Below are 113,356 nucleotides of genomic sequence, written 5' to 3' on the forward strand. Positions count from 1 at the left end.
CCGTCGGGCGCGGGGTCCGGTGAAGCGCGTCAAGAAGGCGCCGGCGAAGGCGGCAAAGAAGGCTCCCGCCAAGAAGGCCCCGGCGAAGAAGGCCGCCAAGAAGGCGACCTAGATGCGGCGCGGGCGTGCCACCTGAGTGGACACATTGCGGCCGCGCAGTTCGACGGTTTCACCGACGTCCCAGCGCAGAGCCTCTTGGTCGCGTGCCTCCATGACCGCGGAGGCGGACGCCAGCACGTTCCCGGGTTCGTTCTTGGCCAGCTCGGTCAACCGGGCAGCCTCGTTCACGGGATCGCCGATGACGGTGTACTCGAAACGCGCCTGTGCCCCGATGTGGCCGGCGATGGCTCGCCCCGCCGAGACCCCGATTCCAAAGTCGTTGGAGCCCAGCACGCTGGTGAGTTCATGGGCCAGCTCGCGCGCGGCTGCGAGCGCCGCTGCGGCGCCATCGGGGTGGTCGATGGGCGCGCCGAAGATGGCCAGCGCCGCGTCACCCTGGAATTTGTTGACGAAGCCGCCGTGCTTGTTGACGGTATCGACGATGACCCGGAAGAACTCGTTGAGAACCCTGACGACCACCGCCGGCCCGCGTGTAGACGCCAACTGGGTAGATCCCACCAGGTCGACGAAAAGCACAGCGACACTGCGCTCTTGACCGCCGAGTTCGGTGCCGTACTCGAGTGCCCGGCGTGCGACATCCTCACCGACGTAGCGGCCGAAGAGGTCGCGTAGGCGCTGCCGTTCACCGAGATCGCGCACCATGTCGTTGAACCCGGCCTGCAGCAGTCCGAGCTCGCTCGCGTCATAGATGGGCACGTGGGCGTTGTAGTTGCCGCGCTGCACTTCGCTGAGCGCCCAACGTAATTGGCGCAGCGGGTCGGCGATCGAGGTGGCCACCAGCAGCGTGCCCATCAAACCGATCGCCAGCGCGATGATCGCCAGGATCAGGATGGACCCGGTGAGGTTGTCGGCATTGGACTTCAGATATCCGGCGCGTTGGCCCACGACGGTGAGCACGATCGCCAGGATCGGCACGCCGGTGCTCAATGCCCAGGTGAGTATCTGGCGGACGATGACCCCTGGGGCGGTGACATTTTCCGGCACGCCACGGCGCAATGCCTGAATGGCTACCGGGCGCAGGACGCGCTCGGACTGCAGGTAGCCGATGATGCTGGTGGTGGTGGCGCCCAGCACGGTCGCGAATGCCGCGACCAGTACCGAGCTATGGGTGGATGACCAGGTGACGGCGACGAAGATCGCACCACCCACGAGCCAGGTCGCGACGCTGATGACGGTGCGGTAGAAGGGCATCTGCAGGGCACGGACGCGCACAGACTCCGATCCTTCGGATTCGAAGTCCGGGGAGCTGTACTGCCAGCGCAGAACCGGTAACAGCAGGTAGGTGCTGACGATGGCGCCGGCAATGAACAGGATGAACAGCGAGACGCCGAGGATGATGAGCCGTGCGGTGCCAAGCTCTGACAGTTCCACCCTGTCGCTCGGCGGCAGGCCGAAGCGCAGGAAGCCCAAGACGAACAAGGCCCCGACCAGGTTCGACTGTGCGATACCCATGATGAAAAGAGGCCATGGGGTGCGCATGACCCATCGTGAATACCGGGCTGCGCGTGCGAGTGGGCGCTGGTCTGCCCTTCCTTCCGCGCCAGTCACTCGTTAACCGTAGCTGTCGGCGGTGACGGCAGCGTTTCACACGCCTATGCGGCCTGTTCGGGGAGTCGGATCCGGCAGCTAGGGTTGGTGACGATGAGCGGGGTTTTCGGTCGCCTGGTGGATCAGGGAGCGGTGGTTTCGACGCTCTCATCTGCGGCATTGGCTGCACGTGGGGATGACGTGGGCCGGATGACCCATGCATGGTTGTTCACCGGGCCGCCGGGGTCGGGCCGATCGGTGGCCGCGTTGTGTTTTGCCGCCGCCCTTCAGTGTGAATCGGAGGGGGCCGCGGGCTGTGGGGAGTGCCGTGCCTGTACCACCACGATGGCCGGGACCCATGCTGACGTGCGCAGAGTCGTTCCCGAGGGATTGTCGATCGGCGTGGACGAGATGCGCGCGATCGTGCAGGCGGCCTGGCGCCGGCCGAGTACCGGGCGCTGGCTGGTGGTGCTGATCGAGGACGCCGACCGGTTGACCGAGGGCGCCGGCAACGTGCTGTTGAAGGTTGTGGAGGAGCCGCCGCCGCGAACGGTGTTCTTGCTGTGCGCCCCCTCGGTGGACCCGGAGGACATCTCGATCACCTTGCGATCACGCTGCCGTCATGTGGCGCTTGTCACCCCCTCGGTGACTGCTATCGCACAGGTGTTGACGGACCGCGACGGGATCGACCCCGAGCAGGCGCAGTGGGCCGCATCGGTGAGCGGTGGCCATGTCGGCCGCGCGCGCAGGCTCGCCACTGATGAGCAGGCCCGTGCCCGGCGGCTCCGAGCATTGGGGCTGGCCCGGGAGGCTGCAACCCCGACGCGGGCGTATGCGGCGGCCGAGGAGTTGGTGACCAGCGCCGACATCGAGGCGAAGGAACAGACGGCCGCCCGCAATGAGGCCGAAGAGGAAGAGCTGAGGACGGCGCTGGGGGCCGGGGGCACCGGCAAGGGTGCGGCGACAGCGCTGCGCGGAGCAGCGGGTGTCTTGAAGGACTTGGAGCGCAAACAAAAATCGCGTCAGACCAGGGCATCGCGTGACGCGCTGGACCGCACGCTCATCGATTTGGCCACCTACTTCCGAGACGCCCTGGTGCTGTCGGTGGGCGCTGCCGAGGAGGGCCGGGTGGCGCTGCATCACCCCGATATGGCCGACCGGCTCGGGCCGATGGTGGACCGGGTGCCCCCCGAACAGCTTCTGCGATGCATCGAGGCCGTTCTAGCGTGCCGAGAGGCGCTGGCGGTCAATGTGAAACCCAAGTTCGCGATCGATGCCCTGGTCGCGACGGCGGGGCAGGCTCTTCGTCCCTCGGAATGAGATTGGGCGTCGTGGCAGGGGTGCCGTAGACTCTCGGTCGCTGGGTTCGCCTGGCGTGCTGCCCTAGCTCAGTCGGTAGAGCAATTCACTCGTAATGAATAGGTCGGGGGTTCGATTCCCCCGGGCAGCTCCATGCGGAGTACGTGGTTCGGGCCCATATGGAATTAGACGGAAGTCTTCGTCGCGATGGTTGTGTGCTCAGATACTCCGATACTGCTGGTTCGGGGATTCCGGTCGTGTTCATCCATGGGGCGGGCGCAGACCATGCCATGTTCGAATCCCAGCGCGATGTCCTCCGGGCCGCCGGATTTCGCGTTGTGCTCTTCGACTTGCGCGGACACGGAGCCTCGAGACCTAATACCGCCGCCATCACAGCGGACGTGCTGGTATCAGACGTGGAAGCGTTGATCGCTCACCTGGGCCTGAGCTGGCCGGTGCTCATCGGACTTTCTTTGGGCGGCAACATCGCGCAGCGTCTTGTCAGGCAGGCGCCGAATGGCTATCGAGCGCTGGGTGTCCTCGACTCGACCTGGAACACCGGCCCATTGTCCTGGATCGAAAGGTCATCTTTGCGGCTCGCTGCTCCGCTGCTGCGGCTCATACCGGCACGATCCTTGCCGGGTGTCATGGCGGATGCCTCGGCGGTTACCGAGCCCGCGCGTGCCTACCTGCGCCGGGCGTTTGCGGCGATATCGAAGGCCGAGTTTCTCAGGATATGGCGCGCGACCACCGAGTTCGTTGAGCCCGATAGCGATTACCGCACACAGTTGCCACTGCTGCTGATGCGTGGCGAAATGGACCGCACCGGAAACATCGCGACATCAATGCCGCAGTGGGCAATCGCAGAAGGCGTCGCCGGGGTGGTCATTCCCGATGCCGGTCACGTAGTTACGTTGGATGCCCCTGAATCTGTGAATGCTGCGCTCCTCGCCTTTCTCCGGTACTTGACGTAGATCACTTCGCTGCCGGGTACTTCTGCTGTGGGCGCAACGCAAGGCCGCTAGCATCATTGCTCATGTGGTTCGCGGGACGCGGTGCAGGCCGTCACGGCTTGGTCGTTGCTGCGGTGGACCAGGTGCTGGCCACGGCCGCCGGGCGGCAAGGCTCGGTAGTTGACGTCACACATAGCTGGGCGCACGCGAACGGCAGAGTGGTGGATATCGAGGATGCACCACTCGCGGCGGGCGTTTTTGGCCAGTGGATCTCGTTCCCCGACCGGGACCTGGTGCAGGTGGGGCAAGGAGTCGTGGGCCGCGACCGTACGATCGCCCATGAATTGGGCCACATGGTGTTGGGTCATCGCGGGCTTCCGGTTGCCGAGTTCGCCGCTGAGCACGTCCGTGCGGTGCCGCCTGAGCTGGTTGCCCGCATGCTGCAACGCAGTTGTGGCGCCGATGAATTGACCCATAGTGACGACCGTTGGCCGCAGGATGAGCTAGCTGCTGAGCGGTTTGCGGCATTGTTGGTGCGCCGCTTGCGGGCCGGCCGACGAGACCGCCCGAGCTGGAGCCCATACGTCGACGACGCGCTGGGGTAATGACTCGCTCGGTATGGGACTCCCTGCAGGCTGTGCGCGTCGCGGTACTGATCGTGTTTCTGCCGGTAGTGCTGTATCGGATCTGGCGATTGGTCCGGTACCCCACGTCGATTCCCGCCATCGCTGCCACAGTCTTCGGGGTATGCGTGTGGTTCTGGATGTTGATATTCACCGAGCCGGTGTGGACGGCGATGCCTCCCTACGTGCACGCGGTGAGCATGGGCGGTTGGGCGCCGGTCTGGATGGCCGGCTGTCTGCAGATCTTCGTGATTGGGATCAACGGTGACGTTTCGCAAGTCTGGATTCGTCGTGGGCTGCGCGCCACCTTTGCCGTCACCGGTTTGGTCCTCATCGTGGTTGCGGTGGCGGTGAGTCAGAGCCGTGTGCTGGTTTCTTCTGCCGACATGCTTGCGCTTACCAATGCTCTCCTCGACGGGGGAGATCGTGGTGCTGCCATTGCCCAAGTAGTGAGTAGTGGGTTCCTGGCAGTGGTGCTTCTTCAGCTCGCGTGGGTCGGATTCCGCCACGCCGACCGCACCCCAGTTGGAGTGGGATTGGGACTACTGGCGATGGCAGCGGTATTACAGCTGACCGCAATCGCACTCACCGGAGTCTGGCGGCCCCTGGTTGGGGGAGGTATGGGAATCGGTGGTCGATATGTTCCCGCGCTTCAGATTCTGCCCGGATGCGCGGGTGCGGTGCTTATGGTCGTGGGATTCGCCTGGCCGCCCGTGATGCTGCGTGTTCAGGCACGGCGAGAACTGCGGCGGCTACGTCCGCTCCATGATGCTCTCGTCGGTATGTTTCCAGGGTTGTCCCCGCCAGCAGAATCTCAAATAAGGTTGTCGGACTTAGTATTTGAATGGGTAGCGCACGTACAGGACGGTCTCACCATCTTGTCTCAGCGCCGTGAGGTACCTGTAGAAACCGGTTTGGCGCCTCCCGCAGATCAGATAGGTCGTGTTCTGGGGGTGGCGAATTGGGTTTCTGGCCAATCAGTTTCGGGATTCAGCTGCCAATGGCTGCGTCCACCCATGGGTATGAGCGACCAGGCTTGGGTGCTCGCGATCGCCGACGCTTACCGCAACTGTATGGAGACCTCCGGGGTTCAGCAAGTCGGACGTGAGCGTCTACCGGTGAAGACATGAGTACCGATTCGACTGCCTGGGAAAGCCTATCGGATATCAGGCTCGTGGTTTTGGCTTGCTTCCTGCCAATCCTGCTGTACCGAATCTGGAGAGTTGCGCGGTACCCCACATCACTCCCGGCTTATGCAGCACTGGCTTTCGGTGTGTGGGCGTGGATATGGCTCCTCATGTTCGACAACTCGGTGTGGTCACTACTGCCACCGAGTGTGCGCGTTATCAGCATGACTGGGTGGCCAGCCATTACGATCGCTGCTTGTATGCAAGTCTTCGTCGTGGGTGTTGCACGCGATGCTTCTTCGGCACGGATCCGCCGCGGGTTGCAAAACACCTCGGTGGTGGCGGTCCTTGCATTGATCGTGGTCACGGTGTTGGCGAGCCACAGCCGAGTGGTCGGTAGCACGGACGATGTATACGCAGCAGCCAAAATCGTCTTGACTGAGGGCGATTCTGCGGCAATCGCGGCAACGGTGATAAGCAATGTGTATGTGATCTTCGTGGTTGTGCAGCTGGCATGGGTCGGGTTTCGGCACACCGATCGCACGCCGGTCGGCGTGGGTCTTGGATTGATGGCGACCGCCTCCGTAGTCCAGGTTGTTGCAAGTACTTGTGGAGGGATCTGGCTTCCCCTGGTGCGGGGCGGTGGGTTTATGGGGAGTGCGTATGGGTTGTGGCTTCAGACCTGGCCCGGCTGCATTTCTGCGATCCTGATGGTCGCTGGTTTTGTCTGGCCTCCGGTGGTTTTACGCATTCAAGCACGAAGAGATGAGCGGAGACTAACGCCGCTCCACGATGCATTCGTCGGTATGTTTCCGGGACTGTTTCCGCCGACAGAGTCTCAAATACGTTTGTCAGACTTAATATTCGAGTGGATGGCGCATGTACAAGACGGCCTGACTCTGCTGTCTCAGAGGCGCGGGATACCTGTTCGAACTGGTGTGCCGATCCCTGCGGATCATATAGATCGTGCTTCGGGAGTAGCGAATTGGGTTTCTGGTCAATCAGTTTCGGGACTTAGTCAAGAATGGCTGCTTGCGCCAACGGGCATGAGCGATCAGGCTTGGGTGCTCTCCATCGCCGACGCTTATCAGGCGAGGCAGATGCTATCGGTAACCGCGCGACGTGAGCGTCTGCGGGTGAGAGGATGATCACCCAGTCCACGTGGGACCTGATGCAGATTGTGCGCGTCGCCATGCTCGTCTGCTTTCTGCCGGGGCTGCTGTACCGAATATGGCGGGTTGTGCGCTACCCGACATCAGTCCCGGCTGTCGCGGTAACTGTCTTTGGGGTGTCGGTGTGGATCTGGTTCGTGGTGTATACCGACTGGGTCTGGGCCGCATTGCCAGAGGCCGCACGTGCTGTCAGCGTGGCGGGTTGGCCAGCCATCACGATCGCGGCGTGTTTGCAAATTTTCGTCGTTGGTATCAGCGGTGATGCGTCGCCCGAGCGCATTCGCCGTGGGCTATGGATCACTATGGCAGGCGCGGCGATTGCACTTACCGTCGTCTTCATCGCTATGAGTTACAGCGAGGTGGTCCCGAGGGCTGATGATGTGCTGGCGACCGCAAATGCCATGTACGCCGGGACTGATCGCGGTGCGCTCGTCGCAATTGTGGTGAGCAGTGGGTACATGGTGTTAGTGGCTCTTCAGCTCGCATGGGTGGGCTCTCGCAACGCCGATAGAACTCCCGTCGGCGTAGGTCTGGGCTTGCTAGCGGCTGCATCGGCGTTCCAGGTAGTCGCGAGCATCTGTGGCGGGATGTGGAGCCCGCTGAGCCGGGGCGAGGGCTTCATCGGCGGCGCGGTCGGACGGTGGCTGCAGACCTGGCCGGGGTGTATCGCAGCGGGTTTGATCGTCGCGGGGTTTCTGTGGCCTCCCATCATGCTGCGTGTTCAGGCACGGCGAGAATTGAGGCGGCTAGGCCCGCTCCGTGACGCACTCGCCGGTATGTTTCCGGGGCTGTTCCCGCCCGTGGAATCGCGAATTCGATCGTCGGACTTGGTGTTCGAATGGACGACGCATGTCCAGGATGGACTCACGCTATTGGCGCAGAGTCGACGGGTGCCGCTAGTAGCCGACTCGCCCCTGCCAAAGAGTGGCTCAGAGCGGAGTCGGGATGTTGTGAATTGGCTTGTAGGTGAAGCAGTTCCAGGATTCAGTTACGAATGGCTGCGTCCGCCCGAAGGAGTGAGTGAAGGGCCTTGGGTGCTCGAGATCGCGGACGCTTACCGGGAACGTCAGGAAGACTTGGAGGCGCCGGCTTCCTTGTCGGGTATGCCCTCGACCTTGCGTAAGTGATCGACCATGTCGGCGATCGCCTGCCGACTGTTCTCGGAGAGCGCATAGCTGCGCTGCGCGATCTCACGAACCTTCGAGTCACGCAGCTGTACAAGCCAATCCAAATCGCGATTCACCGACGCGGCGTAGTCGGCGTCATAGAAGTAGGCGGGGCTCACCTGGAAGAACTCGGCTAGTGCCGCGACGATCTCCGGCGCCGGGTTCGATCGTTCGCCCTTGCGCAGGAGCGACAGATAGGGCGAGGAGACCTCGACGCCGCGCTCGCCCAGCGCGGTGACCACCTCGTTGAGGGAATAAGGTCCGCGCCCGGCCGGATGCACAGTGGCAAACAAATGGCTCAAGCGCTGCGAAAAGTCTGGCACAGCACCCCCTCACATACTTTCACTTCGCAGCCCAACGATACACGCACACACTGTGCTGCTCATCGTAGGTCTACGGGTGTCTGAGCGGTATGAAACTTATCGGAAGGGTAAGTCATTGACAAGGGCTATTTACTGACAGTAATGTCCGGGGTGTTCGTTCGGCTAATCAAGGTCGATCGTGCTCGGCTGGTCAATCGCTGTGCTCATCGTGGGGTTGAGCACAGCGAATGGTCAGCCGATTTACGTATGAGTCCTGCCGCTGCTCAGCGGAGCCCCAGAGCACTGTGATGCAGCAGCGCGCCGACAATCAGAACGCCCCCGAGTCCCAGGAATATGACCCGAATCGCGGTGGGGCCGTATCGCGTCACCGTTCGCACCAGACCTCGCTGCACCCGCCGCGCGCGAGGGGACCGTCGCGTCGACAGTACGAGAATCAGCAGACTGGGAAGAATCGCGACCAAGCCATAGCCGACCAACAGCAGCGGCCACATCGACGGCAGCGGGTGACGTGAGGCGAGCATCGCCAGCGCGCTCAGATACGGAACAGAGGTGGGTGCCTCCGCGTAGCCCAATGCGAGACCCACAAGCGCGAGAAGCCATGGATGGCGTCGCGCAACAGTACGAATCCATGGTGGCGTCACCGGTTCGGTGAACCAGGTCAGCGCCGCAACGGCGATCAACAGAATGCCGATGATCAGTTGCGCCCAGTATCGGGTAGACGGGGTGATGTCCGAGCCGCCGGCGACATCGGTCAACGAGCGCACGCCGAGCACGGTCGCCAGTCCAAAGGTGAACAGCGCTACGAATAGGCCGGTGACAAAGCTGAGGCCGCCGGGAAATGCTGATCGGCGTTCCAGCCGGGTCACATAGACGATGGTGGTGGCGACACCGATGTTGAGCACGTTGAGGGCGTCCAGGCAGGCGAATCCTGCGAACGCCAGCAACAGGGTGAGCACGATTCCAGAACTTACGTGAGCCGGATCGTGTTCCGGCCATGGCCGGGTTGTGGGGACTGCCACAGTCGCTCGTGTGCTGACCCCCGGACGGTAGTCACGACTGGATCACACTCTGAACTGGGCCAACGTCACCGCCGGTACTCTGAACCGGATGCCTACTCAGACCTCGGCCGCTGTTGCGCCCCTGCACGGATTGCGGGACGTGCGCACGTATATCGATATCGCCGTCGTGGTCGCCGTTCTCGTGGCCACGAATCTGATCGCGCACTTCACCACACCATGGGCCAATTTCGTGGTGGTGCCGGTCGCCGCGATCGGGCTGCTGGCACTGATCCGCTACCGCGGCCATTCGTGGGCTGAGCTGGGGTTGGGCCGGGACCACTGGCGTTCGGGCGCCAAATACGCAGCCGTCGCGGTTGTCATCGTCGGCGCGGTGATCGGCATCGGTCTCTTGCTGCCGGTCACCCGGCCGATGTTCCTCAACAGCAGTTACGCCACGACCGTCTCGGGTGCGTTGCTCGCCTCCTTCGTCCTGATCCCGCTGCAGACCGTGATTCCCGAGGAGCTCGCTTTCCGGGGGGTTCTGCACGGCACGATGGCTCGAGCCTGGGGCTTTCGCGGAGTCGCGGCCGTCGGGTCGCTGTTGTTCGGCTTCTGGCACATCGCCACGTCCTTGGGATTGACCACCGGCAATGTCGGCCTGACCAAGTTGCTCGGGGTGGGCCTTTGGGCACAGATCGCTGGCGTGGCCGGCGCGGTGGTGGCCACCGCCCTTGCCGGATTTGTCTTCACCTGGCTGCGGCGTCGTAGTGGCAGCCTATTGGCGCCGATCGCGTTGCATTGGTCGCTCAATGGGATGGGAGTGCTGGCCGCAGTCTTGGTCTGGCACCTCGTCTAGCCCCATACGACGAGCGCGGTCGCCGCGAGAAACAACAGCTGTTCGGCGGTGCGCCAACCAAGGGGAGTGGACAGCGGATTTGACCGCTGACTGGCGGCATACACATTGGCCGGAAACATCACCACCAGCAGCACTCCCAAGCACCCGGCTGCCACCGCCCTCGTCGAGGGAATCAGGACACCGATCGCGCCGAGTAACTCGAGGACTCCGGTGAGCGCCACCAGGAACCCGGGTGCCGGAATCCGTGGCGGAACTATCGCGATCATCGCGGCACGCATTTTCGGGACGAAATGCGCGATCCCGGTCAGCGTGAACATCGCGGCGAGGCCGACCGCCACGGCGGCCGGCCACGAACTGACGGGTGCCAACCCCTGCGTACCGACTAAACGAGCCAGGAGCGTCCCGGCGAGGAGGGCAATGAGCGGTGCCATGACAGATCTCCAATCTTGACATTGACTAGATAGACGATACCCCCAAACTTGTCACTGTCAAGATTCGCGCTATGCTGAGGCGATGTCGTATCACCATGGCGGTCTGCGGGCGGCGATCCTGGCCAGCGCGGCCGGCATGGTGGCCCGACGCGGCGCCACCGAGCTGTCACTACGGGAACTAGCTCGCGAGGCGGGTGTCTCCCACGCCGCACCCGCCCATCATTTCGGCGATCGTCGCGGACTGTTCACCGCGTTGGCCGCCGACGGATTCACCAAACTGGCCGAGGCGCTAGACGGCGCGCACCCGGACTTCCATGCCGCGGCGCTGGCCTACGTGGACTTCGCCCTGAGTCATCCGGGCCACTACTCGGTGATGTTCGAACCCGCGCTCCTGGATGCCACCGACGCGCAATTGACGGCGGCGCGTGAGCGTGCCGGGGCGGCACTGAATGCAGGAATCGAGACGTTGACGCCACAGCAGACCTCGGCCGACAAGGTCACCGCGGCTCGCGCCGCGTGGTCCTTGGTGCACGGGTTTGTCTCACTGTGGTCCACTGGGGCACTGGCTGATTCGCATGATGCCGATCCGAAGACGATCGCCTCACAGCTCGCCTACACGCTGTTCCCGCCCACCGGTTAGCCCAGCAGAACTTTGGCGCCCTTGGATCGGTAGTCGGTGTGCAGGTCGATCTCCTTGGGTACCGTGCCAGCCGGTACGTCGTAGACGAGCACTGACCGCTTCTGCGCGCCGGGTCCCAGTTCTGCGCCGGGCTCCAGCTGTTCGGCGTTGCGCGCCAAGATGTTTGCCATGCTATCCGGCGTGTACTCCTTGCCCGTGGCGTCCTTGAGCTTTTGTTCATCGCCGAGGAACGAGTGCGTGGTCTGTCCGAGGTTCAGGACTTCGACGTGGACCACGACAAAGGTGCCGACGGCGGTCGCCTGCAGGGCAGGATTCGCCACATCGCCAACGGTCCCGGCATCACCCACCCGGGTGACCACAAACGCGAGGTCGCCGTCGCGCACCTGCTGTCCAAGAGCCCCGGGCTTGCCTTCTTCCGCTGTGACCACCTTGGTTTCCGCCCCTCCGCCTGTAGGGCCGACGTGGATCAGGGTCGGGCGGCTCTCCGATGGCTGGCCGCCCCCGCATGCGGTGAGGAAGATTCCGGTAAAAGCAAGAGCGCAAACGCGTTTCGCGATCATGAAGCGTGTAGCACCGGCAATGTCACGGCCGAGGGATGTTTCTCGTCATGGCGGATCTCGAAGTGGATCGGAACAATGCGGCTGGCGGTCGCCAACGGTTCACCGGACCCGGTGTTGCGGGCGTGGTTCGGAAACGCACCCCCACTGACCTGGACCCGCAGCCGATGTCCCCGCGCGAAACGATAACCGGTGGGATGCATGGTCACCTGGACCGGTGACTGCGCGGCACCGTCTAGTTTGACGATTCCGTCAGTTACGTTGCGGGAAACTCCCTTCCGGTCAACGTCGCAGAGCCTGACGAACAAATCGCCCTGACCACTGTCGGTTGTCGCGTACACCGATGCCGAAACCGGGCCGACCAGATCAAGGTCTTTTGTCAGAGGCGAGGTGGTGAAGACCAGCACATCGGAGCGACTTTCGATGGACGCGTTGTCGCGCTGCCCGGACACCCTGGCGTCAAGCAGCGGCCCGCCCACCACCGGGGTCGGGTTCTTTGGATCGTATGTGAAGGTGTCGACGGCGCTATCACCTTGTGGTGCTTGCCAATCAAGCCCGTGATCGGCCTGCAGATACAACGGTGTGGGCGTCGAACTCTTCGGCGGCCAATGATCGAAATCCAGCCATTGACCGGCCTTCTGTAGGTAGACCCGTACCGGTGCACGATGCGTTGATGAGGCGTCGCCGTGTAGATGTGCTGCCAGCCAAGAAAAGCTGTCGGCTATCGCCGTCTTGATCGACTTCGCATGGTCCCACGAGCCGATGGTGATACGCCGGGGGCAGTCGGCCTTCTGTAGCTCCTCGTAATCGCGGAGCTGACCTACTAGAAGCAGATCCCACCAGCCGGTCACCATGCTCACGGGTGTGCCCAGCGTCGCGAGCTGGGCGGTGTGGTTGATCTCGTCCCAATAGTCGTCGTCGTTGTGATCGGTCACCGTGCGCCAGAAGGGTTCTGGCTTTCCGATCGCGACATTGTCGGCGTCGGCGAGAGGTAGGTGATCCATCGCTCGGCGCACCCGCTTGCCGTGCGCGTTCGCCCGCAGCAGGCGGACCGCCTGCGGGATCTCCGGTGAACCGACCGCCGCGGACCACGTCAGCAGATTGTGCAGGTTGAACGACCCGCCCGGATAGAAGAGCTCGGTGAAGTTGCTGGTGGTGATTGCCGGGCACATGGCGGCCAAGGGTGGCTCGATGTACGGCGCCACCGCCCATTGCGTGTGCCCGAGGTATGACGGTCCGGCGGTAGCGAGTGTGCCGTCGCACCACGGCTGTTCACGGACCCAGGCGGCGGTTGCAAGGCCATCCGCCCGTTCCTGGCGAAACGCGTCGAATTTGCCTTCGGATGCGAATTGGCCCCGGGTGTCTTGCACTATCACCTGAAACCCTTGACGGGCCAATAACGTTGCCCAGAGTTGGCTGATGATGCCCTGCTTGTCGTACGGGGTGCGGAAGATGACGGCAGGCAGGGGGTCCTGCCCCGGCGGGCGGAAGTGGTCGGTAGCGAGCTTGACGCCGTCGGGCATCCTCACCGGGATGTCGCGGCGCGTCTGTATCTGAGTGAACTGGGGTTCGGGCAGATCGAGCAGCTTTTCCAGGACGGGTGCAGAGAGTCGTCCGGTCCAGGTCAAAGCCAGTTCTCCGAGCATGGCGCCCAATCTACCGGGGAGCGAGCGCCCCTACCGGCCCGACGGCTACGCACAGTGACAATGACTGGGTAATCGGTTGCAGGGTAAGTGAATTACCCGAACCTGGGAGTCTGATGAACACCCGATTGAGTCCCGGCCGAACGGGAACCTTGATTCTGGGCCCGTTGGTGAACGATGCCCACACGGCACCCTCGGTATTGGCCAGGTAGTTCAATTCGACGATCCAATCTGCGGGGAGCAGCGGCCCCGTCAGCGGCATGGTCTGCGTGGACTGCACCAGGTACCCGCATCCGGGAACCGGGCCTTCGGTGAGGGCCCGCACCCACGTCACCTGGGCGTCGAGTAGGTGGCCATAGCGATCGAGCATCCGTAACTGCGTTGTGGTGGAACCGATCTCTGGTCGGGGGCGCACCAGGGCGAACATGTGACTCAACAGGTTCTCCGGTCGCACCACATTCTGCAGCACCAGCGGATCAACTTCCTGGTCCAGCACCGCCGGCCCGTCCGCGACCGCCGCCAGGGACTCCTTCACAGTGGCGATGTACGGCGAGGCGGGATTGTTGCGCCAGCTGCGTAAGTAGTTGGCCGTGGATACCAGGCTGCTCCCCACGAACAACGCCAGCGTCAGCGCGACCACGGCGGTGCGTCGAGCGGAACTGTCCAGGCTCGTACTGCCCGGCCGGTTCGAGGCGGTGAGACCCACCGCCGCCAGCAGCGTCGCGACGACCACCAGATCCGGCAGATACCGCAAGGTCTGCGCGAGCAGCAGCGCCGTGAATGCCGACGAACGCATGAGATAAATCGGCACCTCACTGGCCGCCAGATACCCCAGCAAGGTCAGCCAGACCAGCCCAAGTCGCTGCTTGCGGAAACAGGTCAGCGCCACGGTCGCGGCGAGCGCCAATGCCCCCAGCCAGATCACGAATGACGAGGGCTCGGCCCACGGGGAGCTGGGCACCCAACGATCCCAATGCCACGGACCACCCACCAATCCGGGAAGCACCCCGTGCGTGAATGAGCGTTGGAGCAGCGACCACGTCATCGACAGATCGGTGCTCCAACGCTTCTGGTCCACCACCACCAGGTAAAGCGCGATCCATGCCGCGGTAAGGGCCGCTGCCGGAACCCACAGCACCGCACCCCGGCGCCATGTCCGCTCCAGCGCCGACCACCCGTCGCCGCGCAGGTACGCCAGCAGCATCACCACCGCGAACGCGACGAAGGGAATGACCACCGACTTCTCGAAGAACAGAAGCCCCCCGAGGAACGCACACATCGCCGTCACGGCGTACCGACGGTTTCCGGTGCGATCCAGCAGCACCGCGTCGGCGACGAACCAGCACATCGCGGTCAGCATGGGCAGGGAATTCAGCGCGGCCGACCACCAGGTGAAACCTGGAACTGCCAGCGGCGTGAACAGTGCGAACGTGAGTGGAACAAGTAGCACGGGCCGCCAGCTCAGGATCACGCGCAGCGTCCGCAGCAGCGACAGGGACGCCAATGCCTGCAGGATCACCAGGCTCAGCGCGGGCCAGAACCAATTCAACGGTGCGAGCTTGGTGAGGATGCCAGCCAGCAAGAACGCTGCGGGCATGACGTGTCCATCGTGGTCATCGAACAGGTACGACGGGGAGAACAGGCCCTGTGTACCGGCGCGGCCGACCAGGATCAGGTCATCCCAATAGAAATCTCCGCCGAACGCCAGCACGCTGCGCACCACGAGGTGCACCACGATGAGAGCCGCTGCGGCAACGGCAACGCGGTTGGTTCTGGCGAAAGGCATCAGGGCCCGAGACTAGCGATGAACGCTTGCGGGAAGAACATCAGGCACGGTCGGTAGGGTGGGGCCGAATGCCGCGAGCTATGTGAATAAAGAGGGAGTCGCCACGTGCGGGCAATGGTTACCGGAGCCGCAGGATTTATCGGATCGACGCTGGTCGACCGGCTGTTGGCGGACGGGCACGAGGTAACGGGCCTGGATAACCTCGCCACCGGCAAGGTGTCGAATCTGGAGGCCGCCGAGGCGCATTCCGCCTTCACCTTCGTCAAGGACGACATCGTCGAGGCAGATCTGGATGCCGTTGTGGCCGAGTTCTCGCCCGAGGTGATCTTCCACCTGGCCGCGCAGATCGATGTGCGCCACTCGGTCGCCGATCCGCAGTTCGACTCCTCCGTCAATGTGGTCGGTACGGTGCGGCTGGCCGACGCCGCCCGCAAGGCAGGCGTGCGCAAGATCGTGCACACCTCATCGGGCGGCTCGATCTACGGCACTCCCGAGCAGATCCCCACCGGCGAATCCGTCCCCACCGATCCGCATTCGCCATATGCCGCGGGCAAGGTGGCCGGAGAGATCTACCTCAACACCTTCCGGCATCTGTACGGGCTGGAGTGCTCACATATCGCTCCGGCCAATGTGTATGGGCCGCGCCAGGATCCGCATGGCGAGGCGGGTGTCGTCGCCATTTTCGCGCAGGCGCTGCTGTCGGGTCGCGTCACCAAGGTGTTCGGGGACGGCGGAAACACCAGGGACTACGTATTCGTCGACGACGTGGTGGACGCCTTCGTGCGCGCCTCCGGTCCAGACGGCGGGGGACAGCGGTTCAATGTCGGTACCGGAGTCGAAACCAGTGACCGGCAGCTGCATTCGCTGGTGGCCGCGGCCGCCGGTGCACCGGACGATCCGGAGTTTCATCCGCCCCGGCTGGGTGATCTGCGTCAGTCTTGCCTGGACGTCCGCCTGGCCAAGAGCGTGCTGGGATGGGAGCCGAAGGTGGCGCTAGCGGACGGAATCGGAAGGACTGTCGAGTTCTTCCGGAGGCTCGGCGCCGCGTAACGCGACGGCGCGCGCGAGCCGCGAATAGCGCAGCTCCAAATCCTTGAAACGCAGGTAGGTGCTGAGTGTCGTGAACGCGAACGCGATGATCAGCGCGTAGAGCATCAGGTCGGTGCCGCGGCCCAAGCCGAGCCAATGCGCCAGCGTGGTGGTGTCATTGGGCCGCAGGATGGCGTAGATGCCCGCGACCACGAAGACCACGAATCCGAGCTTCACCCAGGCCTTGGCCTGCGCGGTGCTGCGCGAACGCAAGAGATACACCAGCAACAGCAGGACCGCGACGATCAGTAGCGGCTGAATCCAGGTGATCACGGCAACCTCCGGCGGAACGCGGTGTCGAACATGATGTTGACCCCGTTGATCAGCGATTGGCCCTTGGCCATCGAATACTCGGTGTACAGAATATCGACCGGCTGTTCGGCCACCCGCCAATGATTTTCGGCGATCATCGCGATGAACTCGCTGGCGTGGCCCATGCCGTTCATGGTGATGTTGAGTCCGTTGGCGACGGTCCGGTTGAAGACGCGCAGTCCGTTGTGAGCGTCGGTCAGGTTGAGGCGGCGGGTGCGCGGGCTCAGCAGCACAACGGTTTTCAGCACGATGCGTTTGATGAGGGGTACGTGGCCCGGTGCCGATCCGGCACCGAAGCGGGTGCCGACGATGATGTCGAGGGGTTCCAATCGCAGCCTGTCCACCATGGCCACCACGTCCTTGACCTGATGCTGGCCGTCGGCGTCGAAGGTCACAAAGATCTGAGCCCCGGGCTGTGCACGCGCGTATTCGACCCCGGTCTGTATCGCCGCGCCCTGCCCGAGATTGACGGGGTGGCGGACCACGTGTGCGCCCGCGCCGTGCGCGAGTGCGGCGGTACGGTCGGCGCTGCCGTCGTCCACGCAGACGATGTTGGGGAAGGTGCCGAGCGCCGCGGCGATGACGTCGGCGATGACTGGTCCCTCGTTGTAGGCGGGGATGACCAGCCAGACGTCGCTGTTACCGGTGTTGCTCACTGGGATCAAGGTAGCACCGGTAACCCACCGGTGAACGTCGGCTCTGCCCGGCCCCGACGAGTCCGGCCATTCCGGCAGAAGGGAAGGTCGGCGGCACTAATGTTTCGGCCATGCAGCGGCTGTCTGGGGTAGATGCGGCGTTCTGGCACGCCGAAACGTCGGGTTGGCATATGCACATTGGGGGACTGTCGATCTTCGACCCCAGCGATGCCCCCGATTACAGCTTTGAACGGGTGCGCGGTCTCATCGTGGAGCGGCTGCCGTCGATGCCGCAGTTGCGATGGCGGGTCACCGATGTCCCGCTGGGTTTGGACCGGCCGTGGTTCGTGGAGGACGAGGAACTCGACCCTGATTTCCACATCCGCCGCATCGGCGTCCCCGCCCCCGGCGGCCGCAAGGAACTCGAAGAACTGGTCGGCAGGCTGATGTCCTACAAGCTCGACCGGTCGCGGCCACTGTGGGAGCTCTGGGTCATCGAGGGAGTTGAGGGCGGGCGCGTTGCCACGCTGACCAAGATGCATCACGCCATCGTGGATGGCGTCTCGGGCGCGGGTTTGGGCGAGATTCTGCTCGACATCGCCCCGGAGCCGCGCCCGGCGCCGGACGACACCGTGGGATCGTTGGTGGGGCTGGGCCTGCCCAGTCGTGAGCGCATCTTGCTGAGCGCCCTGGTCAACGTGGGTGTCAAGACGCCCTACCGGGTGGTCCGGCTGGTTCAGCAGACGGTCCGCCAGCAGCTCGCGGTTTTCGGTATGGAACGCAAATCTCCCGGATACTTCGAGGCGCCGCACACCCGATTCAATGCGCCGGTGTCACCGCATCGCCGGGTCTCCGGGGCGCGCCTCGAATTGGCGCGGGTCAAGGCGCTCAAGGATGCGTTCGGGGTCAAGGTCAACGACGTGGTGCTGGCGATCGTTGCCGGCGCGGTCCGCGACTACCTGCTCAAGCGTGACGAGCTGCCGGATAAGCCATTGATCGTGCAGATTCCGGTGTCGGTGCGCACCGAGGAGACCGATGGGGTGGTGGGTAATCAAGTCAGTTCGATGACCGTGACCCTGGCGACCGATATCGATGACCCGGCCGAGCGGATCAGGGCCATCTACGAGGGGACCCAGGGCGCCAAGGAAATGGCGCGGGCGATGTCGGCCCACCAGATCATGGGATTGACGGACACGACGCCGCCCGGGCTGCTGCAGCTGGCGGCGCGGGCCTACACCGCCAGCGGGCTATCCCGGAATCTGGCGCCCATCAACCTGGTGCTCTCCAACGTTCCTGGTCCATCGTTCCCGCTGTACATGGCCGGTGCCAAGCTCGAGTCGTTGATTCCGCTGGGCCCGCCCGTCATGGACGTGGCCCTCAACATCACCTGCTTCTCCTATCTGGAGCATCTGGATTTCGGATTCGTCACCACACCGGAGGTAGCCGCGGACATCGACGAGATGGCCGACGGCCTCGAGGCCGCGCTGGTAGAGCTGGAGCACGCCGCGGGGATCTGACGCGCTCGTTCAGAGGTCGTTCAGTCGATGATCTCATCGGTGGTTTCTGGGTCCCGCCAGAATGCGAGCGCGGCCAGATGCACCACGATCCCGACGACGGGTCCGCCGATCAACGCGATGACCGTTCGTTCCTCCAAAGCGAGCGGCAACAGCAACAGCAGCGCCGAGACCACTGTCGCGCCAACCCATCCCGCTGAGTACGCGAGGTGTCGGGCATGTGCCACGGTGGCCGCCCCGGTCAACGTCAACAGTGCGATCATCACCGCACCGGCGGTGAGCCAGCCCAGGAGCGGGCCGCCCGCCTGATACGCCGGATCGAACACCGTCCGTAGTAGCCACGGGCCGACGGACGCCGCGAGTGCAATGCCCACCGCGCCGACGCCGATGATGATGACGGCCGGTGTGATGAGTGCAGTGAGGCGGCGGTCCCGCGCATCGACGAAGTGGGCGATGAGGTTGCCCTGCAGCGCAGTCAGCGGCACCAGTAGCGGTGCACGGGTCAGCGTGACGGCCAGGATCACCACCCCGCCGGTGGGGCCCAGATCGCCTGCCGTCGACTGCAATAGCACGGGGAAACCCATCACCAACACCGCACTGGCGGCGGCTGCGGCGATCGAATGCCGGGCCCCGCGCAGGAATTCCATGGTGTCAACGAGTGCGGGTACCTTGAGTGCCTCGCGGGTCGGCTTGGAGATCGCGGTGAGTAGTAACCATGACATCGATCCGGCCACCGTCGCCCAGAGATAGCCGACGAGACCGAGGGTGGCCGCGAACGTGACAACCGCTACCACCAGACGAATTCCTGCATCGGTCACCATGAGAACGCCGTACTGAGTCCAGCGGCTCGATCCCGCCAGCGCGCCCAGGGTTGTCGCGTGCATGCAGAAGCCGGCGAGCCCGCCGGCAAGCAATGCCACACTGAGCCAACGGAACTCGGTGAACACATGCGATGCCCACAGTGGTGCGGTGCCGACGACCCCTACGGCGGACGCGATGGCGAAGGCGAAGGCGATCCTGATCGGCAGGGTGGTGTCCAGCGGAGAACGTTCGCGCTGCGCCAGCGATAGCCGTACTTCGCGAGTGGTCTCCTGCAGCAGCCCGTTCGCGGCGCCAGTCACCAGACCGAATGCGCCCCAGAAGACTCCGAACACCGAAAACAAGGAGGGGCCCAGTTCGCGCGCGGCGAGGTACAGCACGGTGTACCCGCAGATAGCGCTGATAGCAGTGGCCACGCCGATCCGTGCGACGCTGGAGCGGGTGCTGGGGCCGGCGTCGGTCACTTCCGGTCCAAGGGCGGGAGCTGCTTCTCGTACAGCCACGCTGTCCACAATGGCCGGAGCGACTCGTCCGAGTAGGCGGCCGCTAGGCCGGTGAAGTCGTCGGTGATGACGGTGCTGTGCCGGTAACGGGTGGTCCAGTCCTGCAGCAGTGCGAAGAATTTAGTGTCACCGAGTCGTAATCGCAACGCGTGCAACGTCAGCGCTCCACGCTTGTACACGCGATCATCGAACATCAGCTGTGGGCCGGGATCGGCCAGAATCAAATCTTGGGGGAGATCTTTCAGTTTCTGGTGATAGTGGCGGGCGCGGGCATCGGCGGACGGCCCCCCGGACTCTTCAGACCAGAGCCATTCGGCGTAACAGGCAAACCCTTCGTGGAGCCAGATGTCGCGCCAGCGGCGTGCGGTGACGCTGTTGCCGAACCACTGATGCGCCAACTCGTGTGCCACCAGGCGCTCGGAGTGTCGCTCCCCGTCACAATGGTTTGCCCCGAACACCGAAATACCTTGCGCCTCAAGAGGGATCTCGAGATCATCGTCGGTGACCACCACGGTGTACCCGGCCGCGAATGGGTAAGGGCCGAACTGTTTGATGAACAGCTTCATCATCTGGGGCTGCCTGCCGAAGTCATGCTCGAACCGTTCGCGCAGCCGTGAGGGCAGCGCGGCATTCATCGAGATCGGGTTCTTCGCGAGCTTGATCGTCTGGTAGTCGCCGATCTGTAGTGTCGCCAAATACGGCGCCATCGGCTCGGGCTGCTCGTATGTCCAGGTTGTGTGCGCGGCCCGGACTCGACGAGATACCAACTCCCCGTTGGAGACAACACAATATGGGCTGTCACTGCTGATGACGAATCGATAGCTTGCCTTGGAGCTGGGGTGGTCGTCACAGGGGAACCAGGATGCCGCGCCGTTAGGCTGCCCGGCCACCAGCACCCCGTTGGACAGCTCCTCGAATCCGACGTCGCCCCACACGCTGTTGATGGCCCGAGGTGATCCGCCATACCGGATGACGATGGTCATGGCAGCTCCCGCCGGGATGGCGGTTACCAGCTTGATGGTGACCTTTCCGGCGCGGTGCCCGAAATGCTCTGGACGCCTGCCGTTCACGGTCACCTTTGAGACGCCGAGGGCATCGGCAAGGTCAAGGGTGAATTCCTTGAGGGTGGCAAGGGTGACGGCCGTGATCGTCGCGGTACCGGTCAGCCGGTTGATGGCGACCTTGTACTCCAGCTCCAGCTCGTAGCGTGACACCCGATATCCGTAGTTGCCGTTTTGCGGCAGATAGGGATCGATGACGGGAGGCCGTGGGGGTAGCCGCTTGGCCGCCTTCTTGCCTGGTTTGGTCATGCGGCCCCGGAATTCTTACCGGGGGAAACCTTGCCGCCCTTGGGCTTCTTCGGTGCCATCGGATCCAGTTTGCCCCATGGAGAAATGGGGTTGCCCTGCCACCTGGTCGACGGGGGTACGACGTCACCGCGGACGACCAGCGATGCCGGACCGACGGTGGCGCCGGCTCCCAGCTCGGCGGCGGGAAGCGCCACGCAGTGCGGGCCGAGAGTGGCGCCCTCGGCGAGGGTCACGGTGTCCATCCGCATGATCCGGTCGTGGAAGAGATGCGTCTGCACCACGCAGCCGCGGTTCACGGTCGCTCCCTTGCCCAGGGTCACCAGATCGGCCTCGGGCAGCCAATACGTTTCGCACCACACTCCGCGGCCGATCTTGGCGCCCAGGCCGCGTAGCCACCAGTTCTGCATCACCGTCCCCGACGCGGCACGTGCGAACCACACGGCGGCAACGGTTTCCACGAAGGTATCGGCGACCTCGTTAAGCCAGACGAACGAGGACCAGAGCGGCTTTTCCACGGCCTTGGTGCGCCCGACCACGACCCACTTGGCCACGACGCTCACCACACCAGCCACGGCACCGGCGACCAGCAGCACCACACCGCTCAGTGCACCGGCAACCCAGAAGTTGAACCGGATGGCGATTGTCTGCAGGCTCAGCAGCACCCCGACACCGATCCCGAACGTCACGATGATCGGGATGATGCGGCAGGTCTCCACAATTCCCCGCATCACCTTGAGGCGGAACGGTGGCTCGAAGGTAAGCGCGGAGTCCGCACCATCGGCCTTTCGTCGCAACCGCTTTGGTGGGCTACCGATCCACGACGAGCCCGACTTCGCCTTATGCGGAGTGGCGGACAGGACGGCGACCAGCGCGTCATTGGGTACCTTGCGTCCCGGTTGGGTGATCCCCGAGTTCCCCAAGAATGCGCGCTTGCCGATTCTGGCCTTGGCGATGTGGATCCAGCCGCCACCCAACTCGTACGACGCGACCATAGTGTCGTCGGCCAGAAACGCACCGTCGTCGACCTCGGTGAACTTCGGCACCAGCAGGGCCGTCGAAATCTCGGTGTCCTTGCCAATTTTCGCCCCCAGGATGCGCAGCCACCATGGGGTCAGTTGGCTGGCATAGATGGGGAACAAATAGTTACGGGCCGCATCCATGAGGCGCTCGGTGGCCCACAGTTGCCAGCCCTGCCGGCTGCGGACGGGGTGATAACCCTCGTGCACGCCGATCGACAGCAGCCGCACCAGCACAACGGTGATGGCGGCGTACACGACGACGCTGACCAGCGCCGCCCCCGGCGTCCAGATGAGCGCGGGCACCACGGCCTGGCAGATCGTCGCCGTATTCCTGATGCCGAAGGCCACCACACCCAGCCCGGCGGCCAGCGCAAGCAGGGGCAGTCCGCCCAACAGAATCGACGTCACCCCATAGATCGGGACCCATTGCCCGGCGCGGGGCGGACGGTAATCAGGCCAGGGATGGCGGGCCTTGCCCGACTTCACGGCCGGTGAGCCCTTCCAGTACTGACCGTTCTTGACTCTTCCGACGACACCGGAAGCCGGTGCCACATCGGCGTTTTTACCGATGACCGCACCCGGCAACAGGGTGGTGCGGGCGCCAACAGTGGCGTCCTCGCCGATGACGATCGGGCCGACATGGAACTTGTCGCCGTCAACCCAATGCCCGGACAAGTCGACCTCGGGTTCAACGGAGCTGCGGTCGCCGAGTTCCAGCCAGCCCGTCACCGGTGGTGACGAATGCAGGTCGACCCCATTGCCTACCCGGGCGCCCAGCGCACGGGCGTAGTACACCATCCACGGTGCGCCGGAGAGGTTTTCGGCACCGCTCGCGGTGGCGAGGCGATCGGCGATCCACACCCGCAGGTGCACGCTTCCGCCGCGCTCGTACGTCCCCGGCTTGACCCCGGAGAGCAGCAGTCGCGCCCCGATGACGGTGATACTCATGCGGCCCAGAGGGGTGATGAAGAGCAGGAAGGCTGCCAGCAGCACCCACCAGTTGACCGTGACCAGCCAGGGCACATTGCTGAATGCTGCGAACACGTTGTTGGCCAGGGCCAGCCATGTGGCCCATTGCAGGCCGGTGAGGGTGGTCAGTGGGATGGTCGCCACCAACTGCGCCAGCTCGGTGAGCCGGGGCACCGGTTTCACGATCCGGGGTTCGACCTCGACGGGAGGGGCGAGCTCATCCAGATAGGTGGCCAGCGATCCGAGCCGCGGCTGGTCGTACAGGTTCGCGACGGTCACCTGCGGATAGCGTTGCCGCAACGCCGCGACCAGTTGTGCGGCGGACAACGATCCGCCGCCGAGAGCGAAGAAGTCGGCTTCGGGTCCGTCGACCGAGGCGGCCAGGATGTCGCGCCACAGTCCGGCAAGCCAGCCCATGGTGCCGCCCAATTCGGTTGCATCGTCGTCGGTATCCGCGCCCGGCGGTGGCCAGGGCAGTGCGTTGCGATCGACCTTTCCTGATGTGCGCGTGGGCAGCTCGTCAAGTTTGACCAGTCGCGGCACCAGTGCGGCGGGAAGCGATTCGGCCAGGCTGGCGCGTGCCGCGGCGATATCGAAGTTGGGATCGGCGCTGGCGATGTAGCCGACTAACAGCGGGGTGCCGCTGGCGGTCTTGCGCACCGCGGCCGCACCACCACTCACACCGGGCAGATTGACAAGTGCCGCATCTACCTCACCGAGTTCGATACGGCGGCCGCCGACCTTCACCTGGTCGTCGGCACGGCCCTGGAAATACAGACCGTCGGGCTCCAAGCGCACCAGATCACCGCTGCGATAGGCCCGTGACCACCCCAGGGTCTGGAGCGGAGCGTACTTTTCGGCGTCCTTTTCGGGATCGAGGTATTTGGCCAGGCCGACGCCGCCGATGACGAGCTCACCGACCTCGCCGTAGCCGACTTGGTTGCCCTGCGGATCCACAACGGCCAGATCCCAGCCCGGAAGGGGCAACCCGATGCTGACGGGGCTCACTCCGTCGAGCCGCGCAGCGCAGGCCACCACGGTCGCCTCGGTGGGGCCGTAGGTGTTCCACACTTCGCGTGCGGCACCGTCCTCGCCGGTGGCCAGTCGTTCGGCCAGATCCGGTGGGCAGGCTTCGCCGCCGAAAATCAGCAACCGCACTGCTTCCAGCGCTTCGGCCGGCCACAACGCGGCCAATGTGGGCACCGTCGACACCACGGTGACATCGCGGGACACCAGCCACGGACCCAGATCCATGCCGCTACGTACCAGGGAACGCGGCGCGGGTACCAGGCAGGCGCCGTAGCGCCAGGCGAGCCACATTTCCTCGCAGGAGGCGTCGAAGGCCACGGAGAGCCCAGCGAGTACCCGATCATCCGGACCAATCGGATTGTCCGGCAAGAACATCTGTGCTTCCGCGTCGACGAAGGCCGCCGCGTTGCGATGTGTCACCGCCACGCCCTTCGGGGTGCCGGTGGAACCTGAGGTGAAGATGATCCAGGCGTCGTCGCGTGGTGTGGGTTTGGCGGCGCGCCAGCCCCTCGAGGATCCGGGTCCACGAACGAGACCGTCGGGGGTGATCACCGCGGCCACTTGTGCCTCGCCGAAAACTAGCGCGGCACGTTCGTCCGGATCGTCGGCGTCCACCGGAACGTACGCGGCTCCCGCGGCCAGGGTGGCCAGGATCGCGACGTAGAGCGAGTAGCTGCCGGAGGGCATTCGGATACCAACGCGATCACCGCGCCCGATTCCGCGTGCCCCGAGCCACTCGACGCTTGCCTCGACGTCGACGATCAGCTCTGAGTACGTGAGCTGGATGGTGCCGTCATCGATGGCGGGCGCATCGGGGTGCTCCGCGGCCGTGGAGTAGAGGATGTCGATCAGGGTCCGGGCCGGAGGGGCCGACCTGCCGAGCAGGTACTGCGGTGGCACCGGATGGCCCGGGGCTTCCTGAACGGCGGGCTGGGGAGCCTCTTCGCCCGCGCGGTTAGTGGGTGACTCGTCGGGGCCGGTCACGCTGCTCCTCGTTAATTTCCGCGTCGGATCTATGGGCCTGGAGGGGTACGGCAGCGAGCCTATCGGTCCGGCTGCGGCTGGGCTCGCCGCCGCGCGGAGGCGCGCCCGCGGGCACGGTGAGCCCGTCGCCGCCAAGTTTGCCACGGTGGACCGCGCCGTCCACCGTGCAGGCGCTGGGCACTAGCCTTCTTTGGCGGTGCGCCGGGTCTTGTACAGGCTGGCGCCGGTGGTGATCAGCAGCGTCACGATGATCACCGCAAGGCTTGCCAGCGTGGGGATCTCGGGTACGTGCACCGGCTCGCCGCCGTTGATGAAGGGCAGTTCGTTCTCGTGTAGCGCGTGCAGGATCAGTTTGACGCCGATGAAGAACAGGATGAAGGCCAGTCCCTGCGACAGGTACACCAGACGCTTGAGCATGTCGCCAAGCAGGAAGTACAGCTGGCGCAGGCCCATGAGGGCGAACACGTTGGCCGTGAACACCAGATACGGCTCCTTGGTGAGTCCGTAGATCGCGGGGATCGAGTCCAGGGCGAAGAGAAGGTCGGTGGTACCGAGGGCCACGATCACCAGGAACATCGGCGTCATGAGTCTGGCGCCGTTCGCACTGTTATCCCGCACCCACAGTCGCAGACCGTCCCACTTATCGGTGGTCCGCAGGTGCTTGCGGGCGAACTGCACCACGGCGTTATCGGCGTCGTCGTCGTGTTCGGTGTCCCGGGCCAGGTTGATCGCGGTGTACACGAGGAACGCGCCGAAAAGGTAGAAGATCCAGGAGAACTGCTCGATGGCCACCGCGCCCAGCGCGATGAAGATGCCGCGGAAGATCAGCGCCAAAATGATGCCGATCAGCAGCGCCTCCTGCTGATAGACACGGGGAACTTTGAAGCTGGCCATGATGATCAGGAAGATGAACAGGTTGTCCACCGACAGGCTGTACTCGGTGAGCCAGCCCGCGAAGAACTCCAGCCCGAACTGGCTGCCGTGGAAGAACCACACCCACAGACCGAATGCCACCGCGAGCCCTATGTAGATACTCAGGGCAGTAGCGGTCTCGCGGACGGAGGGCTCATGGGGGCGCCTGCCGATCACCACGACATCGACCAGCAAGATCGCGACCGTGACGGCCAGCGTGATGATCCACTCGAGCTGGGATACCTGCATTGAATAACCTCCGGTCGCCAAAACGCCGGAGGTCTCTTCCGCCGATACGTGACCGGCCCGCGGCACCGACCGGTCCGACAATGGCCGATGTGATGACGACACCGCAGCGAAGGAATACTCCCCTCCACTAGTCAGTGTGCCCTACGGGGCGGGGATCGGAAAATCGGGCCGGATCAACGACGCGACAGCGCGCATTTGAAATCACCCTGCGCAATGCGCTTGACGATGGCCGCGCCCGGTAGGCACACTGCCCTCAGGTCATGAGAACCAGCGACAAGCCCTGGCTAGCTGGTCGGCAACCCTCCTCCACGGTGGGGTGCTCCAGGTGACGACCTGGCCGCGCTCAACCGGGCGTGGCAAGCGTGGACTCGCCGGGCGGGTCCGGTGAGATGGGATGTCACATGTCAGTGTCCGCACAATCTGGGGCTGAGCGACCGGCCGCGCGTGTCGTTGGAGCAGATGTCAAGGTGCCTCTGGCTCAAGGTGGTTGGATCAGGTACGCCAATTTCGACTACGCGGCGAGCGCGCCCGCGCTCGGCGATGTCGCGGACCGCGTCAACGAGTTGCTGCCGTATTACGCCAGCGTGCACCGTGGCGCCGGATATGCCTCGCGCGTGTGCACGGCGGTGTACGAGGGCGCCCGGGAAACGGTGGGGCGTTTTGTGGGAGCGGCCCCCGGCCAGCACGTGATCTTTACCCGCAACACCACCGACTCGCTCAATCTGCTCGCTTCGGCGGTGCCAGGTGGGGCGGATTCTGAAAGCCGGCGACACCCAAATGTGGTGGTGCTTGATATCGAACATCATGCAAACCTGTTGACCTGGCAGCGGTATGGCGCTCGAGTGGTAGCACATCGGGCCACCGTCGCGGACACCGTCGCCGCGCTGGATGAGGAACTCTCCCGGCAGCCCGCCGCGCTGCTGGCCGTTACCGGCGCATCGAATGTCACCGGTGAGGTGCTGCCATTGGCTGAACTCGCTGCCGTTGCCCACCGGCACGGCGCGAGGATCGCCGTTGACGGTGCGCAGTTGGTTCCGCATCGTCGCATCGACCTAGCGGCAACCGGAATCGACTACCTCGCGTTCTCCGGGCACAAACTGTACGCCCCATTTGGTGCAGGAGTCCTTGTCGGACAAAGTGACTGGCTCGACGCCGCGCGACCTTATCTGGCGGGAGGGGGCGCGGTGCGCAATGTCGGTATCGACGAGGCCGAGTGGCTCGTCGGACCGCAGCGGCATGAGGCGGGCACTCCCAATGTGGTCGGCGTTGCCGCCGTGGCGGCGGCATGTGAGGCATTGGACGCGCTGGGAGAGATAAGCCAGCTCGAAGAAGCGCTCACCGCCCAACTCCGGGAGGGGCTCGAGGCGATCGAAGGTGTTGACAGTCTTCGCATTTGGGAAGGTGGCCGAGATGTACTGGGCATTGTGTCCTTCACGGTCGCCGGATACACGCCGTCGGTGGCCGCCGCGTATCTGTCGGCCGAACATGGAGTCGGAGTGCGCGACGGTAGGTTCTGCGCGCATCCGCTGCTAGCCAGATTGGGCGCTCCGGGTGGAGCGCTACGCGCAAGTGTCGGGCTGGGAACTACTGCAGGTGACATCACGCGCCTCGTCGATGCGATCGGTCAGCTTGTCCACCATGGCCCGACCCTGACCTATGTCGAGCGGGATGGACAGGTGGGGCCCGCCGACGACCCGCGGCCACTGCCGGACTTCTTGGTGGCGTGACGCCGAATCGCAGTATCCGTAACTCGTAATACGTGATACTTTCGGTCCGATACATCACTGGGTCGGACTGACAAGGACGTCGAATGACTAGTACACGTGTGCGGGGTAGCGAAGCCAACGGTCGGGAACGGGTTGTTCCCGACCATGAAGTCGCGATTATCGGAGCCGGCTTCGGCGGTATCGGAGCAGGTGTTGAGCTCACCAAAAAGGGAGTTCACGATTTCGTGATTTTGGAGAAGTGGGGGGCCGCCGGCGGCACCTGGCACGCGAACAAGTATCCGGGCGTGGCCGTTGATATCCCGACCTTTATCTACAGTTTTTCCTACGACCAGAAGACCACCTGGTCGAAGTTCTTCACCCCGGGTAATGAACTCGAGGAGTACGCCAACGAGCTTGTCGACAAGCACGACCTGCGGCGCAAGATCCGGTTCAATACGCGCGTCGTTCGTCAGGAATTTGATGAGTCGCAAAATATCTGGGCTCTCACCCTGGACGATGACACCGTCATCACTGCTCGGCATGTGATCGCCGCGACCGGCGGACTTGAGCAACCCAAGCTCCCAGAAATAGACGGTATCGATTCCTATCAGGGTGTGCTGATGCATACCGCGCTGTGGGACAAGGATGTTCAGCTTGCCGGGAAGAGGGTGGCGGTCATCGGAACCGGGGCTACCTCGCTGCAGCTCGTTCCCGAGATCGCCCCGGAGGTTGGCAACCTCACCGTCTTTCAGCGCACGCCCATCTATGTGGGGCCCAAACCTGACTTGAAGTACAACGCGTTCTGGCGGGCACTGTTCGGATTCCCCGGTGTCGCCAAGGGCATTCGCCACGCGATCAACCTCAGCACCGCGTACATTCCGGATGCTGTTTTCAACCTCGACTCCAAATACGTCGAATCGGCATCGATGGCCATGGCCAACAGGATTCGCTCCTGGATGCGTACACAGGTCGACGATCCGGTGACCCGCGAGAAGCTGCTGCCCTATTACGGATTTGGCTGTAAGCGTCCGTCGTTCTCTAACACCTACCTCAAGACGTTCAACCGGCCCAATGTGGACTTGGTGACCGAACCGATTCAGCGGATCACCGAGAAGGGTCTGCTGACCGCGGACGGCGTCGAGCATGAAGTAGATGTATTGATCTGTGCCACGGGATTCGCGATCTGGGATCACATGCCGGCCTTCCCGACCGCCGGGCGAGGCGGCAAGGACTTGAAACGATTCTTCCAGGAGAGCCGCTATCAGGCTTACCAGGGTGTTTCGATTCCCGAGTACCCCAACTTCTTCCTTGTTCTCGGACCGTACGGCTATGTGTTCGGGCCATATCACATGCTGATCGAATCGACGACCGCGCACGCGGCCCGGGTCATCGCGGAGACCAAGAAACGCGGTGCCACCACCGCCGAGGTCAAGCCGGACGTGCACCAGGCCTACTTCCGCAAGATGCACCAGCGCAACAAGAATCACCTGTGGCTGTCTCCGGCATGTTCGACGGCCAACACTTACTACATCGACAATCACGGTGATTCACCTTTCCGGCCAGGCGGTTTCGGCGAGATGTACTTCCACAACAAATACTTCCGGTTGGACAACTATCGCTACGGCAGCGAGACGGTAGCGCCCGTGGTGAAGGTGGCATCGAGGCGTAAGCGCAACAAGGAGGTCGTGGGATGAGACTGCTCCCCGCACGTAAACCAGATCTTGTTGTAGTGACCGGCGCAGGCAGCGGCATCGGGCGAGCCATCGCCATCCAATTCGCCAGGGGCGGTGCGGAGGTGGTGGCGTCGGATCTGGATCTGACCACCGCCCAGGAAACGGCGGAGATTATTCACAACAAGGGGCTGCGTGCCGTTGCTTTCCAGCTCGACGTCACCGATCCATCGGCATGGGAGCGATTCGCCGAACAGGTCCGGGCGGAGTACGGCGTTCCCGACGTGCTGGTGAACAACGCGGGCATCATGGTCGGTGGTCGTTTCTTCGACCTGGAGCAGGAACACTGGGAAAAACAGTTCCGGGTCAACGTTTTCGGGGTCGCCTACGGTGGCCGTGTCTTCGGCAAGCAGATGGCCGAACGCGGCCGCGGCGGTCAGATAGTCAACATCGCCTCGGCGGGGGCCATCACCCCGACGCCGGTCTTTCCCGCCTATTCCGCGTCCAAGGCGGCAGTGAAGATGCTGAGCGAATGCATGCGGATGGAACTGGGCCCCAAGGGAATCGGGGTGTCTGCGGTATGTCCCGGCTTCATCAACACCAACATTGGGGTAAACGCCACCGTGGCCGGCGTGGATCTTCCCGATGATGTGCGTGAGCGTGTGAACAACGTGATGAGGGCCTTTCAGTCCTCTGCCCCGATGCGAGTGCTGGATCAATTGATCGGTCCTCCGCAGGTTGCGCGGGCCACGGTCCGCGCGGCGCGTTACAACTTTGCGGTGGCTCCGGTGCGTCCCGAAGCGTGGCTCGGTTATTTCTTGAGCAGGCTCCTGCCAGGTCTCAATCGACATTTCATGTATCCGATCCCGTATTGGCTCGGATTGGATATCGACTCGCTGATGCCGAGGGTGCAACGCGTCATCGACAATCTGACGGAGCGCACCCCGGTTACACCTGCAACCGAGCAGTCGCCGGTGTAACCGGGGATTGATCCGCTCATCGGGAATCGAACAATGGCCCTGGCAGGCCCGCGTGGGTACGGTGGCCTTTGTGGCGACACAACATCAAACGTTCCGGGTCTTCACCGACAATGCCGACGGATGGCATGAGCTGACCAACGGAACGGGTGTCACCGCGCGGGTGAACGCCCCCGATCTGAAGCAGGCGCAGCGGGCTCGGCATTCCTTGCGCACCTCGCGTAAGGAAGCACCTGCGGTCATCTTGGACGTGTATGTGCACATCGAGGCCGATTCACGGTCGGCCCGTAAGCATTTTGCGAGCCTGCGGGTTCCCTCGGCGGTGTCGTATGCGGGCACGCCGGAAGGGCTGGCGGGTCTGATCGCCGATATCTACCTGGCCGGTGTCGCCGACGGGGTGACCCTGATCCCGGCGTCGCCCACCACAGATATCGGTTGTGCCGCACGCCGCGTATTCGCATTGCTGCCGCAGCGCGTACCGCTGGCGGCGTAGCGCGCGGCTAGCTCACCAGTTGTCGTAACCGCCCTCGGGGCCGAGCATGCGCTCCAGGCGGGTGCGGTTGATCTTTGCGAGTTCGTTGCGGGTCACCTTGCGTTCGGTGTCCACGTCGTGGTGCATGCGGTCGGAGATCGCACGCAGTACGGAGGCACCGTCCTGTCCGCATAGGTGCATGACGAAGCGGTGGCCGAAGTGGTGCTCGTACCGGTGGGCGGCGGCCCGCAACGCGGCCATCATTCCCGGCGTTTCGTCGCGGATCGCGCACTGCTCGGCATGTGAACGTGCGCTTCCCGGGCGTCGGCCCAGTGGCGGGTAGGCGATCAGTACCTCGTCCAGTGATTCCTCGGACAGGGCGAAGAGCTCGTTGTCGGCGTACCGGAACAGGGCATCGTGATCGGCGAACGGCCGGGCGGCGGCGATCTTCCGCGCCCAGGTCACGCTGCCACCACACTCGTAGAGCGCGTGGACCGCTTTGGTGTCGGACATCTCGTTGAACGTGTCGCGGCCGATGCCCTGATGCATCAACATAGAACCATGATTCGACGGGGCGCCGCTGTTCGCTAGAGGGGGACCGTGCATTTTGCAGGAGTTTAACGCGACGTAACATTGCACCCAGTTGTACTGGGGAAGGAGTGGGGGACAGTGACGGATCCGGCCTGGTAGGAGTACCCGCAGGAGCCATGGCCACCCGGCGAGCCGATTCCCTATCCCGAGGATCCGAAACCCCCGAAGTGGCCGTGGATAGTCGCCGGCGTCAGCATCCTGGCGGTGCTGGCGATAGCGCTGACCGCCATTCTGGTCATCACCCGCCGAACTGAGGTGGCCGCACCGACAACGGTCACCGTCACCCCATCGACGACCTGGACGGGGCCCAATGACGTCCCCTTGCCGTCGATAACGACGACAGAGCCACCTCCGCCATCACCACCCCCGCCCAACCCCAGCACCGGCGTCGAAACCACGCCAACGACCACTGAGGCGCCGCCGGTGCCCACCACGACCGAGGCGCCCACCCCGGTGCCCACTACGGGTCAGGGTCCCGGGGGGCGGGGAACGGCGGCAAGAACGTCACCTACAGCGTGGGTGGTCAGGGCGGCGGGGTCAATGTCGCCTATATGACGGACAACGACTACGTGCGTGTGTCGAATATTTCGCAGCCGTGGGCAGTCTCGGTGACGGTTACACGTCGGGACGTTCCGCTGACCATGAATGTCACCATGGTCGGTGAGGGCACCATCAGCTGTTCTATCACCGTTGACGGAGTGACCGTCGCCCAAAGCAGCACCGACGTGTTCGCCGTCGTGTGCCAGGCGCCTATGCCGGGCTAGTGTCCCTGGGTCTTAAGGCGCTCGAACGATGCGGTGACCTCGGCTTCGGCCTCGGCGCGGCCCACCCAGTCGGCGGCCTCGACGAACTTGCCAGGCTCGAGGTCCTTGTAGTGCACGAAAAAGTGCTTGATGGCGTCCAGCTCGAAGCTCGACACGTCACCGATGTCCTGGATGTGATCCCAGCGCGGATCGCCCGCGGGTACACACAGCACCTTGTCGTCGCCGCCGCCGTCGTCGACCATCTTGAACATGCCGACGGGCCGTGCCTCGACGATCACGCCCGGGAAGACGGGCTCGGGCAGGAGCAGCAGGGCGTCCAGCGGATCGCCGTCCTCACCGAGGGTGTTCTCGATGAAGCCGTAATCGGTGGGGTAGGCCATCGGCGTGTAGAGGTAGCGGTCCAGACGCACCCGGCCGGTCACGTGATCGACCTCGTACTTGTTGCGCTGACCCTTGGGGATCTCGATGGTGACGTCGAACTCCACACCCGCTCCTTGAATGTCGGTGGTACTTAGCCTGTCAAGTCTGCCTGTCAGTCTTCGCGCAAGCGCTCGTCCAGCGGGCACCAGGATAGCGATACCCTGCAGAGCATGGTCACCGCCAGGGCACTTGATCCGCGTCGCTGGCGGCGCTCTACCCATGTCCTGCTCGCCGTCGCCGTCGTACTGGCGATTGCCGCGTTGGTACTTGTGGCCTCGCTGACCACCGGAGCCGCCACCTCCCATCAATTGCAGGGCGCCGATCCGGAGCCGGTACTCGTCAGCCCCAAGCCCGGCGTTGTTCCGGTTTCCGATTCCGCGCCGGTTCCGACGGTGGACGGGCTGGCGCAGGCGCTGGACAAGGCGCTGGCCGATCCGGCGCTCGCGATGTTCACCGGCCGGGTCACCGATGCGCTGACGGGCCGCGAGTTGTGGCAACAGGGCTCGACCGTGCCGATGGTGCCGGCGTCCACCAACAAGGTGCTGACCGCGGCGGCGGCGCTGATCACCCTCGAGCGCGACGCCAAACTCACCACTTCGGTAGTCGCTGATACCGCGGGGCAGCGCGGATTGGTGACACTGGTCGGTGGCGGAGACCCGATCCTCAGCGCGGCGCCGGCGGGCACCGACACGTGGTACCGCGACGCCGCCCGTATCAGCGATCTTGCCGATCAGGTGCGCAAGTCGGGCGTCACCGTCACCTCAATCACCGTGGATATCAGTCGATTTGGCGGACCGTCGATGGCACCCGGGTGGGATCCGGCAGACATCGACGGCGGTGACGTCGCGCCGATCCAGGCCGTGATGCTCGATGCCGGCCGCACACAGCCGACCGACTATGACTCACGCCGTTCCACCACTCCCGCATTGGACGCGGGGCGTGCACTCGCCACCGCGCTGGGGGCTGACCCGGATACGGTGCGATTGGATGCTGCGCCCTCGACAGCGAAACCCATTGCCTCCGTGCAGTCGGCGCCGCTGATGGAGCGGCTGCGGGAGATGATGAATGCCTCCGACAATGTCATGGCAGAGACAATCGGGCGCGAGGTGGCGCTGGCATCGGGCCGACCGCAGACCTTCTCCGGAACCGTCGATGCCGTCACGAGCCAGTTACGCAGCGCAGGAATCGATCTCACGGGCCTGACATTGCGTGATTCCAGTGGGTTATCGGTGGACGACAGGGTGACGGCACGCACCCTCGACGAGGTTATCGGAGCGGCCGCCGGCCCCGATCAGCCGAAGCTGCGACCGCTGCTGGATGTGCTGCCCATCGCCGGCGGCAGCGGCACGCTCTCGGAACGCTTCGTCCTCCAAAACCAAACCTCGGCGGGCTGGTTGCGCGCCAAAACCGGGTCGCTCACCGGGGTGAACACACTGGCAGGTGTGGTCACCGACATCAGCGGCCGGGTGCTCACCTTCACGTTGATGCAGAACCAGGCCACCGCCCCGACCGCGCGCAACGCGGTGGATAACACCGCGGCGGTGCTGCGGTCATGCGGATGTAGCTGATGACCACGCCGGATCGCGTGGCGAAGCGCGGAGCCGGAACCGAGCGTCCCGAGTTGACGGTTGGCCGCATGGTCAACTGGGAGTTCGCGGCCACCGTGGGCGCGAAGCTGGCACGACCCGCCCCGCCCACCACCGAGTACACCCGCCAGCAGGCCATCGCCGAGCTCTCGGATGCGGCGCGGCGTGCGGAAGCTCCGGTGCGTGAGCTCACCGGCTTGGCCGATGGGCTGGTGGTTCCGGAGGCGCGGATCATTGACCGCCCCAGCTGGATTGCGGCGGCGGCCGAGTCCATGCGGGTGATGGCCGGCGGTGACGGCGGCGCCTCGGGGTTTTTGTCCGGCCGCGTCACCGGGGCGCAAACCGGCGCGGTGCTGGCCTTCGTCTCGTCGGGCATTCTCGGACAGTACGACCCGTTCACCGCGGAAGGGGCGGGCGCGTTACTGCTGGTGTATCCGAACATCATCGCGGTGGAACGTCAGCTTCGGGTGATGCCAAGCGATTTCCGGATGTGGGTGTGTCTGCATGAGGTGACGCACCGTGTGCAGTTCTCGGCCAATCCATGGCTGGCGGACTACATGTCGGGCACGTTGGCAACACTCGCACATGAGCAGGAAGAAGATGTGGCCGGCATGCTCGGCAGGCTGGCCGAGTTTGTCCGATCCCCGAAAGGGCAGGGCGAGAACGGGATTGTCGACTTGTTGCGCGCTATGCAATCCGACAGCGGCAGGGATGCACTGGATCGTCTGCTGGTGCTGGGCACCCTTCTCGAAGGACATGCCGACCATGTCATGGATGCGGTTGGCCCCGCCGTAGTCCCCTCGGTGGCATCCATAAGGTCGCGCTTCGAGGCGCGGCGTTCACGCAAGCAGCCACCGCTGCAACGGGTCATCCGTGCGCTCATCGGCATGGATGCCAAGATGCGTCAGTACACCCGTGGCAAGAGATTTGTCGACCATGTGGTGGGAACGGTGGGGATGGAGCGTTTCAACACCATCTGGCAAGACCCCGAGACGTTGCCCAAGCCAGCCGAAATCGAGGACCCGGATCTATGGATCGCCCGAGTTCTCTAGCACTGCGGCGAGCTGTCAAATCCTTTGGTGCGCAGCACCTCCCGAATGCCACCGCTGTCACCGTGGCGCTCTCGGGTGGCGCTGACTCGCTGGCGCTCGCGGCGGCTGCCGTCGGGCAGGGCTGGGCGGTGACCGCGCTGATCGTCGACCACGGGCTGCAGCAGGGCTCGGCCGAGGTCGCGGCCCAGGCGCGGAATCAGGCGCTGGCCCTGGGATGTCGTGACGCATTGGTTCTTTCGGTGGCCGTTGACGGCCCGGGTGGTCTGGAAGCGGCTGCCAGGACTGCCCGGTATGCCGCACTGCGCAAGGCCAGTGACGGGCTGCCCGTGCTTCTTGCCCATACTCTCGACGATCAGGCTGAGACGGTGCTGCTGGGACTCGGGCGAGGATCGGGGGCACGTTCCATTGCCGGAATGCGCCCGTGGGATGACCCCTGGGGGCGCCCGTTCCTGGATGTTCGCCGCACCGAGACGCGTGCAGCCTGCACCGAATGGGGGCTCACTCCATGGGAAGACCCGCACAATGTCGATCCGCGCTTCGTCCGGGTGCGCCTGCGTCACGAGGTGCTGCCGTTACTGGAGCAGGTTCTCGGAGGCGGCGTGGCCGAGGCCCTTGCCCGAACCGCGGCCTCGCTACGCGAGGACGGGGATGCGCTCGACGAGCACGCGCGGGCGGCCTTCGCCGGTACGGGTTCTCTGGAGGTTTCGGGTCTGCGCAATTTGGCGCCCGCCGTACGGAGAAGGGTGATCAGGCTTTGGCTGTTGGCTGGTGGTGCACAGGATCTGAACGACAACCAGATTCGCGCGGTGGATGGGCTCGTTGCGCAATGGCATGGGCAGGGCGGGGTCGCGGTGGGCGCGGGTTTGCCGTACCAGCGCCTGGTGGCCTCGAGATCGGGTGACCGGCTGGTGCTGTCGATCCACGACGTCTAAGTGATTGCGAAGTCCTCGCGATTCGGAGAGGTGAGCGTGCGACGGTAGTCGACGGGAGGCCAGGGCCACAGCTCCGGTACGCCGTCGGCTCCCAGATACCAGCTGTCACATCCCGAGGACCACACGGTATTGGGCATGGCCCGGCGCACCTCGGCGTTGAAAGCATCCGCGGCATGCGCGGTCGGTGCCACCGATTGAACTCGGCCATAACGTATCTCGTCGATCCAATGCATCGCGAACTTCACCTGCGTCTCGGCGATCGAGATCAGCGAATTGTTTCCGATCGGACTGTTCGGCCCGATCAGGAGAAAGAAGTTTGGGAATCCGGCCAGGCCCACGGCGCGGTATGCGCGCGGCCCGTCACTCCACACCTCGCTGAGCTTCACCCCGGCGCGGCCGATCACCTCCATCGGACGCAAATAGGAATGAGCATCAAAACCCGTGGCACACACCAGAATATCCAGCTCATGCAGAACTCCGTCGTTGGTGATGACGCCCTGTGGCACGATGCGTTCGATACCGTCGGTGAGCACCGCGACGTTGGGGCGTTGTACCGCTTTGAAGAACGGCACCGACATGACCAGTCGCCGGCACAGCGGCTCGTAATCGGGATGCAGCTTCTCGCGCAGCGCGCGATCGCGGATGAGCAGCCGATGCGATGCCCGCACGAACCCCTGGATGAGTCGGCGCCGTACACCGGGATTGACCACTGATCCACCCACGCCCCGTTCGAAGTAGAAGCGCCACAAGCGATAAGAGAACCTGTTCAGTATTGGTACCCGGGACCACATAGATTTCGACATGGACGAGTAGGTGAAGTTGGGCACTGGTGCGACCCACTGTGCCGAGCGCTGGAACACCGAGAGGCTCCGTACCTCGGTGGCGAGTGCACCGATGATCTGGACCCCCGAGGATCCGGTACCGATAAGCCCGACCCGTTTCCCCGCGCACTGCACCGTGTGATCCCACCGCGCCGAGTGAAAGCACGGGCCGGCGAATGTTCGCAGGCCGTCGATATCGGGAAGGCGGGGAAGGTGCAGCACTCCGGTGGCACTGACCACGACATCGGCGGTGTCACGGCTGCCGTCGGAAATCTCCAACTCCCAGTGGGGCTGGCCCGGCTCATCTACCCATTCGGCCCGGGTGACGGCTGCGCCGAAGCGGATGTTCCGGCGCAGACCCTGCTCGTCGGCGAATCTCACGAAGTACTGGTGGATCTCGGGACCTGGTGAGAAGCCTTTGCTCCAACCGGGATTCGGGGCGAAGGAGTAGGAGTAGTAGCGCGACGGCACGTCGCACTGCAGACCTGGGTAGGTGTTGTCCCGCCAGGTTCCGCCGACCTCGTCGGCCTTCTCGTAGACGGTGAAGTTGGTGATGCCCCGGTGCCGGAGGGTGGAGGCCATGCACAGACCGGACATGCCAGCCCCGATTACCACCACGCGGATATCGCGGGACGGCAGCTCGTCGCCTGCTCCGTAAGCGCCATTGCTCACGTTTCCATAGTGGCCTATTTCGTAAACAAAGTCACTAGCCAATGTCACCGGCTTGGTGAGCTTGCGTTCTCCATGGCACGCTGTCCGTCGTGACCTGCGAACAGCAACAGTCATGCGGCGAGCAATACAGCGGCGACGTGAAATCGGTGCTCCTCACCGAGGAGCAGATTCGTGCCCGGACTCAGGAGCTTGGCGCCGCCATCGGCGAAAAGTATCGCGACATCGAGGGCGACCTGCTGCTGGTGACCGTGCTCAAGGGTGCCGTCATGTTTGTCTCAGATTTGGCTAGGGCCATCCCCATCCCGACCCAGATGGAGTTCATGGCGGTCAGCTCGTATGGCTCGGCAACCTCGTCCTCCGGTGTGGTGCGCATCCTCAAGGATCTGGATAGGGACATCCAGAACCTCGACGTCCTGATCGTCGAGGACATCATCGATTCCGGGCTGACCCTGAGCTGGCTCATGCGGAACCTCGCCTCGCGCGGCCCACGGTCGCTGAATGTGGTGTCGCTGCTGCGCAAGCCCGAGGCTAAGAAGGTCGACGTCGACGTGGCTCTCGTCGGCTTCGAGATCCCCAATGAATTCGTGGTCGGTTACGGGCTCGACTACGGCGAGCGCTACCGCGATCTGCCTTTCATCGGAACGCTGCACCCGCGCGTCTATACCGACTAACTGTCTGTGACGGTCTTCGCGTGAGTGCTCATGTCAGCTCCCACGTCACGGTGATGTCGGCGCTGACGGTCTGCTGACCCGCCTCCACCGGTGGCCCGCTCGCTGCACGCAGCATCGCGAACTCCGCGCGTGGGGATGGGCTCGAATGGCTCCTGGTCTCGTCGATGCGCAGCACCTTGCCCAGCGTCCCCTCGGACAGGGTTGCGTACTGCTCGGCCCGGGCCCTGGCATCGGCGAATGCCCGTTCACGTGCCTGGGTCGCGAGATCGGTGCTGTCCTGCAGATCAAAGCTGACCCCGGACAGCTGTGCGGCCTCACCTCCCGCGGTGACTGCCTTATCCAGCACATCGGAGACCTTCGACAGGTCGCGGACGGTGATCCGTACCGAGTTGTCGGCCGAGTACCCGGTGATCTTGTTGCCGTCGAATTGCGGGTGCACAGACATCCATGCGGTTCTCACGTCCTCAGCGGCCACGCCCGAGTCGAGTACCGCATCGATCACCGCACGGGCCTTGGCCTTGACATCGGCCATCACCCCGGCGATACGCCGTGAGCGGACTGACACACCGACCGTGGCCATGAACACGTCGGGACTACCGCTGGCCTCGCCGTGGCCGACAACCGTGATGTCACCCATCGCTTAGGTCAGCTCCCAGATGACGCTTACCTCGAATGTCACCGTCTGCTGTCCGGGCTCCAGTGGTGGCGCGAACGACGCGTCGGCTTGCATGGGTGCCCGCTTCCCCATCATCGGCGCGGGGGGAGGCACCGATCCGTGGGATTCGTCGATGCGCAGCACCTTGCCCAGTTTGGAGCCCGATAGGCCGGCATACTGCTCGGCGCGGGCCTTGGCGTCGTTGAAGGCGCGCTCGCGCGCACCCTTCAGCAGGTCGGCGTCGTTGTCGAGATCGAAGCTGACGCCGGACAGCCGCGCCGCGTCGCCGCCGGCCTGCACTGCCTTGTCCAGGACTTCGGATGCCTTCTTGAGATCACGGACGTTGATACGCACCGAGTTGGTGGCGTTGTACCCGGTGATACGGGCGGGACCGCCCTGCGGGTAGGTCTGTTCGGGCTGGATGGACAGCTCGTTGGTCTGGACGTCCTCGCGGGCCACCCCGGCGCCGACCACGGCGTCGATGACGGCCTGAGCCTTCTCGCTGGCCTGAGACAGTGCCCCGGAGACATCCTTGGCGCTCACCGATACGCCCACATCGGCGCGCAGGACATCGGGTGCGCCCTTGACCTCGCCCTTGCCGACGACCGTCACATTCCGCGTGGACTCCGGGCTGCCGGTGGAATCATCACCGCAGCCGGCCAGGAGCACCGCCATCGCTGCGGTGGCAGCCACCGCGGCCGTCCGGGTCAGTGCTGTCCGTCTTTGTACCCGCATGTCACTTCCTGTCCTCCCCAACCTTTACGGCACCACCAAAATCTTGCAGTGGTGCCCCGGATCGCCGAGATCGGCAAATGCCGATCCGACATCTTCCAGACCTACCTCACCTGTGACGAGGTGCGCAACATCGATCTCGCCGTGCGCGATTCGCCGCAGCGTCTCGGAGAACTCTGTCGGGTCGTAGGCGAGCACGAATTGAAGCGCAACTTCCTTGGCGATCCCGAAGTAGGGGGTGATGGCATCGGGCTCCATGCAGACGCCCACAACCACCACCCGCGAGCTGTGCGGCGCATCCCTCAACACATTGTTGAGGATGCCCGGCACCCCGACGGCCTCGAAGATCACCGGCGCGCCCTTCCCGGCTCGGGACCAGGCCTCGAAGGTGGGCTCGACGCCGGGGTCGACGATCTCGTGCGCTCCCATGCGCTGGGCCAGATCACGCCGCGCGGGGGAGTAGTCCGCGGCGACAATGGGCTCGATGCCGAGGTTATGCAGGGCCGCTATCACCGCTATGCCGACCGGGCCACACCCGATGACGATCGCTCCAGTACCGGGTTGGATGCCCGATTTGTTGACGGCATGCAGACCGACCGCCATCGGTTCGGTGAGCGCCGCGTACCGCGGGTCGAGACCGTTGGGGATGGGCAGCAGTAGCGGAGCGCTCAACAGCATCTGCTCGGCGTAGCCGCCGAGTGTGCTGTTGCTATAGACGATAGGTTCGATTCCCTTGGAAGATAGCAAGATTGGAATTGACGTCACAGGGGTCCCTGGCTCGGGGGCCTGCGTCCCCGGTCCGGCCTCGATCACTTCTGCGGCGAACTCATGTCCCATGAAGACGTCGGCTTCCAGGTCGACGCCGTCGGTAAGACTGGGCATGCCGGCCATCTGTTTGGACAGTTCGATCGCTTGCGCACCGTGCTTTGCGAAATGAAGGTCGGATCCGCAGATTCCGCATGCGGTGACCTTGACGAGTACCTGTCCTTCTCCGGGCACCGGGTCGGCCACATCGTCTCGATAGACCATCGCGCCGTTGCGCAGCACCGATGCTCGCATCACGCATGCCCTTTCTGTGCGCGGTCGTTCTGATGTTCGACGATGGCCTTGGCGACGGCCTCGCCGGCACGGCCCAGGAGCTCGCCGCGCTTGGCCTGCGCCCAGTCGTGCGAGATCCTGGCGGCGGTGAGCTGTCCCGTAAAATGCGGAATCACCTTGCGGGCGAACAGTTCATAGGATTTGAACGTGGCCTCCGGTGAAGCCCAATCGTGCCCCAGCATCAGGAATGTACCGAAGCCGCCCGACTTGTCGAGCAGGCCCTGGACGTAGTCGATGGCATCGTCGGGAGTCCCGATGCAGCAGTTCCCTTCGTCCACATAGGCCTTGACGAACTCGCGTGGGTCCGCCTGCACGCCGTCTACTTCATTCGCAAGCGGCAGCACCCCGACGGCACCGAAGTAGTGTGCGTAGTCCGGCAGACCGTACGTACAGTCCTCGATGGCCTGCTCACGTGTTTCGGCGAGGTGCATGATGCCGAGCACCCGCCAACTGGACCGATCTGGTTCGGGATGGCCGTGGGCGGCCGCCTGTTCACGCACCACTTCCCAGGCGTTCTCCAATGCCGCGAATCCACCCGGGATCGATACCGACAAGGACAGCAGGCCTGCGCCGAGCTTTCCGGCCAGCCGCGGACCCGAAGGGGAAAACATCGCCGCGGTAAGGATTTCCGGATAGGGGTGGGTGTAGGGGCGCAGCTGCAGCTGTGCATCCCGCAAAGTGAACCAGGATGTTTCGCGGCTGATGCGCTCATCCGGTGCCGCGCGCAGCAGCGCCAGGATCGCCTCCAGCGACTCCTCCTGCATCTGGCGCTGATCGAGCGGGTCGATGCCCATCATGTACGCGTCCGTCGGCAGCGCACCGGGTCCGGTACCGAATATGACACGGCCCCGGGTGATGTGGTCCAGCAGAATCCAGCGATCCACCACCATCAATGGATGGTGGTAGGGCAGTGACACCACCCCGGTGCCCAGCCTGATGTGTTTGGTGCGCTCGGCCGCAGCGGCAATGAAGACTTCGGGGCAGGAGATCAACTCGTAGCCGCCGGAGTGATGCTCACCAAACCAGGCCTCGTCATAACCCAGCCGATCCAGGGCAACCACCCGGTCTAGGTCGTACTCCAGTGCGGTGGTGGGGTTTTGGCCGACAGGATGAAACGGGGTGATGAAGGCACCGAATCGCAGTGGGGTGCTCATCGCGCAACCTGTTGCAGGAATTCCAGGAGCGCGGCATTGACCTCGTCGGGCCGCTCCTGCTGAATCCAGTGTCCAGCGCCATCGATCAGGATGTCACCGCGGTTATCGGTGCGGTATTTCAGACTCCCCGCGTGGTCGGTGAAACCGAGAACAGGGTCGGCTGCGCCCGCGATGAATAAAGAGGGCACAACGACATTGGCTCCGGCCAGGCGCTCGGTCAGCGCCCAGTTGCGATCGAAATTCCGGTACCAGTTCAGCCCTCCAGTGAACCCCGTGCGGGTAAATTCCGCGACGTAATGGTCCAGTTCGGTCTGGCTCAGCCATCCGGGAAGCTCGCCGGGATCGGACATGCGCTCGATGAATCCGGCCGGGCCGGGTGCGATCATCGTGGCGCCGTCGGTGTGGGCCATGCCTATCAGCATGCGGCGCATCGTGGCGGTGGGATCACGGCTGAGATCGGCGTCTGCGACCCCCGGCTCCTGGAAGTACAGTATGTAGAAGAAGTTGTCGCCGAACAGCTTTTTCCACGCCTGGGTAGGCGCCACCTGGCTACGCCGGGTGAAGGGGACCGACAGCCCGGCGACACCTTCGACGCGTTCGGGGACGGCGAGTGCGGTATGCCAGGTGACGACGGCGCCCCAGTCGTGCCCGATGAAGGTGGCCTTGCCAGCGCCCACCTCGTCCAGGATGCCCAGCAGGTCATCGGACAGCGCTTCGATGTTGTAGTCGTCGATGTGCGCCGGTGAACTCGACCTGCCATAACCCCGCTGGTCGGGGGCGATCACGTGATATCCGGCGGCGGCGAGTGCCGGAATCTGGTGGCGCCAGGAGTAGGCCAACTCAGGGAAGCCATGGGCCAGAACGACTACGGGCTGACCCTGCTCACCCGCCTCGACGATGCGCAGGTGCACGCCGTTCGTGGCGATGTCACGTTCCCGGATATCCACAGCGGCATCGGTCATCAGCGCATTCTCACCTTCTGAGGGTGGCCAACAGCGTTGTTGTCGCTGCTTCGCCGTACAGGCTCATCAGCGTTGTGATTGCCACTAAACCACAACACACAATCGGCGACCAGGATGCCGATTGCCGGTCATGCCGGAGTGATCGAAGGCGCTCGGCCCCTCACCCATGTTGCGTACGCGGGTGTTCGAAATATTAGACATTTTGGCGATCTCGTCAGAATATGAATCGCCGCGGGTCCCCGCGTGGGTGAATCGTGTTGATTCGGTGGAGATTCAGGCCGCGATAGGGCCCGCGTCGAGGATGCGCTCGTAGTTCCAGGGTGTCGGCGGCTTGATGGAAGGCGGTGTCCATTCGGTGGTCCACCTACCTTGCGGATGTGCCACTTCGACCGGACTGACCCCCAGGGCCGACTGGGCCTGGCGATAGGGCAGTTCGAGTAGCTCCTCCCAGGGCGCGGCCATCAGCAGGTCGGCGCGACGGCCACGCTCTACCGCCTGGCGGTAGTAGCGGAGTTTGAACGGCGCTGAAGCGCCCGGCAGGGTGAGGGCGCCGAACATCCCGAGCTTCTCCAGCGGTCCTGCGGGTTCCATTTGTCCGCAATGGAATCCGATGTTAGCCATTTCTCCAGCGATGTCGGGACCATAACCGCCGATGGTGTGGAACATGTCATGAAGTGCGGTGCCCCTGATGATCATGTAGTAGAAGTCCTCGTCCCAGTTGTTCTTCTCGGCGATCGGCCTGATGATGTTCGCTTCGCCGAAGACGCCTGCGTCGAGTTTGTTGGTGTTCAGGAACGACAGGTAGGCGTGCCCCAGGCTGCCGAATGGCAGGGAATTCAGATACTCCACATCGTTGAGCACGGCGAGCAGGTCTGGCTTGTTTTTGAACAGCTTTCGGCCGTTCGGATGGGCCCGCACCTGATAGTAGGAACGCGCGAAGACCGGCGCCTCCATGCCGAGGAACGCCTCATAGATGTCGCCGTGGTACTTGGCGTCAATCAGCATGCGCCAAGCCTTCAGCCAGGGAGTCCACGTCGTGCGGTCTGGTACGACACCGCCGGGATTAGAGTATTTGGCCAGGTCGTTTTGCATGCGATTAATAATAGGCAAATACATGAAAGTGTCAATATATTTCCCAAGGAGGCGGCTGCGGGGTGGCTCGTAAGAGTGAGGGAGTGAGCAAGGTTCCACGTGGACGCGGCAGGCCGCCGGGTGGCGGTAACACCGCCCAGCAGGCGCAGGCGCAGCTCCTTGATGCTGCGGAGCGGCTGTTCGTCGAGCGCGGATACGGCGCATCCACGATGGAAGCCATTGCGCGGGAAGCCGGATACAGCCGAGCCGTGGTGTATCGGCATTTCCGGAACCGGGACGATCTGATGGATGCCTTGGTGGTCCGCGCGACGATGAGCGAGATCACCAACATGATCGGTCGTCTTATCGTGCTCAAGGACCTGGCCGAGATCATTCCGGAATCGATGGTGATCGTTTCCGTGGAGGTCGGCGCCAATCCGCTACTGCGCGTGCTGGCCGACCGCGATGATCGCGGCACGGTCGCTTCGTTGATTGTCAACGCGCCCAATCTCATCGACCTGTTGACCTCGCTATACGCAGGTGTGTTCAGTACCCGGATGGCGGAGGTGCGGCAGGGGGTACGGCCCGAGGACGCCGCGCGGTACGTGTTGTCGGTGGCGTTGTCGCTGCTCCTCGGGCTGATCCCGGGAACCGATAACCCGGAGCAGGTTCGCCGCTACGTCAGGGTTTTCGTGCTGCCCACGTTGCTCGCCAACCCTCCCGCGCCCGAGGCCGTGTTCGTCTACGGGCAGCGGTTCGAGCCCTGATGAGATCGATGACAATGTTGGGGATCTCATCCGCGCTGCGTGCGACGCGGCTGCCCCCTCCCGGGGTGGCGTTCGAAATCTGTTTGAGGACAGCGGCATCGGCGTCTTCTGTGATGCCGAGGGTGATGAGCACAACGGGCCGTGCGGGGTCTTGCTCTTTCTTCAATGTTGCGAGCAGTTGGTCCAAGGAGATGCCGTTCGGATCCTCATTCGCTCCGTCGGTGATGATCACCACGCTGTTGACGTAGTGCGGGTCGTATGTCGACTGGACCTTTCGGAACGCCGCGAGTGTGGTGTCGTACAAGCCGGTTCCACCGCCGACTAGGGCGTCCAGGCCGTGGCCCTCATCCGCCAGAAGCTGACGTTGAGTCCTATCGCCCACCTTCTCGCCGAGCGTGCGGATGGGCAGCAGGTCTTTCCAGTCCTGCCCCGGCCCGCCCTTGTCGATCGAGAAGGCCCACAGGCCGATCTGTGCGTTCTCAGGGAACAGCGGAAGCCCGTTGTCGATAGCCTGGCTCAACAGACCGACACGGGTGGTCTGCCCCGCGGAGAACTTCATCGAGCCGGAGACATCGAGAACGGCAAGCATTCGAGAAGGCAAGGCCAGCACCGCGTATCGGCGCATCGCGGTGTCGAACGCGGTCAGGTCGTTCACGGTGAGTGTCTCGATCGTGCCCACCCCCTTGCCGGCCAGTGGCGCGAAGTCCGGTCCACGGAATCCCGCACTCGTCAAGGCATCTGCGCCGTTGCCGCTGGTCAGACGCTCCGCAAGAGCTTCCCCTGCTTGCTTGGCCTTGGCATGTCGATCATTGGCGGCTTCGGTCACGGCTATCGGATAGTTGAGGGCCGGAGCGCCCGTCGCGGGAACGACGGCGGTGAGCTTTGTGTCCGGATGTTTGGCGTTGAAGTCGATGAGCTGTTGCTCGGTGGAAACTGCCAGGCCGCCCGTCTTGGCCACCTCGGCCAGGCGTTCTTCGGCGCTGCTCTGCCTGGTGTTGGTCAGCTGCGACTGCGCGATAGGAACGAGTGCCGCCGTGATGGCGTTGGGATCGCTCTTCCCCTGTTCGGCCTCGGCGAGTGCGCCCACCACCGGGCCGGCGGCCACTGTGTCGTCGAGTGGATTACCGATCCGCAGCGCGGGCTGCTTCAACACGCTCAGCCAGGAGTCGAATGTCGGCGTTTCGCCCTGCTTGGCGGCCACCACAACGGGGGTTCGGGCCACCGACTGACTCGCCGAATCCAAGGGGGACCCGGTGGCGCGCATCTGCCTTGCCAGCCAGATGGACGAATCGGGGAGCCACAATGCGGGCGCACCTCCGGGCTTGCCGAGCGCCGCTGCTGTTGCCGCGGAGGGTTTCGCCTCCACGGTGAGTTTTGTGCAGCCGATTTCTTTGGCGCTCGCGCCGCCAATTGCCTTCGAGACGGCCGCCGCGATGGCCGGGTCGGTGGCCACCGTGAACGGGGTGACGTCTGCGCATCGTCCGGAGAATTTCTTGTATGCGAAGAACCCGAGCCCGCCGAGCAGGATGGCGACTACCGCCAGTGCGATCCACTTGGGCAGACTCGTCCGACCAGACTGTTGTCTTCTGCGATTGCGTTCACTGTGGCGACCAGGCATGACTGGGCCTCTTCGTTCTCGGCCGCACGCAGACCTGGTGCCCGCGTCGTGAGGCTCGGGGGATAGTACCGTGAACAAGATCACGCTCTGGCCGCCTGAGCAGGCACTTGAGGGGTGTGAAAGGGGGAACATGCGGGTATTGGCGGGGGTGATGTTCTGTGCCCTGTTAGCTGGCTGCTCGGTATTCACATTCGGTGATGACCCGGTCGAGGTTCCGCTCGCCGAGGCCGAGGCGTTCGGGCGGATTGACGTCCCGGACGGTGTCGCGGTCCTGAAAGTGAGGCGAACGCACTTCCAGGACACGCTCTATGCGGTCGTGCTGCGGGCCACGGCACGGGATGTGGACATGACGTTGCGGAATTCGAAGTTCACCGGGCTATTCCGCCCCGTGCAGAACCCCGCGACCCTCACGGTGATCGCAGGTCCGCCGCTGTCGGGCGCCACGAACGTCACAGAGGCCCAAGACCATGTGGAGAAGCCATGGGTTTATCGCACCATCGTCCAAGATGTCAGGTCACCCGATGAGGTCTACCTGCATATCAGCCTGTTCAACACCTAGCCCCTTATTGAGCCTGGGGACTACCTCCGTTTTCTCCCTCGGCGTAGTGCGCACCACAGATGCGAACATGCAGGTGAGGTAGCCTGAGAGTTCATTACGTATGCCTATGGCCTGCCCCATGACGACGGAAGGACCGGGCCGCTGACCGCGGCCGACGCTGTATGAACCGGACAAACGTGTTTCGCACCCTGGGCGTCATCGTGGTGGTGCTGCTGCTGGGGTGGTCGTTCTTCTACTTCGGCGACGACACCCGCGGTTACAAACCCGTGGACACCACGGTCGCGATCAAGCAGATCGACACCGACAACGTCAAGAGCGCTCGTATTGACGACCGTGAGCAGCAGCTGCGGCTGGACCTCAAGGCCGGCAACGGTGATACCGAGGGCAAGGACAAGGTCATCACCAAGTACCCGACCGGGTACGGGGTGCCGCTGCTGGAGAAGCTGAACGGCAAGGGTGCGGCCGTCAGTACGACGGTGAACCAGGGCAGCATCCTGGGATCGCTGCTGCTGTACTTGCTGCCGGTGATCCTGCTGGTGGTGTTGTTCTTCGCGTTCAGCCGCATGCAGTCCGGTGGTCGCGGCATGGGCTTCGGTTTCGGTAAGTCGCGGGCCAAGCAGCTGTCCAAGGACATGCCGAAGACCACCTTCGCCGACGTGGCCGGGGTCGACGAGGCCGTGGAAGAGCTCTACGAGATCAAGGATTTCCTGCAGAACCCGTCGCGGTATCAGGCGCTGGGGGCGAAGATCCCGCGCGGTGTGCTGCTCTACGGCCCGCCGGGTACCGGTAAGACGCTGCTGGCGCGTGCGGTCGCTGGCGAGGCGGGAGTGCCGTTCTTCACCATCTCCGGGTCCGATTTCGTGGAAATGTTTGTGGGCGTTGGTGCTTCGCGTGTTCGCGACCTGTTTGAGCAGGCCAAGCAGAACAGCCCCTGCATCATCTTCGTCGACGAGATCGACGCCGTGGGCCGCCAGCGCGGTGCGGGTCTGGGCGGCGGTCACGACGAGCGCGAGCAGACCCTGAACCAGCTACTGGTCGAGATGGACGGCTTCGGCGACCGGCAGGGCGTCATCCTCATCGCCGCGACCAACCGTCCCGACATCCTCGATCCGGCGCTGCTGCGCCCCGGTCGTTTCGACCGGCAGATCCCGGTGTCGAGCCCCGATCTGGCCGGCCGCAAGGCCGTGCTCAAGGTCCACTCGGCGGGCAAGCCGTTCGGCCCCGACGTCGATTTCGACGGGCTGGCCAAGCGCACCGTGGGTATGTCTGGTGCTGACCTGGCCAATGTCATCAACGAGGCCGCCCTGCTCACCGCACGTGAGAACGGCACCGTCATCACGGCGGCGGCGCTGGAGGAGTCCGTCGACCGGGTTGTGGGCGGTCCGCGCCGCAAGGGCCGCATCATCAGTGAACACGAAAAGAAGATCACCGCCTATCACGAGGCCGGGCACACCCTGGCGGCGTGGGCCATGCCAGATATCGAGCGGGTCTACAAGGTCACCATCCTGGCGCGCGGGCGTACCGGCGGGCATGCCATCGCGGTACCCGAGGACGACAAGGGTCTGGCCACCAGATCCGAGATGATTGCGCAGCTGGTGTTCGCCATGGGCGGCCGCGCCGCCGAGGAGCTCGTATTCCGCGAGCCGACCACCGGCGCGGTGTCCGATATCGAGCAGGCCACCAAGAAGGCTCGCGCCATGGTCACCGAGTTCGGCATGAGCGCCAAGCTCGGCGCCGTGCGCTACGGCACCGAACACGGCGACCCGTTCCTGGGACGCACCATGGGCACGCAGCCGGACTACTCCCACGAGGTCGCTCGCGAAATCGATGAGGAGGTACGTAATCTCATCGAAGCCGCGCATACCGAGGCGTGGGCCATCCTCACCGAGTACCGAGATGTGCTGGACACGTTGGCCGGCGAGCTGCTGGAGAAGGAAACGGTGGTCCGCAAGGATCTCGAGGAGATCTTCAAGGACGTGCAGCGTCGTCCGCGATTGACCATGTTCGACGACTTCGGAGGCCGGATTCCGTCCGATAAGCCCCCCATCAAGACCCCGGGGGAGCTCGCCATCGAACGTGGTGAACCCTGGCCTCCTCCGGTCCCCGAGCCCGCGTTCAAGAAGGCCATCGCCGAACAGGCGGCCGCTGCGGTGCCCGCGAATGGGGCGCAGTCTGCGCCGAATGGTCAAGGCGGTCAACCGGTTCCGCCAGGAAGTCATCCGGGTCAGCCGTCGGGCGCCAACTATGGTGCACCCGCGGGCTGGTATGCACCCGGCTGGCCGCCCCAGGGGCAGCCTCCGTACCCGCAGCCGGGTTACCCGCCGCAGGGACACGCTCCGTACCCACCGCATGTCCCGCAGCCCTACCCGTATCCCGTGCCGACTCCGCATCAGCAGCCGGCTCCGGATGAGGGCAGCGAGAGCAAGAGCTGATATGAACTCGCCCGAGACGGCCGAGCGCAACGGCCAGCCGGCTGGTCACGTCTTCGACCAGGCACGTGCCGAGGCTGCGGTCCGTGAACTGCTCTTAGCGGTTGGTGAGGACCCGGACCGGCATGGGCTGGTGGACACGCCCGCCCGCGTCGCGCGCGCGTACAAGGAGATATTTGCCGGTCTCTACACCGACCCAGATACGGTGTTGAACACCACCTTTGACGAACAGCACGACGAGTTGGTGCTGGTGAAATCGATACCGATGTATTCGACATGTGAGCATCACTTGGTGTCGTTTCACGGTGTGGCACATGTGGGGTACATCCCCGGTAAGCATGGCCGGGTTACCGGACTATCGAAAATCGCTCGGCTGGTTGATCTTTACGCAAAACGGCCTCAAGTGCAGGAGCGGTTGACGGCACAGATCGCTGACGCGTTGGTGCGCAAGTTGGAGCCGCGCGGCGTGATCGTCGTGGTCGAAGCCGAGCATTTGTGTATGGCCATGCGCGGTGTGCGCAAGCCCGGAGCGACAACAACCACCTCCGCGGTGCGTGGCCAGTTCAAGACTGACGCCGCCTCGCGGGCCGAGGTTCTCGACCTGATGATGAGGGCATGATCGCCGGCGTGACGGATACCCCCGCATTGACCCATATTCTGGGAGTCGTCAACGTCACCGACGACTCCTTCTCTGACGGTGGGCAATTCATCAAGCAATCGGATGCGGTGGCGCACGGGCTGGCGCTTGCTTCTGCGGGCGCCGACATCATCGATGTCGGCGGGCAGTCGACGCGGCCGGGCGCGACGTCGATCAGGCAGAAGATTGAAATGCAGCGGGTCATCCCGGTGATCAAAGAGCTTGCCAGCCATGGGATCAACGTCAGTGTTGACACCATGCGCGCCGAGGTCGCGGCCGCCGCGGTGGAGGCGGGTGCGAACATGGTCAACGATGTCTCGGGCGGCCGGGCGGACCCGGAGATGGCCCCGCTGATGGCGAGTCTGGGGTTACCGTGGATTCTGATGCATTGGCGCTCAAAGGATTTCATACACACATCGAGTGCTAAGAACTACGGTGACGTGGTTGCCGATGTCTCACGCGAGCTCATGGAGTCGGTAGAGGTTGCGCTCAAGGCCGGAGTTTCTCAGGACAAGCTGATCCTTGACCCGGGTCTTGGCTTCGCTAAGACTGCCCGTCACAATTGGCTGTTACTCCAAGCGATTCCGGATTTACAGGAGCTGGGTTACCCGATTCTCATCGGCGCCTCCCGGAAACGATTCCTGGGTTCGCTACTTACCGACCTCAAGGGCGTGGAGCGTCCGGCCGACGGGCGTGAAACCGCAACGGCCGTCATCACCGCGCTTGGCGCGCTTCATGAGGTATGGGGTGTGCGGGTTCATGACGTCACGGCATCCATGGACGCGCTGAAGGTGGTGCGGGCCTGGGAGACTGGCGGTGTCGAGACCATCGAAGAGGACGAGGAAGAGGGGCGCGAGCACCTCCCGGAACAGCAGACCGAGCCCGAACCTACGCCCGCCGCCGAAATCGCTCAGGACGAGGTGACCATGGAGGTGACCGTGCGGACCGCTCGACCCGAACCCAGTAAGACCGCAGGGGGCAAGTGGCGTCGTGAGGTTGCCCAGCGCGGCACCAAGGGCGGCACGAAATGACCGACCGCATCGAGTTGCGCGGCCTGAAAGTTTTTGGTTATCACGGAGTTTTCGAGCATGAGCGTCGCGACGGCCAGGAGTTCTCGGTAGACGTCACCGTCTGGCTGGATCTTGATACCGCGGCGGCCACGGATCAGCTGACCGACACCCTCGACTATGGGGAACTGGCTCAGCGGGCGGCCGCGATCGTGTCCGGTCCACCGCGCAATCTCATCGAATCGGTTGCCGGTGCGATCGCCGACGATGTGATGACCGATGCCAGGGTTCACGCTGTGGAGGCGGTGGTACACAAGCCCGACGCGCCAATTCCATTGACGTTCAGCGATGTTGCGGTGGTGGCCCGCCGTTCCCGGAGATCGCGGCCCGGGGGATCACCGCAGTGACCCGCGCGGTGCTGTCTATCGGATCCAATCTCGGTGACAGGCTCGCGCACCTGCAATTGGTCGTCGACGCGCTGGGCGCGGATGTGATCGGCGTTTCACCGGTGTATCAAACCGCACCGTGGGGACCGGTTCCGCAGTCTGACTATTTGAATGCCGTGGTCATCGCGCAGGGGCGTGAACCGCGGGAGTGGCTCGAGGTGGCGCATCGCCTAGAGCAGTCTGCACAGCGAGTACGTGCGGAACGCTGGGGCCCACGGACTCTCGACGTTGACGTGATCAGCTGCAGACAGGATGTCGACGACACCGCAGTGGCTAGCGAGATCCTCTCCGAGGACGTAGAGCTGACACTGCCGCATCCCCGCGCGCACGAGCGAGCTTTTGTATTGGTGCCGTGGCTGGCGCTCGATCCGGAGGCTGCACTGACGGTCGAGGGGCGGCTCCGTCCGGTTGCCGAGCTGGTGGCAGGTCTGTCCGAAGCCGAACGTGCCGGCGTCCGCCGTGTGGATGACACTCTGACTGGTCCGGCTGCGTAATGGGACCCACTCGGATCCGTGAACTGCTGCTGGGGGGCTCCGTTACGGCGATCCTCGGCTTTTTCTTTGTCTCAGTGGCTTACGGTTCCCTGCCGCCGATCCCGCTGCTCGGGGGTGTTTCGCTGTTGGCGCTGGCGATCGCCGAGGGTGGCTGGGCGTTCTACATCCGCAACAAGGTCACTGACGGTGAGATCGGGGTTGGCACGGGACGTTTGCCGGCGCTTGTGGTGGCACGTTCGGTGGTGGTCGCGAAGGCCTCGGCATGGCTCGGCACGCTGATGACGGGATGGTGGCTCGCGATGCTGGTCTACATCCTGCCGCGGCGCGCGCAGCTGGCCGCGGCAGCAGCGGACACATTCGGCGTAGTGATCGCCACCGGTTGTGCGTTGGCGCTCGTGGTCGCCGGGCTGTGGCTACAGCATTGCTGTAAGTCGCCACCCGACCCGCCCGCGACCCCCGCCCGATAGCACCCGCCCATGTCGAATCGCCGATTCGAGGTCGGCCAGCACACTGCACTGTCCGGGTACAGTCACCCCCATGACGATTCCGACCCGAGCGGCGAAGCCTCGGCGTGGCAGCCGTCGCCCCGGGTGGGCGTTGCTGACCGCGTTGCTGGTGCTGGCGATCGGTTCCGGGATCGCCCTGGTTTTCACCGATAAGGCCATCTATTTACGCGTCGGCTTGTTGCTGGCGTTATGGGCCGCGGTCATCGCGTCATTCGCCGCGCTGACCTACCGCCGGCAGAGCGATACCGACCAGGCGAAGGTGCGCGACCAGAAGCTCGTTTACGACCTGCAGTTGGAGCGGGAGATTTCGGCGCGCCGCGAGTACGAGCTGACGGTTGAGAGCAGATTGCGCCAGCAGCTGGCCGGGGAGATCGAGGCGCAGGCCGCCGATGAGATCGCGACCCTGCGTGCCGAGCTTGCCGCGTTGCGCACCAATCTGGAGATCCTCTTCAACACCGAGCTCAGCGAGCGTCCGGCGATCGAGCATGACCCGATTCGCGCGTTGGGGCCCTGGCCGGGAGCCGAGCCCGAGCCCGCACCGAACGTGGGCGCACCTGCTGCCGCATTCACCCACTCCGTCCGCGAGCCCCAACCCGCGCCGGCCGCCGAGTACCAGGACGTGACCGCGGTCGAAGAGGACAACCGGACATCGGAGTACCCGATCATCGATGTCGCCGAAGATCCCCATCATGTCGATGAGGCGGAGGCGCCTCCCACGCCGCCGTATCCGGCGCCTCCGTATTACGGTGCCGCGCAACCTCACGAGCCGGAGCCGTACCAACAGCCGGTGTCATCCGGTACACATTGGCGCCCGCAGCCAGAGCCGCATGTGGCCCAGTCCCCGGTGCCGCAGCCGGATCCCGCGGTTACGGCGGCACCGCCCGCAGCAGAGCATGTGCAGCAAGCGTATTGGGCTGCCAGACAAGAGGATTGGGATGCCGCCGCCGACGGCGAGGACTGGGATCCGACACCCCAGCCCATCGCTCCTCCGGAGCAGGTTGTCCCCCAGCCCGTGTGGAACGAGCCCGCCCCGGAGTGGAACGCCCCGCCCCCGCCGCCTCCGAGCGTGTGGTCTCCGGCCCCCGCCGAAGGCCAGTGGTTGCCTCCCGGCACCAGCGGAAGCAACTGGGCATCCAACGAACCCGCACCTGCTCCAACTCCGTATCAGGCAGAGCCAGTCGTCGGTCGACATTCCGGATCGCCGTCACGCCACCAGGCCCCGGCCGGGCCCGAGAATGCCGGCGGTGGGCACTGGGCGCCCGAGCCTTCTTACCCGCCGCCACCGCCGGCCCCGGAACAACAGAGCTATCCGGAGAGCTCCGGGGGACACCGGGCGCCGGAACCTGAGGAGAAGCGCGGACGCCGACGGGCCCCCGAACCCGAGGAATCCGAAGAGCCACGTGGTCGTCGGCGGGCCCCGGAACCCGAAGAATCCGAGGAGTCGCGCGGTCGCCGCCATGTTGAGGAAACGGGTGGCTTCTCGGTCGCCGACCTGCTGGGACGTCTCCAGGGAGATCCGTCAGAGCCCTCGGAGTCCGGTGGCGGTCGCCGCCGGCGCCGCGAGGACTGACTTTCGGCGGATTTTGTCACCGTGCGCGAAAGTGAGCAATCTAACGGCTCAGGGCACTGCCGGTAGCGCCTCGGTGGGATTAGCCTGCTGATGACCGTCCGGTACCTGCCAGGCAGGACTGGAACGTATCTAGTCTGCGAGGTGTCTCGTTCAGCATGTCTGAGGCTTTCAATGTCGATAGCCAAGCCGATGGGCCACTTGATGGCTTGCGGCCCGCGCGTCTGGCTGTCGGGATTATCTCGGCCGGCCGAGTGGGTACTGCCATGGGCGTCGCGCTGGAGGCGGCGGGCCATTTCGTTGTCGCATGCAGCGCGGTATCTGATGCCTCGCGTCGGCGTGCCGAGGAACGACTGCCGGAAAGTCAGGTCCTGTCCGCCCAGGAGGTCGCTCCGCGTGCCGAGCTACTAATCCTTGCAGTACCGGATCACGAGCTGGGGGCCTTGGTCTCGGGGCTCGCCACTACCGGTTCGGTACGGCCCGGAACCATCGTGGTGCACACGTCGGGCGCCAACGGCATCACGATCCTGGAGCCGTTGACTGCCCTCGGGTGCGTGCCGCTGGCCATCCATCCGGCCATGACGTTCGTAGGCGGGGATGAGGATATTGAGCGACTTCCCAATGCCTGCTTTGGAATTACCGCGGCCGACGAGATCGGTTACGCGATCGGTACGGCGCTGGTGCTGGAGATAGGCGGCGAGCCGGTACGAGTGCGCGAGGACGCCCGCACTCTCTATCACGCCGCCCTGGCGCACGGAAGCAACCACGTGGTGACGCTGGTACTAGATGCGGTTGAGGCGCTGCGATCGGCGCTATGGGGTCAGGAACTGTTGGGGCAGGAGATCATTGGTGATGGACCGGGCGGGTTGCCCGAACGGATGCTGGCGCCGTTGATTCGTGCCGCCGTCACCAATGCGCTGGACCGTGGGCAGTCAGCTCTGACAGGTCCGGTGGCGCGGGGAGACGGCGCGGCCATCGGGCGCCACCTGGATGCACTGACCGAGGCGGATCCGGCGCTGGCCGAGGCATACCGCGCCGATGCTCGACGTACTGCGCAGCGGGCGCACGCGCCCCAATCAGTTTTCGCCGCACTGGAACCCCGGACTAGGTAGGGCTGCTTGATGACGAGTTTGTATGGGCCGAAGGGGCCGAAGGGCTACCTCAGTGGAGAACTGACCGTTCACCATGATCCCGACACGATGTACGACGTGTCGAAGGCATTGCGGCACACCGGACGCCGGATCATGTTGGTACCAACCATGGGTGCGCTGCATGAGGGCCATCTGACGCTGGTCCGGCATGCCCGGAAGGTGCCCGGCGCGGTGGTCGTGGTGTCGATCTTCGTCAATCCCTTACAGTTCGGCGTCGGCGAGGATCTCGATGCGTACCCGCGCACCCTGGAATCGGATGTCGAAAAGCTCCGTGGCGAGGGTGTCGAGCTGGTGTTCGCGCCGAATGCGGAGGCGATGTATCCCCATGGGCAACGCACCACCGTCCAACCGGGACCGCTTGGTGCCGAACTTGAGGGTGCCTCGCGTCCAACGCATTTCGCCGGCATGCTGACAGTTGTGCTGAAGCTGCTGCAGATCGTGGCTCCCGACCAGGCATACTTCGGCGAGAAGGACTACCAGCAGCTGGTGCTCATCAGGCAGATGGTCGCCGATCTCAACCTCAAGACGCGCATCGTTCCGATACCGATTGTCCGTGAGGCGGACGGGCTGGCGATGTCCTCGCGGAATGTCTACCTGAGCGAGGAACACCGCGAGCAGGCCGGTGCACTTTCGGCCGCGCTACTTGCCGGAATCTACTCGGCTTCGGCCGGCACGGAATCGGCACTGGACGCGGCCCGCGCGGTACTCGATGAGGTGCCCGCCATCGAGGTGGACTACCTGGAGGTTCGCGGCGCCGATCTGGGCCCCGCACCCGCACAAGGACCCGGCCGCATGCTGGTGGCCGCCAAACTGGGTACTACCCGGCTACTGGACAACGTTCCCCTGGAATTGGGCGGCGGAATCGGCTCTTCTGGACCTGCGGACCCCGATCACGCACTGCCCTGGCGAAACTGACTGGAGGACAATGATGTTCCGCACGATGATGAAATCGAAGATCCATCGCGCCACCGTGACGCATGCCGATCTGCATTACGTCGGCTCGGTCACCATCGATCCAGACCTCATGGAGGCCGCCGACTTGCTGGAGGGCGAGCAGGTCACCATTGTCGACATCGACAACGGTGCTCGGCTGGAGACGTATGCGATCACCGGTACTCGTGGCAGCGGCGTCATCGGGATCAACGGTGCCGCAGCACATCTGGTACTTCCTGGGGACCTGGTGATCATCATCGCCTACGGTGTGATGAGTGATGCGGAGGCACGCGCCTTCACGCCGCGTGTGGTGTTCGTCGACTCGGACAACAAGCAGGTTGAGCTGGGTGAGCACTCTGGCGATCCGGCCTACGTGCCCGAGAACTTCGGTCTGGTATCGCCCCGCGGTCTGGTGTAGCCGTGCTGCTGGCCATCGACGTACGTAACACCCACACCGTCCTCGGACTGGTATCGGGCACCGGCGAGCATGCCAAGGTTGTTCAGCACTGGCGGATTCGCACGGAACCCGAGATCACCGCCGATGAGCTGGCCCTCACCATCGACGGACTGATCGGCGATGACAGCGAGACACTGACCGGTGTCGCGGCACTGTCCACCGTGCCCTCGGTGCTGCACGAAATGCGGGGAATGTTCGATCAGTACTGGTCGGCCGTTCCGCAGGTCCTCATCGAGCCGGGCGTGCGTACGGGCCTGCCGCTGCTCGTCGACAACCCGAAAGAGGTCGGCGCCGACCGAATCGTGAATTGCCTTGCCGCGCACCATAGATTTGGATCGGCGTGCATCGTGGTCGACTTTGGATCCTCGATCTGTGTGGACGTGGTGTCGGCCAAGGGTGAATTCCTAGGAGGAGCCATCGCGCCGGGTGTGCAGGTGTCCTCTGATGCCGCAGCCGCCCGCAGTGCCGCGCTGCGACGGGTGGAGCTGACGCGGCCGCGTTCCGTCGTCGGCAAGAACACCGTCGAGTGCATGCAAGCGGGGGCGGTCTTCGGATTCGCCGGGCTGGTGGACGGGCTTGTCGAGCGGGTGCGCCGGGATATCGAAGGCTTTGGCGGCGCCGGTGCCACGGTGGTGGCCACCGGACACACGGCCCCATTGATCCTTCCCGAGACGCACACGGTGGACCGCTACGAGGCGCACCTCACCCTGGACGGTTTGCGATTGGTGTACGAGCGCAACCGGGCCGACCAGCGCGGTAAGCCCCGCTCGGCGAAATAGAATTTTCGGACGCCGGAATCGGCGAAACAGTCCCGGAGAAGCACTACCGCTAAGCTGCCGAGACGTGACTGATCCTGACGCGCAGACCAGCTTGCCGGAACAATTTCGCATCCGGCAGGCCAAGCGCGAAAAGCTGCTCGCCGAGGGTGTTGAACCCTATCCGGTGGAGGTACCCCGAACCCACAGCCTCAAGCAGGTTCGTGATGCGTACGTGGACCTCGAGACGGACACCAGCACGGGTGATCAGGTGGGTGTGTCGGGTCGCGTCATTTTCTCCCGGAATACCGGCAAGCTGTGTTTTGCGACGCTCCAGGAGGGCGACGGCACCTCATTACAGGTGATGATCAGCCTTGCCGGTGTCGGCGAGCAGTCCCTGGCGGACTGGAAAACCGATGTGGACCTCGGCGACATTGTCTTCGTACAGGGCGAGGTCATCAGCTCACGCCGAGGCGAACTGAGCGTCCTGGCGGACAGCTGGCAGATGGCTTCCAAGTCATTGCGCCCGCTTCCCGTTGCTCACAAGGAGATGTCCGAAGAGACCAGAGTGCGCCAGCGATATGTGGATCTCATCGTGCGGCCCGAGGCGCGCCAGATTGCGCGGCAGCGTGTCGCGGTGATGCGCGCCGTTCGTGATGCTCTGCACCGACGGGGATTCCTGGAGTTGGAGACACCGATCCTGCAGACCCTTGCCGGAGGTGCTGCGGCCCGGCCGTTCATTACGCATTCCAACGCACTCGATATCGACCTGTATCTGCGTATTGCACCGGAACTTTTCCTGAAAAGGGCGCTCGTCGGCGGTTTCGACAAGATTTTTGAGCTCAACAGAGTTTTTCGAAATGAAGGGTCAGATTCGACGCATTCTCCCGAATTCGTGATGCTGGAAACATATGAGACGTACGGCACATACGACACCGCTGCAACAATGATCCGCGAGCTCATACAGGAGGTAGCGGACGACGCAATGGGAACCAGGCAGGTGGCGTTGCCCGACGGGTCGACCTACGACTTGGACGGTGAGTGGACGACGATGGAAATGTATCCGTCGTTGTCGGAAGCTCTTGGCGAGGAGATCACGCCTGATACACCGATTGCCACGCTATGGAAGATCGCCGAGCGAGTGGGCGCAGAGATTCCCACCGATCGCGGCTACGGGCACGGAAAACTCATCGAAGAACTGTGGGAGCACCAGGTCGGTGACAAAATGTCCGCGCCGACGTTTGTCAGAGATTTCCCAGTTGAGACGTCGCCACTGACTCGTCAGCACCGAAGCATCTCCGGCGTGACCGAGAAGTGGGATTTGTATGTTCGGGGCTTCGAATTGGCAACGGGATACTCGGAGTTGATCGATCCGGTGATTCAGCGTGAAAGGTTCGTTGACCAGGCTCGTTTGGCCGCGGCTGGTGATGATGAGGCGATGAGCCTCGATGAGGATTTCCTCAGTGCGATGGAACATGCAATGCCGCCGGCGGCGGGAACCGGCATGGGTATCGACCGGTTGTTGATGGCGCTTACCGGACTGGGAATTCGCGAGACGATCCTGTTTCCGATCGTCCGACCTACGCTTTGATCTACGCGTCCGAATTTTTGTCTCGCTTTTCAACTATGAGTCAACTATGCGTGTAGTGAATCGCTTGCCTTGAGTGGAACACGCGCAGCCTTGCGCGTATGTTGAACTTTGCGGCAATCCGTGGCATGTTTGAAGTGGACCAACGGGGGTTCCGCTTTTGGAAGGACAAAGGGAATGGCTAAGAAGGTCACGGTTACGCTTGTCGATGACGTCGATGGCGAGGCGCCAGCCGACGAGACCGTTGAATTCGGTATTGACGGCGTGACTTACGAGATCGACCTTTCTTCTAAGAATGCGGAGAAGCTGCGTAATCAGCTCACCACATGGGTCGAGCATGCTCGTCGCGTCAGTGGGCGCCGTCGTGGCCGGGGGAGTTCAGGGTCGGGTCGCGGGCGCGCGAGCATCGATCGTGAGCAGAGCGCCGCGATCCGCGAGTGGGCACGCAAGAACGGTCACAATGTGTCCTCGCGTGGCCGCATTCCCGCCGAAGTTGTCGACGCGTTCAACGCCGCCAACTAAGACTGCCAACTAAGACCGCCTCCTAAAACCCGTCGACTTGCGGGTCCCCCCGGTAATTTCGCTTACGGCGAAGTCGGATCAAAATCGGAAACGTTTTCACCGCATCTGGCGTTGTTCGGTTGCCTAACAAGCACCGCCGGGTGCGGTGATTCGTATTTTTGGGGACGGTTCCACCGGGTTCCGATGGGCTCCGCTGAGCACTCAGGAGCCATCTCCAGGTATGCGAGCACCGCGCCGACTACGGCCGACCACTAGAGTGGCGATTAGGTCCTAGTGCCAGCGGGGATGAGCCGTTTGGGGGGAACCCCGAGCGGCACGATGAACCGCTTGCGCAAAGGCCGGACGAGGAAGCGAGGGAGACCGATGTTCGAGAGATTCACTGACCGCGCAAGGCGGGTGGTCGTGCTGGCCCAAGAAGAGGCCCGCATGCTCAATCACAACTACATCGGCACCGAGCACATCCTGCTGGGTCTGATTCACGAGGGCGAGGGCGTCGCCGCCAAGTCGCTGGAGTCGCTGGGTATTTCCCTGGAGGGGGTGCGCAGCCAGGTCGAGGAAATCATCGGCCAGGGGCAGCAGGCACCGTCCGGGCACATTCCCTTCACGCCGCGCGCCAAGAAGGTGCTGGAACTGAGCCTGCGCGAGGCGCTGCAGCTCGGCCACAACTACATCGGCACCGAGCACATCCTGCTGGGCCTCATCCGTGAAGGTGAAGGCGTCGCGGCTCAGGTGCTCGTCAAGCTGGGTGCCGAGCTGACCCGGGTGCGTCAGCAGGTCATCCAGTTGCTGAGCGGCTACCAGGGCAAGGAGACCACCGAATCCGGTACCGGTGGCCGCGGTGGCGAGGCTGGAACTCCGTCGACCTCGCTGGTTCTTGACCAGTTCGGCCGTAACCTGACTGCCGCTGCCATGGAGGGCAAGCTCGATCCGGTCATTGGCCGTGAGAAGGAAATCGAGCGGGTCATGCAGGTGCTGAGCCGTCGCACCAAGAACAACCCGGTGCTGATCGGTGAGCCCGGCGTCGGTAAGACCGCCGTCGTCGAGGGCCTGGCGCAGGCCATCGTGCATGGCGAGGTGCCCGAGACACTGAAGAACAAGCAGCTGTACACCCTGGACCTCGGGTCCCTGGTGGCCGGCAGCCGCTACCGCGGTGACTTCGAAGAGCGCCTCAAGAAGGTGCTCAAGGAGATCAACACCCGCGGCGACATCATCCTGTTCATCGATGAGCTGCACACCCTGGTCGGTGCGGGCGCGGCCGAGGGTGCGATCGACGCGGCCTCCATCCTGAAGCCCAAGCTGGCCCGCGGCGAGCTGCAGACGATCGGCGCGACCACCCTCGACGAGTACCGCAAGTACATCGAGAAGGACGCCGCCCTGGAGCGTCGCTTCCAGCCGGTGCAGGTGGGTGAGCCGACCGTTGAGCACACCATCGAGATCCTCAAGGGTCTGCGCGACCGCTACGAGGCGCACCACCGGGTCTCCATCACCGATGGCGCGCTGGTAGCGGCGGCCACTTTGGCCGACCGGTACATCAACGACCGGTTCTTGCCGGACAAGGCGATCGACCTGATCGACGAGGCCGGTGCCCGCATGCGCATCCGCCGGATGACTGCTCCACCAGACCTGCGCGAGTTCGACGAGAAGATCGCCGATGCGCGCCGGGAGAAGGAGTCGGCCATCGACGCCCAGGACTTCGAGAAGGCCGCGCGCCTGCGCGACTCCGAGAAGCAACTGGTCGCCCAGCGGGCAGATCGCGAAAAGCAGTGGCGTTCAGGTGATCTGGATGTTGTGGCCGAGGTCGATGACGAGCAGATCGCCGAGGTGCTGGGCAACTGGACCGGTATCCCCGTGTTCAAGCTGACCGAGGAGGAAACCACTCGGCTGCTGCGCATGGAGGAGGAACTGCACAAGCGGATCATCGGCCAGGAAGATGCCGTCAAGGCCGTCTCGAAGGCGATCCGCCGTACGCGTGCCGGTCTGAAGGATCCGCGGCGCCCCTCGGGTTCGTTCATCTTCGCCGGCCCGTCCGGTGTCGGTAAGACCGAACTGTCCAAGGCGCTGGCCAACTTCCTGTTCGGCGACGACGACGCGCTCATCCAGATCGACATGGGCGAGTTCCACGACCGATTCACCGCTTCAAGGCTTTTCGGTGCTCCTCCGGGATACGTCGGATACGAAGAGGGTGGACAGCTCACCGAGAAGGTGCGTCGCAAGCCGTTCAGCGTTGTGCTGTTCGATGAGATCGAGAAGGCGCACCAGGAGATCTACAACACCCTGTTGCAGGTCCTCGAGGACGGACGTCTCACCGACGGCCAGGGTCGCACAGTCGATTTCAAGAACACTGTGCTGATCTTCACCTCAAACCTGGGCACTTCGGACATCTCGAAGGCTGTGGGCCTCGGGTTCTCCGAGGGCGGCAGCGGCTCGAACTACGAGCGGATGAAGCAGAAGGTTCACGACGAGCTCAAGAAGCACTTCCGGCCTGAGTTCCTCAACCGCATCGACGACATCATCGTCTTCGAGCAGCTGACGCAGGAACAGATCATCGAGATGGTCGACCTGATGATCGGACGGGTGGGCAAGCAGCTCAAGACCAAGGACATGGCCATGGAACTCACCGACCAGGCCAAGGCGCTTCTTGCCAAGCGCGGATTCGATCCGGTGTTGGGTGCGCGGCCGTTGCGCCGGACCATCCAGCGAGAGATCGAGGACGCGCTTTCGGAGAAGATTCTCTTCAACGAGGTGGGGCCGGGCGAGCTGGTCACCGTCGACGTCGAGGGTTGGGATGGCGAAGGCACCGGCGAGGACGCGAAGTTCACGTTCGTCGGACGTCCAAAGCCCGCACTGGTCACCGGCGAGGAGCCCGCTGCCGACCTGGCAGCCTCCGCCTCGGAGTAGGCAGTTCTGTTCGAGCGCCCGGTTGTCGCGTTACGCGGCGGCCGGGCGTTCGGCGTTTCCGGTGAAGTCTTCTCAGAATCCCTTGTCGCGCAGATAGTTCGCAAGAGTGACGATGGCGTCCGGGTTGCGCGGTCCCTCGACCAGCGCGGCGTACGGCAGCACGAGGAAGTTTCCGTCGCGGACCGCTTGGGTGTGCTTCATGAGGGGCTGCGCCTTGAGCAGGTTGATCTTTGCGTTCGCGGTGTTGTTGGGGCCCACCCCGTAATCGCAGATGATGATCACTTGCGGATCACGCTGGGCGGCGGTCTCCCACGCGGAGGTAGTCCAGCTGTCGTCGAGATCTGCGAAGACGTTGCGGCCACCGGCCTTCTCGATGATCTGTTGTGGCGCAGCATTCTTGCCGGAGGTGAATGGTTCCGCCTCGCCGCTGTCATACAGAAAGACGCGTGCGGGTGGCTGGCCGTGCGGGATACGTGACTGCACGTCGTCGATCGTCTTGCGGTAGTTGGCGATCAGTGATGCCGCACGGTCCTGTACCCCGAAGATGATTCCCAGATTGGTCAGGTCCTCATAGAGGGCATCGAGGGGCGGCTTGATACCGCGCCGCACGGTTCCGGGCTGACGGCATGCCTCGGTCAACTGATAGGGCACCGATCCGATGGAGCGCACCCAATCGGGGGTGAGCCCGGAGGTTTCGTTGAATCCGTAGCTCCACCCGGCGAACACGAGGTCGGGGCGCGCGGCTTGCACCGCTTCACGGGTGAATCCCTGGCCCAGATTGGTCGTGGATTCGAACTGTGCCTTCCATGGCGAGCTTTCGACGTCCCGATCCTGTCCGGCGTCGATGAAGTAGCCGGCCATCCGGTCCTGCAGGCCGAGCGCGAACAGGAGTTCGGTAACCCCGGTGTCATTGCTGACAGCCCGGGTGACGGGAACCGGGACATCCAGTGGTGCACCGCAATTCTCGACAGAAACCTGTGTTGTTCCGGGGCTTTGCGCCTCGATGGTCGCGCAGCTGGCCGATAGTAGCGACATCGCGACCGCCAAACCGGTGAGTGCCTTCATTCCTTGTCCTGCCTCTCTGGCTGAGCATCGAAGATGATCTGTGGGACGCCGCTTCGTGGATGGGCGATGACGTGACAACCGATGCCGAACCAGCGGCCGATGGACTCGGTGGTAATGACCTGGTCGGGTGATCCCGACAGCACCACGTGTCCCTCGGCCATGACATGGATCGTGTCGCAGTACTGTGCCGCGAGATTGAGATCGTGTAGTGCGGCGATGACGGTAATACCCAGTGTCCGAGCCGAACTGAGTATCGAGTATTGATGGCGCACATCCAGATGATTCGTCGGCTCGTCCAGCACCAGGACGTGCGGCTGTTGCGCGAGAGCGCGGGCTATGAGAACTCGCTGACGTTCCCCGCCGGAGAGGGAACTGAACTTGCGGTGGGCGAGTGCGGTCACGTCCGCCGTCTCGGTGGCCTCCGTGCAGATGCGTCGGTCCAGTTCGGAGGTGCCGCGCAGGGACGTGCCGTGCGGTAACCGACCGGTGGCGATGACTTCGGCAGACGTGAAATCGAAGTCCAAGGACACGTCCTGGGTGAGTGCGGCCACCTGACGAGCGTTCTCCCGCATGCTGATTGCCCGCACCGATACGCCACTGACTGTGACGTCACCGGTGGCTGGCGCAAGTGCGCGATAGAGGCAGCGCAGGGTCGTCGACTTACCACTGCCGTTAGGGCCGACGATGCCGACGAACCCACCGGCCCCGACCTCGAGGTCAATGCCGGAAACGATCCGAGTACCCCCGATATCGACCGACACATTCCGGTAGCTGACGTCCATCAGCCCACCGCTCCCGCGGACATCGCGCGGCGATGCATCAACCCGACGAAGACGGGCACCCCGACCGCGGCCGTGATCGCGCCGAGAGGCAGTTCTTGCGGCGGAATTGCGGTCCGCGCGATGAGGTCGGCGGCCACAAGGAAGCACGCGCCCAGCACCGGAGCCACGATCAAGACCCGGCGATGGTCCGCTCCGACCAGCAGCCGTGCCGCGTGTGGAATGACCAGGCCCACGAATCCGATTGCTCCGCAGATGGATACAAAACATCCCGTCATGGCGGCGGACAATACGAACAGCGAAACCCTGAAGCGGCCGGCGTGTAAACCCAGCGACGCGCTCACCTCATCACCCATGGCGAGGGCGTTGAGCTGACGCGCGAGCCCTGCAACGCATAGGAAGCCGATCACGGTCGCCGCCAGCGCCACCGGCACCTTGTCCCATGACGACGCCCCCAAGCTGCCGAGTAGCCAGAACATCACACTGCGCGCCGCTTCGCCGTTCGGTGCCAAGAACACCAGCACTGTTGTCACCGCGGACAGGCCGTACCCCACCGCAGTGCCCACCAGCACCAGCCGCAGAGGTATCAGACCTTGTGGGGTACGGGCGATTTGGTAGACAAGTGCCGTTGCTGCAAGCGCCCCCAATGAGGCCGAAAGGGAGAGTGCGTACACCCCGAGGGTGCCAAGTACCCCGTAGACCACGACCGCGGTGGCGCCTACCGAGGCGCCCGAGGAGATGCCCAGAACGTACGGATCGGCAAGTGCGTTGCGGACCATGGCCTGTACGAGCACACCCACCACCGCCAGCCCCGCACCGACGAGGATCGCGAGAATCACCCGCGGCAGCCGGGACTCGACAACGATTCGGTAATTCGCCGCGTCGGTGGCCGGCACCGAGCCGCCGGTCGCGCCTGCCCAGAGGAAATGCAGACAGTCGCGCCATGGCACGTCGGCGGTGCCGAAGGCGAGCGCCGTCACCGACAGCAGCAGTAGTGCTGCCAGACCGCCGACCGCTGCCAGGAACACCGGCCGTCCGTGCTGTGCTGCGAGCATCGATCTTCCTGCGTCGTCGGGTCGCCGACGCTTCGGGCATGACGGATACGCCGCATAGGCACTACCCACCAGGCGGGCCCTCGGCACTGGCGAATGACCGCACCAGGAGGTGCGGCCGCGTTGGCAGGTCTTCGGACTCGTGGACTCGAGGCTCATCTACGAGCCTCACCTACCGGCGGCCGCTTCCCAGGTACTTGACCCAGTGCTTCTAGTGCCGCTGTCGTTTCCACATACCGCTGCGGGGCAGTTCCGGACTCACACCGGATTCCCTCTTGCGATCTCCAGGAGCGCTTCTTGGTGCTCATGGAGAAACCAATGCGAGGCCAAAACTATCACTCGAAGGCGCAGACCAGCCGCGTCGACTAAGCTCAGTTCGTCCTTCGACAGGACGGGAACCTGGTGTGATCCCAGGACGGTCGCGCCACTGTAAAAGTCAGACCCCGACCTGTCGATTCCAGAAGACGACGATCGGACCCGGGACGCGGTATCCCGAAAAGGAGCAATATGGCACACACAACGTCCGCCAGCCATCCGGTTGCGGTGTCGATTCCCCAGGCTGCGCTGTGGTTGAGCGTGACTACCCTCTTTGGGCTGCTCGCCTATTACTTCATCGGCATCGACCAGGGTGCGGTGTCGATCTTCGGTAGCGATATGCACGTTCATGAGTTCGTGCATGACGCCCGCCATCTGCTCGGTTTCCCCTGCCACTAGCAGCGGACCGAATACATGGAAAAGTCAATAATTTTGCGCGGCTTAGGCTTCGGCGCATTGGGTGGGTTGCTGTCCTTCATCTTCGGATGGATCTTCGTGGAGCCCGTCATCAACAGGGCCATCTCCTACGAGGAGGGCCGGGGCGAGGCGCAAGCCGCGCTCGACGAGGCGGCCGGCGTTCACGCCCATCATGAGGGCGCGGAACTGTTCAGCCGTTTCGCGCAGGCAAATGCGGGTTTGGCGCTCGGTGTCATCGGATTCGGAATCGCGATGGGCGCACTCTTCGCGGTGGCGTACGTGGTGGCGATCGGACGGGTCGGCAATCTCAGTCCGCGCGCACAGGCTCTGGCGGTCGCCGGTGGTCTGTTCCTGGTGCTGTATGTGGTGCCGTTCCTGAAGTTCCCGGCCAATCCGCCGGCAGCAAGCGCCGAGGGCACCATCAAGGAGCGCACCGGGTACTTCGTGCTGATGATTCTGGTCGCGGCGATCGCACTCGCGGTCGCGCTGTGGGTAGGCCGAAAGCTATCCCAGCGCGTGGACACCTGGACGGCCACGCTCGCGGCCGCCGCGGTGTTCGTCGTGCTGGTGGGGCTCGTCATCGCGGTCACGCCCGGATTTGTCGAGGCGCCGCAACCGCTGCTCGATGCCGACGGGAAGATCGTCTATCCAGGGTTTCCGGCGCATGACCTGTATCTGTTTCGGCTGTACTCGTTCACGACGCAGGCCATCATGTGGGCGACGATCGGTATCGGATTCGCCACGGTGATCGGGCGCAAGCCCGTCAACGCCGAGGCCGCCGCCACCGGCTAGCGAGCGCTCATCCCAGCTTCTTGAAGACGCCCTTGGCCAGGCCGATCACCCACCCGGCCGCGCCAGGGCCGAATGCGCGGTCCCAATTGAGTTGGAAGCTCACCACATACGGCTGATGGTGGCGATCCTCGGCGTACCAGCTGAACGTCAGGTCACCGGGCAGATTGCCACCCTTGGCAGCGATGTAGCGCCAGTTCTCGCTGTGTAGGTCGATACCGGGTTCCGCGGACAGAATGTCGCGGACCGGGGCGGCCGCACCCACTGCGACCTTCTGCAGTGCCGCGTGCACACGGCAGATGTCCTCGGCGTTGCCGTACCACTCGATGCCGAATTTCGATGCGGGCGTGGTGGTCCGGTCCGGATCCAGCTTGTAGTCGTGGGTGTCCGCCTCGGCGAGCATCTGACCACGCTGTGCGGGTGTGGTGGCGTCCTTCCATTGCTGGCGGACATCCGGTATGCCCCAGCCGATGTTGAACAGCTCGTGCATGGTGGGGAAAGGGGTCATCGACGCCGGGTCATGATGCCCGCCGTCTGCGAGGGCCTTTTCGATCGCCTGGCGACCCAGGCGGTTGATCAGCATGTCGGTGCCCATGTTGTCGCTCACCGAGATCATTTTCTGAGCGGCGGTGCGCACCGAGACGGTTGAGCCCGTCGGCAGCTTGTCCATCGAGCTTCCGAGCGCCTTGCCGCGATCGGTGACGGTGAGTTGGTCATCCCACTTGAGGGTGCCCGCGTTGATCGCGGTACCGGTGGCCAACAGTACGTAGAGCTTGAAAACCGAAGCCAACGGCATGGATTCGGAGGTGTTGGTTCCGGCGATCTGCTCGCACTGTCCGTTGACGATCTTGGAGGCCCGGTAGGAGTACCGGCCGCCGGATGCCGACAGCGCGGTGTCGATATCGGACCAGTCGGCGATCGTCGGGGGCTGCTGGTACGGGACCAGCCTGTCGACATCTCCCTTGTCGTTGGTGCGCAGTCCGATGTCCACATTGGCGCCGTAGGGAGCGATCAAATGGACGGTGGAGCTGTTCGCGGCGAGATCCACCGAGCTCACCTTGTACGGCCGGTCCACCCACAACTTGGTCATGATCTCGGTGTAGTCATCGACCTTGTTGGCGGCGGCCAATGTCGCCACGCCTTGCTTACCGATCGGCCAGTTCGAATTCAGCATGTCGATGAGCTGTTGCGAGCGCAGGCCAGGAGGCGTGCTTGTATCGACATCACCGTGCGGCACCTGCCGCAGTTTGATGCCACACCCCGCTGTGCTGCCCACCGACAACGCCACCACGGCCACCGTGCACACTGAAACGGCGCGCGTCATGCGCGCGCGCAGCAACCCCCCGTTCACGCCTTGGCGGCGGCCCCGGTCACGTCGAGCACAACCTCGAACTCCAACAGGTGGGCGCCCTTAGCCACGGGCTTGGCCTGCTGGCCGGCATGTGCTTCGACCGCCGGACCGGTGGCCCAGGCCTGGAAGGCCTCCTCGGATTCCCACTGGGTGACCACGAAGTAGCGGTCTTCGCCCTTCACGGGGCGCAGCAGCTGAAAGCCCAGGAATCCTGGCTGGTTCTCCACTGCTCCGGCGCGGTGAGCAAACCGCTTCTCCAGCTCCGGACCTGCACCCTCGGGGATCTCGATTGCGTTGATCTTCACCACGGACATGGGTTCAGGCTACCCGGCAGCGGGGCTTATGTTGACAGGGCGATGATGAGAGACATGGACCACGACCGCCTGTTCGACCAAGGCGGTCTGTCTAGAGCTGCGGGGGTGCCGTCGATCGTGCTCGTGCACGGTCTGATGGGGCGCGGGAGCACCTGGTCGCGGCAGTTGCCCTGGCTGCGTGAGCTGGGCCGGGTGTACACCTACGACGCACCGTGGCATCGAGGGCAAGACGTCGTTGATGCCCAACCGATTTCGACTGAGCGTTATGTCGAGGCGCTTGCGAAGGCGGTGCGCGAGCTTGACGGTCCGGCTCTGCTCGTTGGGCACTCCATGGGTGGGTTGCATTCGTGGTGCCTGGCTGCCGAGCATCCGGAGCTGGTGTCGGGGCTGGTCGTGGAGGACATGGCTCCGGATTTCGTCGGGGGTACCACGGGGCCCTGGGAACCTTGGTTGTACTCGTGGCCGGAAGTCTTCACATCGGCCGCCGAAGTCACCGAAAGGTTCGGACCCGTTGCGGGACAGTATTTCCTGGAGGCATTTGACCGGGTGCCCGGTGGCTGGCGCTTGCACGGCCCCATTGACAAATGGATAGCTACGGCTGCGGAATGGGGAGTGCGCGACTTCTGGGATCAGTGGCGGCAGGTGCGTTGTCCGTCGCTACTGATGGAGGCTTCGGTGACCGTGGCGCCACCCGGACAGATGACCAAGATGGCCGAAATAGGTTGGAAATCAACCTATGTGAAGGTTGAGGGAGCTGGGCATCTGATTCACGACGACGCGCCGGAACGCTATCGGGCGGCGGTGTGCGAGTTCATCGCAGCAGTCGCGGCCGGGTAACCGGCTAGCGCCGGGAGTGGATCACTTCCATCTCGTGCAGCTGCCGTTGCAGGTCACGATCGTCGGCGAAGGTTCCGCCCAGAGGCGCGGCGACCCGGAACTGATCGAGGTGAATTCGGAAGGTCTTGTTTCGGCGGGCGATCCAGCTCAGTGCGACCGCCAGGGCGAATGGGGATAGCAGGACGAGAATGGCGGCGAAGATGGTCATGGCAATAATTGTGTTCTGATAAATATCACGCCAACAGTGGCGGAATTGACGACCTTCGATAATATTCAGCCATGTTGCGTTCGGTGGCGACGCTGGTCCTCGACCGGGTCGCCGTTTTCGAGTTCGGTGTCTTATGTGAGGTCTTCGGCCTCGACCGCACTAGCGACGGCGTTCCCAATTTCGATTTTCGGGTGTGCGGGGTGGAACCCGGGGTTCCGCTGCGCACCACGGTCGGGGCCGCGCTGATCCCCGATCACGGACTCGACGGGCTCGCCGATGCCGATCTGGTGGCGTTGCCGGCGCGTACCTACACCGAGGGTTACCCGCCGGAGGCGCTGGATGCAGTGCGTGCCGCCGCAGATCGCGGTGCCACAGTGCTCACCGTCTGCTCGGGGGTCTTCATAGCGGGTGCGGCAGGGCTGTTGGACGGCCGCCGCTGCACCACGCACTGGATGTACACCGACGAGCTGGCGCGCCGGCATCCAACGGCGACGGTGGATCGTGATGTGTTGTTCGTCGATGACGGCGACCTGATCACCAGCGCGGGGACCGCCGCGGGCATCGATGCCTGCCTGCATCTGGTCCGCCGCGAGCTGGGTAGCGAGATCACCAACAAGATCGCGCGACGCATGGTGGTACCGCCGCAGCGCGCGGGTGGTCAGCGTCAGTTCATTCCGCAGCCAGTACCCGATGTGGATACCAACGGCTTTGGCGGACTGTTTGATTGGCTCATCGAAAACATCGGCCAGACGCATACGGTCGCCGATCTTGCCGCACGCGTGCATATGTCGACCCGCACGTTCGCCCGCAAGTTCACCGATCAGACCGGGGTGACGCCGCTGCGCTGGATCATCGACCAGCGGGTACTGCTGGCCCGGCGTCTGTTGGAGGAGACCGATCTTGATATCGATGCGGTGGCGGCACGCAGCGGTTTCGGTACGGCGATCCTGTTGCGCCATCATTTCCGCCGCGGTGTCGGGATCACGCCCACCGATTACCGCAAGACCTTCGCGACGGCGGTCGGCTAGCCGCCCTCGCCGGCCAATGCGAAGCGGCCGTCCGATGTCTGCTCGACCAATCCGTCGACCAGCAACGAGTCCAGGGCGCGGTCGCGTTGGGCTATGTCGGACAGCCACACCACGTCGAGCTGTGCCCGCGTCACAGGAATGCTGCTGCCGCGTAATACATCCAACAATCGGCCTCGTACCTGGCGATCCGTACCGGCGTACTTCTGCACCGGCCGGGCGGGTGTGTCTAATTCAGGTCGGCCCGCCTCGTGCCACGTGCAGGAACTGAGCGGACACAGCGGGCACTGCGGCGCGCGGGCGGTGCACACCAGGGCGCCCAGCTCCATGAGTGCCGCGGAGAACCGTGCCCCGTTGTCAACGGGCAGCAATGCCTCGGCGTCCCGCAGGTCCCGTGCCGATGGTGCGGAGTCGGCGACGCCATGGACCACCCGCGCGATCACTCGGCGAACATTGGTGTCCACCACGGGAACTCGCTGCCCATAGCCGAAGCAGGCAATGGCCCGCGCGGTGTACGCCCCGACTCCGGGCAACGTCAGCAATGTCTCCACGTCGTCGGGAACCTGGTCGCCATAGTCGCGGGCCAGCACCGTGGCGCATTCGTGTAGGCGCATGGCGCGACGCGGGTATCCCAGCTTTCCCCAGGCGCGTAGTACTTCTGCCACAGAGGTTTTCGCCATGGCGGACGGAACTGGCCAGCGTGCCACCCATTCCCGCCACACCGGTTCCACCCGGGACACCGGGGTCTGCTGGAGCATCACTTCGCTGATGAGGATGTGCCACGGCGTCGCTTCCGGATGGCGCCAGGGAAGGTCTCGTTCGGCGACATCAAACCAGCTCAAAAGTTCGTCAGGGCACAATGACGGGTATGACAGCTGATCCGAGGTCCGCCTGGAAGGCACTCAAAGAGGGTAACCAGCGTTTTGTGGGTGGCTTTCCGCAGCACCCGAGCCAGAGCATTACGCGTCGGGCCGAGCTGGCCAATGGTCAGAACCCCAATGTGCTGCTGTTCGGCTGCTCGGACAGCCGGGTGGCCGCGGAGATCATTTTCGATCAGGGCCTTGGCGACATGTTCATCGTGCGTACCGCCGGTCAGGTGATCGACTCCGCCGTCCTGGGCTCGATCGAGTACGCGGTGGCGGTGCTGGGTGTGCCGTTGATCGCGATCCTGGGCCACGACTCGTGTGGCGCGGTCGGGGCCACGGTGGCCGCCCTGGACACCGGAGAGGTGCCCGGCGGGTACATCCGGGACTTGGTGGTACGGGTGATGCCCTCGATCCTGGGCGGCCGCAAGGACGGGCTGACTCGTATTGATGAGTTCGAGGCCCGCCACGTCGAAGAGACCGGCATCAAGTTGTTGCAGCGCTCGCAGGTGGTCGCCGATGCGGTCAAGGCCAACAAGCTCGCCATCGTGTACCTGACCTACAAACTGGCTGACGGACGCATCGTTTTACACGGCCACGTCGGCGACATCGGCGAGTAAAGATCTCAAAACCCCAGGTCAACGTGCATTCGGTAAACGTCACATGGCATCTCGATGCCCGTGATGGGAGAATTAGACGGAATGCAGATTTCTCTGGGGGAGGGATGGGTAGTTCAGTGTGTACGTTGCTGCCACACGGGGGTGGCGACCGATGAGCCGCGACACTGGTCGCAGGCGGCCAAAGCACGCACTGCCCAAATCGAATAACCGCTGGTCAATAAGTAAAACTGCGGCTGGTCGAGCAGTCTTCGCTCTGCTGGCGTGCGCCAGCCTGGTGGTAACCGGCGCCGGTTGGCAGGTGTTTTACAAGGCGTTCAGCCATGTCCCCACTTCGGGTGCGGAGGCCGAAGGCGGCAAGTCCAGCGACGGCTCGATGAACATGCTGCTCATCGGTCTGGATTCGCGGAAGGACCAGGACGGAAACGACCTGCCGAAGGCGGTCCTGAGCCAGCTGCATGCCGGTGATTCGGATGCCGGCGGCTACAACACCAACACCCTGATCCTCGTGCACGTCGGCGCGGACAACAAGGTCACCGCGTTCTCGATTCCCCGCGACGACTGGGTCCCGGCCGAGGGCATACCCGGTTACAAGCACATCAAGATCAAGGAAGCCTATGGCCTGACCAAGGCCAATGAGGCGGACAAGCTCGTCAACGAGGGCATCACCGATCAAGCGACGCTGGAGCAGCAGAGCCGTGAGGCCGGCAGGCGCGCAACTCTCAATGCCGTGCACCGGCTTACTGGTCAGCCCATCGACTACTTCGCCGAGGTCAACTTGGTCGGTTTCTACGACTTGGCCTCCGAGCTGGGTGGGGTCACCGTCTGCCTGAACAATGCCGTCTACGACAGCTATTCGGGTGCGAACTTCCAGGCCGGAGAACAAACCCTCAACGCCTCACAGGCCCTGGCGTTCGTGCGCCAACGCCACGGCCTGGAAAACGGTGACCTGGACCGAACCCATCGCCAGCAGGCCTTCCTGATCTCGGTGATGCAGCAGTTGCGCAATGCCGGCACCCTCACTGACATCACCAAACTGAACGGTCTGATGAACGTCGTCCACAAGGACGTTGTGCTGTCAAAGGGCTGGACCGAGAAGCAATTCCAGCGCATAGGACAGATCGCGGACGGCAACGTGAACTTCCAGACGCTGCCGGTGGTGCGGTACGACACCATCAACGGTGCCGACGTGAACATCGTCGACCCGGTGGCGATCCGGGCCAAGGTGGCCGCCGCGTTCAAGGGGGAGGATGCCGCGCCCGCGTCCGCTCCCGCGACGCCCACGAGCACTGTCGACGTAGTGAATGCCACCTCGACGTCGGGTCTGGCATCAACGATTTCGTCGGCGCTGGTGAGCCGCGGTTACACCAAGGGCGACGTGCGGGATCCGGAAAGCGGCGAATCGACCAGTACCACCATCGATTACGGCGCAGGTGCCGATGCCGACGCCAAGACCATGTCCACAATGTTGGGCATTGATGTGAAGCCCAGTGCGGATCCCGCGTTGGCGCCCGGACGAATTCGGGTCATGCTGGGAGACGGATACTCTGCGCCGTCCGATGTCTTGAGCGCCGAAGACAGCGGCACCGCGAGTTCGATGGCCGGCTCGTTGAGTTCGGAGGACTACGCACCGCCGGACTCGGGTAAGCCGGTTGTTGGCAGCAGTGGCATTCCCTGCGTGAACTAGTGCCCGCTGCGCCGGAACGGCTCTGCCGCGTCACCCTCAATTAGCACTGTGAAGTCTGTATAGCTCGCCGACACGCCGAGCGAGGTCGGCCATCCTATAGTGACCTGCGCTTACCGTTGAATCGTGATTGACATGCACCCCTCAGGCCCGCTGCCTTCGGAGATCTATTGGCGGCGCCGCGCCCTCGCGATCGGTGTGGCGGTGGTTGTTGTCGCCATCGTCGCCGCGGTGATCTTCGCGCTGGTCGGTGGCAGTGCAGGAGCCGACACCAAGGCCGCGGATCAGCCTGCTGAAGCGACGGCACCCGCCGGTAAGCCGGTCATTCTGCCGCCCAACGAGATCCAGAAGCCGACCGACAAGCCGGTGGATGCGCCGGTCCACGACGGACCGCCCATCGCCAAGCCCGAATTGGTGCCGCCAGTGGCGTTGAACGCTGGCGATGACTGCCCCGACGCGACGCTCGCGGTGAAGGCCTCCACCGACAAGCCCAGCTATCTAGCCGGCGAGCAGCCCAAGTTCACCATGGTGGTCACCAATATCGGCCTGGTGCAGTGCAAACGAGATGTGGGTGCCGCTGTGCTGGCCGCTTCGGTGTTCAGTGTGGACAACAAGCGGATCTGGGCCAACCTGGATTGCGCTCCGTCGCAAGAGAACTCCATCAAGACCTTCAACCCCGGCGAGCAGGTGACCACCGAGGTCACCTGGACCGGAATGGGTTCCGCGCCGAACTGCCCGCTGCCTCGCCCGGCCATCGGCCCGGGGACCTACTCGCTGGTGGTTCAGCTCGGAGATCTGCGCAGCGCGCCAGTGCCCTTCATCATCGGTGAGAAGCCTGCCGATGCACCGCCGCCGGCAGCACCACCGGCCTAACCGGTTTGTTCGGTAAGAGTCGATTCGGCCAGACGGGACAGTCCTTCACGGATGTGCCGGGCCCACATGGCCCCGATTCCCTCCACCGACTGTAGATCGGTCGCGCTGGCGGCCAGGAGTCCCTGTAGCGACCCGAAGGCCCTGACCAGCCTGTCGATATGTGCGAACTGCAGTCGGGGGATGTGCGTCATGGCCCGGTAACCGCGGGAACTCATCGCGGTGTCCTGGGCTTCGACGGTCGATGGGTATCCGAATGTGCGCGACAGCACCGTCAGGTCCAACAGATCGGTGTCCGAGAGCGCGTCCAGATCTTCCAGTGTCGACGCGATCTGCGCCTGAGTCGGTGGCTCGGGGTTGGCGTGATAATCCCGCACCAGTAGTTCGCGTTCGGTGTCGTTATCGCCGACGAGCTCGCCGATCTGCAGTTTGAGCTGACGTCCGTCGGTGCCGAGCTCGATGACATCGAGTTCGATGTCCTGGCTGATCCGGCGCACCAGTTCCAGCCGCTGCGCCACGGTCATGACGTCGCGCAGGGTCACGAAGTCCTCGATCTCCGCAGTGGACAACGACGAGGTCACCTCGTCCAGTCGTGTCTTGTAGCGCTCGAGGGTGGACACCGCCTGGTTGACCCGGGACATGACGGTCGCCGAATCCATGACCACGTGGCGGATGCCGGCGGTGTACACGCTCACGATGTTCATTGAATGGCTCACCGAGACAACGGGATAGTCCGTCTGGATGGCCGTTCGTTCCGCGGACCGGTGCCGGGTACCGGACTCTTCGGTCGGGATGGACGGGTCGGGGACCAGCTGCACGTTGGCGCGAACGATGCGCGATCCGTCCGTGGACAGCACCACGGCACCGTCCATTTTGGACAGCTCGCGAAGTCGGGTCGGGGCGAAAGCGACATCGAGTGAGAAACCGCCGTCGCAGATGCTCTCGACCTTGTCGTCGTAGCCCAGGACAATCAGCGCCCCGGTGCGACCACGAAGAATGCGTTCCAGCCCGTCGCGCAGGGGTGTGCCCGGCGCCAACCGGGCCAGGGTCTCCCGCATTCTTGCGTTGGCTTCCGCGTTGTCCATCGCGCCCCTCCCTCTCCAGGCTCGGTTCGCCGCAGTTAGATTACGTGGTCATGTCGACGTGGACGTTGCCCGAGGGGCTAGAGCCGGTTAGCCGCGGCCCGGAAGCCCCCGCTCCGGGAGCAGCGCTGAACCCGGGCTGGCCCCGCAGGTTCAGTTACCCGGGGTCCGAGGAGGACCTGTGGGGCACGCGATTCTTCGCTGCTGACGGCGCCGGTGTCACCGGCCAGTTCGAGGTTCTCCCGGAGCTAGAGGGCGGACCCGGCGTCATCCACGGCGGTGTGATGGCGGCGATCTTTGATGAGTTGCAGGGCGTGCTGGGCATCGTGACGCAGTTGATCGCTGTCACTGCGCATTTGGAGATCGACTACCGCAGGCCCATTCCGGTTGGGGCAATGGTAGACCTGGCCGCTGCGGTGGAGGGCAGGGCCGGACGCAAGCTGTACACGACGGCCAGTGCGCGAATCGACGGTGAGCTGGTGGCTAGTTCACAGGGGATCTTCGTGATCATCGACCCGGATGCGCACTACGGTGAAGGAGCCTCGCGGACGCTCGGCATCAGTCCGTAAATTGTTGTGCGAGGCGTAGACTCGGGCGCTTTTCCGGCTCGATCCGGCGTGCCTCGGAGAGCACTTCAAGGGCCCTGCCGACCGTGGGACAGCGCAGCAGGTGCATACCGGCCGGATGCAGGTCGTCCCCCTCGGGCGGAATGACCGCATGGGTGTAGCCGAGCCGCGCGGCCTCGGCGATGCGCTTGCCCACGGCAGCGGTGCGCCGGATATCGCCCGCCAGCCCCACCTCACCGATGAACACCATGTTGGCCGGCAATGCGATGTCGGTGTACGCAGAGGCCACCGCCATCAGGATGGCCAAATCCGACGACGGGTCGGTCATGCGCATGCCGCCCACCGTTGCCATGTAAATATCGTTATTGCCCAAGGGAATTCGTCCATGGCGTTCCAGTACGGCGGTAACCATCGCCGAACGTGCATGATCGAGTCCGCTCACCGCGCGCCGCGGTGACGGGTTGGTGGAAGTGGTGACGAGAGACTGCACCTCGCCGAGCAGAGGGCGCTTACCGTCGAGGGTTACCGTCACCGCCGTTCCGGCAGCGGCCTTCTCGCGATGTTCCAAGAACAACCCGGAAGGATCGGATACACATTCGATCCCTCTGTCGCGCAACTGAAAACATCCGACCTCATCGGCGGCGCCAAATCGGTTCTTGACTCCACGGACCATGCGCAACGCCGTGTGCTTGTCGCCCTCAAAGTGCAACACCACGTCGACCAGGTGTTCCAGAGATCGCGGCCCAGCGATCGCACCGTCCTTGGTGACATGGCCGACCAGCACCATCGCCACCCCCGAAGACTTCGCCGCCATGGTCAACGCCGTCGTCACCGCGCGCACCTGGGTAACACCACCGGTCACGCCGTCGGCATCGGTGGTGGACATGGTCTGCACCGAATCGATAATTGCCAGTGTGGGTTTGACCGCCTCGATATGTCCCAGCACGCTGTGTAGATCGGATTCGGAGGCCAGATACACCTCGTCGTGCGCGCATCCGGTGCGTTCGGCCCGAAGCCGAACCTGGGCCGCCGACTCCTCGCCGCTGATGTAGAGCGCACGTCCGCCAGAGGCCGCCCACTGGTGGACGACCTTCAGCAGCAGCGTCGATTTGCCGACGCCCGGCTCACCGGCGAGAAGATTCACCGAGCCGGGGATGACGCCGCCACCCAGCACCCTGTCGAGCTCGGAGACACCGGTGGGCTGGTGCTTGGTGGTGTCGGTGGGGATGCTGGTGATGGGTACCGCTGCCGAGGCCGGAGCGACGGCTCGCACCGCGCCGAGTCCGCCGATGGAGGACAGCACGGCGGTTTCACTCACGCTGCCCCAGGTGCCGCAATCAGGGCAGCGGCCCACCCATTTAGCGGTGGTGTGCTGGCATTCAGAACACCTGAACTGCGCGCGGGGTTTGGCCACACCGCGACGTTAGCCGTCGGGTGTGACAAATCCGGGGATGCGGGTCCTGCGGTGTCAGTCAGGGGGAAGCGGGACGATGCGGTCCTGGCAGTTCACGGTTTTCTCGCCGTCGTTGGACAAGACGGTCTGCCCGTCCACCAGAATCCGGCAGTAGATGTGCCCCGAGCCCCAGATCGCCGTCACCTGCTTGACAGTGTCCTGGTACGGCCAGGCCACCGTCACCGACCATGGCAGCTTGACGCCGCTGACGGACTGAGGCGTTCCGTTGTAGCCTCCGTAGCTGATGGTGCCGGCCTCGGGTGCCTTGCCCGCTGCCCACACCAGGTAGGTCACCTTGGGGGGCGCAGCCTGCGCGGTCCCGGGGAGGGTCAGGCCAACGACTGCGGTTGCCGCGGTTACCGCTGCCAGGGTTCGCTTCACGGTGTCCTCCCGGTTCAGGCTTTGGGCCGGAAGCTATCACGACGGTCGCGGGCAATGGGCCGATTCGTCACACCGTCGATGTCACTGAGCGCGACTGCACGGATCTCCGTCGACCTTCGAAAAGATGCCGACAATAGAACCGGAGTTGCCGCGCTGGCAGTGCTCGCGGGGGATGCCGTCGGTGGCGTAGCTGCAGGTGGCCAGTTCCACTCGGTCGTCCTCGTCGACCACCTGGCCGTCGATGAGGATCTGACAGAAGATCCGGGGACCATCCCCGGTGTTGTATCCGGTGACGTTGATGACGGGATGTTTGGTGTCATCGGTCCACGTGATGTCCTTACCCCACGGCAACTGCGGATTCATCGCACCATGCCGGGAACCGTCCGCTTCGTTGTAGCCGATGGTTGCCGCGACCAGTGGGCCGTATTCCGCCCAGACTCGGTACGTCACCGTTCTGGGCGCTGCGTGTGCTGCAGGAGCGGTCAGCGCCGCGCCCATCGTGGCCACCGCCGCCATGCAGGTGAAGAGCCGTTTCATGGGCGCAAGCTAGCACGAAAAAAGCGAGGGCCCGAGACGGCAGATCGCCGTTCCGGGCCCTCGCTGTGCGACTGTGTTAGTGTCCGCCGCCCTCGTGGCCTTCCTCATTGGCGGTGTGCTGGCGAGGTGCACTCGGACCGGCGTCGATCGGCACCGCGACGGTGACCTCTCCGGCCTTCTCGAAGGTGAAGGTGAATCGGTACGTGAGGCCGTCGGCCAGATCCTTCGTCAGTTGTAGCTGAGCCTTGCCGTGCTTGATCGTCGGGTCAGAGGCGGCCTGCGGCTTGGGCTCTGGTGCCTTGACCTCCGTCGTGGCGGCTCCGGGCTCGGTGGAGACGGTGGCACCGTGCTCCCCGTTGCTGCCTTCTGCGCCGGCGGCCTCGGGCCCCTTGGCCTCGGATGCGGGCTCCTGGCCTTCGGCGGCCCCGACGAACAGGCGGCCGGTCGCCGGGATCTCGCTGTCGCCGCTCAGGGTCACCTTGCCGATGTCGTCAGGAGAGGAAATCGCGGTGAGCTTGTCGTTGACATCCGCTGATTCATTCGTGATGACCAGAACCAGCTCGGCCTTCTGCCCGGCACGCTGCTTCACCGGGTCCGGGGTGCCGACGAGATGGATGTTGCGCAACGCCAGCTTGCCGAGGTTGGCACTGCCGCCGTTGATCGCCGACGACTGGTTCGCTGTCTGCGAGATCTGCCCCGAGCCGCAGCCGGTGAGGGCAGTCGCGAGAACCGCGGCGCCAAGAAGTGTCGTCACGCGAGCGGTGCTGCGATGGGACCGAGTGCGAAACACAGGCATCTCCCTGATTCGAAAGCGGCTCCGGATAGTCCGAAATCCACCTGCGGCCGATATGTCCTATAGACAGTAGTAGGTGCCTGGCGACGACGAAAACGGCGGGGCACTCGGGATGAGTCGCTCGCGTGAAGACCGTCCAGATCCGTCCGGATCCGGTGTCCCAGTCTGGCATCGGGGAACCGATGTGACCTGGATTACCGCTTGTGAGGGCTGGTTTATGGGTCGGCGAGCGCCGCCGCCGAGGGGCGCTGGATGCACGAAAACGTCACCATGTCAACCCCGAGGGTTCACCTGCAGTGCCCCTGACCTGCACCGTTGGTGCACACGTCGAGATGCCCCGTGATAGAATTGGGTATCGAAAGGGGCACGAAACAAGATGATATTTAAGGTCGGAGACACCGTTGTGTATCCACATCACGGTGCAGCGCTGATCGAAGCGATCGAGACCCGAACCATCAAAGGCGAGCAGAAAGAGTATCTCGTCCTGAAGGTTGCCCAGGGCGATTTGACTGTTCGTGTGCCTGCAGAGAATGCCGAGTACGTCGGCGTCCGTGACGTGGTGGGCCGCGAGGGTCTGGACACGGTCTTCCAGGTGCTGCGTGCACCGCACACCGAAGAGCCGACCAACTGGTCCCGTCGATTCAAGGCCAACCAGGAAAAGCTGGCATCTGGCGACGTGAAGAAGGTCGCCGAGGTCGTGCGTGACCTGTGGCGCCGCGAGCAGGAGCGTGGCCTGTCCGCAGGCGAGAAGCGCATGCTGGCCAAGGCTCGTCAGATCTTGGTCGGTGAGCTGGCGCTTGCCGAGAACACCAATGCCGCCAAGGCCGACACCATTCTCGACGAGGTGCTCGCAGCTGCCTCGTAGGACGGCGGCGATTGTCCCGGCCGCCGGTCTCGGTGTGCGGCTGGGTGCAGACATTCCGAAAGCCTTCGTCACTGTTGGTGGCCGGACAATGCTCGAACGTTGTGTCGATGGTCTGTTGTCTTCCAGGGCCGTCGACGAGGTAGTCGTCGTAGTCGGCGCCGAGCAGCTGAAAAAGGCTGCGGCCCTGCTGGGCCCGACGGCCACACTTGTGCCGGGCGGCGCAGAACGCACCGATTCCGTACGCGCCGGGCTGGCAGCGGTGAATGCGGCCGACTGGATTCTTGTTCACGATGCAGCGCGTCCGTTGACCCCTCCGGACATGATCGCCCGCATCGTCGCGGAGCTGAAAGGCGGCCGTCGCGCGGTTATCCCGGCGATAGCCGTCGCGGACACCATCAAATCGGTCAATGCGGTCGGGGATGTGAGCGGCACACCCGACCGTGCCGGCCTGCGCGCCGTGCAGACACCGCAGGGGTTCGCCGCAGACCTGCTGAGGCGCGCGTACGCGGCCGCGGGGGATGTCGCCACCGATGATGCCGCACTCGTCGAGCAGATGGGTGAGAGCGTGCACGTCGTGGACGGTGACCGGCTGGCCTTCAAGATCACCACGGCGCTGGACATGACGCTGGCGGAAGCGATTCTGAGCAGGGAGGTAGCTCAATGAGCGCATTGCCCCGGGTGGGCATCGGCACCGATGTGCACCCGATAGAGGCGGGCAAGCAATGCTGGTTGCTGGGGCTTTTGTTCCCCGATGCGGATGGCTGCGAGGGGCATTCGGACGGTGACGTCGCCGCCCACGCGCTGTGCGATGCGCTGCTTTCGGCGGCCGGACTGGGAGATGTGGGTGCGGTGTTCGGAACCGGCCAGCCAGAATGGTCGGGTGTCAGCGGGGCGAAGATGCTGACCCACGTGCGGGAGCTGCTGCACGACAGCGGTTTCCAGATCGGTAACGCCGCAGTTCAGGTCATCGGGAATCGCCCGAAGATCGGGCCGCGCCGGGCCGAGGCCCAGGAGCTACTGTCGGGCCTCCTCGGAGCACCGGTTTCGGTTTCGGCGACCACAACCGACGGGCTGGGTCTGACCGGACGTGGCGAGGGCTTGGCCGCGGTGGCAACGGCGCTCGTCACAGCGCTGTAAGCTCGCTGGTCGTGACCGGTCACGCTCCGCTTCGGCTGTACGACACCCGTGTGGGTGCCGTGCGTGACTTCGTGCCTTTGCAGCCCGGGTCCGTCTCCATCTACCTGTGCGGGGCAACTGTGCAGGGTCTGCCCCATATTGGGCACGTCCGCAGCGGTGTCGCGTTCGATGTGCTGCGTCGCTGGCTCACCGCCCGCGCCTATGACGTCCTGTTCGTTCGCAATGTCACCGATATCGACGACAAGATCCTGAACAAGGCGGCCGATGCCGGCCGGCCATGGTGGGAGTGGGCGGCCACCTACGAGCGCGCTTTCGACCAGGCCTACGACGCGCTCGGAGTGCTGCCTCCTTCGGTGTCCCCACGGGCGACGGGCCATATCACCCAGATGGTCGAGCTGATCGAGCGTCTCATCGACACCGGGCATGCTTACGCCAGTGGCGGCGACGTCTACTTCGATGTGCTGAGCTATCCGGAGTACGGGCAACTGTCTGGGCACAAGATCGACGATGTGCACCAGGGCGAGGGTGTCGCGACTGGCAAGCGTGACCCGCGGGACTTCACCCTGTGGAAGGGCGCCAAGCCCGGTGAGCCGTCGTGGCCCACTCCGTGGGGACCCGGACGACCGGGCTGGCACACCGAGTGCGTGGCGATGTGCGAGTCATACCTGGGCCCGGAGTTCGATATTCACGCGGGCGGCATGGATCTGATCTTCCCGCATCACGAGAACGAGATTGCACAGAGCCGTGCTGCCGGCGACGGATTCGCACGCTACTGGCTGCACAACGGCTGGGTCACTATGGGTGGCGAGAAGATGAGCAAGTCGTTGGGCAATGTGTTGTCCATTCCGGCTGTGCTGCAACGGGTCCGGGCTGTCGAGCTGCGCTACTACCTCGGTAGCGCGCACTACCGCTCCATGCTCGAATACTCCGAGACCGCGCTCGCGGACGCGGTCAAGGCCTACTGCGGTATCGAAGACTTCCTGCACCGCGTGCGGATCCGGGTCGGCGACGTCCCGGTTGGTACCTGGACTCCTGGCTTCGCAGCGGCTCTGGATGACGACCTGTCGGTGCCGATCGCGTTGGCAGAGGTGCATTCTACGCGCGCGGACGGAAACCGGGCACTGGATGCCGGTGACCACGAGGGCGCGCTATCGGCGGCGTCGAGCGTCCGCGCCATGATGTCGATCCTCGGATGTGACCCGCTCAACGAGCGCTGGGAGACGCGTGACGAGACGTCCGCCGCATTGAATGCTGTCGACGTGCTGGTGACGGCCGAGCTAGAGCGGCGGGGAACCGCTCGGGCAGAGAAGGATTGGGCACTCGCAGACGAGATCCGGGACCGGCTCAAGCGGGCGGGCCTGGAGATCACCGATACCGCAGACGGCCCTCAGTGGTCCCTTACGAGTAGTGACGAAGAGTAGCAATGGCAGGAAATTCCCAGCGCCGCGGCGCGGTACGTAAGCCCGGCACCAAGAAGGGGCCCATCGTCGGCTCCGGCGGTGTACGCCGACGCGGCCTGGAGGGCAAGGGCGCAACACCTCCGGCCGAACAGCGGACGAAGCATCCAGCTGCCAAACGTGCTGCTGTGCAACGGAAGATCACCGATGCCAAGCAACGTCGGCTGAAGCAGGGCGACGAGTCCGAGATGGTGCTGGGACGTAACCCGGTGCTCGAATGCCTGCGCACGGGTGTGCCGGCAACGGCGTTATATGTCGCCGTCGGCGCCGACAACGACGAGAGACTCACCGAATCCGTGTCGCTGGCGGCCGATGCCGGTATTGCGATCCTGGAAGTGCCGCGGCCCGACCTGGACCGCATGAGCACCAACGGGTTGCACCAGGGGCTTGCCCTGCAGGTCCCTCCGTATCGATACGCCCATCCCGACGATCTGCTGGCCCGCGCGCGTGCGGAGGCGCAGCCCGCACTATTGGTGGCACTGGACAACATCTCGGACCCGCGCAATCTGGGCGCCATCGTGCGCTCCGTGGCTGCCTTCGGGGGGCACGGCGTTGTCATTCCGCAGCGGCGAAGTGCATCGGTCACCGCTGTTGCATGGCGAACCAGCGCTGGTGCGGCGGCGCGCCTTCCGGTCGCGCGCGCCACGAATCTGACACGCACACTGAAGGATTGGCAGGACAAGGGTCTCACCATTGTCGGACTTGACGCCGGCGGAGACACCGAGCTCGATGACCTCGACGGCGCGGGCGATATCGCTGTGGTCGTTGGATCAGAGGGCAAGGGTCTGTCCCAGCTGGTCCGTAAGACCTGCGACGCGGTGGTGTCGATCCCCATGGCCGGGCCGGTCGAATCGTTGAACGCGTCGGTGGCCGCCGGCGTGGTACTCGCGGAGATCGCGCGCCAGCGGCGCTGATTGCTTCGCGCCACGAAGGCATCTGTGTACGGAAGATGGCTGTTTGGTGTACGCGAGTGCCTTCCCGGTGCGAGTGGCATAGCCTCATCGCCATGAAGCGCTTGGCTGCCGTTCTCGCAGTTACCCTGGCACTGACGTCCTGTGGCAATAAGGACGCGGCGTCTTTTGATCTGCAGGCGCACCGGGGCGGGCGCGGTGAAACCACCGAAGAATCATTGCGCGCCTTCGCGAAAGCACTTGAACTGGGGGTGAGCACTCTCGAGCTCGACATCGTCATCTCCAAGGATCACAAACCCATGGTCTGGCACGATCCGGTGATCGATCCCGCGAAATGCTCAGATACTGCCCCGGTGACACCGGGTGACCCACAGTTCCCTTATGTCGGAAAGCTGGTGAAAGACCTGACCTCCGATCAGTTGCGCACCCTGGACTGCGGCAAGCTGCTCAAGGATTTTCCACAGGCAGAGGTAGTGAAGAACGACAGGATTGCTTTGCTACCCGAGGTTTTCGCCCTCTCGGATTCCTATCGTGCCGATGTGCGGTACAACATCGAGACGAAGGTGGAGGCCGCCGAACCTCAGAAATCGGCGGAACCGCAGGTGTTTGTCGACGTCATTCTCGGGGCTATTCGGGCGGCGGGCAAGGTCGACAAAGTCGAAATTCAGAGCTTCGACTGGCGCACGCTGCCGATGACCAAGCGAGCCGAACCGGGTATCCCACTTGTCGCGCTCTGGGACGAGACCACCTGGTACCCGGGCTCGCCGTGGCTCGGTGGAGTGGATCCCGCGGTCGTCAAGGATCCGATTGACGGGGCCAAGCAGATCGGTGCCACCATCTTGTCACCGGGATACACCGTGCCCTATGGAGGCAAGGTGGGTGATCCGGGTTTCACACTGGTCGCCGACAAGAAGTTCGTCGAGAAGGCACACGTTTTGGGGCTCAAGGTCATTCCGTGGACCATCAACGACGCCGAGACCATGAAGGCGCAGATCGACGCCGGTGCCGACGGGATAATCAGCGACTACCCGACGATCCTGCGGAAGGTGTTGGCAGAGAAGGGTTTGGCGCTGCCACCGGCCTATCACCGCTAAACGAACGGGGCCAGCTCGATTCCGTTGGCTGTCAGCGCCGCGCGCACGGTCCGTGCGATTGTCACGGCATCCGGGGAATCGCCGTGTACGCATATTGATTCGGCAGTATTGCTCAGGGCGGGAATGCGCGCCGCGACCGCAGCGGGATCATGCAACACCGCCCCCGGTTCGCTGCGCGGTACCAGGGTGCCGTCCTCTCGGTAGGCCCGGTCGGCGAAGGCCTCGGTCACCACGCGCAACCCTAATTCGCGCGCACGGTCCCCGAACGCACTGCGCGGCAGTGTCAGCACCGGAAAGGCGGCGTTCACGTCGCGTACCGCACGCGCAACCGCGTCCGCTTGCACCTCATGATGAACAATTGTGTTGTACAGCGCACCATGCGGTTTCACATAGGTCACGGACGACCCGACCGTGCGGGCCAACGCATCCAATGCGCCGATCTGGTACACCACGTCGGCGTAGAGGTCGTCTGCGGCGATATCGATGAACCGGCGGCCAAAGCCCGCCAGATCACGGTAGCCGACCTGCGCGCCGATGCGGATACCCCGAGCGGCAGCGGCGCGGCAGGTGCGATGCAATGTCGCAGGATCGCCCGCATGGAAGCCACAGGCGAGGTTTGCGCTTGTGACCACATCGAGCATCGCCTCATCGTCGCCCAGGCGCCAGGCACCGAATCCTTCACCAAGGTCGGCATTCAGGTCGATGCGCGTCACCGTGCGAGCCTAGCCCGCTCAGGCCTGCCGATACCGCCCGATGACCCGGCAGAGCAGGTAGATCGATACCGCGATCATGGTGACAAAGACCGAGATCGGCACCCCTGGCGCCAACGACAACACGATGCCACCGACCGCGGCGATCTCGGCGAAGAGGATCGACAGGCCGATGGCGCGCGCCGGGGACGAGGTGATGCGAGCGGCGGCCGCTGCGGGTGTGATGAGCAGCGACATCACCAGTAGCGCGCCGACGATCTGCACACCCTGTGCCGCGGTGAGGCCTACGAGGGCCGCGAACACGATGCCCAAGATGCGAACCGGCACTCCGCGCGCCTCGGCCACATCGGGGTCGACGGTGGCGAACAGCATCGGCCGGTAGGTGACGGCCAGCACCACGCCCACCACGAGGCTCACGACGACGAGCATCAACAGCCCGCTGTATCCGACGCCGACGATCTGGCCGGTCAGAAGTGCGAAGTTGGTGCCGGTGCGTCCCGGGTACAGATGGATGAAAAGCACTGCCAGCCCCAGCCCAAAGGCCATGACGACACCGATTGACGAGTCGCGATCCTTGGTGCGCTGCCCGAGGATCCCGAAAAGGATTGCCGCGACCACGCTTCCGAGGAGTGCGCCGGTTCCGACATTGGCACCGGCCAGCAGCGCTGCCGCGGCACCGGTCAGTGACAACTCGCTGGAGCCGTGGACGGCGAAAGACATCTGGCGCATGATCACGAAGGGGCCGATGAGCCCGGCCAGCAGTCCCAGCAGAGCGGCCGCGAGGATCGCCTGCTGCACGAAGTCGCGCCCGAGCAGATCGGCGGTGAGTGAGAGATCGAAGAAGTTATTCATGGGCGTGCTCGGCGCACTCTGACGTGAGCTGCTGGTTTTCGCCCACCACCACGTACTGATCACGTACCTTCACCACGTCGATCTGCGCGCGGTATAGCCGTGACAACGTCTCCGTCGTCATCACCTCGTCGACGGTGCCGATCTGGAAGCGTCCGTCCACCAGGTACAGGATTCTGTCGACATACGGCACGATCGGATTGATCTCGTGCGTCACGAACAGCACCGCCGTTTGTGCGCTCCTGCGCCGTTTGTCGATCAGGGCGCAAATCTGTTGTGCACTGGCCGGATCCAGGTTCAACAGCGGCTCGTCGCAGAGGAGTAGCGCGGGATCGCCCGCCAGTGCCTGCGCGATGCGTACCCGCTGTAGCTCACCTCCGGACAGTGACGAGACTGCCTTGGTTGCCAGGTGGGTCGCGTCGACCTGATCCAGTGCGAGTTCGATCGCCTCACGCTGGCGCGCGCGGCGCGCGCCGTTGAACGCCGCTAAACCCCAACGATGCCCGTCGATTCCGAGGCCGACAAGATCCTCCGCGCGCAGAATCAGCGCGTTGTCGGCGAGCCGGTGCTGGGGGACGTACCCGAGTTCGCCGGTGACACTCATGGTGCCTCGGGTGAGTGGCACCTGCCCCAGCAACAGGCGCAGCAGCGAGGTCTTCCCGGAACCGTTGGGGCCCAATACTGCGATGAACTCACCGGGTTCGACCGTGAGATCCAGATCCTGCCACAGGGTGCGTCCGCCGCGATTGAGCGATGCATTGCACAGCGTCGCGGTACTCATTTGGCCATTATCTCAGGGCGGTCGCGAGCTGTTCGGTGGTGCGTCGCTGCCAGGTGATGTAGTCGGTGCCGTCCGGCAGGGTTTCGGTCACCGTCACTACCGGAACGCCATGAGATTCGGCGGCTTGCTTGAGCTGATTGGTGACCGGTCCGGCCGTTTGAGAGTTGAAAAGCAGTGCCGCAACCTGTTTGGTGTTGATCAGGTCCAACGCGGTGGCGACATCGGCGGGGGAGGGGTCCTGGCCCTGCTCGGCGGCTTCGGCGAAGTCGTGGGGCGTGCGGTCAACCAGTTCGCAATGAGAGACCAGGTGACTGGCCACCGGCTCGGTCGCGAGGATCCCCTTGCCATGGTCCTTCTCGGCGATGCCGTGCTGCAGATCTGAGATGGAGTCAAGCTGCTGCCCAAATGTTTTGGCATTCGCGCGGTAGGTATCGGCGTCGTCCGGGTCTGCCTTGGCAAGTTCGTCTGCAACCTGATCGGCCACCTTTTTCGCGGTGCTCAGGCTGTAGAACACATGCTCATTCTTGTCGGCGGAGTCCGCGGGCAGAAGCTGGTAGGCGTTGACCCGAGGCTGGCCGTCCTTGAGCAGCTTGTCGATGAACGGGTCGTAGCCGTCGCCGTTGTACACAACCAGCGTGGCGTCCTGGACCTGCGCCGCGGCCGCGGGCGTTACCTCGAAGGAATGCGGGTCGGTGTTGGCGCCGCTGACCAATGCGCTCACCTTGGCGTGGTCACCGGCGACGGCCTGGGCCACTGAGGCCCAGGCATCCGTGGAGGCCACCACCGTGGGTTCGCTGGACCGTTGGGCGGCTTGGCCGCAGCCGGAGAGCGCGAGCGTTCCTACGGTCGTAACCGCCAAAGCCAACCCAGTCACGCGAGCGTGCACAGCAGACCTCCAGCTCTCCAGTAATGAAAACGGTTTTCATTATGGGGGATGGGCGGGGAGAGTGCAAAACGTGTCAGCGTTCGCTGAGCTTGGTGACTACACGCAGTGCCGGTAGCAGCAGTGATCGTGGGGTGTATCGCCCGGCCACGGTCATCGCCTGGGGTACCGCTCCCGGGACCACGCTGCGCGCGCCCTGCTGCATGCCCTTGATTGCCGCTGCGGCCACTTGCTTCGCAGGGACCTGTACACCCGGCACGCTGAACCGCTCCGCACTCGCGATCTCCGCCCATTCCGTGGGCACCGGTCCCGGGCACAGCACCGTGCAGGACACGCCCGTGCCCCGCAGCTCCTCGTGCACGGCCTCGGAGAAGGACTGCACGTAGGCCTTGGTCGCCGCGTAGGTCGCCATGTATGGAATCGGCTGGAAGGCGGCAACCGAGGCGATGTTCAGCACGGCCCCGGTCCCCCGATCAACCATGCCTGCCACCGCGGCATGGGTCAGCTCGACCAGTGTGATGACGTTGACCTCGATCTCTTCACGCTCGCGATCCAACGGCAACTCATGGAAGACCCCGCTGGTGCCGAACCCCGCAGAATTGCACAATCCCGCAATGCGATTGGCGGCAATCCACTCGCGCAGCTCGGCGCGGCCGGACTCGGTGCCAAGGTCCAGTGCCTGCACGCCGACTTCGATGTGGTGGCGTGCCGTCAGGATGTCGGCGAGCTTGTCCATCCTGTCCTTGCGGCGCGCTACCAGCGTCAACGAGTATCCGCACTTGGCCAGCCCGTACGCCAGCTCGGTGCCTATGCCCGAGGACGCCCCGGTGATGACGACGGGGCCGGCGGCCTCTGGCTTGGGCAGGCTCACCAGTGCACCCCGGGTGTGGCGTCGATGAAGATCTGCTGTCCGCTGTCAACTTCTTCGGGCTTGAGGTTCTTGACCCCCTTAGCGGCATCGGAATCCGGGAACATCTTGTACCCCTGATTGCGCACCGCATCCATGATTTCCGGGGTGAGTGAATCTGCGAACGAGGCGATCCGTCCGAATGCCGAAGCCACTCGCCGGGGCCGCTCGATGATCGCCTTGGCGATCACCTCACCCGCCTCGTCCGGGGTCAGGGCCGGGAACTTCTGGTACAGCGTCGTCGGCGCGATCATCGGGGTCCGCACCAAGGGCATGTGAATGGTGGTGAAACGCAGTCCCTCGTCCGACGTCTCGGCCTGGAACGCATCGGAGACCGTGTCCAACGCGGCCTTCGATGCGATGTACGCGCCGAATCGTGGCACCTTTGTCTGCACCCCGATGGACGAGATGTTGATGACGTGGCCGAACTTGCGCTCACGCATGCCCGGCATGAATCCGAGGATGAGATGCAGGGGCGCAAAGTAATTCAGTTGCATGGTGCGCTCGAAATCGTGTGGCCTGTCGTAGGACAGGGCCAGCGAGCGCCGGATCGATCGACCGGCGTTGTTGATCAGGATGTCCACCCTGCCGTGCTCGGCAAGCACGTCTTTCACCATCCGATCGATGGCATCCATATCGGACAGGTCGCACGGGAACACGTGGGCGGTCCCGCCGACACCACGAACCTGCGCGGCGGTCTCCTGCAACTTGTCCTCGGAGCGGGCGACGAGCAGTACCGTTCCGCCGGCCTCGCCGATCTGTAGCGCTGCGGCCTGGCCGATGCCGGATGAGCCGCCGGTGATCATGACGATCTTCTTGCGGACCGACGAGCGCAGACTTCGGCTCGGTGTGACGAGCTTGGCGATGGCGTGTGGTGTGAGCTGTCCGGTCGGCGTCGTCAGGGCCTTGTTGACCTTGCCAAACTGCTGCGACGCCAGGGAGCTGAGACGTTGCATGGGGTTCATGGCTGAACGCTATGCCCGCGCCGCCGGTGGCGCGGCGAAATGGCCGGTTAGGACAGCAAGGCGGCGCAGCGCAGCAGCCCGATGTGGCTGTATGCCTGCGGGTGATTGCCCAGCGAGCGTTCGGCCACCGGGTCGTACTCCTCGGACAACAGGCCGGTGGGGCCGGTGGCCTTGACCAACTGGTCGAACAGCAGCTCGGCCTGTGATCGCGCACCGATGAGCAGGTAGGCCTCCACGAGCCAGGCGGCGCACAGATGGAAGCCGCCCTCTCCGCCGGGCAGGCCGTCATCGCGGTGGTATCGGTAAACCGTTGCACCACTACGTAACTCGGCTTCAGTGGCGATCACTGTCGCGGTGAACCGGGGGTCGGTGGGCTCGATCAGCCCGGACAGTCCGATGTACAGGGTGGCAGCATCCAGATCTGTGCCGTCATAGGCGGCGGTGAAGGACTTGACCGAGTCGTTCCAGCCCTTGTCGATGACCTCGGCGGCGATCTCGTCACGTAGTCCGGCCCAGCCCGCGGGAGTCTCGCGCTGGAACTCTTCGGCGAGTTTCACCGCACGGTCCACGGTCACCCAGCACATCACCTTGGAGTAGACGTGGTGCCGCGGATTGCCGCGGATCTCCCAGATTCCGTGGTCGGGTTCGTACCACCGGCGTTCGACGGCAAGAACCATGTCGGATACCAGGTTCCAGTCGGCATCGGTCAGCGGTTCGGCGTGTCCGAGACGCTTACGGGCGTGAGTCAGATCGTGGATCAGTTCCACCACGGGACCGAAGACGTCCAGCTGCACTTGTGAGTTGGCGGCGTTGCCGACGCGGACCGGGCGTGAGCCCGCGTATCCGGGCAGCGAGTCGATCACCGCCTCGGGCGGCAGCACGGTTCCGGACAAGGTGTACAGCGGGTGCAGGCGATCTGGGCCGGGCAGGTGCTCCAGTACTCGGTGCAGCCAGCCCAGCAGGCCCTCGGCCTCGCCCAGCGATCCCAGCGCCACCAGGGCCGATGCGGTCATCGAGGCGTCGCGCAGCCAGCAGTACCGATAATCCCAGTTGCGAATGCCGCCAATGTCTTCCGGCAATGACGTGGTGGCGGCCGCAAGGATCGCGCCGGATTCGGCGTGCACCAGGCCGCGCAGCGTCAGCGCCGAGCGCTTCATCAGTCCGGGCTTGCGCTCGGGGAGTGTCAGGGTCTGCGCCCAGTCGCGCCAATACGACTCGGCGCGGCGCCGCAGCTCAGGTTCGGGGACCGGGTTAGGCCCTAAATCTTCTGTACCGCATCGTAATTCGAGAGCGATCGGCCGGTTGGAGCGGCTGATCGTCGCGGTGGCGGTCTGTTCGTCGGCGGAGATGCTCCAGGTGACGCCGGGTGCGCGCAGCACAATCGGGTCGTTGGTGCCCAGCACCCGCAGACCGCCCTCGTCGGCTACCAGCTGCACTGGTGTCTGACCGAACTCGGGGCGCGGGGCGAACGTGACCACCGCGTCGGCCTCACCGGTGACAACCCTGATCAGATCGGTACGCCCGGGAATCTCGTCGTGCGCCAGGTAGTCGGTGACCTGCAGGCTGGCCCAACGGGTTTCAACAGTCATGGTGCTGTCGATGTACTTCTGGCCGAGTGGCAGCGCCGACCGTGCGGGGCCAATGGTGAAGTGCCCGGCCTCATCCCCACCGAGGAGGTGGGCGAAGACGGCTGCCGAGTCGGGTTCCGGGTGACACATCCAGGTGATGTCACCGGTGGGGGTCACCAGCGCGAGCGTGCGTGAGTTGGCGAGCATGGTGAGACGCTCGATGGGGGTGGCGTGACCGCCGAGCAGCCAGGTGCGACGTTCCTCAAGCAGGAAAGCCAGTGCGGTGCCCACCGATTCGGTGTCCGGGATGCGGTATCCGGCGAGTGTTTCTCCGTCGCCCACCTTGACACCCACGTCGGGGCCATGCAGTCGCTTGAAGGCCTTCTCGTCGGTGACGTCGTCGCCGAAGAACACCGCGGCGGTCGCGCCTTCCTGATGGCGCAAGATGTCGAGCGCCTGTCCCTTGTCGGTGGGTATGACCGCGAATTCGAGAACCTTCTTGCCCTCGGTGACCTGCGCGCCCCACCCGTTGGCCACGGTAAGTGCTTGGGACAGCGCGGCATCGCCGTCCTCTTCCGAGGCGTTACGCACGTGCAGTGCGACGCTCGCCGGTTTCAGCTCGATGGCCACCCCAGCGTATTCGGCGGCGATGGCCGACAGCTTGTTGGCGATGGTCTTCAACAGCGCCTTGGCGTCTCCGTCGATGGCGTGCACGAAGCCGGCATCGAACTCCGATCCGTGGCTACCGACCAGATGTACCTCGGAGGGCAGCCGCGACAGGGTCGCCAGGTCACGCAGTGCGCGCCCGGAGATCAGCGCCGAGGTTGTCGACGGCAGTCCCGCCAACGCCCGCAACGCCGTGGTCGACTCGGGGTGTGGGCGTGCGTCATCGGGGTTGTTGACCAGCGGAGCGATGGTTCCGTCGTAGTCGGAGGCCACCAACAGCCGAGGAGTACGGGCGACTTCGGAAAGAGCCCGGCGCAGTTCGACAGGCAGATCTTGGGCACTCACCACGGGTCCCGAGTCTACGTCCGCTACCTACGGCGGGCTGGCTAGGCCAAGCGTTGCTGCTCAGGTAATGCCAAGCAGCAATCTGACGGTGCGATCGAGACGGTGGCTCACGTCGGTTGCCGACGCCCGACGCGTCAGCCAGGCAATCATGTTGGAGGTCCAGACATCCGAGATGACACGGGCGATGTGGAACTGCGCGTCGGAAGGGTCGTCGTCACCGGCCATCGCGCGGGCGAAAATACCGTCCATCAGCCGGCCCACGTGATCAACCTCACCGGCGGCGGAAGCGTCCGCGAAGACCAAGGCGCGGGTCATCGCCTCGGTAAGGAGGGGGTTGCGCTGCATGTTGCGATTCAGCCGCGTGATTGCCGTGTGCAGGCGTTCATACGCGGTGCTGCCGCTGACGGTGTTGCGATCCGATCTCGCGTCGATCTGCTCGAATTCGCGCTCCAGCGCGGACACGAGCAGGTGCACCTTGGAGGGGAAGTACCGATACAGCGTGCCCACGGCAACGTCTGCCCGCTCGGCGACAGTACGCATCTGCACCGCTTCGTACCCGCCCTTGGACGCGATGGCCAAGGTGGCATCCAGGATGCGCTTGCGGCGCTCGCGCTGCGCGGTCGAACCGAGATCGTCATCGGACAGTGCTGAGACGGCTGCAGGCTGATTCGCGGCGTCGGTTTCACCGTTATCCGACTGCACGGCTTCCGATGCGTTAGATGTCCGAGGCGTTGCCATGGCGTCTGTACTCCCTGTGCTCAATCCCGTGTGTCCACGTGACGGTTTCAGCGCACGACTATACGGATGACCGTCGGTCGTTTCAGGTCTCCCTGGCCCTCCGGTAGTGCTCTGTACAGCCTGAATGCGTTCCTACTACACTGAACCCAATCACGATATTAGAACACGTTCTAGTCTCGTGTACCCGAATCAAGCCGAGGAGAATCTGTGTCGTCCGATGTTCAGGAAGCCGCCCGGGACGCTGTCCGTCAGTGGGCCAAGAGCGCGGCTGTCATCGAGTCGGTCCGCAAGATGGAATCCGACCCCCACGGGTGGGGCCCGGCCTATGCCGAGCTGGCTGAGCTGGGAATATTCGGTGTCGCGGTGCCCGAGGCCGCGGGCGGTTCGGGTGCCGGATTCGACGACATGATCGCCATGATCGACGAGGCCGCGGCGTCCTTGGTGCCGGGGCCGGTTGCCACCAGTGCGTTGGCTGCTGTGGTGCTCGCGCCCGCCGGGCCGGCGGAATTGGTGGCGGCGCTGGCCTCCGGTGAGCGCACGGCGGGCCTGGCCCTCGCCGGGGGCCTGACCGTCGCCGACGGGCTGGCCTCGGGCGTGTTGCCCGCGGTGCTGGGCGGCACCGTCGATGGAGTGCTGCTTGCGCCGGGGCCCGATGGTTGGGTGTTGGTCGACTGCGCGGGTGCGGGTGCCACGGTGGACGTCAAAAAGGCCACCGATTTCTCGCGCCCGTGGGCCGCGATCACCCTGAACGGCGCCGAGGCGCATCCGGTGAGTCTGCCGAAGGCCGTGGTCGCCGATCTCGCGACGGTGACCCTCGCGGCCGAGGCAGTGGGTGTGGCGCGCTGGGCGCTGCGGACCGCCGTCGAGTACGCCAAGGTGCGTGAGCAGTTCGGTAAGCAGATCGGCAGCTTTCAGGCCATCAAACACATGTGTGCCGAAATGCTGTGCAGGGTCGAGCAGGCAGATGTCGCAGTCTGGGATGCCGCCGGATGCGCGCAGGATGCGGTGGCCAATGGTGTTGATTTCCAGCAGCTTTCGCTTGCCGCTGCGGTCGCGGCGGCCGTGGCGGTCGATGCCGCGGTGGTCAACACCAAGGATTGCATTCAGATTCTTGGCGGCATCGGGTTCACGTGGGAGCACGACGCGCACCTGTACCTGCGGCGTGCCTACGCACTGCAGTCCTTCCTGGGTAAGCCCGCGGTATGGCGGCGTAAGGCCGCCGCGCTGACCCTCGGGGGAACTCGCCGCTCCCTGACCATCGACCTCGGTGAGGTGGAGACCCAGCGGGCTCAGGTCGCCGCCACCGCTGCGGAAATCGCTTCGGCACCAAAAGATGAACACCAGATTCGGCTGGCCGAGACGGGCTTCCTGGCCCCGCACTGGCCCGCGCCGTACGGGCTGGGCGCGGGGGCCGCGCAGCAGTTGCTCATCGATCAGGAGCTGCATGCCGCGGGAGTCGCCCGCCCCGACCTCGTGATCGGGTGGTGGGCGGCTCCTACCATTCTCGAGCACGGAACTCCGGAGCAGATAGCGCAATTCGTGGCTCCCACACTGCGCGGTGAGATCGAATGGTGCCAGCTGTTCTCGGAGCCCGGTGCCGGTAGCGATCTTGCGGCGTTGCGTACCAAGGCAACCCGGGTTGACGGTGGGTGGAAGCTCGACGGACAGAAGGTGTGGAACTCCAAGGCTCAGATCGCGGACTGGGCGATCTGCCTGGCGCGGACCAACCCCGATGTGCCCAAGCACAAGGGCATTACGTACTTCCTGCTCGATATGAAGACCCCGGGGATCACCGTGCGGCCGCTGCGAGAGATCACCGGGGAGGAGATGTTCAACGAGGTCTTCCTGGATGGTGTGATCGTTCCGGACGAGAATGTGGTCGGATCGGTCGACGATGGATGGCGTCTAGCCCGCACCACACTGGCCAATGAACGGGTGGCCATGGCCGGGGGCGGCACGCTCGACGAGGCCATGGAGTCGCTGCTGACGCTCATCGGGGACGCAGAATTAGATGGGGCACAACTAGATACGCTTGGTGTATTCGTGTGCTCGGCGCAGACGGGTGCGCTGCTGGATCTGCGCACCGCGCTGCGCGCCATCGGTGGTCAGGATCCGGGTGCGGCCTCGAGCGTGCGCAAGCTCGTCGGCGTGCGGCATCGTCAGGGGCTGTCGGAGCATATCCTCGACTATGTGGACTCTCATGGAGCGGTGGAGTCACACGAGATGTGGCTGTTCATGCGGGACCGATGCCTGTCGATTGCCGGGGGCACCACGCAGATCCTGCTCAGCGTGGCAGGGGAGCGGTTGCTCGGCCTGCCGCGTTGACAGCCAGCAGTCAGCTCGGGTGCGCATGCGGTGTTGGGTGCTGCGCGGGAGAGCACCCGGACTGTAGAGGCCACGGCCGCGTCGACGAACTCGGTCGAGCTTGACATCGGTGCGCAGCGCATCCGAGATCGTCTTTGACGGCCGGCCATCTACGTCAAAACCTATGTCCGCCAACATGGCGACCATCTCGGATACCGTGGTGAGCCCGTGGCGATGGATATGCAGGACGAGCAGGTAACGCAAATCGGTGCGCAGCGACCGGGCCCGAGCGTTCATGCTCAGCACCATGCCACGGTGCGCCGACATTGTCGGACTGGCGTCTTAAACAACACACGTCTGGTGCCCGCGTTTATGCGACAACTACCGGCCTGACCAATTGTTGTCGCATAGACGCGGGCAGCACACCTACATGGTCAGAGCAGGTGCTCGGTCTGCCGCGCTAGTGTGGCAGCACTATGGCTGCGACGTTGGCCGACTACGCGTGGTGGAGTCAGTGGCGCCCGGATTGGGCCGAGGCGTACTGCGTGACGCTCATCAGCGGCATTACGGCTGAGGCCGTCATTACGTCGCTGGAAGCCATTCCGACGGCCCGCCTGCGAGGCATCGACGCGCTGTACGACCGCGACGTCGCCGACTGGACCGGCGGCGGCGAATCGTCCGGGGAGCTGATTGGCGTGGCCGACATCGATGACGGGTGGGCTTTGATTGCTGAGATCAACGGCTACGTGGGGGTGACTGAGCGCCTCATCGAACCGATGTCTGTCGGACGAACGGTTGTGTCGCATTTCCGTAACGTCAACGCGGCGTATCGATTTCACTGGTGGCGAGACGGCACGCTACTTGTGGACGTGGATCTGTTGTTTCCGGCAGCGCGGTTTGGGGCCGATCCCGATGCGCTGGCTGAAGATATCCGTGATGTAGGTATCCCGCTCGACAGGCCCGACGATATCGCCGCAGTCGACCTCAGCGCGGCGGGATTTGCGCTTGCCCAGCGCATTACCAACGTGACATGCACGCCGGAGTTGTTTGAGTGCAGCGATTTCCTCGCTGCATACATCCGCCAGCCGGGTGACGGTTAGCTGAAGCGGGCCTGTGCGCAGGCGTCGGGCGAGATTACGCTCCGGCCGCCGATGCTGGCCTCCACGTGGCTGCACACGATGTAGTCGGCGTCGAGCTTGGGTTGTCCGGTCGCCCAGTCGGTCGGCTGGGTGGTGCCGGTGATCCGGAAGCGGTCGACGTCACCTCCACCGAAGTAGACGGTGGTGAGCAGCCAGGTGCTACCGCCGTTGTGCTCCACGGTGTTCGGATTGTCGGCCCATTGCACCCAGAGATAGTTCATCCGGTCCGAGGTGCGCAGCTCGGTGGTCTGCTTGGCCCACAGATCTCCCCCGAATCCCTCAATCCCGTTGGGGGTCCGAAGGTTGAAGCTCGCGGTGTAATAACACTGCCGTTCGGCCTTGCGGCAGTCGGCCGTGGCGTGCACCTCGAGCTGACGCCCCTCGTCGACGGGCGTGCTGACGTCGGTGGTTTTGACCTCGGCGGTGGCCGTGCCTGGGAAGACCAGGGACGTGACCACCAGTGATGCGGCGGCCAGCGCCGCTTTCAGGGAGCTCATGATGGGGGAATCGTATCGGCCCGGTGGGGCCGCGTCGCTGAGATCTTTTTTCTGAACCTGGCGTTCACTCATCAAAGGTGACGTTGACATCGTCGGTCTCGGGAACCGCCTGGCACGCCAGGATGTACCCGTCATCGAGGTCGTTCTGCGACAGCGCGTCGTTGACGAGCATGCGGACCTTGCCGTCCTTCAAGATGCAGGCGCAGGTCATGCAGTGCCCCTCGCGGCAAGAGAACGGTGCGTCCAGTCCCTTTGCGAGTAGGACGTCGAGCAGGACGGTGCTCCGGGGCCAGCTGACCGTGTGGGTCTCACCGTCGAGTTCGACGGTGGCCGTGGCAGGCGGTTCATCGTCGTCAGAGGGCTCGGCCAGCACCACCTCGGCGAACGGGTCGCTCTCCAGGGAACGGAAAACCTCGACGTGCACGCGCTCCTCAGGCATGCCGTTGCCCTTGAGCGCGGCCTCCGAGGCGTCCATGAACGGCCCGGGGCCGCAGATGAAGGCCTCGTGTCCGGCCGCGAACGGGGCGGCCAAAGTGGCCAGGGTTTGTTGTGAGGGCAGCCCCTGGACCGATTCGAGCCAATGGATGACGGTCAACCGATCCGGATATTGCGCCGTCAGTTCGCGAAGTGCCGCACCGAAGATCACCGACCGCTCGTCGCGGTTGGCGTAGATGAGCACCACCTTGCCGCTGCCCTGTGAGAGTGCGGACTTGCAGATCGCCATCATCGGGGTGATGCCGCTACCGGCGGCCAGCAGCAGGAAGTCACGATCGAGTTCTTTGGGGACGAATACTCCGGAGGGCGCCAGGACGTGCATGTGCATGCCAGCATGCGCGTTATCGCAAAGCCAATTGGACCCGTAACCATCGACGGTGCGTTTGACCGTGACAGTCAACCGCTCGTCGATATGCGGTGAGCTGGACAGCGAGTAGCAGCGTGCCACCGATCCAGTGCGATCGGAGGGAATGCGCAGCGTCAGGTACTGGCCGGGTGTGTACGCGAACTTGTCGGCCGCGTCCTCGGGGATATCGAAGACCAGCGACCGGGAGTCGGCGGTCTCGTCGATCACCTCGGCGATGCGAACCTCGAGGACGTGTTTCCCCAGCGGAACGTCCGTCACGTGATTTCCTCCGTCAGTTGTACGTCGCCCGGGGGCGATGAGCCGCTTGCGCGAAGAGCCGCCAGCTTCGTGGAACTAGAACAGGTTACAGAATTGACCTTTGGCCCTACAACACCGTCGTCGCTTCGTTCCAGATGAGCCCGCCTTCCTGGGGTAGGCGAGGCGGTGTCGACACAGATCGAAACGTGTTCTAGTCTCAGCAGGGAACACGCGCTACCACCGTGGGTGTACAGCGGGTGTCGCGAACTACTAGCCCTAGTTTGTGCCGACTGATGCTAACTACAGCAGTGGAGGAAATGCAGTGACGACGACCGAACAGCGGGACGAGATTCAGGCGGTTCTCGCAGGAATTGACGACCTGCTGCCGATCCTGCGCAAGCGCGCGCAGGAGACCGAGGACCTGCGGCGTCTGCCTGACGCCACGGTCGCCGAACTGCAGGAGATCGGCTTCTTCAAGCTGCTGCAGCCCTCGCAGTGGGGTGGGTACGAGACCGCCCCCACCACCTTCTACGAGGCGGTGCGTCGTTTGGGCAGCGCCTGTGGCTCCACCGGTTGGGTCTCCTCGATCATCGGCGTGCACAACTGGCACCTGGCCCTGTTCGACCAGAAGGCGCAGGAGGAGGTGTGGGGCGACGACACTAACGTGCGCGTGTCCTCCTCGTACGCGCCGATGGGTGCCGGCGTCGTCGTCGACGGCGGGTACCTGGTCAACGGCGCGTGGAACTGGTCCTCGGGTTGTGACCACGCCACCTGGGCTTTCCTCGGTGGCCCTGTGATCAAGGACGGCCGTCCGGTCGACTTCGGTAGCTTCCTGATCCCGCGTACCGAGTACCGGATCGACGACGTGTGGAACGTCGTGGGTCTGCGTGGCACCGGCAGCAACACCGTCGTCGTCAAGGACGTGTTCGTGCCGTCGCACCGCTTCCTGTCGTACAAGAAGATGAACGACCAGACAGCCGGTGGCTACGAGACCAACACGGCACCCGTGTACAAGATGCCTTGGGGCACCATGCATCCCACCACCATCACCGCGCCGATCATGGGCATGGCATACGGCGCCTACGACGCCCACGTCGAGGCCCAGGGCAAGCGGGTGCGCGCGGCGTACGCCGGTGAGAAGGCCAAGGATGATCCGTTCACCAAGGTGCGGGTGGCCGAGGCGGCCAGTGATATCGACGCCGGGTGGCGCCAATTGATCGGGAATGTGGGCGACGAGTACAAGCTCATCTCGGCAGGCCAGGAGGTTCCGTTCGAGCTGCGCGCCGCGGCCCGCCGCGACCAGGTGCGTGCCACCGGCCGGGCGATCGCCTCGATCGATCTGCTGTTCGAGAACTCCGGTGCTACTGCGCTGTCCAATGACGCTCCGGTTCAGCGATTCTGGCGTGATGCCCACGCCGGTCGTGTGCACGCTGCCAACGACGCCGAGCGGGCTTACCAAATCTGGGGTAACCACGCCTTCGAGCTGCCCGCCACCGACACAATGGTTTAACGCCGGGTATTAGGAGGAATCCGAGAATGGACGCCATCCGCTCACTGGGATACATGCGCATCGAGGCCACCGACATGGCGGCCTGGCGTGAGTACGGGCTCAAGATCCTCGGCATGGTCGAAGGCAAGGGCACGGTTGACGGTGCGCTGTACCTGCGCATGGACGACTTCCCCGCCCGTCTGGTGATTTTCCCCGGACAGCACGACCGACTGTCGGTTACCGGGTGGGAAGCCGCCAACGCTGCCGGACTACAGCAGGTCCGGGAGGCGCTGGAAGCCAACGGCACTCCGTACAAGGAGGGCACCGCGCAGGAGAAGGCCGAGCGCCGTGTCGATGAGCTGATCATCTTCGAGGATCCTTCGGGCAACATCCAAGAGGTGTTCCACGGTGTTGCCCTGGAACACCGCCGGGTGGTGAGCCCGTACGGGCACAAGTTCGTCACCGAGGAGCAGGGCCTGGGTCACGTGGTGCTGTCGACCAAGAACGACGCCGAGTCGCTGCATTTCTACCGAGATGTACTGGGGTTCAAGCTGCGTGACTCCATGCGGCTCCCACCGCAGATGCTGGGCCGTCCCGCCGACGGCGAGCCGGCCTGGCTGCGCTTCTTCGGCTGCAACCCGCGCCACCACAGCCTGGCGTTCTTGCCGATGCCAACCCCGAGCGGGATCGTGCACCTCATGGTCGAGGTGGAGAACTCCGACGATGTGGGCCTGTGCCTGGACCGTGCATTGCGTCGCAAGGTGCCGATGTCGGCCAGCTTGGGGCGACATGTCAACGACTTGATGCTGTCCTTCTACATGAAGACACCGGGCGGATTCGACATCGAATTCGGTTGTGAGGGACGCCAGGTCGAAGACGAGTCCTGGGTTGCGCGGGAGAGTACCGCGGTTAGCTTGTGGGGCCACGACTTCACCATCGGTGCGAAGCTGAACCAGTGACGGCTATTGACCCGCGGGCGTTCCGGAATGTGCTGGGGCAGTTCTGCACCGGCGTCACCATCATCACCACAACGCACGACGGCGAGCCGGTGGGGTTTGCGTGCCAGTCGTTCGCGGCGCTCTCGTTGGAGCCGCCGCTGGTGCTGTTCTGCCCGACAAAGCAGTCGCGATCCTGGGCTGCTATCGAGGCATCGGGCAAGTTCTGCGTAAACGTGCTGGCCGAGGACCAGCGTGAGGTCTCGGCACGGTTCGGCTCACGAGAGCCGGACAAGTTCGCTGGAATAGATTGGCATCCATCGGGTCTCGGATCGCCGATCATCGACGGGTCGCTGGCGCACATCGACTGCGAGGTCGCCACCGTCCACGACGGCGGGGACCATTGGGTGGTGTTCGGGTCTGTCAACGAACTGAGTGAGATCCCCGAGAAGCCGACGGCCACTCGGCCACTGCTGTTCTACCGAGGGCAGTACACCGGCATCGAGCCGGACAAGACCACGCCCGCCGATTGGCGCAATGACCTGGAGGCGTTCCTCACCGCTACCACCGAGGACACCTGGTTGTAACCGGCCTGCCATCGATTTCCTCTGCGGGCCTGGCCGATCCGGCGTAACGTCTCAGATCCAGGTGTTACCTCGGTGAGGGCGGGTCATGGCGTTGTACGAGTATCGCTGCACGAGTTGCGGCAGTACGTCGCGCAATTTTCCCTTGGCGACCGCCCCCGATAGCGTGTCCTGCCCCGGCTGCCCTGAATCGGCACGCCGGGTTTTCGGCATAGCCGGGATGAGCCGGGGCGCCTCGTCTCGCATGCGTCTGCTTGACGACACCCAGCGCAGCGCCAGTGAGCCGTCCGTGGTGGCGGCGTTGCCCACCGCGCGCCGGACGATTCCCGTGACATCAAATCCCTTGCATCGCAAGTTGCCTCGCCCCTGACCGGAAGGATTGCCATGCCCGAAGTGTTGTTCCCGTTGGATTCGAGCAAGAAGTTCACCGAACAACAGATCGTCGGGCATAACCGGTGGCACCCCGATATTCCGCCGGCTGCCGTCGTCAAACCCGGTGCTTCATTCCGGGTGCATTGCCGCGAATGGTTCGACGGTGCGATCCACAATGACGACTCCGCCGACGACATCCGTGACGCACCACTGACCACCGTGCACGCACTGTCGGGGCCGCTCTCGGTGGAGGGCGCTCAGCCAGGGGACCTGCTGATCGTCGACATTCTCGATGTGGGCCCGATTCCGCAGGAAGACTCCGGGCCACTGGCCGGGCAGGGCTGGGGTTACACCGGCGTCTTCCCGACGACCAACGGTGGCGGATTCCTCACGGAGCAGTTTCCCGATGCCTACAAGGCGATTTGGGACTTCTCAGGTCAAACCGCAACCTCGCGACATATCCCTGGGGTCAGCTTCACGGGGATTGTGCATCCCGGGCTGATGGGGACGGCGCCGTCGGCGGAATTGCTGGCGCGTTGGAATGCGCGCGAGGGCGCGTTGATCGCTACTGACCCCTATCGTGTTCCCGCACTGGCTCTTCCGCCAGAACCCCGGGATGCCGTACTCGGTGGGCTTACCGGCGACGCCTTTGACAGGGCGGCGGCGGAGGCGGCTAGGACCGCGCCGCCCAGGGAGAATGGCGGCAATCAGGACATCAAGAATCTGACCAAAGGTAGCCGGGTGTTCTACCCGGTGTTCGTGCCGGGCGGAAAGCTGTCGGTGGGCGACCTGCATTTCTCGCAGGGAGATGGCGAGATCACGTTCTGCGGAGCCATTGAGATGGGTGGCTTCATCGATCTGCACGTCGATGTGCTCAAGGGCGGCATGGACACCTACGGGGTGTCGGAGAACGCGATCTTCATGCCGGGTAACACCGACCCTCAGTACTCGCAATGGCTGGCCTTCTCGGGAACCTCGGTCACTCTCGACGACGAACAACGCTATCTGGATTCGCATTTGGCGTATCAGAGGGCCTGTCTGCACGCTATCGATTACCTGACCAAGTTCGGCTACAGCCCGGAGCAGTCCTATCTCCTGCTGGGCGCAGCACCCATCGAGGGTCGACTGTCGGGTGTCGTCGATATCCCGAATTCCTGTGCCACTGTGTATATCGCCGACGGCGATCTTCGACTTTCCGGTGACGCCGTCCGCGACGGGGCCAGTGCGAATCGATCCCGGGTCCGGCGCGCCGCGTTCGGTGGCAAGCTGAGGGCGGCCTACCGCGGTTCCTGCTGGGTGGCGCAGTGGATGCCGCCGCCGCCCGCGGCGATACCGTCGATATCGAGCTGAACCACCCTGCGCCCGGGAAAGACCGCCTCCAGCGTGGATTTGGCCGCCGCGTCGGCGTCCGGGTCTCCGAATTCGGGTGCGATGACGCCGCCATTGCACACATAGAAATTGATGTAACCCGCTGCGAAGTCCTCTGATTCGAAGTCATCGCGGCCCTGCTCGGGTGCCTCGAGTACTTCCACGCGCAGTGCGCGTCCGGCCGCATCCGTTGCCTTTTCGAGGATGTCGAGATGCCGGCGCGTCACGACGTAGTCGAACGAGTCGGGGTCGTTATCCAGCCCTGCGACGACGACGCCCGGTCCGGCGAATCGCGCGTAGAAATCGGTGTGACCGTCCGTGATGTCCATGCCCGCGATGCCCGGTAGCCAAATGATCTTCTGCAGACCAAGCAGACGCGCAAGCTCTGCCTCGACATCCTTTTTGGAGCGTCCCCGGTTGCGGTTGTTGTTGAGCACGCAACTCTCGGTGATGATCGCGGTGCCGTCCCCATCGACCTCGATGCCGCCGCCCTCGAGCACGAGATCGGTGTGAAGGACCCGCACTCCGGCGCGCTTGGCGACCTCGACGGCGACCGTGGCGTCGGAGTCGTGCTTCTGTTTGTCGCCCCAGCCGTTGAAGTTGAAATCGACAGCTGCCTTGCCGGTGTCGTTGCGGACGAACACCGGCCCGCTATCGCGAATCCACAGGTCATCCAGTGGTGCGGGAACCAGTTCCACATTGGGTCCGGCCAGTTGGCGCGCCAGTTCGATCTCCTGCGGTCGCACCAGCATGGACACCGGTTCGAACTGTGCGGTGGCCTGGGCGATCGCACCCAGATTCTGCTGCACCTTTCGGTTGAGCCGCCGGCCCCAGATCTCGTCGCTGGCGCCGAAGGCCATCCAGGTTCGCAGGTGTGGTTCGCCCTCGTCGGGCATGCGCCAGATCTCGCCGTCGCTCACCTCGCCATTATCTTGCGGCTCGTCGGCAGTGTCCGCGCAGGAAGTCAGTGCGAGGCCCGCTGCTACCGCCGTTCCGAGTTGGAGCAGGTGTCGTCGGCGCATATCCAGATTGTGCTACCCCCGGCGGCTGAGCGCCGAAACCAGCCCTTCCGGGGTAGTGACACTGAGTTGCAGGCCGCCGACCGGGCCGAACGACATCGGTGCGCCGTGGTCCCAGCCCCGTTAATCTCCGTACCAACGTCTGCCGTGTTCGGCGTGTGTCGATAGGTAGGCGCCAGGGCCGAAGTGCGTGTCATAGAAACCCAGATCGATGTTCTGAGCCTGCAGATACATCAAGACATGGACGGTCGGAACGGTGCCGGGAATCTTTCCGAAGGTGTCGTAAATGTACGAGGCCTGCGTCGTGACGATCTCCTGGATCGCCTCGGCCGGTAACGCGGCCGCGCGCACCTTGCGTGAATCCGCCCAGGCGCCAGGGGTGTCGGGGTGGAAGGGCCCGCCGGGGCCGTACTTGCGCTCGATGTACTTCTGGACGCCCGCTGCGACCGTCGGCACATGTGGGGGACTGAGGGTTTCGAAGAATCCATCCAGACCGGTGGCATTCGGAAATGGCCACCGATCGTCGTTGTCGGAGCGGAACCCGATACCGGGTGCACGCGGGTCGCCGGAGCCGCCGAGCACCGAAAGCCGGTCGAGCCCGTCGAACATCCAGCCACCCAGTCCGAGTGCTTGAAGGAGGAGTACGCCGTTGTGGGTTGCGGTGGCCAGTTCGGCGCTAGCCTCGGTGAGCGTGTACTGCTCCACAAAAGACAGCGGAATAGGATCGTCGTAATTCCTTAAGCTGCTGAACTTTTCGGTGCCGGGAAGGCTCCGGTTGTTGACGTCGTCGTAGACCAGGTAGCCGTTCGCGGCGAAGAAGGACAGGTTCGCGATCAGATGTTCGGCCAGATCGGCCACCGGGAAGGCCAGCAGGCTCCCCGGGTGATTCCCGATCCAGGTGTTGTGGCCTTCCATGTACGGCTCCTCTCGTGGCAGTTCCAGACGTTTGTCCGAAATCCGCACGTAGGAGTCGGCGGTGTGAGTGATCCAGTCCTCGATGGACGCGAATTCACGAGGGGGTTCATCACGTGTCGGCAGCAGGTAGATCCCGGTGTCATCGGTGAAGAAGAGCTGGCTGGTGTGAAATCCGGCGGCGGAGGGAAAGGTGCGTCCAGTCGCACTGCCGGAGTAGTTCGGGAACGCGGGGGCGTATCCGGGGTGATATGTGATGCCATAGTGCCATCCGGTTACACCCCCAACCACCGAAAGGATCAGTGCGCGTTCGACTTCCGATATCGGTCTAACGGGATGCCCGCTGGTGTAGGCGAGCGGACCGTCGGGAATGCGTCCGCCGAGAGGGAAGCGCCGGGACCGGCGCCCGGTGATCGCTGCCAGCAGTGGGAACGTGGTGACCTGTGCCAGGGCTTCGCGTTCGCGTTCGGATATCTGCAGCGTCATGGATCAAGCCGACCACTGCGCGGTTGCGGGGTCAACCTTTTGGCTTGTCCCCTTTCAAAATATGTCACGAAGGGGGGCTTGCGGCAAGGCCCCCATCGTGACGCACAATCCTGCGACCACGAATTTCGACTGATGGGAACGGGTATGACGATGCCGAACTTTTTCGAGGCGCACGAGTCGGGTGCGTATTTCCATGGCACCAAGGCAGACCTCGAGATAGGCGATCTGTTGACCGCCGGGCATCTGTCGAACTACGAGGAGGGCCGCATCATGAACCACGTCTACGTCACGAGGACACTGATCGGCGCGGGACTCGCCGCCATCATGGCCAAAGGCGAGGGCAGGGGCCATGTCTAGATCGTGGAACCGGAGGGCACCCTGGAAGATGATCCGAACGTGACGGACAAGAAGTTCCCCGGGAATCCGACCCACTCGTACCGCACCCGGGAACCCGTGCGCATCGTTGGCGAGGTTGAGGACTGGAAAGGGCCCCCGCCCAAATTCATGGAAACCTTCCGGGCGGGGCTAGCTGACCTTCAGCGCACGGGAAACGCCGTCATATATGACTGATGAACAAGTGAACAAGATCAAAGACGGCTACGCCGTACGTCGTACCTTGAGGGCCTCGGTGATCATCGGGATCTGCAACGGTAGCCGGGCGATGGCGCCGAGCTTAAGTGGCAGCGGCTTGTCCCACCACTGCCGCGCCATGTTGATGTTCGCGGGGAAGACGGCGATGAACAGGAGCGCCGCGAGCGTACCGCCGAGCCTGCGTGTCTTCGGGGCCAGCAGCAGCGCACCGGTTCCGAGCTCGGCAACACCCGAGGCATACGTGTAGAACCGGGCTTCACCAGGCAGCTGGGCCGGGACGATGTCGTCGAAGGGTTTGGGTGCGACGAAATGTACGACGCCGACGCCGAGGAGCACGGCGGCGAGCCGGTAGGCGGGCCAGGGGCTGGCTTTGGTCTGCATGCCCGGAGTCTAGGCCGGGAACCTACAGTCCCGCGGCGCTCTCCAGGCTTGGGAGCAGCTGACGTGGTGTTCCCAGCAGCAGCGCGCTGCCGTGTGCGCGCTTGAAGTACAGGTGGGCGTCGTGCTCCCAGGTGATGGCGATACCGCCGTGCAACTGGATCGAGTCCGCGGCCACTGCCGAGAGTGCCTCGCTGGCTTTGATTCTCGCTACGGTCGCGGCCTCGGCGGTGAGGTCTTGGATGGACTGGTACACAATGGCGCGTGCGGACTCCACCAGCACATACAGATCGGCCATCCGGTGTTTGAGGGCCTGGAAGCTGCCAATCGTACGGCCGAACTGCACCCGGGTCTTGGTGTATTCGACAGTGAGTTCCAGGGCGCGTGCCGCTGCGCCCACCTGCTCGGCGGCCAGCAGGAGCCCGGCCTTGTCGATCAGTCCTGGGGCAGCGCCGATCGGTTCGTTTCCGCTGACCGCGACTGCGGCGAGTCGGCGGGTGGGATCCATCGTGGACAACGCAGTATCGGTGACGTTCTCCGCTCGGCGTACTTCGTCGCCGTCCAGGGTGAGCACCACATCGGCGATAGCTCCGTTGACGACGTATCCCGGGTCGAAGGCCACCGCACCGATCGATTCACCGGCCGCCAGCGATTCCAGTAGTTCACCCTGGTAGCCGGCCTCGAGGAGGGCCAGCTCCGTCCACAGGGTGCCCATCAGTGGACTGGGCACCAGCCCACGGCCGAGTTCTTCCACCACGACGGCCGCGTCCGCGAGCTCGCCTCCGGCACCGCCCAACTCCTCCGGAACCAGCAACGCTGCCGCTCCGACCTGCTCGCACAGGACGGTCCACAGGTTCTCGTCATAGCCGCGCTCGGATTCCATCGCCTTGCGCACCGCGGCCGAGTCGGCTCGTTTGGTCACCAAAGAACGGACGGTGTCACGCAGCATCTGCCGTTCGTCGTTTGAGGAAGTACTCACAGTGCCTCCAGTACACGCGCACGGTGCCATTCCGGTGTGCCCCACGCCGCCGTCAGCGCCCGCACCTTGAGGATCCACAGAGAAAGGTCGTATTCGGCGGTGAAGCCGATGGCGCCATGAGTCTGTAGAGAAGAGCGCGCGGCAAGGTAGGCGGCCTTGCCGGCGGCAACCTTCGCGGCGCTCACATCGCGAGCGGCGGTGGGGGATTCGTCGGCGAGGGCCAGTGCGGCGCCGTACACCAGCGGGCGCGCCAGCTCCAGAGCGATGTGTACATCGGCCAGTTTGTGCTTGACGGCCTGGTAAGAGCCGATCGGCCGGCCGAACTGGGAACGCTGCTTGGCATACTCCACGGCACGGTCCAGCAGGGCCTGTCCGGCACCGATCAGTTGTGCTGAAATGCCAAGCACACCAAAGTCGATGGCGCGGCTGGTGTCCAGGGAGACACCGCCGCCAGTCGGCGTCACGTCGAACACCCGACGAGTGGCATCGATCGACTCATGCTGGGCACCGGCCTGCCCCTCACGGAGCCCGATGTCATCGGCGATGAGCACCAGACCAGCGACGTCCGCATCGAGCGCACGCGGTGTGACGGGAGGTGCGGCGACCGTAGCAATGAGTTCTCCGGCAGCGAGTTGTGAGGAACGCTCATCCTCCGCGAGCAAGACCGGTGCCACCACGATCGATTCGACAACGGGTCCAGGTACCGCCCACTTGCCCAAGCCCTCGAGAGCGACAACCAGATCGACGGGGTGTGCCCCGATGCCGTCGTACTTCTCGGACACCGCCAGGGCCGTGACGCCAAGGTCAGCCAGCGTTGACCACACGGCCAGCCCGGGCTCATGATTGCCCGTGGCCCACGCGCGCGCTGCGCCGGGAACATCGGCGGCCGACAGGGCGGCATCGATGCTGGCCGCGAAATCCCGCTGCTGAGTGTCCAGATCGAACCTCACTTGGCACCTCCCGTGCGAGCACTTTCCTTGGGCAGGCCAAGAATGCGTTCGGCGATGATGTTGCGCTGAATCTCATTGGTACCCGCATAGATCGGGCCGCCGAGGGAGAACAGGTACCCGTCGGTCCACGGTCCGGTCAGCTCGCCGTCCGCGCCGCGTAGATCGAAGGCCGTCTCGTGCAGAGCGACATCCAATTCGGACCAGAACACCTTGGTGATCGAGGACTCGGCACCTAGCTCGCCGCCGCCCGCCAGCCGGGTCACGGTGCCGAAGGTGTGCAGCCGGTAGGCCTGTGCCGCGATCCAGGCGTCCGCCACACGTTCGGAAGCGAACCCATTGTCCGGAACCGATTTCCACAAGTCCACCAGCCGATCGGCGGTGGCCAGAAAACGGCCGGGGCTGCGCAGCGACATGCCACGCTCATTGCTCGAGGTGCTCATGGCCACGCGCCAGCCGTCGTGCACCCCGCCGATGACGTCCTCGTCGGGAACAAATACGTCGTCCAGGAAGATCTCGGCGAAGCCGGGGTCGCCGTCGAGCTGCGGAATGGGGCGCACCGTGACGCCCTCGGCCTTGAGGTCGAACATGAAGTAGGTCAATCCCTGATGGCGCTGGGCCGTCGGGTCGGATCGGAACAGCCCGAATGCCCTGTCCGCGAAGGGTGCTCGTGAGCTCCAGATCTTCTGACCGGACAGCCGCCAGCCCCCGTCGACCTTGCGGGCGGGGGAGCGCAGCGAGGCCAGGTCACTGCCGGATTCCGGCTCCGACCATGCCTGCGCCCATATCTCCTCGCCGTTGGCCATTTTGGGCAGGATGCGATCCAGCTGGTCCTTGCTGCCATGTGCGAACAACGTCGGGCCCAGCAGGAACATGCCGTTCTGGCTGATGCGCGCCGGGGCGCCCGCCTTGAAGTACTCCTCCTCGAAGATCACCCACTGCAGCAGGGTGACGTCACGACCGCCGTACTCCCTGGGCCAGGACACCGCGGAAAATCCCGCGTCGTACAGGGTGCGTTCCCATTGCCGGTGCGCCACTGCACCTTCCGGGGAGTCGTAGGAGGGCAGCGGCGGGTTCGGGACGTTGGCGGCGAGGAACTCGCGCACCTCCGCCCGGAATGCCTCGGTCTCGTCGTCAAGCAATAGGTCCATTACGCAGACTCCTCATGCATGGCACGCAGGGTGGGTTTGACCACCTTGCCGCCCAGGTTGCGGGGAAGTTCGTCGAGAAACTCGACGAACCGCGGTTTCTTGAAGTTCGCCACATGCTGTGCGCAGTAATCGATTACTGCCTGCGAGTCCAGAGATGCACCGGGCTTGCGCACGATGTACGCCTTACCGACCTCGCCGAGGCGCGCGTCGGGAACACCGATCACGGCGGTATCGGCCACACCCTCCAGGCGCATCAGCACCTGCTCGATCTCGGCGGGATACACGTTGAACCCGCCGCAGATGTACATGTCCTTGAGGCGGTCGGTGATGGTGAGATTTCCGCGCTCGTCGAGCTTTCCGATATCACCGGTGTGCAACCAGCCGTCTGACTCGATGGTCTCGGCGGTGGCCTGCGGATCGTCGAGATAGCCCTTCATGACATTGGCACTACGCAGCAGCACTTCGCCTTCATCGCCGGGTTTCTGCGCGCCGTCGATCCGCAGCTCGTAGCCGATCATCGGGCGCCCGCAGGTGGTCGCGACGGTGACCGCGTCGTCATCGGAGCGGCAGATCGTGGCGAAACCCTGAGTCTCGGTGAGGCCGTAGGCGGTAAGCACCAGATCGAAATCCAGTTCAGATTGCATGCGTTCGATGAGCACCACCGGGACGACGGCCGCACCCGTGACCGAGTACCGCAGCGAGGTCAGGTCGTAGTTCTTGCGTGCCGGATGATCGAGCAGCATCTGGAAGATGGTCGGCGCGCCGGGCAGCACGGTGATCTGGTGCTCCTGGACGGCGGCCATCGCCTTTTCGGGGTCGAAGGTCAGCTGCGGCATGAGTGCCGCGCCGGTCTGCAGGCAGGCCAGGATGCCCGCCTTGTACCCGAAGTTGTGGAAGAACGGATTGACGCAGAGATAGCGGTCGTTTTCGGTGAATTCGCCATAGGTGGCCCAGGCCAGGGAGGCGGCCAGCGGTTGACGGTGCATGCACAGCACGCCCTTGCTGCGCCCGGTGGTGCCGGAGGTGAAAAGGATGTCGCTGATGTCCTCGGAACCCACTGTGTCCCGGCGGGTGTCGATGTCCTCGTCGGTGACGTCGTTTCCGTGCGCCACGAACTCGTCCCAGTTGCACCGGTCGCCGTCCTCCACCGCGACCCGCACGATGTGCCGCAGGTCGGGGAGCGTTGCGGCGTCCAGCTGGGTGATGCGGTCCGAACCGAGGAAGATCCCGACAGAAACCAGCACGCGGGCCTGGCTGCGCTGCAGAATGTCGGTCGCCTCGTCGACGGTGTAGCGGGTGTTCATCGGGACGACGGCGGCGCCCGCGTACTGCGCACCCAGGCAGGCGATGGGCCAGTGCCATGAATTGGGGGACCAGATGGCCACGCGATCGCCGTGCTCGACCCCGAGCGCGATCAGCGCCGCGGAGAAGCGCCGCGCGCGAGTACGAAGTTCTGAGAAGGTCAGCCAGGAGCCGTCCGCATAGAGGGCGTCGCGACCGCCGAAACGGGCCGCTGCCTGGTCCAATGCTGCCGGGATGGTGAGTTCGGGTGTCTGCTGCGCCGACTCCATACGCGTCCGACCCACCTTCCAATAACAAGCAAGTGCTTGGTAGGTTAGCCTACAGGTGTGGGTGAGTTCCAAGCGGCTTCCGAGCGTCCGTTGTCGGAGATATCCGACGATCAGGTGCGTGCCGAGATCCGGGAATGGCTGGCCGAGAACCTTGTCGGCGAGTTCGCCGAGCTGAAGGGCCTGGGCGGCCCGGGTAGCGAGCACGAGGCGTTCGAAGAGCGCCTCGCCTGGAACCGTCACCTGGCTGCCGCGGGCTGGACCTGCCTGGGCTGGCCGGTCGAGCACGGCGGTCGCGGAGCCACCGTGAGCCAGCGCGTCATCTTCTATGAGGAGTACGCGCGCGCCGAGGCGCCGCACAAGGTCAATCACCTGGGCGAGGAGCTGCTCGGACCGACACTCATCGCCTACGGCACCCCCGAGCAGCAGCAGCGCTTCCTTCCGGCCATCCGCGATGTCACCGAGCTGTGGTGTCAGGGATACTCGGAGCCCGGCGCGGGGTCAGACCTTGCGAACGTATCCACCACTGCGGTGCTTGACGGTGATGAATGGGTGATCAACGGGCAGAAGGTGTGGACCTCGCTTGCGCTGCAATCGCAGTGGTGCTTCGTGGTCGCGCGTACCGAACCCGGATCGACGCGACACAAGGGCCTCTCGTATCTTCTGGTGCCCCTTGATCAGCCAGGTGTCGAGATCCGTCCGATCATCCAGCTGACCGGCACCTCGGAGTTCAACGAGGTGTTCTTCGACGGTGCGCGCACTGCCGCCGATCTGGTGGTCGGTGAGCCGGGCGATGGCTGGCGGGTCGCTATGGGCACCCTGACCTTTGAGCGTGGTGTCTCGACCCTGGGTAACCAGATCACTTATGCCCGTGAGCTTTCGAGGCTTGCCGAACTGGCCAAGTCCAACGGCTCGGCGGACGACCCTGCGATCCGCGAGCGCCTGGCCCAGGCTTATGTCGGGCTTCGTACCATGCGGGCCTACGCGCTGGCCACCATGGACGAGGAGCGCCCCGGCCAGGACAATGTGTCAAAGCTGTTGTGGGCCAACTGGCATCGTGATCTGGGCGAGCTGGCGATGGAGATCATCGGAAAGTCGACCCTGTTGACCGATGACGGCGAGATGGACGAATGGCAGCGTCTATTCCTCTTCTCTCGTGCCGACACGATTTATGGCGGCTCCAATGAGATCCAACGCAACATCATCTCCGAGCGGGTGCTCGGACTACCCAGAGAGGCGCGCTAAGTGAGCTTGTCCCAGGCACCGAAAGAGATTGACGGACACGGTCTTCTGAAAGGCAAGGCCGTCGTCGTGACCGCGGCCGCCGGAACCGGGATCGGCTCGTCGACCGCGCGCCGTGCTCTGGCCGAGGGAGCCGACGTGGTCGTTTCCGACTACCACGAGCGCCGCCTCACCGAGACGCGTGACGAGCTCGCGGCACTCGGGCTTGGCAAGGTGGCCGCAGTGGTGTGTGATGTCACCTCTACCGAGGCCGTCAACGCACTCATCGTCGAATCCGTTGCCGCACTGGGCCGTATCGATGTACTGGTGAACAACGCCGGGCTCGGCGGTGAGACTCCCGTCGCCGATATGACCGATGAGCAGTGGGACCGGGTTCTCGACGTCACCTTGACCTCCACGTTCCGCGCGACCCGTGCGGCCCTGCGGTACTTCCGCGAGGCCGGTCACGGCGGTGTCATCGTCAACAACGCGAGCGTGCTGGGCTGGCGCGCGCAGTACGGACAATCGCATTACGCCG

108 protein-coding genes, 1 tRNA gene, 5 pseudogenes and 2 riboswitches (2 of these 116 running past the window's edge) are annotated in these 113,356 nt (G+C 64.2%); of the genes and pseudogenes, 61 read left to right on the plus strand and 53 right to left on the minus strand.

The annotated features are described in order from the left end of the window. Window positions 1-112, plus strand: the final stretch of a protein-coding gene (topA, locus tag RHO23_RS23315) for a type I DNA topoisomerase (protein ID WP_030095868.1). It extends 2,666 nt beyond the left edge of the window; the window shows 112 of its 2,778 coding nt (coding positions 2,667-2,778); the start codon falls outside the window, past its left edge; it ends in the stop codon at window positions 110-112. Here the strand turns inward: topA and RHO23_RS23320 are convergent. After that, a complete protein-coding gene (locus tag RHO23_RS23320) occupies window positions 109-1,599 on the minus strand; it encodes an adenylate/guanylate cyclase domain-containing protein (RefSeq protein WP_044104857.1) in 1,491 nt (496 codons plus the stop codon). The genes topA and RHO23_RS23320 overlap by 4 nt on opposite strands. Before the next feature lie 162 nt (window positions 1,600-1,761). Here RHO23_RS23320 and RHO23_RS23325 point away from each other — a divergent pair, with 162 nt between their 5' ends. The 7 genes from RHO23_RS23325 to RHO23_RS23355 all read left to right on the plus strand — a co-directional run bounded on the left by RHO23_RS23325 (window position 1,762) and on the right by RHO23_RS23355 (window position 7,948). Beyond that, window positions 1,762-2,967: a DNA polymerase III subunit delta' gene (locus RHO23_RS23325; RefSeq protein ID WP_064407680.1), complete on the plus strand. Its 1,206-nt coding sequence runs from the start codon at window positions 1,762-1,764 to the stop codon at window positions 2,965-2,967. A gap of 57 nt (window positions 2,968-3,024) precedes the next feature. Beyond that, window positions 3,025-3,100, plus strand: a tRNA-Thr gene (locus RHO23_RS23330). A gap of 103 nt (window positions 3,101-3,203) precedes the next feature. Beyond that, complete coding sequence (locus RHO23_RS23335) at window positions 3,204-3,920, plus strand: alpha/beta fold hydrolase (RefSeq protein ID WP_236951674.1); 717 nt, start codon at window positions 3,204-3,206, stop codon at window positions 3,918-3,920. 62 nt (window positions 3,921-3,982) lie between these two features. Beyond that, window positions 3,983-4,504: a hypothetical protein gene (locus RHO23_RS23340; protein ID WP_064407682.1), complete on the plus strand. Its 522-nt coding sequence runs from the start codon at window positions 3,983-3,985 to the stop codon at window positions 4,502-4,504. Continuing rightward, window positions 4,504-5,652, plus strand: a complete 1,149-nt coding sequence (locus tag RHO23_RS23345; protein WP_064407683.1) for a hypothetical protein — start codon at window positions 4,504-4,506, stop codon at window positions 5,650-5,652. The genes RHO23_RS23340 and RHO23_RS23345 overlap by 1 nt, the downstream gene beginning before the upstream one ends. Before the next feature lie 257 nt (window positions 5,653-5,909). Continuing rightward, the gene (locus RHO23_RS23350; protein ID WP_227457811.1) at window positions 5,910-6,797 is read left to right on the plus strand and encodes a hypothetical protein; all 888 of its coding nucleotides are present in this window, start codon (window positions 5,910-5,912) and stop codon (window positions 6,795-6,797) included. Then, window positions 6,794-7,948, plus strand: coding sequence for a hypothetical protein (locus tag RHO23_RS23355; RefSeq protein WP_057970098.1), 1,155 nt, complete (start codon window positions 6,794-6,796; stop codon window positions 7,946-7,948). The genes RHO23_RS23350 and RHO23_RS23355 overlap by 4 nt, the downstream gene beginning before the upstream one ends. Here RHO23_RS23355 and RHO23_RS23360 read toward each other — a convergent pair. Beyond that, complete coding sequence (locus RHO23_RS23360; protein WP_030095862.1) at window positions 7,888-8,310, minus strand: helix-turn-helix transcriptional regulator; 423 nt, start codon at window positions 8,308-8,310, stop codon at window positions 7,888-7,890. The genes RHO23_RS23355 and RHO23_RS23360 overlap by 61 nt on opposite strands. A gap of 263 nt (window positions 8,311-8,573) precedes the next feature. Then, entirely contained in the window at window positions 8,574-9,266 is a 693-nt protein-coding gene (locus tag RHO23_RS23365) for a GAP family protein (RefSeq protein WP_030095861.1), read from the minus strand. A 202-nt stretch (window positions 9,267-9,468) separates the two neighbouring features. Here RHO23_RS23365 and RHO23_RS23370 point away from each other — a divergent pair, with 202 nt between their 5' ends. Continuing rightward, entirely contained in the window at window positions 9,469-10,164 is a 696-nt protein-coding gene (locus RHO23_RS23370) for a CPBP family intramembrane glutamic endopeptidase (RefSeq protein ID WP_030095860.1), read from the plus strand. On the opposite strand, the gene RHO23_RS23375 is transcribed toward RHO23_RS23370, so the two are convergent. Beyond that, a complete protein-coding gene (locus RHO23_RS23375) occupies window positions 10,161-10,595 on the minus strand; it encodes a DoxX family protein (protein WP_030095859.1) in 435 nt (144 codons plus the stop codon). The two genes, RHO23_RS23370 and RHO23_RS23375, sit on opposite strands and share 4 nt — an antisense overlap. Before the next feature lie 82 nt (window positions 10,596-10,677). Here RHO23_RS23375 and RHO23_RS23380 point away from each other — a divergent pair, with 82 nt between their 5' ends. Next, window positions 10,678-11,235, plus strand: a complete 558-nt coding sequence (locus RHO23_RS23380) for a TetR/AcrR family transcriptional regulator (protein ID WP_064407686.1) — start codon at window positions 10,678-10,680, stop codon at window positions 11,233-11,235. On the opposite strand, the gene RHO23_RS23385 is transcribed toward RHO23_RS23380, so the two are convergent. The 3 genes from RHO23_RS23385 to RHO23_RS23395 are packed head-to-tail and all read right to left on the minus strand — an operon-like array spanning window position 11,232 to window position 15,221. Continuing rightward, window positions 11,232-11,795 (minus strand): DUF4352 domain-containing protein, encoded by a 564-nt coding sequence (locus RHO23_RS23385; protein WP_423488412.1) that lies wholly within the window; start codon window positions 11,793-11,795, stop codon window positions 11,232-11,234. The two genes, RHO23_RS23380 and RHO23_RS23385, sit on opposite strands and share 4 nt — an antisense overlap. Beyond that, window positions 11,792-13,438 (minus strand): CocE/NonD family hydrolase, encoded by a 1,647-nt coding sequence (locus RHO23_RS23390; RefSeq protein ID WP_057968753.1) that lies wholly within the window; start codon window positions 13,436-13,438, stop codon window positions 11,792-11,794. Before RHO23_RS23390 ends, RHO23_RS23385 begins: the two co-directional genes overlap by 4 nt. A 10-nt stretch (window positions 13,439-13,448) precedes the next feature. Further along, window positions 13,449-15,221, minus strand: a complete 1,773-nt coding sequence (locus tag RHO23_RS23395) for a hypothetical protein (RefSeq protein WP_057968752.1) — start codon at window positions 15,219-15,221, stop codon at window positions 13,449-13,451. 105 nt (window positions 15,222-15,326) lie between these two features. Between RHO23_RS23395 and RHO23_RS23400 the strand changes: the two genes are divergently transcribed. Next, window positions 15,327-16,271, plus strand: coding sequence for an NAD-dependent epimerase/dehydratase family protein (locus RHO23_RS23400; RefSeq protein ID WP_057968751.1), 945 nt, complete (start codon window positions 15,327-15,329; stop codon window positions 16,269-16,271). Here RHO23_RS23400 and RHO23_RS23405 read toward each other — a convergent pair. Further along, the gene (locus RHO23_RS23405) at window positions 16,215-16,583 is read right to left on the minus strand and encodes a DUF2304 domain-containing protein (RefSeq protein WP_078354521.1); all 369 of its coding nucleotides are present in this window, start codon (window positions 16,581-16,583) and stop codon (window positions 16,215-16,217) included. The two genes, RHO23_RS23400 and RHO23_RS23405, sit on opposite strands and share 57 nt — an antisense overlap. Continuing rightward, window positions 16,580-17,278 carry a glycosyltransferase family 2 protein gene (locus RHO23_RS23410; protein ID WP_030095852.1) on the minus strand — a complete coding sequence of 233 codons (699 nt, stop codon included), beginning with the start codon at window positions 17,276-17,278 and terminating at the stop codon, window positions 16,580-16,582. The genes RHO23_RS23405 and RHO23_RS23410 overlap by 4 nt, the downstream gene beginning before the upstream one ends. 110 nt (window positions 17,279-17,388) lie before the next feature. Here RHO23_RS23410 and RHO23_RS23415 point away from each other — a divergent pair, with 110 nt between their 5' ends. After that, complete coding sequence (locus tag RHO23_RS23415; protein WP_030095851.1) at window positions 17,389-18,774, plus strand: WS/DGAT/MGAT family O-acyltransferase; 1,386 nt, start codon at window positions 17,389-17,391, stop codon at window positions 18,772-18,774. A 20-nt stretch (window positions 18,775-18,794) separates the two neighbouring features. On the opposite strand, the gene RHO23_RS23420 is transcribed toward RHO23_RS23415, so the two are convergent. The 4 genes from RHO23_RS23420 to RHO23_RS23435 form a co-directional block, all read right to left on the minus strand. Then, entirely contained in the window at window positions 18,795-20,054 is a 1,260-nt protein-coding gene (locus RHO23_RS23420) for a hypothetical protein (RefSeq protein ID WP_030095850.1), read from the minus strand. Continuing rightward, window positions 20,051-21,403 (minus strand): M1 family metallopeptidase, encoded by a 1,353-nt coding sequence (locus RHO23_RS23425; RefSeq protein ID WP_064407688.1) that lies wholly within the window; start codon window positions 21,401-21,403, stop codon window positions 20,051-20,053. Before RHO23_RS23425 ends, RHO23_RS23420 begins: the two co-directional genes overlap by 4 nt. Next, the gene (locus RHO23_RS23430) at window positions 21,400-25,404 is read right to left on the minus strand and encodes a Pls/PosA family non-ribosomal peptide synthetase (protein WP_064407689.1); all 4,005 of its coding nucleotides are present in this window, start codon (window positions 25,402-25,404) and stop codon (window positions 21,400-21,402) included. Before RHO23_RS23430 ends, RHO23_RS23425 begins: the two co-directional genes overlap by 4 nt. A gap of 180 nt (window positions 25,405-25,584) precedes the next feature. Continuing rightward, a complete protein-coding gene (locus tag RHO23_RS23435) occupies window positions 25,585-26,565 on the minus strand; it encodes a TerC family protein (protein ID WP_064407690.1) in 981 nt (326 codons plus the stop codon). A 256-nt stretch (window positions 26,566-26,821) separates the two neighbouring features. Beyond that, window positions 26,822-26,934: riboswitch (SAM riboswitch) on the plus strand. A 32-nt stretch (window positions 26,935-26,966) separates the two neighbouring features. On the opposite strand from RHO23_RS23435, the gene RHO23_RS23440 reads away from it, so the two are divergent. The 4 genes from RHO23_RS23440 (at window position 26,967) to RHO23_RS23455 (ending at window position 31,411) form a co-directional block, all read left to right on the plus strand. Further along, the gene (locus RHO23_RS23440; RefSeq protein ID WP_064407691.1) at window positions 26,967-28,292 is read left to right on the plus strand and encodes an aminotransferase class V-fold PLP-dependent enzyme; all 1,326 of its coding nucleotides are present in this window, start codon (window positions 26,967-26,969) and stop codon (window positions 28,290-28,292) included. A gap of 83 nt (window positions 28,293-28,375) precedes the next feature. Beyond that, complete coding sequence (locus RHO23_RS23445) at window positions 28,376-29,965, plus strand: flavin-containing monooxygenase (RefSeq protein ID WP_057968745.1); 1,590 nt, start codon at window positions 28,376-28,378, stop codon at window positions 29,963-29,965. Continuing rightward, the gene (locus tag RHO23_RS23450; protein WP_064407692.1) at window positions 29,962-30,921 is read left to right on the plus strand and encodes an SDR family NAD(P)-dependent oxidoreductase; all 960 of its coding nucleotides are present in this window, start codon (window positions 29,962-29,964) and stop codon (window positions 30,919-30,921) included. Before RHO23_RS23445 ends, RHO23_RS23450 begins: the two co-directional genes overlap by 4 nt. Window positions 30,922-30,973: 52 nt before the next feature. After that, a complete protein-coding gene (locus RHO23_RS23455) occupies window positions 30,974-31,411 on the plus strand; it encodes a hypothetical protein (RefSeq protein WP_193601852.1) in 438 nt (145 codons plus the stop codon). A 12-nt stretch (window positions 31,412-31,423) separates the two neighbouring features. Here the strand turns inward: RHO23_RS23455 and RHO23_RS23460 are convergent, their stop codons facing one another. After that, on the minus strand, window positions 31,424-31,945 hold the full coding sequence (locus RHO23_RS23460; protein ID WP_064407693.1) for a 2-oxo-4-hydroxy-4-carboxy-5-ureidoimidazoline decarboxylase: 522 nt from the start codon (window positions 31,943-31,945) through the stop codon (window positions 31,424-31,426). Window positions 31,946-32,116: 171 nt separating this feature from the next. Between RHO23_RS23460 and RHO23_RS23465 the strand changes: the two are divergent. Continuing rightward, window positions 32,117-32,745, plus strand: a pseudogene (locus RHO23_RS23465) (MmpS family transport accessory protein). Here RHO23_RS23465 and RHO23_RS23470 read toward each other — a convergent pair. Continuing rightward, on the minus strand, window positions 32,742-33,230 hold the full coding sequence (locus RHO23_RS23470) for an inorganic diphosphatase (protein WP_030095840.1): 489 nt from the start codon (window positions 33,228-33,230) through the stop codon (window positions 32,742-32,744). The pseudogene RHO23_RS23465 and the gene RHO23_RS23470 sit on opposite strands and share 4 nt — an antisense overlap. 105 nt (window positions 33,231-33,335) lie before the next feature. Here RHO23_RS23470 and dacB point away from each other — a divergent pair, with 105 nt between their 5' ends. From dacB to tilS, 3 genes are all read left to right on the plus strand, one after another. Further along, a complete protein-coding gene (dacB, locus tag RHO23_RS23475) occupies window positions 33,336-34,733 on the plus strand; it encodes a D-alanyl-D-alanine carboxypeptidase/D-alanyl-D-alanine endopeptidase (protein ID WP_030095839.1) in 1,398 nt (465 codons plus the stop codon). Window positions 34,734-34,801: 68 nt separating this feature from the next. After that, window positions 34,802-35,803 carry a zinc-dependent metalloprotease gene (locus tag RHO23_RS23480; protein ID WP_227457858.1) on the plus strand — a complete coding sequence of 334 codons (1,002 nt, stop codon included), beginning with the start codon at window positions 34,802-34,804 and terminating at the stop codon, window positions 35,801-35,803. Next, complete coding sequence (gene tilS / locus RHO23_RS23485; RefSeq protein ID WP_064407694.1) at window positions 35,782-36,735, plus strand: tRNA lysidine(34) synthetase TilS; 954 nt, start codon at window positions 35,782-35,784, stop codon at window positions 36,733-36,735. The genes RHO23_RS23480 and tilS overlap by 22 nt, the downstream gene beginning before the upstream one ends. Here the strand turns inward: tilS and RHO23_RS23490 are convergent. After that, on the minus strand, window positions 36,732-38,228 hold the full coding sequence (locus RHO23_RS23490) for a flavin-containing monooxygenase (protein WP_423488413.1): 1,497 nt from the start codon (window positions 38,226-38,228) through the stop codon (window positions 36,732-36,734). The genes tilS and RHO23_RS23490 overlap by 4 nt on opposite strands. Before the next feature lie 89 nt (window positions 38,229-38,317). Between RHO23_RS23490 and hpt the strand changes: the two genes are divergently transcribed. Then, window positions 38,318-38,899, plus strand: coding sequence for a hypoxanthine phosphoribosyltransferase (hpt, locus tag RHO23_RS23495; protein WP_030095835.1), 582 nt, complete (start codon window positions 38,318-38,320; stop codon window positions 38,897-38,899). A 28-nt stretch (window positions 38,900-38,927) separates the two neighbouring features. On the opposite strand, the gene RHO23_RS23500 is transcribed toward hpt, so the two are convergent. From RHO23_RS23500 to RHO23_RS23525, 6 genes are all read right to left on the minus strand, one after another. Further along, complete coding sequence (locus tag RHO23_RS23500; RefSeq protein WP_064407696.1) at window positions 38,928-39,536, minus strand: SIMPL domain-containing protein; 609 nt, start codon at window positions 39,534-39,536, stop codon at window positions 38,928-38,930. 3 nt (window positions 39,537-39,539) lie between these two features. Next, the gene (locus tag RHO23_RS23505; RefSeq protein WP_057965728.1) at window positions 39,540-40,289 is read right to left on the minus strand and encodes an SIMPL domain-containing protein; all 750 of its coding nucleotides are present in this window, start codon (window positions 40,287-40,289) and stop codon (window positions 39,540-39,542) included. Window positions 40,290-40,313: 24 nt separating this feature from the next. Next, window positions 40,314-41,345 carry a zinc-binding dehydrogenase gene (locus RHO23_RS23510; RefSeq protein ID WP_064407697.1) on the minus strand — a complete coding sequence of 344 codons (1,032 nt, stop codon included), beginning with the start codon at window positions 41,343-41,345 and terminating at the stop codon, window positions 40,314-40,316. Then, window positions 41,345-42,538 carry an LLM class flavin-dependent oxidoreductase gene (locus RHO23_RS23515; protein ID WP_064407698.1) on the minus strand — a complete coding sequence of 398 codons (1,194 nt, stop codon included), beginning with the start codon at window positions 42,536-42,538 and terminating at the stop codon, window positions 41,345-41,347. Before RHO23_RS23515 ends, RHO23_RS23510 begins: the two co-directional genes overlap by 1 nt. Then, window positions 42,535-43,500, minus strand: a complete 966-nt coding sequence (locus RHO23_RS23520; protein WP_057965731.1) for an alpha/beta fold hydrolase — start codon at window positions 43,498-43,500, stop codon at window positions 42,535-42,537. Before RHO23_RS23520 ends, RHO23_RS23515 begins: the two co-directional genes overlap by 4 nt. 273 nt (window positions 43,501-43,773) lie before the next feature. Then, window positions 43,774-44,592 carry a Coq4 family protein gene (locus RHO23_RS23525; protein ID WP_064407699.1) on the minus strand — a complete coding sequence of 273 codons (819 nt, stop codon included), beginning with the start codon at window positions 44,590-44,592 and terminating at the stop codon, window positions 43,774-43,776. A 62-nt stretch (window positions 44,593-44,654) separates the two neighbouring features. Between RHO23_RS23525 and RHO23_RS23530 the strand changes: the two genes are divergently transcribed. After that, complete coding sequence (locus RHO23_RS23530; protein WP_064407700.1) at window positions 44,655-45,338, plus strand: helix-turn-helix domain-containing protein; 684 nt, start codon at window positions 44,655-44,657, stop codon at window positions 45,336-45,338. Here the strand turns inward: RHO23_RS23530 and RHO23_RS23535 are convergent. Next, window positions 45,316-46,881: pseudogene (locus tag RHO23_RS23535) on the minus strand (substrate-binding domain-containing protein); the annotation flags it as partial. The gene RHO23_RS23530 and the pseudogene RHO23_RS23535 sit on opposite strands and share 23 nt — an antisense overlap. 205 nt (window positions 46,882-47,086) lie before the next feature. On the opposite strand from RHO23_RS23535, the gene RHO23_RS23540 reads away from it, so the two are divergent. The 15 genes from RHO23_RS23540 (at window position 47,087) to clpC1 (ending at window position 62,905) form a co-directional block, all read left to right on the plus strand. Next, complete coding sequence (locus tag RHO23_RS23540) at window positions 47,087-47,515, plus strand: hypothetical protein (protein ID WP_057963930.1); 429 nt, start codon at window positions 47,087-47,089, stop codon at window positions 47,513-47,515. Between the two features lie 161 nt (window positions 47,516-47,676). Further along, complete coding sequence (gene ftsH / locus RHO23_RS23545; protein ID WP_057963929.1) at window positions 47,677-49,947, plus strand: ATP-dependent zinc metalloprotease FtsH; 2,271 nt, start codon at window positions 47,677-47,679, stop codon at window positions 49,945-49,947. Window position 49,948: 1 nt separating this feature from the next. Then, on the plus strand, window positions 49,949-50,563 hold the full coding sequence (gene folE / locus RHO23_RS23550) for a GTP cyclohydrolase I FolE (RefSeq protein WP_057963928.1): 615 nt from the start codon (window positions 49,949-49,951) through the stop codon (window positions 50,561-50,563). Next, window positions 50,560-51,612 carry a dihydropteroate synthase gene (gene folP / locus RHO23_RS23555; RefSeq protein ID WP_057963927.1) on the plus strand — a complete coding sequence of 351 codons (1,053 nt, stop codon included), beginning with the start codon at window positions 50,560-50,562 and terminating at the stop codon, window positions 51,610-51,612. The genes folE and folP overlap by 4 nt, the downstream gene beginning before the upstream one ends. Then, complete coding sequence (gene folB / locus RHO23_RS23560; RefSeq protein ID WP_057963926.1) at window positions 51,609-51,995, plus strand: dihydroneopterin aldolase; 387 nt, start codon at window positions 51,609-51,611, stop codon at window positions 51,993-51,995. Before folP ends, folB begins: the two co-directional genes overlap by 4 nt. Then, the gene (gene folK / locus RHO23_RS23565) at window positions 51,992-52,528 is read left to right on the plus strand and encodes a 2-amino-4-hydroxy-6-hydroxymethyldihydropteridine diphosphokinase (RefSeq protein WP_064407701.1); all 537 of its coding nucleotides are present in this window, start codon (window positions 51,992-51,994) and stop codon (window positions 52,526-52,528) included. Before folB ends, folK begins: the two co-directional genes overlap by 4 nt. Beyond that, entirely contained in the window at window positions 52,528-52,995 is a 468-nt protein-coding gene (locus RHO23_RS23570; protein ID WP_064407702.1) for a DUF3180 domain-containing protein, read from the plus strand. The genes folK and RHO23_RS23570 overlap by 1 nt, the downstream gene beginning before the upstream one ends. A gap of 70 nt (window positions 52,996-53,065) precedes the next feature. Beyond that, complete coding sequence (locus RHO23_RS23575) at window positions 53,066-54,604, plus strand: DUF6779 domain-containing protein (RefSeq protein ID WP_423488414.1); 1,539 nt, start codon at window positions 53,066-53,068, stop codon at window positions 54,602-54,604. A gap of 155 nt (window positions 54,605-54,759) precedes the next feature. Further along, the gene (locus RHO23_RS23580; RefSeq protein ID WP_064407704.1) at window positions 54,760-55,713 is read left to right on the plus strand and encodes a Rossmann-like and DUF2520 domain-containing protein; all 954 of its coding nucleotides are present in this window, start codon (window positions 54,760-54,762) and stop codon (window positions 55,711-55,713) included. Window positions 55,714-55,722: 9 nt separating this feature from the next. Continuing rightward, on the plus strand, window positions 55,723-56,667 hold the full coding sequence (panC, locus tag RHO23_RS23585) for a pantoate--beta-alanine ligase (protein ID WP_057965281.1): 945 nt from the start codon (window positions 55,723-55,725) through the stop codon (window positions 56,665-56,667). 13 nt (window positions 56,668-56,680) lie between these two features. Further along, window positions 56,681-57,103, plus strand: a complete 423-nt coding sequence (gene panD / locus RHO23_RS23590; RefSeq protein ID WP_064410124.1) for an aspartate 1-decarboxylase — start codon at window positions 56,681-56,683, stop codon at window positions 57,101-57,103. A 2-nt stretch (window positions 57,104-57,105) separates the two neighbouring features. Continuing rightward, window positions 57,106-57,921 (plus strand): type III pantothenate kinase, encoded by an 816-nt coding sequence (locus RHO23_RS23595; RefSeq protein WP_030095815.1) that lies wholly within the window; start codon window positions 57,106-57,108, stop codon window positions 57,919-57,921. Between the two features lie 64 nt (window positions 57,922-57,985). Then, window positions 57,986-59,488, plus strand: coding sequence for a lysine--tRNA ligase (lysS, locus tag RHO23_RS23600; RefSeq protein WP_057967922.1), 1,503 nt, complete (start codon window positions 57,986-57,988; stop codon window positions 59,486-59,488). A 174-nt stretch (window positions 59,489-59,662) separates the two neighbouring features. Further along, the gene (gene lsr2 / locus RHO23_RS23605) at window positions 59,663-60,007 is read left to right on the plus strand and encodes a histone-like nucleoid-structuring protein Lsr2 (RefSeq protein ID WP_030095813.1); all 345 of its coding nucleotides are present in this window, start codon (window positions 59,663-59,665) and stop codon (window positions 60,005-60,007) included. A 363-nt stretch (window positions 60,008-60,370) separates the two neighbouring features. Next, complete coding sequence (clpC1, locus tag RHO23_RS23610) at window positions 60,371-62,905, plus strand: ATP-dependent protease ATP-binding subunit ClpC (protein ID WP_030095812.1); 2,535 nt, start codon at window positions 60,371-60,373, stop codon at window positions 62,903-62,905. Window positions 62,906-62,977: 72 nt separating this feature from the next. Here the strand turns inward: clpC1 and RHO23_RS23615 are convergent, their stop codons facing one another. From RHO23_RS23615 to RHO23_RS23625, 3 genes are read right to left on the minus strand one after another with little or no spacing between them, the layout of a single operon-like run. Beyond that, window positions 62,978-63,970 (minus strand): ABC transporter substrate-binding protein, encoded by a 993-nt coding sequence (locus RHO23_RS23615; protein WP_064407705.1) that lies wholly within the window; start codon window positions 63,968-63,970, stop codon window positions 62,978-62,980. Next, window positions 63,967-64,752: an ABC transporter ATP-binding protein gene (locus RHO23_RS23620; RefSeq protein ID WP_064407706.1), complete on the minus strand. Its 786-nt coding sequence runs from the start codon at window positions 64,750-64,752 to the stop codon at window positions 63,967-63,969. Before RHO23_RS23620 ends, RHO23_RS23615 begins: the two co-directional genes overlap by 4 nt. Beyond that, on the minus strand, window positions 64,752-65,804 hold the full coding sequence (locus RHO23_RS23625) for an iron ABC transporter permease (protein WP_064407707.1): 1,053 nt from the start codon (window positions 65,802-65,804) through the stop codon (window positions 64,752-64,754). The genes RHO23_RS23620 and RHO23_RS23625 overlap by 1 nt, the downstream gene beginning before the upstream one ends. Window positions 65,805-65,909: 105 nt before the next feature. Beyond that, window positions 65,910-66,136: riboswitch (cobalamin riboswitch) on the minus strand. A 172-nt stretch (window positions 66,137-66,308) separates the two neighbouring features. Here RHO23_RS23625 and RHO23_RS23630 point away from each other — a divergent pair. Both RHO23_RS23630 and RHO23_RS23635 read left to right on the plus strand, forming a co-directional pair. Then, a complete protein-coding gene (locus RHO23_RS23630) occupies window positions 66,309-66,515 on the plus strand; it encodes a CbtB domain-containing protein (RefSeq protein ID WP_030095805.1) in 207 nt (68 codons plus the stop codon). Window positions 66,516-66,530: 15 nt separating this feature from the next. Further along, window positions 66,531-67,325, plus strand: coding sequence for a CbtA family protein (locus RHO23_RS23635; RefSeq protein WP_064407708.1), 795 nt, complete (start codon window positions 66,531-66,533; stop codon window positions 67,323-67,325). Between the two features lie 7 nt (window positions 67,326-67,332). On the opposite strand, the gene RHO23_RS23640 is transcribed toward RHO23_RS23635, so the two are convergent. Together RHO23_RS23640 and mhuD are read right to left on the minus strand one after the other, a co-directional pair. Beyond that, the gene (locus RHO23_RS23640; protein WP_044104945.1) at window positions 67,333-68,646 is read right to left on the minus strand and encodes a serine hydrolase; all 1,314 of its coding nucleotides are present in this window, start codon (window positions 68,644-68,646) and stop codon (window positions 67,333-67,335) included. Window positions 68,647-68,669: 23 nt separating this feature from the next. Beyond that, window positions 68,670-68,987 carry a mycobilin-forming heme oxygenase MhuD gene (mhuD, locus tag RHO23_RS23645; RefSeq protein WP_046252406.1) on the minus strand — a complete coding sequence of 106 codons (318 nt, stop codon included), beginning with the start codon at window positions 68,985-68,987 and terminating at the stop codon, window positions 68,670-68,672. Window positions 68,988-69,041: 54 nt separating this feature from the next. Between mhuD and RHO23_RS23650 the strand changes: the two genes are divergently transcribed. Beyond that, window positions 69,042-69,824: an alpha/beta fold hydrolase gene (locus RHO23_RS23650; protein ID WP_064407709.1), complete on the plus strand. Its 783-nt coding sequence runs from the start codon at window positions 69,042-69,044 to the stop codon at window positions 69,822-69,824. A 4-nt stretch (window positions 69,825-69,828) separates the two neighbouring features. On the opposite strand, the gene RHO23_RS23655 is transcribed toward RHO23_RS23650, so the two are convergent. Further along, the gene (locus RHO23_RS23655) at window positions 69,829-70,032 is read right to left on the minus strand and encodes a hypothetical protein (protein WP_046252407.1); all 204 of its coding nucleotides are present in this window, start codon (window positions 70,030-70,032) and stop codon (window positions 69,829-69,831) included. Window positions 70,033-70,103: 71 nt separating this feature from the next. Here RHO23_RS23655 and RHO23_RS23660 point away from each other — a divergent pair, with 71 nt between their 5' ends. Beyond that, on the plus strand, window positions 70,104-71,060 hold the full coding sequence (locus RHO23_RS23660) for a helix-turn-helix domain-containing protein (protein ID WP_030095799.1): 957 nt from the start codon (window positions 70,104-70,106) through the stop codon (window positions 71,058-71,060). Here the strand turns inward: RHO23_RS23660 and RHO23_RS23665 are convergent. After that, entirely contained in the window at window positions 71,057-71,899 is an 843-nt protein-coding gene (locus RHO23_RS23665) for an A/G-specific adenine glycosylase (RefSeq protein WP_101312837.1), read from the minus strand. The genes RHO23_RS23660 and RHO23_RS23665 overlap by 4 nt on opposite strands. A gap of 26 nt (window positions 71,900-71,925) precedes the next feature. On the opposite strand from RHO23_RS23665, the gene RHO23_RS23670 reads away from it, so the two are divergent. From RHO23_RS23670 to RHO23_RS23680, 3 genes are all read left to right on the plus strand, one after another. Next, the gene (locus RHO23_RS23670) at window positions 71,926-72,540 is read left to right on the plus strand and encodes a carbonic anhydrase (RefSeq protein WP_064407710.1); all 615 of its coding nucleotides are present in this window, start codon (window positions 71,926-71,928) and stop codon (window positions 72,538-72,540) included. 151 nt (window positions 72,541-72,691) lie between these two features. Continuing rightward, entirely contained in the window at window positions 72,692-74,224 is a 1,533-nt protein-coding gene (locus tag RHO23_RS23675; protein ID WP_030095798.1) for an LCP family protein, read from the plus strand. Window positions 74,225-74,350: 126 nt separating this feature from the next. Further along, on the plus strand, window positions 74,351-75,094 hold the full coding sequence (locus RHO23_RS23680; RefSeq protein WP_030095797.1) for a hypothetical protein: 744 nt from the start codon (window positions 74,351-74,353) through the stop codon (window positions 75,092-75,094). Here the strand turns inward: RHO23_RS23680 and disA are convergent. Beyond that, the gene (gene disA / locus RHO23_RS23685; protein WP_030095796.1) at window positions 75,091-76,149 is read right to left on the minus strand and encodes a DNA integrity scanning diadenylate cyclase DisA; all 1,059 of its coding nucleotides are present in this window, start codon (window positions 76,147-76,149) and stop codon (window positions 75,091-75,093) included. The genes RHO23_RS23680 and disA overlap by 4 nt on opposite strands. A gap of 77 nt (window positions 76,150-76,226) precedes the next feature. Between disA and RHO23_RS23690 the strand changes: the two genes are divergently transcribed. Next, window positions 76,227-76,742, plus strand: a complete 516-nt coding sequence (locus tag RHO23_RS23690) for a PaaI family thioesterase (protein WP_101312842.1) — start codon at window positions 76,227-76,229, stop codon at window positions 76,740-76,742. Here RHO23_RS23690 and radA read toward each other — a convergent pair. The 4 genes from radA to RHO23_RS23710 all read right to left on the minus strand — a co-directional run bounded on the left by radA (window position 76,732) and on the right by RHO23_RS23710 (window position 79,900). After that, complete coding sequence (gene radA / locus RHO23_RS23695) at window positions 76,732-78,153, minus strand: DNA repair protein RadA (RefSeq protein ID WP_064407711.1); 1,422 nt, start codon at window positions 78,151-78,153, stop codon at window positions 76,732-76,734. The two genes, RHO23_RS23690 and radA, sit on opposite strands and share 11 nt — an antisense overlap. Before the next feature lie 54 nt (window positions 78,154-78,207). Next, window positions 78,208-78,573, minus strand: coding sequence for an MmpS family transport accessory protein (locus RHO23_RS23700; RefSeq protein ID WP_070941881.1), 366 nt, complete (start codon window positions 78,571-78,573; stop codon window positions 78,208-78,210). A gap of 81 nt (window positions 78,574-78,654) precedes the next feature. After that, entirely contained in the window at window positions 78,655-79,110 is a 456-nt protein-coding gene (locus tag RHO23_RS23705; protein WP_423488415.1) for an MmpS family transport accessory protein, read from the minus strand. Between the two features lie 76 nt (window positions 79,111-79,186). After that, on the minus strand, window positions 79,187-79,900 hold the full coding sequence (locus RHO23_RS23710; protein ID WP_423488416.1) for a hypothetical protein: 714 nt from the start codon (window positions 79,898-79,900) through the stop codon (window positions 79,187-79,189). A 379-nt stretch (window positions 79,901-80,279) separates the two neighbouring features. On the opposite strand from RHO23_RS23710, the gene RHO23_RS23715 reads away from it, so the two are divergent. The 6 genes from RHO23_RS23715 (at window position 80,280) to RHO23_RS23740 (ending at window position 85,367) form a co-directional block, all read left to right on the plus strand. Next, window positions 80,280-80,768, plus strand: coding sequence for a CarD family transcriptional regulator (locus RHO23_RS23715; protein WP_005064991.1), 489 nt, complete (start codon window positions 80,280-80,282; stop codon window positions 80,766-80,768). Beyond that, window positions 80,716-81,432, plus strand: a complete 717-nt coding sequence (gene ispD, locus RHO23_RS23720) for a 2-C-methyl-D-erythritol 4-phosphate cytidylyltransferase (protein WP_423488417.1) — start codon at window positions 80,716-80,718, stop codon at window positions 81,430-81,432. The genes RHO23_RS23715 and ispD overlap by 53 nt, the downstream gene beginning before the upstream one ends. Then, the gene (gene ispF, locus RHO23_RS23725; protein WP_030095787.1) at window positions 81,429-81,905 is read left to right on the plus strand and encodes a 2-C-methyl-D-erythritol 2,4-cyclodiphosphate synthase; all 477 of its coding nucleotides are present in this window, start codon (window positions 81,429-81,431) and stop codon (window positions 81,903-81,905) included. The genes ispD and ispF overlap by 4 nt, the downstream gene beginning before the upstream one ends. An 11-nt stretch (window positions 81,906-81,916) precedes the next feature. Next, window positions 81,917-83,326, plus strand: coding sequence for a cysteine--tRNA ligase (gene cysS / locus RHO23_RS23730; RefSeq protein ID WP_030095786.1), 1,410 nt, complete (start codon window positions 81,917-81,919; stop codon window positions 83,324-83,326). A gap of 2 nt (window positions 83,327-83,328) precedes the next feature. After that, entirely contained in the window at window positions 83,329-84,276 is a 948-nt protein-coding gene (gene rlmB, locus RHO23_RS23735) for a 23S rRNA (guanosine(2251)-2'-O)-methyltransferase RlmB (RefSeq protein ID WP_423488418.1), read from the plus strand. Between the two features lie 92 nt (window positions 84,277-84,368). Beyond that, the gene (locus RHO23_RS23740) at window positions 84,369-85,367 is read left to right on the plus strand and encodes a glycerophosphodiester phosphodiesterase family protein (RefSeq protein ID WP_423488419.1); all 999 of its coding nucleotides are present in this window, start codon (window positions 84,369-84,371) and stop codon (window positions 85,365-85,367) included. Here the strand turns inward: RHO23_RS23740 and RHO23_RS23745 are convergent. The 8 genes from RHO23_RS23745 to kstR form a co-directional block, all read right to left on the minus strand. Then, on the minus strand, window positions 85,364-86,080 hold the full coding sequence (locus tag RHO23_RS23745) for a LamB/YcsF family protein (RefSeq protein ID WP_423488420.1): 717 nt from the start codon (window positions 86,078-86,080) through the stop codon (window positions 85,364-85,366). The genes RHO23_RS23740 and RHO23_RS23745 overlap by 4 nt on opposite strands. Before the next feature lie 18 nt (window positions 86,081-86,098). Continuing rightward, entirely contained in the window at window positions 86,099-86,929 is an 831-nt protein-coding gene (locus RHO23_RS23750; RefSeq protein WP_423488421.1) for a metal ABC transporter permease, read from the minus strand. Beyond that, a complete protein-coding gene (locus tag RHO23_RS23755) occupies window positions 86,922-87,707 on the minus strand; it encodes a metal ABC transporter ATP-binding protein (protein ID WP_423488422.1) in 786 nt (261 codons plus the stop codon). The genes RHO23_RS23750 and RHO23_RS23755 overlap by 8 nt, the downstream gene beginning before the upstream one ends. A 7-nt stretch (window positions 87,708-87,714) precedes the next feature. After that, window positions 87,715-88,593 carry a metal ABC transporter solute-binding protein, Zn/Mn family gene (locus tag RHO23_RS23760; RefSeq protein ID WP_070918924.1) on the minus strand — a complete coding sequence of 293 codons (879 nt, stop codon included), beginning with the start codon at window positions 88,591-88,593 and terminating at the stop codon, window positions 87,715-87,717. A gap of 73 nt (window positions 88,594-88,666) precedes the next feature. Then, window positions 88,667-89,461, minus strand: coding sequence for an SDR family NAD(P)-dependent oxidoreductase (locus RHO23_RS23765; protein ID WP_423488423.1), 795 nt, complete (start codon window positions 89,459-89,461; stop codon window positions 88,667-88,669). Then, complete coding sequence (locus RHO23_RS23770; RefSeq protein ID WP_030095776.1) at window positions 89,458-90,462, minus strand: SDR family NAD(P)-dependent oxidoreductase; 1,005 nt, start codon at window positions 90,460-90,462, stop codon at window positions 89,458-89,460. The genes RHO23_RS23765 and RHO23_RS23770 overlap by 4 nt, the downstream gene beginning before the upstream one ends. 47 nt (window positions 90,463-90,509) lie before the next feature. After that, complete coding sequence (gene otsB / locus RHO23_RS23775) at window positions 90,510-93,041, minus strand: trehalose-phosphatase (protein WP_030095775.1); 2,532 nt, start codon at window positions 93,039-93,041, stop codon at window positions 90,510-90,512. 60 nt (window positions 93,042-93,101) lie between these two features. Next, window positions 93,102-93,779 carry a cholesterol catabolism transcriptional regulator KstR gene (gene kstR / locus RHO23_RS23780; protein ID WP_064407719.1) on the minus strand — a complete coding sequence of 226 codons (678 nt, stop codon included), beginning with the start codon at window positions 93,777-93,779 and terminating at the stop codon, window positions 93,102-93,104. 207 nt (window positions 93,780-93,986) lie between these two features. Between kstR and RHO23_RS23785 the strand changes: the two genes are divergently transcribed. Continuing rightward, window positions 93,987-96,104, plus strand: coding sequence for an acyl-CoA dehydrogenase (locus RHO23_RS23785; protein WP_064407720.1), 2,118 nt, complete (start codon window positions 93,987-93,989; stop codon window positions 96,102-96,104). On the opposite strand, the pseudogene RHO23_RS23790 reads toward RHO23_RS23785, so the two are convergent. After that, window positions 96,087-96,380 (minus strand): annotated as a pseudogene (locus RHO23_RS23790) (hypothetical protein); the annotation flags it as partial. The gene RHO23_RS23785 and the pseudogene RHO23_RS23790 overlap by 18 nt on opposite strands. Window positions 96,381-96,559: 179 nt before the next feature. Here RHO23_RS23790 and RHO23_RS23795 point away from each other — a divergent pair. Beyond that, window positions 96,560-97,183 (plus strand): DUF6461 domain-containing protein, encoded by a 624-nt coding sequence (locus RHO23_RS23795; RefSeq protein WP_064407721.1) that lies wholly within the window; start codon window positions 96,560-96,562, stop codon window positions 97,181-97,183. Here RHO23_RS23795 and RHO23_RS23800 read toward each other — a convergent pair. After that, window positions 97,180-97,719: a hypothetical protein gene (locus tag RHO23_RS23800; RefSeq protein ID WP_057965288.1), complete on the minus strand. Its 540-nt coding sequence runs from the start codon at window positions 97,717-97,719 to the stop codon at window positions 97,180-97,182. The two genes, RHO23_RS23795 and RHO23_RS23800, sit on opposite strands and share 4 nt — an antisense overlap. Before the next feature lie 64 nt (window positions 97,720-97,783). Next, entirely contained in the window at window positions 97,784-98,839 is a 1,056-nt protein-coding gene (locus RHO23_RS23805; protein ID WP_030095771.1) for a ferredoxin--NADP reductase, read from the minus strand. Between the two features lie 301 nt (window positions 98,840-99,140). Between RHO23_RS23805 and hsaA the strand changes: the two genes are divergently transcribed. From hsaA to fmdA, 5 genes and pseudogenes are all read left to right on the plus strand, one after another. Beyond that, the gene (gene hsaA, locus RHO23_RS23810; protein ID WP_030095770.1) at window positions 99,141-100,328 is read left to right on the plus strand and encodes a 3-hydroxy-9,10-secoandrosta-1,3,5(10)-triene-9,17-dione monooxygenase oxygenase subunit; all 1,188 of its coding nucleotides are present in this window, start codon (window positions 99,141-99,143) and stop codon (window positions 100,326-100,328) included. 26 nt (window positions 100,329-100,354) lie between these two features. Next, entirely contained in the window at window positions 100,355-101,266 is a 912-nt protein-coding gene (hsaC, locus tag RHO23_RS23815; protein ID WP_030095769.1) for an iron-dependent extradiol dioxygenase HsaC, read from the plus strand. After that, on the plus strand, window positions 101,263-101,829 hold the full coding sequence (hsaB, locus tag RHO23_RS23820; protein ID WP_030095768.1) for a 3-hydroxy-9,10-secoandrosta-1,3,5(10)-triene-9,17-dione monooxygenase reductase subunit: 567 nt from the start codon (window positions 101,263-101,265) through the stop codon (window positions 101,827-101,829). The genes hsaC and hsaB overlap by 4 nt, the downstream gene beginning before the upstream one ends. 85 nt (window positions 101,830-101,914) lie before the next feature. Beyond that, complete coding sequence (locus RHO23_RS23825) at window positions 101,915-102,196, plus strand: zinc ribbon domain-containing protein (protein WP_423488424.1); 282 nt, start codon at window positions 101,915-101,917, stop codon at window positions 102,194-102,196. Between the two features lie 14 nt (window positions 102,197-102,210). Then, window positions 102,211-103,468: pseudogene (gene fmdA, locus RHO23_RS23830) on the plus strand (formamidase). Between the two features lie 7 nt (window positions 103,469-103,475). Here fmdA and RHO23_RS23835 read toward each other — a convergent pair. Together RHO23_RS23835 and RHO23_RS23840 are read right to left on the minus strand one after the other, a co-directional pair. Beyond that, window positions 103,476-104,588 carry an agmatine deiminase family protein gene (locus tag RHO23_RS23835; protein WP_423488425.1) on the minus strand — a complete coding sequence of 371 codons (1,113 nt, stop codon included), beginning with the start codon at window positions 104,586-104,588 and terminating at the stop codon, window positions 103,476-103,478. 120 nt (window positions 104,589-104,708) lie between these two features. Next, the gene (locus tag RHO23_RS23840) at window positions 104,709-105,983 is read right to left on the minus strand and encodes a hypothetical protein (RefSeq protein WP_057967111.1); all 1,275 of its coding nucleotides are present in this window, start codon (window positions 105,981-105,983) and stop codon (window positions 104,709-104,711) included. Window positions 105,984-106,127: 144 nt separating this feature from the next. On the opposite strand from RHO23_RS23840, the pseudogene arr reads away from it, so the two are divergent. Beyond that, a pseudogene (gene arr / locus RHO23_RS23845) lies at window positions 106,128-106,553 on the plus strand (NAD(+)--rifampin ADP-ribosyltransferase). A gap of 27 nt (window positions 106,554-106,580) precedes the next feature. Here the strand turns inward: arr and RHO23_RS23850 are convergent. The 5 genes from RHO23_RS23850 to RHO23_RS23870 are packed head-to-tail and all read right to left on the minus strand — an operon-like array spanning window position 106,581 to window position 111,600. Continuing rightward, window positions 106,581-106,955, minus strand: coding sequence for a DoxX family protein (locus tag RHO23_RS23850; protein ID WP_030095763.1), 375 nt, complete (start codon window positions 106,953-106,955; stop codon window positions 106,581-106,583). 22 nt (window positions 106,956-106,977) lie between these two features. Next, window positions 106,978-107,931 (minus strand): acyl-CoA dehydrogenase IpdE2, encoded by a 954-nt coding sequence (locus tag RHO23_RS23855; RefSeq protein ID WP_057967109.1) that lies wholly within the window; start codon window positions 107,929-107,931, stop codon window positions 106,978-106,980. Further along, window positions 107,928-108,881 carry an acyl-CoA dehydrogenase family protein gene (locus RHO23_RS23860; RefSeq protein ID WP_057967108.1) on the minus strand — a complete coding sequence of 318 codons (954 nt, stop codon included), beginning with the start codon at window positions 108,879-108,881 and terminating at the stop codon, window positions 107,928-107,930. The genes RHO23_RS23855 and RHO23_RS23860 overlap by 4 nt, the downstream gene beginning before the upstream one ends. Beyond that, window positions 108,878-110,029 carry an acyl-CoA dehydrogenase family protein gene (locus RHO23_RS23865; protein ID WP_057967107.1) on the minus strand — a complete coding sequence of 384 codons (1,152 nt, stop codon included), beginning with the start codon at window positions 110,027-110,029 and terminating at the stop codon, window positions 108,878-108,880. The genes RHO23_RS23860 and RHO23_RS23865 overlap by 4 nt, the downstream gene beginning before the upstream one ends. Continuing rightward, window positions 110,029-111,600 (minus strand): FadD3 family acyl-CoA ligase, encoded by a 1,572-nt coding sequence (locus RHO23_RS23870; protein ID WP_423489288.1) that lies wholly within the window; start codon window positions 111,598-111,600, stop codon window positions 110,029-110,031. The genes RHO23_RS23865 and RHO23_RS23870 overlap by 1 nt, the downstream gene beginning before the upstream one ends. A 99-nt stretch (window positions 111,601-111,699) precedes the next feature. Here RHO23_RS23870 and ipdE1 point away from each other — a divergent pair, with 99 nt between their 5' ends. Continuing rightward, the gene (gene ipdE1, locus RHO23_RS23875) at window positions 111,700-112,842 is read left to right on the plus strand and encodes an acyl-CoA dehydrogenase IpdE1 (protein WP_057967125.1); all 1,143 of its coding nucleotides are present in this window, start codon (window positions 111,700-111,702) and stop codon (window positions 112,840-112,842) included. Beyond that, on the plus strand, window positions 112,843-113,356 hold the 5' portion of the coding sequence (gene ipdF / locus RHO23_RS23880; protein WP_057967105.1) for a (5R,7aS)-5-hydroxy-7a-methyl-1-oxo-2,3,5,6,7,7a-hexahydro-1H-indene-carboxyl-CoA reductase. Its footprint extends 275 nt past the window's final position; only the first 514 of its 789 coding nucleotides appear in the window; its start codon is at window positions 112,843-112,845; its stop codon lies beyond the right edge, outside the window.

This window comes from Mycobacteroides sp. PCS013, assembly GCF_049532645.1.
Lineage (GTDB): Bacteria > Actinomycetota > Actinomycetes > Mycobacteriales > Mycobacteriaceae > Mycobacterium > Mycobacterium gwanakae.

What these genes read in the sequence shown, in the direction of transcription:
- RHO23_RS23320 (WP_044104857.1), bottom strand. Translation starts at nt 1,599, where the DNA reads ATGCGCACCCCATGGCCTCTTTTCATCATGGGTATCGCACAGTCGAAC.
- RHO23_RS23325 (WP_064407680.1), top strand. Translation starts at nt 1,762, where the DNA reads ATGAGCGGGGTTTTCGGTCGCCTGGTGGATCAGGGAGCGGTGGTTTCG.
- RHO23_RS23340 (WP_064407682.1), top strand. Translation starts at nt 3,983, where the DNA reads ATGTGGTTCGCGGGACGCGGTGCAGGCCGTCACGGCTTGGTCGTTGCT.
- RHO23_RS23345 (WP_064407683.1), top strand. Translation starts at nt 4,504, where the DNA reads ATGACTCGCTCGGTATGGGACTCCCTGCAGGCTGTGCGCGTCGCGGTA.
- RHO23_RS23350 (WP_227457811.1), top strand. Translation starts at nt 5,910, where the DNA reads ATGCAAGTCTTCGTCGTGGGTGTTGCACGCGATGCTTCTTCGGCACGG.
- RHO23_RS23355 (WP_057970098.1), top strand. Translation starts at nt 6,794, where the DNA reads ATGATCACCCAGTCCACGTGGGACCTGATGCAGATTGTGCGCGTCGCC.
- RHO23_RS23375 (WP_030095859.1), bottom strand. Translation starts at nt 10,595, where the DNA reads ATGGCACCGCTCATTGCCCTCCTCGCCGGGACGCTCCTGGCTCGTTTA.
- RHO23_RS23380 (WP_064407686.1), top strand. Translation starts at nt 10,678, where the DNA reads ATGTCGTATCACCATGGCGGTCTGCGGGCGGCGATCCTGGCCAGCGCG.
- RHO23_RS23385 (WP_423488412.1), bottom strand. Translation starts at nt 11,795, where the DNA reads ATGATCGCGAAACGCGTTTGCGCTCTTGCTTTTACCGGAATCTTCCTC.
- RHO23_RS23390 (WP_057968753.1), bottom strand. Translation starts at nt 13,438, where the DNA reads ATGCTCGGAGAACTGGCTTTGACCTGGACCGGACGACTCTCTGCACCC.
- RHO23_RS23395 (WP_057968752.1), bottom strand. Translation starts at nt 15,221, where the DNA reads ATGCCTTTCGCCAGAACCAACCGCGTTGCCGTTGCCGCAGCGGCTCTC.
- RHO23_RS23415 (WP_030095851.1), top strand. Translation starts at nt 17,389, where the DNA reads ATGCAGCGGCTGTCTGGGGTAGATGCGGCGTTCTGGCACGCCGAAACG.
- RHO23_RS23425 (WP_064407688.1), bottom strand. Translation starts at nt 21,403, where the DNA reads ATGACCAAACCAGGCAAGAAGGCGGCCAAGCGGCTACCCCCACGGCCT.
- RHO23_RS23435 (WP_064407690.1), bottom strand. Translation starts at nt 26,565, where the DNA reads ATGCAGGTATCCCAGCTCGAGTGGATCATCACGCTGGCCGTCACGGTC.
- RHO23_RS23440 (WP_064407691.1), top strand. Translation starts at nt 26,967, where the DNA reads ATGTCAGTGTCCGCACAATCTGGGGCTGAGCGACCGGCCGCGCGTGTC.
- RHO23_RS23445 (WP_057968745.1), top strand. Translation starts at nt 28,376, where the DNA reads ATGACTAGTACACGTGTGCGGGGTAGCGAAGCCAACGGTCGGGAACGG.
- RHO23_RS23450 (WP_064407692.1), top strand. Translation starts at nt 29,962, where the DNA reads ATGAGACTGCTCCCCGCACGTAAACCAGATCTTGTTGTAGTGACCGGC.
- RHO23_RS23460 (WP_064407693.1), bottom strand. Translation starts at nt 31,945, where the DNA reads ATGTTGATGCATCAGGGCATCGGCCGCGACACGTTCAACGAGATGTCC.
- dacB (WP_030095839.1), top strand. Translation starts at nt 33,336, where the DNA reads ATGGTCACCGCCAGGGCACTTGATCCGCGTCGCTGGCGGCGCTCTACC.
- RHO23_RS23480 (WP_227457858.1), top strand. Translation starts at nt 34,802, where the DNA reads ATGGTCAACTGGGAGTTCGCGGCCACCGTGGGCGCGAAGCTGGCACGA.
- tilS (WP_064407694.1), top strand. Translation starts at nt 35,782, where the DNA reads ATGGATCGCCCGAGTTCTCTAGCACTGCGGCGAGCTGTCAAATCCTTT.
- RHO23_RS23500 (WP_064407696.1), bottom strand. Translation starts at nt 39,536, where the DNA reads ATGGGTGACATCACGGTTGTCGGCCACGGCGAGGCCAGCGGTAGTCCC.
- RHO23_RS23505 (WP_057965728.1), bottom strand. Translation starts at nt 40,289, where the DNA reads ATGCGGGTACAAAGACGGACAGCACTGACCCGGACGGCCGCGGTGGCT.
- RHO23_RS23510 (WP_064407697.1), bottom strand. Translation starts at nt 41,345, where the DNA reads ATGCGAGCATCGGTGCTGCGCAACGGCGCGATGGTCTATCGAGACGAT.
- RHO23_RS23515 (WP_064407698.1), bottom strand. Translation starts at nt 42,538, where the DNA reads ATGAGCACCCCACTGCGATTCGGTGCCTTCATCACCCCGTTTCATCCT.
- RHO23_RS23520 (WP_057965731.1), bottom strand. Translation starts at nt 43,500, where the DNA reads ATGACCGATGCCGCTGTGGATATCCGGGAACGTGACATCGCCACGAAC.
- RHO23_RS23525 (WP_064407699.1), bottom strand. Translation starts at nt 44,592, where the DNA reads ATGCAAAACGACCTGGCCAAATACTCTAATCCCGGCGGTGTCGTACCA.
- RHO23_RS23540 (WP_057963930.1), top strand. Translation starts at nt 47,087, where the DNA reads ATGCGGGTATTGGCGGGGGTGATGTTCTGTGCCCTGTTAGCTGGCTGC.
- ftsH (WP_057963929.1), top strand. Translation starts at nt 47,677, where the DNA reads ATGAACCGGACAAACGTGTTTCGCACCCTGGGCGTCATCGTGGTGGTG.
- folE (WP_057963928.1), top strand. Translation starts at nt 49,949, where the DNA reads ATGAACTCGCCCGAGACGGCCGAGCGCAACGGCCAGCCGGCTGGTCAC.
- folP (WP_057963927.1), top strand. Translation starts at nt 50,560, where the DNA reads ATGATCGCCGGCGTGACGGATACCCCCGCATTGACCCATATTCTGGGA.
- folB (WP_057963926.1), top strand. Translation starts at nt 51,609, where the DNA reads ATGACCGACCGCATCGAGTTGCGCGGCCTGAAAGTTTTTGGTTATCAC.
- RHO23_RS23570 (WP_064407702.1), top strand. Translation starts at nt 52,528, where the DNA reads ATGGGACCCACTCGGATCCGTGAACTGCTGCTGGGGGGCTCCGTTACG.
- RHO23_RS23575 (WP_423488414.1), top strand. Translation starts at nt 53,066, where the DNA reads ATGACGATTCCGACCCGAGCGGCGAAGCCTCGGCGTGGCAGCCGTCGC.
- RHO23_RS23580 (WP_064407704.1), top strand. Translation starts at nt 54,760, where the DNA reads ATGTCTGAGGCTTTCAATGTCGATAGCCAAGCCGATGGGCCACTTGAT.
- panC (WP_057965281.1), top strand. Translation starts at nt 55,723, where the DNA reads ATGACGAGTTTGTATGGGCCGAAGGGGCCGAAGGGCTACCTCAGTGGA.
- panD (WP_064410124.1), top strand. Translation starts at nt 56,681, where the DNA reads ATGTTCCGCACGATGATGAAATCGAAGATCCATCGCGCCACCGTGACG.
- lsr2 (WP_030095813.1), top strand. Translation starts at nt 59,663, where the DNA reads ATGGCTAAGAAGGTCACGGTTACGCTTGTCGATGACGTCGATGGCGAG.
- clpC1 (WP_030095812.1), top strand. Translation starts at nt 60,371, where the DNA reads ATGTTCGAGAGATTCACTGACCGCGCAAGGCGGGTGGTCGTGCTGGCC.
- RHO23_RS23615 (WP_064407705.1), bottom strand. Translation starts at nt 63,970, where the DNA reads ATGAAGGCACTCACCGGTTTGGCGGTCGCGATGTCGCTACTATCGGCC.
- RHO23_RS23620 (WP_064407706.1), bottom strand. Translation starts at nt 64,752, where the DNA reads ATGGACGTCAGCTACCGGAATGTGTCGGTCGATATCGGGGGTACTCGG.
- RHO23_RS23625 (WP_064407707.1), bottom strand. Translation starts at nt 65,804, where the DNA reads ATGCTCGCAGCACAGCACGGACGGCCGGTGTTCCTGGCAGCGGTCGGC.
- RHO23_RS23630 (WP_030095805.1), top strand. Translation starts at nt 66,309, where the DNA reads ATGGCACACACAACGTCCGCCAGCCATCCGGTTGCGGTGTCGATTCCC.
- RHO23_RS23635 (WP_064407708.1), top strand. Translation starts at nt 66,531, where the DNA reads ATGGAAAAGTCAATAATTTTGCGCGGCTTAGGCTTCGGCGCATTGGGT.
- RHO23_RS23640 (WP_044104945.1), bottom strand. Translation starts at nt 68,646, where the DNA reads ATGACGCGCGCCGTTTCAGTGTGCACGGTGGCCGTGGTGGCGTTGTCG.
- mhuD (WP_046252406.1), bottom strand. Translation starts at nt 68,987, where the DNA reads ATGTCCGTGGTGAAGATCAACGCAATCGAGATCCCCGAGGGTGCAGGT.
- RHO23_RS23650 (WP_064407709.1), top strand. Translation starts at nt 69,042, where the DNA reads ATGGACCACGACCGCCTGTTCGACCAAGGCGGTCTGTCTAGAGCTGCG.
- RHO23_RS23655 (WP_046252407.1), bottom strand. Translation starts at nt 70,032, where the DNA reads ATGACCATCTTCGCCGCCATTCTCGTCCTGCTATCCCCATTCGCCCTG.
- RHO23_RS23660 (WP_030095799.1), top strand. Translation starts at nt 70,104, where the DNA reads ATGTTGCGTTCGGTGGCGACGCTGGTCCTCGACCGGGTCGCCGTTTTC.
- RHO23_RS23670 (WP_064407710.1), top strand. Translation starts at nt 71,926, where the DNA reads ATGACAGCTGATCCGAGGTCCGCCTGGAAGGCACTCAAAGAGGGTAAC.
- RHO23_RS23675 (WP_030095798.1), top strand. Translation starts at nt 72,692, where the DNA reads ATGAGCCGCGACACTGGTCGCAGGCGGCCAAAGCACGCACTGCCCAAA.
- disA (WP_030095796.1), bottom strand. Translation starts at nt 76,149, where the DNA reads ATGCGGGAGACCCTGGCCCGGTTGGCGCCGGGCACACCCCTGCGCGAC.
- RHO23_RS23690 (WP_101312842.1), top strand. Translation starts at nt 76,227, where the DNA reads ATGTCGACGTGGACGTTGCCCGAGGGGCTAGAGCCGGTTAGCCGCGGC.
- RHO23_RS23705 (WP_423488415.1), bottom strand. Translation starts at nt 79,110, where the DNA reads ATGAAACGGCTCTTCACCTGCATGGCGGCGGTGGCCACGATGGGCGCG.
- RHO23_RS23715 (WP_005064991.1), top strand. Translation starts at nt 80,280, where the DNA reads ATGATATTTAAGGTCGGAGACACCGTTGTGTATCCACATCACGGTGCA.
- ispD (WP_423488417.1), top strand. Translation starts at nt 80,716, where the DNA reads ATGCCGCCAAGGCCGACACCATTCTCGACGAGGTGCTCGCAGCTGCCT.
- ispF (WP_030095787.1), top strand. Translation starts at nt 81,429, where the DNA reads ATGAGCGCATTGCCCCGGGTGGGCATCGGCACCGATGTGCACCCGATA.
- rlmB (WP_423488418.1), top strand. Translation starts at nt 83,329, where the DNA reads ATGGCAGGAAATTCCCAGCGCCGCGGCGCGGTACGTAAGCCCGGCACC.
- RHO23_RS23740 (WP_423488419.1), top strand. Translation starts at nt 84,369, where the DNA reads ATGAAGCGCTTGGCTGCCGTTCTCGCAGTTACCCTGGCACTGACGTCC.
- RHO23_RS23750 (WP_423488421.1), bottom strand. Translation starts at nt 86,929, where the DNA reads ATGAATAACTTCTTCGATCTCTCACTCACCGCCGATCTGCTCGGGCGC.
- RHO23_RS23755 (WP_423488422.1), bottom strand. Translation starts at nt 87,707, where the DNA reads ATGAGTACCGCGACGCTGTGCAATGCATCGCTCAATCGCGGCGGACGC.
- RHO23_RS23770 (WP_030095776.1), bottom strand. Translation starts at nt 90,462, where the DNA reads ATGAACCCCATGCAACGTCTCAGCTCCCTGGCGTCGCAGCAGTTTGGC.
- kstR (WP_064407719.1), bottom strand. Translation starts at nt 93,779, where the DNA reads ATGGCAACGCCTCGGACATCTAACGCATCGGAAGCCGTGCAGTCGGAT.
- RHO23_RS23795 (WP_064407721.1), top strand. Translation starts at nt 96,560, where the DNA reads ATGGCTGCGACGTTGGCCGACTACGCGTGGTGGAGTCAGTGGCGCCCG.
- RHO23_RS23800 (WP_057965288.1), bottom strand. Translation starts at nt 97,719, where the DNA reads ATGAGCTCCCTGAAAGCGGCGCTGGCCGCCGCATCACTGGTGGTCACG.
- hsaC (WP_030095769.1), top strand. Translation starts at nt 100,355, where the DNA reads ATGGACGCCATCCGCTCACTGGGATACATGCGCATCGAGGCCACCGAC.
- RHO23_RS23825 (WP_423488424.1), top strand. Translation starts at nt 101,915, where the DNA reads ATGGCGTTGTACGAGTATCGCTGCACGAGTTGCGGCAGTACGTCGCGC.
- RHO23_RS23835 (WP_423488425.1), bottom strand. Translation starts at nt 104,588, where the DNA reads ATGCGCCGACGACACCTGCTCCAACTCGGAACGGCGGTAGCAGCGGGC.
- RHO23_RS23840 (WP_057967111.1), bottom strand. Translation starts at nt 105,983, where the DNA reads ATGACGCTGCAGATATCCGAACGCGAACGCGAAGCCCTGGCACAGGTC.
- RHO23_RS23850 (WP_030095763.1), bottom strand. Translation starts at nt 106,955, where the DNA reads ATGCAGACCAAAGCCAGCCCCTGGCCCGCCTACCGGCTCGCCGCCGTG.
- RHO23_RS23865 (WP_057967107.1), bottom strand. Translation starts at nt 110,029, where the DNA reads ATGGACCTATTGCTTGACGACGAGACCGAGGCATTCCGGGCGGAGGTG.
- RHO23_RS23870 (WP_423489288.1), bottom strand. Translation starts at nt 111,600, where the DNA reads ATGGAGTCGGCGCAGCAGACACCCGAACTCACCATCCCGGCAGCATTG.